Annotated in this window: 112 protein-coding genes and 2 tRNA genes (2 of these 114 only partly in view); 43 read left to right on the top strand and 71 right to left on the bottom strand. The window is 38.7% G+C overall.

Annotated features, from left to right (window positions below; translation table 11 throughout):
* Positions 1-107 carry the end of a preprotein translocase subunit SecG gene (gene secG / locus EV07_RS07610; RefSeq protein WP_036919110.1) on the top strand. It extends 124 nt beyond the left edge of the window, so 107 of the gene's 231 nt are visible here — the last part of the coding sequence; the start codon falls outside the window, past its left edge; it ends in the stop codon at positions 105-107.
* Positions 108-496: 389 nt separating this feature from the next.
* Here secG and groL read toward each other — a convergent pair whose 3' ends face one another.
* Both groL and groES read right to left on the bottom strand, forming a co-directional pair.
* Positions 497-2,134, bottom strand: coding sequence for a chaperonin GroEL (groL, locus tag EV07_RS07620; RefSeq protein ID WP_036919116.1), 1,638 nt, complete (start codon positions 2,132-2,134; stop codon positions 497-499).
* 71 nt (positions 2,135-2,205) lie between these two features.
* Positions 2,206-2,517 carry a co-chaperone GroES gene (gene groES, locus EV07_RS07625; protein WP_036919118.1) on the bottom strand — a complete coding sequence of 104 codons (312 nt, stop codon included), beginning with the start codon at positions 2,515-2,517 and terminating at the stop codon, positions 2,206-2,208.
* A 225-nt stretch (positions 2,518-2,742) separates the two neighbouring features.
* Between groES and atpD the strand changes: the two genes are divergently transcribed.
* Both atpD and atpC read left to right on the top strand, forming a co-directional pair.
* Positions 2,743-4,209 (top strand): F0F1 ATP synthase subunit beta, encoded by a 1,467-nt coding sequence (gene atpD, locus EV07_RS07630; RefSeq protein WP_036919120.1) that lies wholly within the window; start codon positions 2,743-2,745, stop codon positions 4,207-4,209.
* Between the two features lie 62 nt (positions 4,210-4,271).
* Entirely contained in the window at positions 4,272-4,679 is a 408-nt protein-coding gene (gene atpC / locus EV07_RS07635) for an ATP synthase F1 subunit epsilon (protein WP_036919122.1), read from the top strand.
* A 39-nt stretch (positions 4,680-4,718) separates the two neighbouring features.
* Here the strand turns inward: atpC and EV07_RS07640 are convergent, their stop codons facing one another.
* A complete protein-coding gene (locus EV07_RS07640; RefSeq protein WP_036919125.1) occupies positions 4,719-5,198 on the bottom strand; it encodes a 30S ribosomal protein PSRP-3 in 480 nt (159 codons plus the stop codon).
* A 60-nt stretch (positions 5,199-5,258) separates the two neighbouring features.
* On the opposite strand from EV07_RS07640, the gene EV07_RS07645 reads away from it, so the two are divergent.
* Positions 5,259-6,044: a TIGR01548 family HAD-type hydrolase gene (locus tag EV07_RS07645; protein ID WP_036919127.1), complete on the top strand. Its 786-nt coding sequence runs from the start codon at positions 5,259-5,261 to the stop codon at positions 6,042-6,044.
* A 20-nt stretch (positions 6,045-6,064) separates the two neighbouring features.
* Here EV07_RS07645 and EV07_RS07650 read toward each other — a convergent pair whose 3' ends face one another.
* Positions 6,065-7,384 carry an aminopeptidase P N-terminal domain-containing protein gene (locus EV07_RS07650; RefSeq protein WP_036919130.1) on the bottom strand — a complete coding sequence of 440 codons (1,320 nt, stop codon included), beginning with the start codon at positions 7,382-7,384 and terminating at the stop codon, positions 6,065-6,067.
* Positions 7,385-7,493: 109 nt separating this feature from the next.
* Between EV07_RS07650 and EV07_RS07655 the strand changes: the two genes are divergently transcribed.
* The 5 genes from EV07_RS07655 (at position 7,494) to ald (ending at position 13,278) form a co-directional block, all read left to right on the top strand.
* Positions 7,494-8,480, top strand: a complete 987-nt coding sequence (locus EV07_RS07655) for a CNNM domain-containing protein (RefSeq protein WP_036919132.1) — start codon at positions 7,494-7,496, stop codon at positions 8,478-8,480.
* Positions 8,477-9,799: a GTP-binding protein gene (locus EV07_RS07660; RefSeq protein ID WP_036919135.1), complete on the top strand. Its 1,323-nt coding sequence runs from the start codon at positions 8,477-8,479 to the stop codon at positions 9,797-9,799. The genes EV07_RS07655 and EV07_RS07660 overlap by 4 nt, the downstream gene beginning before the upstream one ends.
* Positions 9,796-10,386, top strand: a complete 591-nt coding sequence (locus EV07_RS07665; protein ID WP_036919136.1) for a nicotinate-nucleotide adenylyltransferase — start codon at positions 9,796-9,798, stop codon at positions 10,384-10,386. Before EV07_RS07660 ends, EV07_RS07665 begins: the two co-directional genes overlap by 4 nt.
* Positions 10,383-12,077, top strand: a complete 1,695-nt coding sequence (locus EV07_RS07670) for an NAD+ synthase (RefSeq protein WP_036919139.1) — start codon at positions 10,383-10,385, stop codon at positions 12,075-12,077. The genes EV07_RS07665 and EV07_RS07670 overlap by 4 nt, the downstream gene beginning before the upstream one ends.
* A gap of 61 nt (positions 12,078-12,138) precedes the next feature.
* The gene (gene ald / locus EV07_RS07675; protein ID WP_036919141.1) at positions 12,139-13,278 is read left to right on the top strand and encodes an alanine dehydrogenase; all 1,140 of its coding nucleotides are present in this window, start codon (positions 12,139-12,141) and stop codon (positions 13,276-13,278) included.
* A 10-nt stretch (positions 13,279-13,288) separates the two neighbouring features.
* Here ald and EV07_RS07680 read toward each other — a convergent pair whose 3' ends face one another.
* From EV07_RS07680 to EV07_RS07725, 10 genes are all read right to left on the bottom strand, one after another.
* Entirely contained in the window at positions 13,289-14,383 is a 1,095-nt protein-coding gene (locus EV07_RS07680; protein ID WP_036919143.1) for a DUF3326 domain-containing protein, read from the bottom strand.
* A gap of 4 nt (positions 14,384-14,387) precedes the next feature.
* Positions 14,388-14,582: a hypothetical protein gene (locus EV07_RS07685; protein ID WP_036919146.1), complete on the bottom strand. Its 195-nt coding sequence runs from the start codon at positions 14,580-14,582 to the stop codon at positions 14,388-14,390.
* A gap of 37 nt (positions 14,583-14,619) precedes the next feature.
* Positions 14,620-15,570, bottom strand: coding sequence for a F0F1 ATP synthase subunit gamma (locus EV07_RS07690; RefSeq protein ID WP_036919149.1), 951 nt, complete (start codon positions 15,568-15,570; stop codon positions 14,620-14,622).
* A gap of 28 nt (positions 15,571-15,598) precedes the next feature.
* Positions 15,599-17,116, bottom strand: a complete 1,518-nt coding sequence (gene atpA / locus EV07_RS07695; protein WP_036919152.1) for a F0F1 ATP synthase subunit alpha — start codon at positions 17,114-17,116, stop codon at positions 15,599-15,601.
* 65 nt (positions 17,117-17,181) lie between these two features.
* Entirely contained in the window at positions 17,182-17,730 is a 549-nt protein-coding gene (gene atpH / locus EV07_RS07700) for an ATP synthase F1 subunit delta (RefSeq protein ID WP_036919154.1), read from the bottom strand.
* Complete coding sequence (locus EV07_RS07705; protein WP_036919156.1) at positions 17,730-18,245, bottom strand: F0F1 ATP synthase subunit B; 516 nt, start codon at positions 18,243-18,245, stop codon at positions 17,730-17,732. Before EV07_RS07705 ends, atpH begins: the two co-directional genes overlap by 1 nt.
* Positions 18,242-18,703: a F0F1 ATP synthase subunit B' gene (locus EV07_RS07710; RefSeq protein ID WP_036919159.1), complete on the bottom strand. Its 462-nt coding sequence runs from the start codon at positions 18,701-18,703 to the stop codon at positions 18,242-18,244. The genes EV07_RS07705 and EV07_RS07710 overlap by 4 nt, the downstream gene beginning before the upstream one ends.
* A 145-nt stretch (positions 18,704-18,848) precedes the next feature.
* Positions 18,849-19,097, bottom strand: coding sequence for an ATP synthase F0 subunit C (gene atpE / locus EV07_RS07715; RefSeq protein WP_036919160.1), 249 nt, complete (start codon positions 19,095-19,097; stop codon positions 18,849-18,851).
* 171 nt (positions 19,098-19,268) lie between these two features.
* Positions 19,269-19,994: a F0F1 ATP synthase subunit A gene (gene atpB, locus EV07_RS07720; protein WP_036919751.1), complete on the bottom strand. Its 726-nt coding sequence runs from the start codon at positions 19,992-19,994 to the stop codon at positions 19,269-19,271.
* Positions 19,995-20,078: 84 nt separating this feature from the next.
* A complete protein-coding gene (locus EV07_RS07725; protein WP_152557615.1) occupies positions 20,079-20,558 on the bottom strand; it encodes an ATP synthase subunit I in 480 nt (159 codons plus the stop codon).
* Positions 20,559-20,946: 388 nt separating this feature from the next.
* On the opposite strand from EV07_RS07725, the gene EV07_RS07730 reads away from it, so the two are divergent.
* The 3 genes from EV07_RS07730 to EV07_RS07740 all read left to right on the top strand — a co-directional run bounded on the left by EV07_RS07730 (position 20,947) and on the right by EV07_RS07740 (position 24,243).
* Positions 20,947-22,185, top strand: a complete 1,239-nt coding sequence (locus EV07_RS07730) for an FtsW/RodA/SpoVE family cell cycle protein (RefSeq protein ID WP_152557653.1) — start codon at positions 20,947-20,949, stop codon at positions 22,183-22,185.
* A gap of 110 nt (positions 22,186-22,295) precedes the next feature.
* Positions 22,296-22,949 (top strand): cytochrome c biogenesis CcdA family protein, encoded by a 654-nt coding sequence (locus EV07_RS07735; protein ID WP_081936972.1) that lies wholly within the window; start codon positions 22,296-22,298, stop codon positions 22,947-22,949.
* Positions 22,950-22,953: 4 nt separating this feature from the next.
* The gene (locus EV07_RS07740) at positions 22,954-24,243 is read left to right on the top strand and encodes a cytochrome c biogenesis protein ResB (RefSeq protein WP_036919166.1); all 1,290 of its coding nucleotides are present in this window, start codon (positions 22,954-22,956) and stop codon (positions 24,241-24,243) included.
* Here EV07_RS07740 and queF read toward each other — a convergent pair.
* The gene (queF, locus tag EV07_RS07745; RefSeq protein ID WP_036919168.1) at positions 24,240-24,635 is read right to left on the bottom strand and encodes a preQ(1) synthase; all 396 of its coding nucleotides are present in this window, start codon (positions 24,633-24,635) and stop codon (positions 24,240-24,242) included. The genes EV07_RS07740 and queF overlap by 4 nt on opposite strands.
* Before the next feature lie 151 nt (positions 24,636-24,786).
* Between queF and EV07_RS07750 the strand changes: the two genes are divergently transcribed.
* Positions 24,787-25,092: a hypothetical protein gene (locus EV07_RS07750; RefSeq protein ID WP_241434033.1), complete on the top strand. Its 306-nt coding sequence runs from the start codon at positions 24,787-24,789 to the stop codon at positions 25,090-25,092.
* Between the two features lie 25 nt (positions 25,093-25,117).
* Entirely contained in the window at positions 25,118-25,456 is a 339-nt protein-coding gene (locus EV07_RS07755) for a P-II family nitrogen regulator (RefSeq protein ID WP_036919171.1), read from the top strand.
* On the opposite strand, the gene EV07_RS07760 is transcribed toward EV07_RS07755, so the two are convergent.
* Complete coding sequence (locus EV07_RS07760) at positions 25,457-26,257, bottom strand: TlyA family RNA methyltransferase (RefSeq protein ID WP_036919759.1); 801 nt, start codon at positions 26,255-26,257, stop codon at positions 25,457-25,459.
* A gap of 47 nt (positions 26,258-26,304) precedes the next feature.
* Between EV07_RS07760 and EV07_RS10090 the strand changes: the two genes are divergently transcribed.
* The 3 genes from EV07_RS10090 to EV07_RS07775 all read left to right on the top strand — a co-directional run bounded on the left by EV07_RS10090 (position 26,305) and on the right by EV07_RS07775 (position 29,418).
* On the top strand, positions 26,305-26,616 hold the full coding sequence (locus EV07_RS10090; protein ID WP_241434034.1) for a hypothetical protein: 312 nt from the start codon (positions 26,305-26,307) through the stop codon (positions 26,614-26,616).
* A 45-nt stretch (positions 26,617-26,661) separates the two neighbouring features.
* A complete protein-coding gene (purB, locus tag EV07_RS07770) occupies positions 26,662-27,957 on the top strand; it encodes an adenylosuccinate lyase (RefSeq protein WP_036919173.1) in 1,296 nt (431 codons plus the stop codon).
* Positions 27,958-28,023: 66 nt separating this feature from the next.
* Positions 28,024-29,418: a class II fumarate hydratase gene (locus EV07_RS07775; RefSeq protein ID WP_036919763.1), complete on the top strand. Its 1,395-nt coding sequence runs from the start codon at positions 28,024-28,026 to the stop codon at positions 29,416-29,418.
* A gap of 13 nt (positions 29,419-29,431) precedes the next feature.
* Here the strand turns inward: EV07_RS07775 and EV07_RS07780 are convergent, their stop codons facing one another.
* The gene (locus EV07_RS07780; RefSeq protein WP_241434035.1) at positions 29,432-32,218 is read right to left on the bottom strand and encodes a DEAD/DEAH box helicase; all 2,787 of its coding nucleotides are present in this window, start codon (positions 32,216-32,218) and stop codon (positions 29,432-29,434) included.
* 125 nt (positions 32,219-32,343) lie between these two features.
* On the opposite strand from EV07_RS07780, the gene EV07_RS07785 reads away from it, so the two are divergent.
* The 5 genes from EV07_RS07785 to bioA all read left to right on the top strand — a co-directional run bounded on the left by EV07_RS07785 (position 32,344) and on the right by bioA (position 37,118).
* Entirely contained in the window at positions 32,344-33,486 is a 1,143-nt protein-coding gene (locus tag EV07_RS07785) for an aminotransferase class I/II-fold pyridoxal phosphate-dependent enzyme (protein WP_036919176.1), read from the top strand.
* Complete coding sequence (locus EV07_RS07790; RefSeq protein ID WP_036919178.1) at positions 33,483-34,199, top strand: hypothetical protein; 717 nt, start codon at positions 33,483-33,485, stop codon at positions 34,197-34,199. The genes EV07_RS07785 and EV07_RS07790 overlap by 4 nt, the downstream gene beginning before the upstream one ends.
* Positions 34,196-34,951 (top strand): methyltransferase domain-containing protein, encoded by a 756-nt coding sequence (locus EV07_RS07795; RefSeq protein ID WP_036919182.1) that lies wholly within the window; start codon positions 34,196-34,198, stop codon positions 34,949-34,951. Before EV07_RS07790 ends, EV07_RS07795 begins: the two co-directional genes overlap by 4 nt.
* Positions 34,948-35,604: a dethiobiotin synthase gene (gene bioD / locus EV07_RS07800; RefSeq protein ID WP_036919185.1), complete on the top strand. Its 657-nt coding sequence runs from the start codon at positions 34,948-34,950 to the stop codon at positions 35,602-35,604. The genes EV07_RS07795 and bioD overlap by 4 nt, the downstream gene beginning before the upstream one ends.
* A gap of 209 nt (positions 35,605-35,813) precedes the next feature.
* A complete protein-coding gene (gene bioA / locus EV07_RS07805) occupies positions 35,814-37,118 on the top strand; it encodes an adenosylmethionine--8-amino-7-oxononanoate transaminase (protein WP_036919188.1) in 1,305 nt (434 codons plus the stop codon).
* Between the two features lie 4 nt (positions 37,119-37,122).
* Here the strand turns inward: bioA and EV07_RS07810 are convergent, their stop codons facing one another.
* Both EV07_RS07810 and EV07_RS07815 read right to left on the bottom strand, forming a co-directional pair.
* Positions 37,123-37,389 carry a DUF3143 domain-containing protein gene (locus EV07_RS07810; protein WP_036919190.1) on the bottom strand — a complete coding sequence of 89 codons (267 nt, stop codon included), beginning with the start codon at positions 37,387-37,389 and terminating at the stop codon, positions 37,123-37,125.
* Between the two features lie 46 nt (positions 37,390-37,435).
* Complete coding sequence (locus EV07_RS07815; RefSeq protein ID WP_052051468.1) at positions 37,436-37,870, bottom strand: J domain-containing protein; 435 nt, start codon at positions 37,868-37,870, stop codon at positions 37,436-37,438.
* A gap of 72 nt (positions 37,871-37,942) precedes the next feature.
* Between EV07_RS07815 and rsmG the strand changes: the two genes are divergently transcribed.
* Complete coding sequence (gene rsmG, locus EV07_RS07820) at positions 37,943-38,686, top strand: 16S rRNA (guanine(527)-N(7))-methyltransferase RsmG (RefSeq protein WP_036919196.1); 744 nt, start codon at positions 37,943-37,945, stop codon at positions 38,684-38,686.
* Here rsmG and EV07_RS07825 read toward each other — a convergent pair.
* The 14 genes from EV07_RS07825 to rpsT form a co-directional block, all read right to left on the bottom strand.
* Complete coding sequence (locus tag EV07_RS07825) at positions 38,683-39,897, bottom strand: aldo/keto reductase (protein ID WP_036919199.1); 1,215 nt, start codon at positions 39,895-39,897, stop codon at positions 38,683-38,685. The genes rsmG and EV07_RS07825 overlap by 4 nt on opposite strands.
* Before the next feature lie 30 nt (positions 39,898-39,927).
* Positions 39,928-40,287 (bottom strand): ferredoxin, encoded by a 360-nt coding sequence (locus EV07_RS07830; protein WP_036919201.1) that lies wholly within the window; start codon positions 40,285-40,287, stop codon positions 39,928-39,930.
* A gap of 12 nt (positions 40,288-40,299) precedes the next feature.
* Positions 40,300-40,692: a DUF1257 domain-containing protein gene (locus EV07_RS07835; protein WP_036919203.1), complete on the bottom strand. Its 393-nt coding sequence runs from the start codon at positions 40,690-40,692 to the stop codon at positions 40,300-40,302.
* Positions 40,692-40,904, bottom strand: a complete 213-nt coding sequence (locus tag EV07_RS07840; RefSeq protein WP_036919205.1) for a DUF2997 domain-containing protein — start codon at positions 40,902-40,904, stop codon at positions 40,692-40,694. Before EV07_RS07840 ends, EV07_RS07835 begins: the two co-directional genes overlap by 1 nt.
* Before the next feature lie 87 nt (positions 40,905-40,991).
* Entirely contained in the window at positions 40,992-41,801 is an 810-nt protein-coding gene (locus EV07_RS07845; RefSeq protein WP_036919207.1) for a HEAT repeat domain-containing protein, read from the bottom strand.
* A gap of 34 nt (positions 41,802-41,835) precedes the next feature.
* Positions 41,836-41,961 carry a hypothetical protein gene (locus EV07_RS10155; RefSeq protein WP_275040936.1) on the bottom strand — a complete coding sequence of 42 codons (126 nt, stop codon included), beginning with the start codon at positions 41,959-41,961 and terminating at the stop codon, positions 41,836-41,838.
* A gap of 60 nt (positions 41,962-42,021) precedes the next feature.
* Complete coding sequence (locus tag EV07_RS07850; protein WP_036919209.1) at positions 42,022-43,776, bottom strand: sodium:solute symporter family protein; 1,755 nt, start codon at positions 43,774-43,776, stop codon at positions 42,022-42,024.
* Positions 43,777-43,815: 39 nt separating this feature from the next.
* Positions 43,816-44,871 carry a 23S rRNA (adenine(2503)-C(2))-methyltransferase RlmN gene (gene rlmN / locus EV07_RS07855; protein WP_036919211.1) on the bottom strand — a complete coding sequence of 352 codons (1,056 nt, stop codon included), beginning with the start codon at positions 44,869-44,871 and terminating at the stop codon, positions 43,816-43,818.
* Positions 44,872-44,882: 11 nt separating this feature from the next.
* Positions 44,883-45,035, bottom strand: coding sequence for a high light inducible protein (locus tag EV07_RS07860; RefSeq protein WP_036919212.1), 153 nt, complete (start codon positions 45,033-45,035; stop codon positions 44,883-44,885).
* Positions 45,036-45,072: 37 nt separating this feature from the next.
* Positions 45,073-49,179 carry a DNA-directed RNA polymerase subunit beta' gene (locus EV07_RS07865; RefSeq protein ID WP_036919214.1) on the bottom strand — a complete coding sequence of 1,369 codons (4,107 nt, stop codon included), beginning with the start codon at positions 49,177-49,179 and terminating at the stop codon, positions 45,073-45,075.
* A 44-nt stretch (positions 49,180-49,223) separates the two neighbouring features.
* The gene (locus EV07_RS07870) at positions 49,224-51,128 is read right to left on the bottom strand and encodes a DNA-directed RNA polymerase subunit gamma (RefSeq protein WP_036919216.1); all 1,905 of its coding nucleotides are present in this window, start codon (positions 51,126-51,128) and stop codon (positions 49,224-49,226) included.
* A gap of 50 nt (positions 51,129-51,178) precedes the next feature.
* Entirely contained in the window at positions 51,179-54,469 is a 3,291-nt protein-coding gene (gene rpoB / locus EV07_RS07875; RefSeq protein ID WP_036919767.1) for a DNA-directed RNA polymerase subunit beta, read from the bottom strand.
* A 260-nt stretch (positions 54,470-54,729) separates the two neighbouring features.
* The gene (locus EV07_RS07880) at positions 54,730-55,512 is read right to left on the bottom strand and encodes a TatD family hydrolase (protein WP_152557613.1); all 783 of its coding nucleotides are present in this window, start codon (positions 55,510-55,512) and stop codon (positions 54,730-54,732) included.
* 70 nt (positions 55,513-55,582) lie between these two features.
* On the bottom strand, positions 55,583-55,882 hold the full coding sequence (gene rpsT / locus EV07_RS07885; RefSeq protein ID WP_036919219.1) for a 30S ribosomal protein S20: 300 nt from the start codon (positions 55,880-55,882) through the stop codon (positions 55,583-55,585).
* Positions 55,883-56,009: 127 nt separating this feature from the next.
* Here rpsT and hisD point away from each other — a divergent pair, with 127 nt between their 5' ends.
* Positions 56,010-57,332: a histidinol dehydrogenase gene (gene hisD / locus EV07_RS07890; protein WP_036919221.1), complete on the top strand. Its 1,323-nt coding sequence runs from the start codon at positions 56,010-56,012 to the stop codon at positions 57,330-57,332.
* Here the strand turns inward: hisD and rpiA are convergent.
* Positions 57,310-58,023, bottom strand: coding sequence for a ribose-5-phosphate isomerase RpiA (gene rpiA / locus EV07_RS07895; RefSeq protein WP_036919223.1), 714 nt, complete (start codon positions 58,021-58,023; stop codon positions 57,310-57,312). The two genes, hisD and rpiA, sit on opposite strands and share 23 nt — an antisense overlap.
* 30 nt (positions 58,024-58,053) lie before the next feature.
* Positions 58,054-59,169, bottom strand: a complete 1,116-nt coding sequence (locus tag EV07_RS07900; RefSeq protein ID WP_036919226.1) for a trypsin-like peptidase domain-containing protein — start codon at positions 59,167-59,169, stop codon at positions 58,054-58,056.
* A 222-nt stretch (positions 59,170-59,391) separates the two neighbouring features.
* Here EV07_RS07900 and EV07_RS07905 point away from each other — a divergent pair, with 222 nt between their 5' ends.
* From EV07_RS07905 to infB, 4 genes are all read left to right on the top strand, one after another.
* Positions 59,392-59,859, top strand: a complete 468-nt coding sequence (locus tag EV07_RS07905) for a ribosome assembly cofactor RimP (RefSeq protein WP_036919228.1) — start codon at positions 59,392-59,394, stop codon at positions 59,857-59,859.
* Positions 59,860-59,903: 44 nt separating this feature from the next.
* Entirely contained in the window at positions 59,904-61,337 is a 1,434-nt protein-coding gene (gene nusA / locus EV07_RS07910) for a transcription termination factor NusA (RefSeq protein ID WP_036919231.1), read from the top strand.
* Entirely contained in the window at positions 61,334-61,612 is a 279-nt protein-coding gene (locus EV07_RS07915) for a YlxR family protein (protein WP_036919232.1), read from the top strand. The genes nusA and EV07_RS07915 overlap by 4 nt, the downstream gene beginning before the upstream one ends.
* Positions 61,613-61,677: 65 nt before the next feature.
* Positions 61,678-65,106 (top strand): translation initiation factor IF-2, encoded by a 3,429-nt coding sequence (gene infB / locus EV07_RS07920; RefSeq protein ID WP_036919236.1) that lies wholly within the window; start codon positions 61,678-61,680, stop codon positions 65,104-65,106.
* A gap of 137 nt (positions 65,107-65,243) precedes the next feature.
* Here infB and EV07_RS07925 read toward each other — a convergent pair whose 3' ends face one another.
* Entirely contained in the window at positions 65,244-65,480 is a 237-nt protein-coding gene (locus EV07_RS07925) for a DUF3493 domain-containing protein (RefSeq protein WP_036919769.1), read from the bottom strand.
* Between the two features lie 18 nt (positions 65,481-65,498).
* On the opposite strand from EV07_RS07925, the gene EV07_RS07930 reads away from it, so the two are divergent.
* Positions 65,499-65,570: transfer RNA gene (locus EV07_RS07930), tRNA-Thr, on the top strand.
* 788 nt (positions 65,571-66,358) lie between these two features.
* Here EV07_RS07930 and EV07_RS07935 read toward each other — a convergent pair.
* A complete protein-coding gene (locus EV07_RS07935) occupies positions 66,359-66,718 on the bottom strand; it encodes a hypothetical protein (protein WP_036919238.1) in 360 nt (119 codons plus the stop codon).
* A 190-nt stretch (positions 66,719-66,908) separates the two neighbouring features.
* On the opposite strand from EV07_RS07935, the gene EV07_RS07940 reads away from it, so the two are divergent.
* Positions 66,909-68,534: a photosystem II high light acclimation radical SAM protein gene (locus tag EV07_RS07940; protein ID WP_036919240.1), complete on the top strand. Its 1,626-nt coding sequence runs from the start codon at positions 66,909-66,911 to the stop codon at positions 68,532-68,534.
* Here the strand turns inward: EV07_RS07940 and EV07_RS09475 are convergent.
* From EV07_RS09475 to EV07_RS07955, 3 genes are all read right to left on the bottom strand, one after another.
* The gene (locus EV07_RS09475; protein ID WP_241434036.1) at positions 68,456-69,229 is read right to left on the bottom strand and encodes a CPBP family intramembrane glutamic endopeptidase; all 774 of its coding nucleotides are present in this window, start codon (positions 69,227-69,229) and stop codon (positions 68,456-68,458) included. The genes EV07_RS07940 and EV07_RS09475 overlap by 79 nt on opposite strands.
* 134 nt (positions 69,230-69,363) lie before the next feature.
* The gene (gene clpS, locus EV07_RS07950; protein ID WP_036919246.1) at positions 69,364-69,675 is read right to left on the bottom strand and encodes an ATP-dependent Clp protease adapter ClpS; all 312 of its coding nucleotides are present in this window, start codon (positions 69,673-69,675) and stop codon (positions 69,364-69,366) included.
* Positions 69,676-69,736: 61 nt separating this feature from the next.
* Positions 69,737-70,963 carry an LL-diaminopimelate aminotransferase gene (locus EV07_RS07955; protein WP_036919250.1) on the bottom strand — a complete coding sequence of 409 codons (1,227 nt, stop codon included), beginning with the start codon at positions 70,961-70,963 and terminating at the stop codon, positions 69,737-69,739.
* Positions 70,964-71,061: 98 nt separating this feature from the next.
* Here EV07_RS07955 and EV07_RS07960 point away from each other — a divergent pair, with 98 nt between their 5' ends.
* From EV07_RS07960 to EV07_RS07970, 3 genes are all read left to right on the top strand, one after another.
* Complete coding sequence (locus EV07_RS07960; RefSeq protein ID WP_152557609.1) at positions 71,062-73,740, top strand: TIGR03960 family B12-binding radical SAM protein; 2,679 nt, start codon at positions 71,062-71,064, stop codon at positions 73,738-73,740.
* Positions 73,741-73,987: 247 nt separating this feature from the next.
* On the top strand, positions 73,988-75,925 hold the full coding sequence (locus tag EV07_RS07965) for an Rne/Rng family ribonuclease (RefSeq protein ID WP_036919252.1): 1,938 nt from the start codon (positions 73,988-73,990) through the stop codon (positions 75,923-75,925).
* Between the two features lie 2 nt (positions 75,926-75,927).
* Positions 75,928-76,503: a ribonuclease HII gene (locus EV07_RS07970; RefSeq protein ID WP_036919254.1), complete on the top strand. Its 576-nt coding sequence runs from the start codon at positions 75,928-75,930 to the stop codon at positions 76,501-76,503.
* A gap of 6 nt (positions 76,504-76,509) precedes the next feature.
* Here the strand turns inward: EV07_RS07970 and EV07_RS07975 are convergent, their stop codons facing one another.
* Positions 76,510-77,025 carry a DUF1997 domain-containing protein gene (locus EV07_RS07975; RefSeq protein WP_036919773.1) on the bottom strand — a complete coding sequence of 172 codons (516 nt, stop codon included), beginning with the start codon at positions 77,023-77,025 and terminating at the stop codon, positions 76,510-76,512.
* 54 nt (positions 77,026-77,079) lie between these two features.
* On the opposite strand from EV07_RS07975, the gene pheA reads away from it, so the two are divergent.
* The gene (gene pheA, locus EV07_RS07980) at positions 77,080-77,943 is read left to right on the top strand and encodes a prephenate dehydratase (protein WP_036919257.1); all 864 of its coding nucleotides are present in this window, start codon (positions 77,080-77,082) and stop codon (positions 77,941-77,943) included.
* On the opposite strand, the gene EV07_RS07985 is transcribed toward pheA, so the two are convergent.
* The 7 genes from EV07_RS07985 to rpsL all read right to left on the bottom strand — a co-directional run bounded on the left by EV07_RS07985 (position 77,933) and on the right by rpsL (position 84,343).
* On the bottom strand, positions 77,933-78,862 hold the full coding sequence (locus EV07_RS07985; RefSeq protein ID WP_036919259.1) for a methyltransferase domain-containing protein: 930 nt from the start codon (positions 78,860-78,862) through the stop codon (positions 77,933-77,935). The genes pheA and EV07_RS07985 overlap by 11 nt on opposite strands.
* 3 nt (positions 78,863-78,865) lie before the next feature.
* Positions 78,866-79,528: an LON peptidase substrate-binding domain-containing protein gene (locus EV07_RS07990; RefSeq protein WP_036919775.1), complete on the bottom strand. Its 663-nt coding sequence runs from the start codon at positions 79,526-79,528 to the stop codon at positions 78,866-78,868.
* Positions 79,529-79,592: 64 nt separating this feature from the next.
* Positions 79,593-79,913, bottom strand: a complete 321-nt coding sequence (rpsJ, locus tag EV07_RS07995) for a 30S ribosomal protein S10 (RefSeq protein ID WP_036900594.1) — start codon at positions 79,911-79,913, stop codon at positions 79,593-79,595.
* 135 nt (positions 79,914-80,048) lie between these two features.
* The gene (gene tuf, locus EV07_RS08000; RefSeq protein WP_036919262.1) at positions 80,049-81,242 is read right to left on the bottom strand and encodes an elongation factor Tu; all 1,194 of its coding nucleotides are present in this window, start codon (positions 81,240-81,242) and stop codon (positions 80,049-80,051) included.
* 46 nt (positions 81,243-81,288) lie between these two features.
* Positions 81,289-83,364, bottom strand: a complete 2,076-nt coding sequence (gene fusA, locus EV07_RS08005; RefSeq protein ID WP_036919264.1) for an elongation factor G — start codon at positions 83,362-83,364, stop codon at positions 81,289-81,291.
* A gap of 92 nt (positions 83,365-83,456) precedes the next feature.
* Positions 83,457-83,927 carry a 30S ribosomal protein S7 gene (gene rpsG / locus EV07_RS08010; protein WP_036919266.1) on the bottom strand — a complete coding sequence of 157 codons (471 nt, stop codon included), beginning with the start codon at positions 83,925-83,927 and terminating at the stop codon, positions 83,457-83,459.
* Between the two features lie 41 nt (positions 83,928-83,968).
* Positions 83,969-84,343 carry a 30S ribosomal protein S12 gene (gene rpsL / locus EV07_RS08015; RefSeq protein WP_036919267.1) on the bottom strand — a complete coding sequence of 125 codons (375 nt, stop codon included), beginning with the start codon at positions 84,341-84,343 and terminating at the stop codon, positions 83,969-83,971.
* 256 nt (positions 84,344-84,599) lie between these two features.
* Between rpsL and gltB the strand changes: the two genes are divergently transcribed.
* The gene (gene gltB, locus EV07_RS08020; protein ID WP_036919270.1) at positions 84,600-89,159 is read left to right on the top strand and encodes a glutamate synthase large subunit; all 4,560 of its coding nucleotides are present in this window, start codon (positions 84,600-84,602) and stop codon (positions 89,157-89,159) included.
* A 26-nt stretch (positions 89,160-89,185) separates the two neighbouring features.
* Entirely contained in the window at positions 89,186-89,518 is a 333-nt protein-coding gene (locus EV07_RS08025; RefSeq protein WP_036919273.1) for a YciI family protein, read from the top strand.
* On the opposite strand, the gene lipA is transcribed toward EV07_RS08025, so the two are convergent.
* Together lipA and cobJ are read right to left on the bottom strand one after the other, a co-directional pair.
* Complete coding sequence (gene lipA / locus EV07_RS08030) at positions 89,496-90,371, bottom strand: lipoyl synthase (RefSeq protein WP_036919275.1); 876 nt, start codon at positions 90,369-90,371, stop codon at positions 89,496-89,498. The two genes, EV07_RS08025 and lipA, sit on opposite strands and share 23 nt — an antisense overlap.
* Before the next feature lie 136 nt (positions 90,372-90,507).
* Positions 90,508-92,325, bottom strand: a complete 1,818-nt coding sequence (cobJ, locus tag EV07_RS08035; RefSeq protein ID WP_342626393.1) for a precorrin-3B C(17)-methyltransferase — start codon at positions 92,323-92,325, stop codon at positions 90,508-90,510.
* A gap of 373 nt (positions 92,326-92,698) precedes the next feature.
* Here cobJ and psaA point away from each other — a divergent pair, with 373 nt between their 5' ends.
* Entirely contained in the window at positions 92,699-95,020 is a 2,322-nt protein-coding gene (gene psaA, locus EV07_RS08040; RefSeq protein ID WP_036919278.1) for a photosystem I core protein PsaA, read from the top strand.
* 22 nt (positions 95,021-95,042) lie between these two features.
* A complete protein-coding gene (gene psaB / locus EV07_RS08045) occupies positions 95,043-97,271 on the top strand; it encodes a photosystem I core protein PsaB (RefSeq protein ID WP_036919280.1) in 2,229 nt (742 codons plus the stop codon).
* A 43-nt stretch (positions 97,272-97,314) separates the two neighbouring features.
* Here psaB and EV07_RS08050 read toward each other — a convergent pair whose 3' ends face one another.
* Positions 97,315-98,232, bottom strand: a complete 918-nt coding sequence (locus EV07_RS08050) for a serine hydrolase (protein WP_036919282.1) — start codon at positions 98,230-98,232, stop codon at positions 97,315-97,317.
* An 18-nt stretch (positions 98,233-98,250) separates the two neighbouring features.
* On the opposite strand from EV07_RS08050, the gene EV07_RS08055 reads away from it, so the two are divergent.
* The gene (locus EV07_RS08055) at positions 98,251-99,015 is read left to right on the top strand and encodes a C40 family peptidase (protein WP_036919779.1); all 765 of its coding nucleotides are present in this window, start codon (positions 98,251-98,253) and stop codon (positions 99,013-99,015) included.
* A gap of 12 nt (positions 99,016-99,027) precedes the next feature.
* Positions 99,028-99,978 carry a glycosyltransferase family 2 protein gene (locus EV07_RS08060; RefSeq protein WP_036919285.1) on the top strand — a complete coding sequence of 317 codons (951 nt, stop codon included), beginning with the start codon at positions 99,028-99,030 and terminating at the stop codon, positions 99,976-99,978.
* Between the two features lie 13 nt (positions 99,979-99,991).
* Here EV07_RS08060 and EV07_RS08065 read toward each other — a convergent pair whose 3' ends face one another.
* Positions 99,992-100,402 carry a HEAT repeat domain-containing protein gene (locus EV07_RS08065; RefSeq protein ID WP_036919288.1) on the bottom strand — a complete coding sequence of 137 codons (411 nt, stop codon included), beginning with the start codon at positions 100,400-100,402 and terminating at the stop codon, positions 99,992-99,994.
* Between the two features lie 126 nt (positions 100,403-100,528).
* On the opposite strand from EV07_RS08065, the gene EV07_RS09480 reads away from it, so the two are divergent.
* Both EV07_RS09480 and EV07_RS08070 read left to right on the top strand, forming a co-directional pair.
* Positions 100,529-100,645 carry a photosystem I reaction center subunit VIII gene (locus EV07_RS09480; RefSeq protein ID WP_072013347.1) on the top strand — a complete coding sequence of 39 codons (117 nt, stop codon included), beginning with the start codon at positions 100,529-100,531 and terminating at the stop codon, positions 100,643-100,645.
* A gap of 48 nt (positions 100,646-100,693) precedes the next feature.
* Entirely contained in the window at positions 100,694-101,293 is a 600-nt protein-coding gene (locus EV07_RS08070; protein WP_036919291.1) for a photosystem I reaction center protein subunit XI, read from the top strand.
* A 350-nt stretch (positions 101,294-101,643) separates the two neighbouring features.
* Here EV07_RS08070 and EV07_RS08075 read toward each other — a convergent pair whose 3' ends face one another.
* From EV07_RS08075 to alr, 4 genes are all read right to left on the bottom strand, one after another.
* Positions 101,644-102,744, bottom strand: coding sequence for a GmrSD restriction endonuclease domain-containing protein (locus EV07_RS08075; RefSeq protein ID WP_036919293.1), 1,101 nt, complete (start codon positions 102,742-102,744; stop codon positions 101,644-101,646).
* Positions 102,745-102,814: 70 nt separating this feature from the next.
* A complete protein-coding gene (locus EV07_RS08080; protein ID WP_036919296.1) occupies positions 102,815-103,906 on the bottom strand; it encodes an adenine-specific methyltransferase EcoRI family protein in 1,092 nt (363 codons plus the stop codon).
* 272 nt (positions 103,907-104,178) lie between these two features.
* Positions 104,179-104,267: transfer RNA gene (locus tag EV07_RS08085), tRNA-Ser, on the bottom strand.
* A 70-nt stretch (positions 104,268-104,337) separates the two neighbouring features.
* Positions 104,338-105,483, bottom strand: a complete 1,146-nt coding sequence (gene alr / locus EV07_RS08090) for an alanine racemase (protein ID WP_036919297.1) — start codon at positions 105,481-105,483, stop codon at positions 104,338-104,340.
* 74 nt (positions 105,484-105,557) lie between these two features.
* On the opposite strand from alr, the gene EV07_RS08095 reads away from it, so the two are divergent.
* A complete protein-coding gene (locus EV07_RS08095) occupies positions 105,558-106,055 on the top strand; it encodes an HNH endonuclease (protein ID WP_036919300.1) in 498 nt (165 codons plus the stop codon).
* Between the two features lie 9 nt (positions 106,056-106,064).
* Here EV07_RS08095 and prfA read toward each other — a convergent pair whose 3' ends face one another.
* From prfA to rplR, 15 genes are all read right to left on the bottom strand, one after another.
* On the bottom strand, positions 106,065-107,162 hold the full coding sequence (prfA, locus tag EV07_RS08100; RefSeq protein WP_036919301.1) for a peptide chain release factor 1: 1,098 nt from the start codon (positions 107,160-107,162) through the stop codon (positions 106,065-106,067).
* Positions 107,163-107,205: 43 nt separating this feature from the next.
* Positions 107,206-107,496: a 50S ribosomal protein L31 gene (gene rpmE, locus EV07_RS08105; protein WP_036919305.1), complete on the bottom strand. Its 291-nt coding sequence runs from the start codon at positions 107,494-107,496 to the stop codon at positions 107,206-107,208.
* Between the two features lie 59 nt (positions 107,497-107,555).
* On the bottom strand, positions 107,556-107,966 hold the full coding sequence (rpsI, locus tag EV07_RS08110; protein ID WP_036919307.1) for a 30S ribosomal protein S9: 411 nt from the start codon (positions 107,964-107,966) through the stop codon (positions 107,556-107,558).
* Positions 107,963-108,415 carry a 50S ribosomal protein L13 gene (rplM, locus tag EV07_RS08115; protein ID WP_036919310.1) on the bottom strand — a complete coding sequence of 151 codons (453 nt, stop codon included), beginning with the start codon at positions 108,413-108,415 and terminating at the stop codon, positions 107,963-107,965. Before rplM ends, rpsI begins: the two co-directional genes overlap by 4 nt.
* 156 nt (positions 108,416-108,571) lie before the next feature.
* Positions 108,572-109,441, bottom strand: a complete 870-nt coding sequence (gene truA / locus EV07_RS08120) for a tRNA pseudouridine(38-40) synthase TruA (RefSeq protein ID WP_036919312.1) — start codon at positions 109,439-109,441, stop codon at positions 108,572-108,574.
* Between the two features lie 26 nt (positions 109,442-109,467).
* Complete coding sequence (gene rplQ / locus EV07_RS08125; protein ID WP_036919314.1) at positions 109,468-109,818, bottom strand: 50S ribosomal protein L17; 351 nt, start codon at positions 109,816-109,818, stop codon at positions 109,468-109,470.
* Between the two features lie 35 nt (positions 109,819-109,853).
* Positions 109,854-110,792, bottom strand: coding sequence for a DNA-directed RNA polymerase subunit alpha (locus EV07_RS08130; protein ID WP_036919316.1), 939 nt, complete (start codon positions 110,790-110,792; stop codon positions 109,854-109,856).
* Positions 110,793-110,845: 53 nt separating this feature from the next.
* A complete protein-coding gene (gene rpsK, locus EV07_RS08135; protein ID WP_036919318.1) occupies positions 110,846-111,238 on the bottom strand; it encodes a 30S ribosomal protein S11 in 393 nt (130 codons plus the stop codon).
* A 63-nt stretch (positions 111,239-111,301) separates the two neighbouring features.
* Positions 111,302-111,667: a 30S ribosomal protein S13 gene (gene rpsM, locus EV07_RS08140; protein ID WP_036919321.1), complete on the bottom strand. Its 366-nt coding sequence runs from the start codon at positions 111,665-111,667 to the stop codon at positions 111,302-111,304.
* Positions 111,668-111,791: 124 nt separating this feature from the next.
* The gene (rpmJ, locus tag EV07_RS09485) at positions 111,792-111,908 is read right to left on the bottom strand and encodes a 50S ribosomal protein L36 (RefSeq protein ID WP_011125841.1); all 117 of its coding nucleotides are present in this window, start codon (positions 111,906-111,908) and stop codon (positions 111,792-111,794) included.
* Positions 111,909-111,954: 46 nt separating this feature from the next.
* Entirely contained in the window at positions 111,955-112,503 is a 549-nt protein-coding gene (locus EV07_RS08145) for an adenylate kinase (protein ID WP_036919322.1), read from the bottom strand.
* A gap of 32 nt (positions 112,504-112,535) precedes the next feature.
* A complete protein-coding gene (secY, locus tag EV07_RS08150; protein WP_036919325.1) occupies positions 112,536-113,855 on the bottom strand; it encodes a preprotein translocase subunit SecY in 1,320 nt (439 codons plus the stop codon).
* A 67-nt stretch (positions 113,856-113,922) separates the two neighbouring features.
* The gene (rplO, locus tag EV07_RS08155; protein ID WP_036919326.1) at positions 113,923-114,375 is read right to left on the bottom strand and encodes a 50S ribosomal protein L15; all 453 of its coding nucleotides are present in this window, start codon (positions 114,373-114,375) and stop codon (positions 113,923-113,925) included.
* 6 nt (positions 114,376-114,381) lie between these two features.
* Positions 114,382-115,002, bottom strand: a complete 621-nt coding sequence (gene rpsE, locus EV07_RS08160) for a 30S ribosomal protein S5 (protein ID WP_036919329.1) — start codon at positions 115,000-115,002, stop codon at positions 114,382-114,384.
* Positions 115,003-115,017: 15 nt separating this feature from the next.
* Positions 115,018-115,343 carry the 3' portion of a 50S ribosomal protein L18 gene (rplR, locus tag EV07_RS08165; protein WP_036919332.1) on the bottom strand. Its footprint extends 43 nt past the window's final position, so 326 of the gene's 369 nt are visible here — the last part of the coding sequence; the start codon falls outside the window, past its right edge — the gene reads right to left on this strand; its stop codon occupies positions 115,018-115,020.

A 115,343-nucleotide genomic window follows, 5' to 3' on the forward strand; every position in this document is an offset into this window, starting at 1 on the left:
TTTCTAGTGCTAGCAGTGCAGAAGCAACATTAAACAAGGCCACATGGTTTGCCCTGGCTATGTTTCTTGGAATTGCTGTTGTTCTTAGTGCTGGATGGTTAAAGTAATCTAAGAAATTTATCAGAAGCTGAAGAATCAAATTATTATTCGATAGTTTCAAGCAAGATGATTATAAAAAAAAAATCATTAATTACAATCTCAATATTAATTTTAAGTCTAGATATATCAATTGTAATGAGCAGAATTAAATTTTGCGAGATCAAATTTAACGAGAAGAGGGGAGTAGAAGCATTAAAGAGGAAAATAAATAAGCAAGAAAGATATCAATACTCGCGGGGAGGGTCTCGTTTTTATTGTTATAAAATAGGGGTCGAGCATGATAAAAGCCAGAATCCTATTAATGAAAAGCCAATTTATGCTTGCTGTAAATCCCAATAAAAAAAGAAGGGGGAAACCCTTCTTTTTTTATTGTTTTAAAGTAATTTAAGCAATCTGATTAATAATCAAAATCTCCACCCATACCTCCAGCAGCACCTGGAGAAGAAGCTTCTTTTTTCTCAGGTAAATCAGCAACAATGCATTCAGTAGTTAGGACCATACCTGCAATAGAAGCTGCATTTTGAAGACCAGATCTTGTGACCTTTGCAGGGTCAACAATTCCTGCAGATAACATATCTACATATTCACCAGATGCAGCATTGTAACCTTCATTCAAAGGCTTGCTTTTTACATGCTCAGCTATAACAGCACCATTAGCTCCAGCATTCTCTGCTATCCGCATTAATGGAGCTGTCAAAGCAGACTGAACAATATTAGCCCCTATTAACTCTTCTCCAGAAAGTGAGCTAGAAGCCCATGACTCAATATCTGAAGCAAGATGAGCAAGGGTTGTTCCACCACCAGGAACAATTCCTTCTTCTACGGCTGCTTTTGTTGCATTAATAGCATCTTCTAATCTAAGTTTTTTATCTTTCATTTCTGTTTCAGTAGCAGCTCCAACTTTTACAACTGCAACTCCACCAGCAAGCTTTGCAAGCCTTTCCTGAAGTTTTTCTTTATCGTAAGTAGAGTCCGTTTCATCCATTTGCTTCTTTATTTGCTCGCATCTGGCTTGAACATCTGATTCATTGCCTTCAGCAACAATAGTCGTTGTATCCTTGTTAATTGTTACCCTTCTAGAAGTGCCAAGCATTTCTAAAGTTGCGCTCTCTAATTTAAGGCCTGCATCCTCAGTAATAAGAACACCGCTTGTCAAAACCGCCATATCTTCAAGCATTGCTTTGCGTCTATCACCAAATCCTGGTGCTTTGACTGCTGCAACATTTAATACACCTCTTAATCTATTAACTACTAAAGTAGCTAATGCCTCTTTCTCGATATCTTCAGCAATAATTAAAAGTGGTTTACCTGTTTTAGCAATTTGTTCTAATACTGGTACAAGATCCTGAACTAAACCAATCTTTTTATCTGTCAGAAGAATATAAGGCTCATCTAAAACAGCCTCCATTCTCTCAGTATCAGTTGCGAAATAAGGAGAAATGTAGCCTTTGTCAAACCTCATTCCTTCTGTTACTTCTAGCTCTGTTGTCATGGATTTTCCTTCTTCAAGGGAAATGACACCCTCTTTGCCAACTTTATCCATTGCGTTAGCAATCATCTGGCCAACTTCTTCATCATTGCCTGCAGCAATAGTTCCACATTGAGCAATAGCGTTACTATCACTAATTGGCTTTGCTTGCTCCTGGATTTTGTTAACAAGGAACTCAGTTGCCTTATCAATGCCCTTCTTAAGGGTTATTGCATTTGCACCAGCAGCAACATTTCTTAAGCCAGCTTTAACCATTGCATGAGCCAGGACAGTAGCGGTTGTAGTTCCGTCACCTGCGGCATCATTAGTCTTTGAGGCTGCCTGCCGAATAAGGGCAACTCCAGTATTTTCAATATGATCCTCAAGCTCAATTTCTTTAGCAATGGTTACACCATCATTAATAATTTGAGGAGCACCAAACTTCTTTTCTAAAACAACATTTCGACCTTTGGGTCCAAGTGTGACTGCCACGGACTCAGCCAAAATGTCAATACCTCGCTCGAGTGCACGGCGGGCTTGCTCGTTGTAAATAATTCTCTTAGCCATAGCAGGCGTTTACTTAAAAAAGAAGGGTAAAAATAAATTGTGCTTAGAATCTAAGCAGTTTGGATTGGATTTCAGTTAACGACAGCAAGAATATCCTTTTCAGATAAAAGAACATATTCGTCGCCAGCGAGCTTAATGTCAGTGCCTGCATACTTACTGTAGAGGACCTTGTCACCCACTCCAACTTCAGGAGCCTGACGGGAGCCATCTTCATTACGCTTCCCTGGGCCAACCTGGGCAACCTCACCAACCTGAGGTTTTTCTTTGGCAGTATCTGGGAGCAAAATCCCACCTGCCGTTTTCTCTTCTGATTCAGAGACTTTAATAAAAACGCGATCTCCAAGTGGCTTAACAGTGGAGACGCTGAGAGATACAGCCGACATGAATTAATGCAGGATCAACAGTTTGGCGAGAAATATCGCCTTTTGGAAGTGAGTAACACTCGCAACCATATGAACAACAACATATTCACCAAACCATCCCCGCGACTACAACTGTTCTGTGCGGTTGACCGAACCGCACAACAAAGCTTCCCTGCATAGTGGTAGTCTTGCGCGGTTTAGTGTGATTTGCTTTGCAAGCAAATCTTAAAAAGATTTTTAATTCTTATGGCTGCTGCTGCTACCGCATCTACTGGAACAAAAGGTGTAGTCCGACAGGTAATTGGTCCTGTATTGGATGTTGAATTTCCAGCTGGAAAGCTACCTAAAATCCTTAATGCTCTTCGTATTGAAGGGAAAAACCCTGCAGGCCAGGATGTTGCTTTAACAGCAGAAGTACAACAACTTCTAGGTGATCACAGAGTTCGTGCAGTCGCAATGAGCGGAACTGATGGGCTAGTCCGAGGAATGGAAGCTATAGATACAGGTGCTGCAATATCAGTACCAGTTGGCGAAGCAACTCTTGGAAGAATATTTAATGTGCTTGGCGAACCTGTTGACGAACAAGGTCCAGTTACAACCTCTACTACTTCTCCAATACATAGAGAGGCTCCAAAGCTTACTGATCTTGAAACAAAACCTAAAGTCTTTGAGACAGGTATTAAAGTTATTGATTTACTGGCTCCTTATAGGCAAGGAGGGAAAGTAGGGTTATTTGGAGGTGCAGGTGTGGGTAAAACTGTTTTGATTCAAGAACTAATCAATAATATCGCTAAGGAACATGGTGGCGTTTCAGTTTTTGGTGGGGTTGGTGAAAGAACTAGAGAAGGGAACGATCTTTACGAAGAATTTAAAGAGTCTGGGGTTATAAATGCTGACGATTTAACTAAGTCAAAGGTAGCTCTTTGCTTTGGTCAAATGAATGAGCCACCTGGAGCTCGAATGAGGGTAGGCCTTTCTGCCTTGACTATGGCCGAGCATTTTCGTGATGTTAATAAGCAAGATGTTTTGTTATTCGTTGACAATATTTTCAGATTTGTTCAAGCGGGTTCAGAAGTATCTGCTTTATTAGGGAGAATGCCTTCAGCTGTTGGATACCAGCCAACATTAGGAACTGACGTTGGAGAATTGCAAGAAAGAATTACCTCAACTTTAGAAGGATCTATTACTTCAATTCAAGCGGTATACGTTCCAGCAGATGACTTAACAGACCCTGCACCAGCAACAACCTTTGCTCATTTGGATGCCACAACAGTGCTTGCAAGAGCTTTGGCTGCCAAGGGTATTTACCCTGCTGTAGACCCCCTAGATTCAACCAGCACAATGCTTCAGCCTTCGATTGTAGGGGATGAACATTACAAAACTGCTAGGGCAGTTCAATCTACCCTTCAAAGGTATAAGGAACTTCAAGATATTATTGCAATCTTAGGACTTGACGAGCTTTCTGAGGAAGATAGAAGAACCGTTGACAGAGCAAGAAAAATTGAAAAGTTTTTATCTCAGCCATTTTTTGTTGCTGAAATATTTACTGGAATGTCAGGTAAATATGTGAAACTGGAAGAAACCATTGCTGGTTTCAATATGATCCTTTCAGGTGAATTAGATAATTTACCTGAACAGGCTTTCTACCTTGTAGGAAATATCAATGAGGTAAAAGAAAAAGCCAAGAAAATCAATGAAGAAAACAAAAGCTAGAGTTTTTAATATCAGTCCTTTTTGCCAAAACAATTCATCACCTCAACATTATTAGTAAAAAAATGCCCCTCACCCTCAGAGTACTTGCTCCAGACAAGAGTGTGTTTGACAACACAGTAGAGGAAGTAATACTTCCAAGCACTACTGGACTTCTAGGTATATTGCCCGGTCATATATCTATGGTTACGGCAATTGATATAGGTGTTCTCAAAGTTCGTGTAAATAATGGCAACTGGGAATCTATTGCCCTAATGGGTGGATTCGCAGAAGTTGAATCTGATGATGTAACAGTTTTAGTAAATTCAGCAGAACTAGGTAAAAGTATTAATTCCTCAGATGCAGAGAAAGAGTTAGAGCAAGCTAAAAGCCAATTAAGCAAATTATCCGATCAGGCAAACTCTGCTGAAAAGATAAAAGCTAAAGAAAACTTGGACAAAGCAAGAGCAAGAGCACAAGCAGTATCCAACTAAAATTATTCAAAGACTTTTTGTAGAACTATTCAGTTGAAATTATGCTGTTCCACAGAAGGTAACTTCTGGGAACTTAAGTTTTGCCTCTTCAAGAGTTTTACCTTTGCCTTCTTCTTGCCAGTAATTAATAACTTCTGTTGCTTTATTAAGGACTTCTACTCTCTCATTATCAGTAATCCAGGCTTTATCTTCTAATTCAGTCTTAAGAGTTTCCCAAGCATCTTCCCTAGGCCAAAAGAAATAGGCTGTAAGTGGGCTAGTTCCTCCTCCAACAATTTGATCTACAGCTAGAGCTACATTGTCAGGCAACCAAAGGATTTTCAATAAGAACCTTCCTTCATCTGCTTTAGGGGTATGGCCTGATGGCACACCATCAGCGTCAAAAGTCGCAGATGCTAATACTTCTGCAGCACCTAGCATCCCAGGCCTACCTGTTTTGACTTTTTCATTTTCACTCAATGCTGAGTTGGAATTTACCTGATCCTCTTGAATAGTAGAGGAATCATCAGAAACACTCATTTCTAAGCTTATACAACTAACAATCAACTAACTTAACAGCATTAGCTCCATGAAGAAACTTTGAATTTAAAAGGATTGGTACTATTTGACATCGATGGTGTTATTCGCGATGTAGAAAACAGCTATCGCTTAGCAGTAAAAAAAACAGTCAGCCAATTTTGCGGATGGGAACCTAATAATACAGAAATTGATCACCTTAAATCAGAAGGTCGTTGGAATAACGATTGGGATGCGAGTCTTGAACTCATTAAAAGATATATTCAAAAAGAACAACTCTCAATCAAACCACCTGATCGGGAAAATCTCATAAATGCATTCAGCAAGTTCTATTTTGGTGGAGATCCTTATGGGGATCCTAAGCATTGGGAGGGGTTTATAAAAGACGAACCACTTTTAGTTAGCAAAAGTTTCTTTGAGAAGTTAACCCACCAAAACATTGGTTGGGGGTTTGTCAGTGGTGCAGAAATCCCATCCGCGAAGTTTGTTCTTGAAAAACGAATTGGACTCATAAAACCACCCCTATCAGCAATGGGAGACGCCCCAGAGAAGCCAGACCCTACAGGATTAATTAAGCTTTCATCTCAGCTATATTCTGAGCCTTTAGGCCTAGGGATGCCTCCAATTTCATATCTTGGAGATACAGTTGCTGATGTCCTAACAATTCAGAGAGCGCGAGCAGAATGCCCAAAACAAAAGTTCATAAGCCTAGCAGTAGCACCACCTCACCTTCACAACAAAAAAAGTCTTTCAGATCGCAAAGCTTATGAACAGCGTCTAAAGGATGCTGGGGCAGATACAATTCTCCAGTCAACAAGTGAAATCTTGCAACTTCCCTTCTCTTGCTAAGTATTTATAAGAGACGACATTCATTGTTCCATTGCATCCACTGATTTCAACGCATTGCAAGTAAGAACTTCAGGAGCGCCTGAAGTAACTAAAACATCATCTTCTATTCTAATTCCTATATTTTTCCATCTTTCTTCAATAAATGGCTGGCCTTCTGAAACAGCTAAAAGGTCACTGATATAAATACCTGGTTCTACTGTTAAAACCATTCCAGACTCCAGTGGAACTGGAAATTCTCCTAGCCTATATGCCCCTACGTCATGAACATCTAAACCGAGCCAATGTCCAGTTCTATGCATATAAAGATGTTTATATGCCCCTTGCTCAATCAAAGACTCTATAGATCCTTTCAATAAGCCAATATCTATTAAACCTTCAACCAAAACCCTCACAGCTTGTAAATGTACTTGCTCGGTATTTTTCCCAGGCAAAACATACTCAATAGCTGCATTCTGTGCAGCTAGAACAATCTCATAAACAGCTCTTTGTTCTGAAGTAAATCTACCGTTAACTGGAAAGGTCCTTGTAATATCTGCATTGTAATAATCGTCTAAAGAACATCCTGCATCAATTAGCAATAATTCTCGATCATTAAGAACTGCATTATTTAATGTGTAGTGCAAAATACAAGCATTTTTCCCACCTGCGACTATCGAACCATATGCTGGCCCTCTAGCTCCTTGTTCTAAAAAAGAATTTTCGATAGCGGCCTGAATCTCTCTCTCATTCATTCCAGGACGAGTTAATTTTCGAGCTAATTCATGAGAATTAGATGAGATACGACCAGCCTCTCTTATTCGCTCAATTTCCCAAGAGTCCTTTTTCAATCTTAATTTATGTAAATAAGAGCATGGACTCTTTAAACCTAACGGGATGGAATCGCCTCTAGAGGATCTTTCTAACAGTTCAGACCAAACATTAAGAACTATAGGTTCTACTTTTGAATGTTTACCTATGCGAAAAACAATATCCTCTGCTCCAATCAAATATTGGCTCAACCTTTCTGAAAATTCATCTAGAGGATGAGCAATATCAGCATCAAAATTATCAATAACTCCTTCCGTTCCCCATCGAAAACCATTCCATATTTCAGCAGATGGTTCTTTAGGCAAAACAAATAGAACAAACCTCTCGCCCTTAGAACGATGGGATAAAAACAATGCAATCGCATTTGGCTCATCAAAGCCAGTCAAATACCAGAAGTCACTATTTTGCCTAAAAGGGTATTCACAATCTGCATGATGGGTTACCAAATTTGCTGCCGGAATGATTGCAGCACTACCCCTCAATTCATTTAAGAAGAGATCTCTTCGTTTTTTATAGATTTGCTGATCGTTCACAGTGGATTAATCACCAATTCAATCTTAAGGATGGCAGGAGTTGGAACATCATGGAAAATAAAGTTTAAAGTTCAAATGATTCTTCCAAATCATCAACAACTACTAATGTATGAATTCTGACATTCTATTTCTAGCAAGTCTTGTTGCTGTTGTGCTTTTTGGTTCAGCATTCTGCTCTGGGGTAGAAGCCGCTCTTTTATCAGTCAATCCATTAAGGGTACATGAACTTGCTGAAAAACCTAATCCAATAAGAGGGGCTAGGAAATTAGCGAAGTTACGTCAACGTCTTGGAAGGACACTAACTGTTGTAACCATTGCAAATAATAGTTTTAATATTTTCGGAAGTTTGATGTTAGGTATCTACGCTACTTTCGTTTTCACAGAAGGATTACATCGAGCATTGTTTTCTATAGGGTTAACAATGCTTGTACTTCTTGTAAGTGAAATACTTCCAAAATCAATAGGGGCAAAGTTCCCTTTACGAATATCACTTGCAAGTGCACCCATACTTCATCTTTTAAGTGTATTAATGCGCCCATTAATACTTCCATTAGAACACTTATTGCCCGTAATTACTGCAGAAAGCGAGATTAGTACAGATGAAGAAGAAATCCAACAAATGGCAAAGATAGGTTCCCAACAAGGCCAAATTGAAGCAGATGAAGCTGCAATGATAAGCAAAGTTTTTCAACTTAACGATCTAACTGCTAGAGACCTAATGACCCCAAGAGTTGCCACTCCTACACTTGATGGATCTATGACATTAGATAAATTACGCACAAATCTCTTAACAAATAATTCTCAATGCTGGGTAGTACTAGGGAAAGAAGTAGACAAGGTTTTGGGCATAGCCAAGCGCGAGCGTTTACTCACAGCATTAGTACAGGGCCATACTCAATTGACACCCTTAGATCTTTGTGAAGCTGTGGAATTTGTCCCGGAAATGATTCGAGTAGATCGATTGCTGACTTGTTTTAACAAAGACAAAACAGGGACAAGAGTAGTAGTTGATGAATTTGGTGGTTTTGTAGGTTTAATAGGTGCTGAATCAGTACTGGCTGTTTTAGCTGGATGGTGGAGAACATCAAATAAATGATGTATTCACAATCAACTTCAGAATCATGTAGTGTTTTACTCAAGAGATGGGAGAAGGGGTTAGATCTAACTTGCCTTGAACAAAAACAACTTTCAGGAGAGCTCAAGGCTCTTAACAAGCAAATCAATCGATTGTCAAATAGACATATACGTATAGCTGCCTTCGGCAGAGTAGGCGTTGGGAAATCAAGCCTATTAAATGCCCTTATTGGCAAGAATATCTTTGCGACTAATATTGCCCATGGATTTACCCGAAAGACTGCAGGCGTTGTTTGGGACCAGTCTGTTGAAAGTTTGCAAACTATTGAATTTATAGACACCCCTGGTATTGATGAAATTTCCGCGAATGCTCGTGCTCGTTTAGCCTCAAAAGCGGCCCTTGAATCTGACTTAATTTTATTAGTACTCGACAGTGATATGACTAAAATTGAGCTTAATGCACTTCAATCACTCCTTGAAAATTCAAAGCCTATATTATTAGTCCTAAACCGGTGTGACCAATGGGAAGGGAAAGAAATACAAAAACTTGTTCAAAGTATTAGGACTCGTCTCCCTGCTTCAGCCAAGAAACTAATTATTGAGACGGTAGCAGCAGCACCTCGTAAAGCAAAATTCTTTTCAAATGGACGCATCCGCAGTGAAGAATGTGAGGCGGATGTAGATGTCCTTAAACAAAGATTACTAAATATCTTAGAGGAACAAGGCAATACTCTTTTAACACTAAATGCTCTTCGACAAGCAGAAAATTTTTACCATATTCTGAAAAATGGACGTTTAAAACGACGTAAATCAGAAGCACAGACTCTTATTGGCAAATTCGCAGCATTAAAAGCATCAGGAGTTGCAGTTAATCCTCTCCTAATCTTTGACTTTGCAACAGGGCTAGCTTTAGATACTGCTTTGATAATTCAACTAAGTAAAATATATGGATTAGATGTACAACGACATTCAGCAAGGAAATTACTAAAGGAGCTTTCTATTAACAACAGTTTGCTAGGCGGGACTCAAATTGGGATCCAATTTTTATTAGGAGTGATTCAACACATTTTATTCCTAGCAACTCCTTTAACCGGGGGACTAAGTCTTGCACCTTCAGCACCAGTCGCTTTAGCACAAGCTGCTGTAGCAGTTCACACCACAAAACTAACCGGACGATTGGCTGCAGAGGAGCTACTTCGCAATAGCCAAATTTCAGGAGCTAATCCACAATCAATATTACGGCACCTTATAAAAACAAACCCCAGTATTCAACAATATGTATTCAGGTGGAGTATGAGAAGCAATCAGCAATGTAAAAGCATGCAAAGTCTCTTGCCATGAATCAACATTCATATTCTTCTATAGCTTTGTTAGGAACAAGTGCAGATCCTCCAACAACAGGTCACAAAGCTCTTCTAATGGGTTTAAGCAATCTCTTCCCGAAAGTCATCACTTGGGCAAGTGACAATCCAGCGAAGGAACACAAGGCCTCTCTAAAACAACGTCATGAACTTCTGAATATCTTAGTAAAAGCTATCGCTCTACCAAACATAGAACTAAAGCAAGAATTAAGTAGTCAATGGGCAATAAAGACTATAGACAAAGCTATTGAATGTTGGCCAGGAAAAAAGCTAATTCTAATAATAGGCAGTGATCTGATCAATGATCTTCCTAATTGGTTTGAAGCAAAAAACGTTCTTAGCAAGGCTCAACTAGGCATTGTTCCTCGTCAGGGTTGGCCTATGAGTAATACAGATCTAAAACCAATTTATGATCTTGGAGGTGTAATCAAAATATTACCGTTAAATATTCCTGACACTGCCAGCTCAGATATCCATACACAGCAATTGCTTTCTCAAATACCAAAAGCAATATTGCCAATTCTTAAACAAAAAAACCTTTATGGTATCTCCAAAAGAATCCAATGAGAGTATCTCTAGCTCAGCTAAATCCAATCATCGGAGACTTGGAAGGGAATAGCAAGAAAATTATTACTGCCTGCCGAAAAGCTAAGAAACAAAATGCAAACATTCTTATCACTCCTGAACTCTCCCTATTGGGCTATCCACCACGAGATTTACTTTTAAGCCCTATGTTTTTAGAACGTCAATGGGTGATTCTTGATACAATCATAAATCACATTGCAAAAGAGAGTCCGAATCTATCGCTTCTGATTGGCATTGCAGAGCCAACGAAGGACAATCAAATACCAAAATTATTCAATTCAATAGCACTAGTAAACGCAAAAGGGTGGGATATTGTTGCAAGGAAACAATTGCTTCCGACATATGATGTGTTTGATGAAAAAAGGTACTTTAGGTCTGCAAATAATTCAGGATCGATACATATCAATCTCAATGGTAAAGACTGGCACATTGGGCTAACAATATGCGAAGACTTATGGGTCGAAGAAAAAATCCAAGGGCAACGAATAATCGGGCCAGACCCAATAGCAGGTCTTACTAACAAGGGAATTGATTTACTCCTAAACCTCTCAGCATCTCCTTTTAGTCATCGCAAAGTCCTATTACGTCAAGAGATAGCTGCAGAAGCTGCAAAAAGACTATCCTGTCCCGTAATTTATCTCAATCAAGTTGGTGGAAATGACGAGTTAATATTTGATGGGTCCAGCTTTGCAACAGATAAAAAAGGAGAGGTTATTTTTAATCTACCTACATGTCGAGAGTCTATTGCTATTTGGGATTCAACTCCTACCTCACATGATTCAATTCAACCTCTAAGCGATGCTCAAGAAATACTTTTACAAGTATTAGCACTTGGGCTACGAGACTATGTCCAAAAGTGTGGATTCAAAAGTGTTGTACTTGGATTAAGTGGGGGGATTGATTCTGCGTTAGTAGCAGTTATTGCTTGTGCTGCATTAGGAGCTGAGCAAGTATCTGCTGTCTTAATGCCCTCACCTTGGAATTCAGAAAGCTCTATCACAGATGCTCATCAATTAGCTAAAAGGCTTGGGTTCCAAACAAAAATAATCCCAATTACATCTCTAATGCAAAGTTATGACAAGGCACTTGAAATACCGTTAGGGGAAATCCCTAACGGTTTAACTGCAGAAAACCTTCAAGCTCGAATCAGAGGGACTATTCTTATGGCAATAGCAAATAATGAAAACCATCTTTTATTATCAACTGGTAATAAATCTGAGTTTGCCGTTGGGTATTGCACTCTTTATGGAGACATGAATGGAGGACTATCTGTAATAGGAGACCTTTATAAAACAAGTGTCATACGTTTATGCAACTGGCTTGACAGTAAAGCCTCCTATAGATGCAGAGAGCATTTAGGGCTACCAAAAGACATAGATCTTATAGGCTCTTCAATACGAAATAAGCCTCCTAGCGCAGAACTGAGTCCAAATCAACTTGATAGTGACTCACTCCCAAACTATGAAATTCTCGACCCAATTCTCAAAGGTTTAATTGAAGAAAGACATAGTCCAACAAAACTTGTGCAACAAGGATATGATTCGGTTTTAGTAAATCATATCCAAAAATTATTAAAACAATCTGAATTTAAAAGGCGACAAGCGCCACCTGTTTTAAAAGTAAGTAATCAAGCATTTGGAAGTGGTTGGAGAATACCTATTGCATCAACATAATGAGTAAGAAGCTAAGGTTAGATTTAGCAAAGTAAATACTCAAAGAAAAACCAAAAATTAAATGCCACAATCCGTCCTATCTGCACCGATTTCCAGCATCGGTATCCCTAAAGAAATCAAGCCAGACGAACTTAGAGTTGCTATTACCCCAGATGGTGTAAAGGAATTAGTAACCCAGGGTCTAGAGGTCCGAATAGAGACAGGGGCTGGAGAAGGCGTGGGAATTACTGACGAAGCCTTTGCTGAAGCAGGTGGAATTATAGCGACCCAAGATGAAGCTTGGGATGCCCATCTTATTGTCAAGGTTAAAGAGCCTCAACCTCAAGAATTCAAACTACTGCGAGAAGATATGGTCTTGTTTACATATCTACATTTGGCAGCATATCCAAAAGTTGCGGAAGCATTATTAAAAGCAGGAACAACAAGTATCGGCTATGAGACTGTCCAAATGGAGGATGGCAGCCTGCCTTTGCTTGCTCCCATGAGTGAAATTGCAGGGAGATTAGCCGCTCAAATTGGAGCTCATTTACTTGAAAAGCCTAATGGTGGTAGAGGAGTATTAATCGGAGGATGTACAGGTGTCAGACCTGCAAGAGTTATTGTATTAGGAGCAGGCACCGTAGGTTGGAACGCTGCAAGACTTGCGGCCGCCATGGATGCAGAAGTGATGCTCCTAGATCGATCACCTGAAAGGTTAAGAAAACTAGAATCACATCGCAAAGGAAGACTTGAAAGCATAGTAAGTAGCAGAGGTCTTCTTGAAAGATTAATCCCATCAGCTGATCTAATCATAGGTGCAGTGCTTACACCTGGGGGCAGGGCACCGACACTCGTCGACGAAAATATGGTTATGCAAATGAAAAGCAACTCTGTAATAGTTGATGTATCTATTGATCAGGGAGGTTGTATTGCTACAAGTATTGAAACCACTCATACAAAACCTACTGTAAATATTAAAGGAGTTCAGCATTATGCAGTAAGCAATATGCCTGGCGCAGTACCTTTTACGTCAACTGAAGCATTGGTAAGCGTTACTCTTCCATATATTCTTGGCATTGCAGGTCGTGGTCTTGAAGGGGCAATTACTGAGCGTCCTGAAATAGTATCTGGTTTAAATACAATTAGTGGCTCAATATCCCACCCTGGGGTAGCCAAAGCTCTTGGTCTCCCACCCAGACATCCAATGGCTTGCTTAAATTAAAAAATTCCAATTAAATGACAGAAACATTTCTTATAGGCCGTTTTAAAGAAGAAATAGCTATACCTTCTCTCAAAGAAAGCAATAATGAGGCAGCCTCTAGATAATTAGAAGCCGTTATAATTTTTGAAGAATATTCAGATTGAACGCTTAACCCTAATGACTCTAAGTCAACTTTTAAGACTCCAGGGTTAGAAACAATAATGAGTGGAATATCTCTCTCAATGCACCCTAAGACTGCTTCTCCACCAAGTGCTCCCTCAGGTGCAATTACTGCACCTACTTTCTCTATGCCAATCAAATCTGACATAGAAAGGCCTCTCATTGTTTTCAGGTTATCGGTAGGGATCAAATCGGGAGCTCGACTTAAGCCAACTAAAACACAAGGTAAGAATGTATAGCCAAGTTCTTCTCCAGCAGCACGGGGATCCAATGAGTCTTCCATTGGCAATGGAAACAAAGCAGGTGCATGGGCACATGGTAGAGATAAATGTCGAACCAATACATGACTGATAATTGCTTCAGCACCTCCCATCAAATCAACGCCTCTACCTTTCCTATAAGCATCTAATTGCTTGCTCTCCAAGACATCTGGGAACCTTGTCACTACAGCGATAGCAGTTGCACCTGCATCTTTTAATTTCTCCCCAGCTGTTAATAGGGTCTCTACTGTTAACAGTTCCCCCCAACCTGACCCACTAGAAGATTCTTTTAAAGATATTTCAAGAGGAGACTCGGTGGTAACCACAGGGCCTATATCCAAGCCCAAAGTTGCACGGCAACCATCAACTGATTGCAAATGTCTTTGACGTAATTCAGCTTCTAACCCTGCATCAAATAACACTCCAACTGTTTGTTTTCTAACAGGTCTCAACAACAAATCACCGCATGCAAATTTATCAATGCTAAAGCCTTCGACATATTGTATTCGCTCATCATTCCAAAAAAGGGAGGCCCCATTCATAACATTTGGATGAGTAATTAAACATCCACTAGCCGCAGCTAGTAATCGAGCAAATGGAATAGCATCGCCAGCAAACCCTCCAACTTCACAACCAATTCCAGTAGGAATTAATAAAAGGGCTGGTAATGGAGCAGAAGAATTCAAAATCTCATGAGATACTTACAACAGCTTCTATAATTAATTTTTTAGAACAATCCAATTTCTCAGAAACACTAATACTGGTTATTGCCCATCTTATAGGATCACCAAAATGCCTTAGTCGAGCAATTACAAATTGTCGAAGGTGATTAATAGGCAATGAGTCTGGCCAATCTAATTCTACTTCTAAAGATTTCAGCCTCACATTTACCTCTCTCTACCCGAAAGAACTAAAACATCTTTTATGCACTTGCACCACCAACAACCTCAAGAATTTCCTGAGTAATTGCAGCTTGCCGTGCTTTGTTGTATGTAAGGTTGAGGGTCTTGGCCAATTCTTTTGCATTATCACTAGCATTATTCATTGCAGTCATTCTGCTAGCCAGCTCAGAAGCTGCAGCTTCTTGCAATGCTCGAAGCAATTGATTCTGCAAATAAAGAGGGAGCAACGAATTCAATAAGTCATCAGGAGCCTGCTCAAAAACCACATCAGAAGGTAATGCAGGTTGATCATTCGCAGGTGCAGAATCTTTCTCTATGACAAGACGACTATCTTTTGTCGTGATCCTGAAAATTTCATCTTCATCTTCAGCTATGCCTTGTGGATCTAGAGGGAGAAGAGTTTGAACTACTGGGTTGCAGCTAACTAAACTGATAAACTTTGTATATATGATCTCAACTCTATCAGTACTTGCTGAAAGGAACTTCGACAAGACTTCACTAGTGGCCTCTTCTGCATCCTTTGATGTAGGCACTTGTTCTAGGTCTTGAAAAGAAGCACTAACCTTATACTGATTACTTCTATTTTGAAAATAAGTAATTGCTTTTCTTCCTATTAGAACCAAATCAACCTCAAATCCCTGCTTCTTCAATTCATCAAAACGTTGCTCAGTCCGTTTAATAACATTCGTATTATAACCGCCACACAAGCCACGGTCACCAGTCACAGAGAGCAATGTAACCTTCTTAACCTCACGTTTTTTGAGCAATGGGGAATCAGCAGCCTCAAATTGCATACGTGACTGAATATTCTCAAGAACTCTTGCCAAACGATCTGCAAATGGACGACTCTTAAGAACCTGATCTTGCGCACGTCGAACTTTAGCAGCTGCAACAAGACGCATTGCCTCAGTAATCTTGCGAGTGTTCTTAACGGAAACAATCCTGTCTCGGATTTCCTTTAGGTTTGCCATGAATAAAAATCTCCTGGGTACCCTAAGGTTAAGCAGATGCCAACATAGAGGACTTAACCTCATTAATTGACTCTCTCAAAACATTCTCAAGATCTTCACTGAGTTTCTTTTCAGATAAAACCTTATCTATATAATCTGGTTTACTGGTTTTTAAATATTCACGAAGTTCTGAGGAGAATTGTACTACTTGTTCAACAGGGATTTCATCAATCAAACCTTTTACACCTGCATATACAACTGCCACTTGCTCTGCGAGGTTTAAAGGTGCAAATTGAGCTTGCTTAAGAAGTTCTCTTAAACGCTTTCCTCTTTCAAGTTGTTGCTGAGTAGCTTCATCTAAATCAGAGGCAAACTGTGAGAACGCGGCAAGCTCATCAAACTGAGCTAATTCAAGTTTCAAGGTACCTGCAATCTTCTTAATTGCCTTTGTTTGAGCGGCTCCTCCTACTCGACTAACAGAGATACCAACATTAATAGCTGGCCGCAAACCTGAGTTAAAAAGATCTGCGCTTAAAAAGATTTGTCCATCAGTAATTGAAATTACATTGGTTGGAATATAAGCAGAGACATCTCCTGCTTGTGTTTCAATTATCGGCAAAGCTGTCATAGATCCACTGCCCATTGCATCAGAAAGCTTTGCAGCTCTTTCAAGCAAACGACTGTGACAATAGAAAACATCTCCTGGATAAGCCTCACGACCTGGTGGGCGTCTTAGAAGAAGAGACATCTGGCGATAAGCCTGAGCCTGTTTTGTTAAATCGTCATAAATAACTAAGGTAGCTTTACCTTGATACATAAAATGCTCAGCTATAGCTGCACCTGTATATGGAGCAAGATATTGTAATGCTGCAGCTTCTGAAGCACTAGCATTAACAACTATTGTGTATTCTAATGCCCCTTTTTCTCGTAAGACCTCAACAACTTGGGCAACAGAAGCAGACTTCTGGCCAACCGCTACATATACACAAACAACATCTTGCCCCTTCTGATTGATGATTGTATCAATCGCAATAGCTGTCTTTCCTGTTTGACGATCTCCAATAATCAACTCTCGTTGTCCTCTACCTATAGGAATCATTGCATCGATAGAAGTTATGCCTGTCTGCATAGGCTCATGTACAGACTTCCTTTTAATAATTCCAGGGGCTATAGACTCTATTAATCTTGAATCACTTGTAGGAATTTCGCCATTTCCATCAACTGGCTGACCAAGAGGGTTTACAACCCTACCCAACATTGCCTCTCCAACAGGAACAGAAGCAATTTTGCCTGTCGCTTTAACAGTACTTCCTTCTTGAATTCCAAGACCTTCCCCCATAAGAACAGCACCAACATTGTCATCTTCTAAATTCAATGCGATACCTTCAGTTCCATCTTCGAATTCAACTAATTCTCCAGCCATAGCCTTCTCAAGGCCATAAACTCTCGCAATTCCATCACCGATCTGAAGAACGGTTCCTACATTGCTTACTGAAACAGATTTATCGTAATCAGCAATTTGCTTCTTAAGAATTGAACTGATTTCGTCGGGACGTATAGAGACCATGGGAAAAGTAAGTAATTAAATAAAGAATGAAAAAGGAAGAAGGAAAGTGAAAAGAGTTTGCTTAGCTAGCTTACCTTTGCAAGCTCAAGACCCAATCGGCGAACCTGACCTGAAAGACTTGCATCGATAACCTTAGATCCAACATTGATAACAAAGCCTCCAATCAAATTAGAATCAACTTTTAAATCTAATTCTAAATTGTCAGTGCCTGCAACCGATTGAACAATTTTGAGAATTTCCAGTTGTTGATTTTCATTTAACTCAACAGCTGAAGTTACAGTAGCCAAAGCAATATTACGTTGTTCACGGTAAAGCTCCAGCAACCTTTCAAGGACTGAATCTAAAAATCCTATACGTTGTCTATCTGCTAACAACTTCAAGAGATTAAGAAAAGAAGGAGTCAAATCCTTAGAGAAGATCTTCTCAAGAACTGCTTTTTTAGTTTCAATTTCCAGTACGGGTGAAGCCATTGCACCACTAAATTCAGGAGATTGATTCCAAAGCTCTAGTAAAGATTTAGACTGTTCAACTATCTTTTCAACTTCTTTACGGCTTTCAGCTACTTGAAGGAATGCTTCAGCATATGGAGTTGTGATTGTATTCAGAAGAGGCATTAAATATCTCCAATATTTTTAATTGATTGTTTTAAAAACTTATCTTGAGATTTTTCATCAAAGTTTTTAGAAAGGCTTGATAAAGCTTTTTCGATAGCCAACTTGGCAGCTTCTCTCCTTAGTTGGCTGCTTACTCTAGAAGCTTCTAAGTTGAGATCAGATGCAGCTCCTTGCTTGATACGCGCCATTTCCAAAACAGTACGTTTCTCACTTTCCAATCGAATTGCATCAGCTCTTGCTCTGCAATCTTCTCGGATCTTACCTGCTTTTTTCTCAGCAGATGCAAGCTCTAATTTTGCTTTTTTGAGTGAATTTGACGCATCTGCCAAACGTTCTTCTGCGTCTTTAAGGTCCTGCAAAATTGTAAAACGTCGTCTCTCAAGCATACTTCCTAAGAAATTAGGAAGAAATTTGTAGAGACCAAAGATAACAACTGCAAGATTGAGAATATTCGTCTCAAATAAATTGAGATTCAGACCAAAACCTTGAGCCGCAAAAAGTAAGGAATGATTCATTTTGCTGCTAATAACCTTTGGACAATCAAATCACCTAACTCATTAGCATCAGATTGAAGCTTATTGAGAGCATTCGCACGTTGAGAATCAATTTCTCTCCTTGCATTTTCTCTAGAGGTATTGGCTTCAGAATTTGCTAAATCCAAAGCCTCTTTATAAAGCTTTTCAGAATCTTCTTCTGCCTCAGAAATGACCTTCTGCGCTGCCTTACGAGCTTCCTTAAGTTGACTCTTGAGATCACTCTCAAGCTTTTCAACCTCAGCCAGTTTGTTTTTAGCCTCGGTTCTACTAGTGAGGACATAGTCTTCTCTCTCTTCAACAACCCGACCAACGGGCTTGAAGAAAAGAACATTAAGGATGTATGTGAGGAGAACAACCTGAGCAGCCATAAGTGGCAAGGTTGCATCGAAGTCAAATAGACCTCCTTCACTAGCACCAAACAGAAGCAAGCTTGTCATGTGGCAGGGGTGCGTGAAATTAAAACGTGTCTTAAAAGTTTTAAGAGCCAGGGGAATGAATAATGATCAAATCAAGTTTGAGGAAGATCTAAAAACAAATAAAAATACTTTTGATTAAAGATCAACCCCTTCAATTTGAATTTGATTAACCAGCGAATGGGTTTGCGAAAAGCAGAACCAAAGCAACCACAAGACCATAAATGGTTAGCGATTCCATGAAAGCGAAGGAAAGAAGCAATGTACCTCTGATCTTGCCTTCTGCTTCAGGCTGGCGTGCAATGCCTTCTACTGCACCTTGAGCAGCGCTACCCTGACCGATACCAGGGCCGATAGCGCCAAGGCCTACAGCCAAACCAGCGGCAATAACAGAAGCGGCGGTGGTAATGGAATCCATAATTGAGCTAAGGATGTGAAGCGCCTTCTAAGCGCGTATTAAAGAGAAACCGGAAGTTTATACCTGCGAGGGGGACATCTCATAGTTCATACGATGGAACCAAAAGAAATTGAACCTATTCGCAAGGGTTTTGCTAGAAAATTGAAAGATTTCTAGCAACAAAAGTTTTGATTAATGATGCTCTTCTACTGCTTCACCAATGTAGTAAGCAGCAAGAGTTGCAAAAATCAAGGCTTGAATAGCACTAGTAAACAAGCCAAGAAACATTACAGGAACAGGAAGAACTAGTGGCACTAGAAAAACAAGTACTGCAACAACTAATTCATCTGCAAGAATGTTTCCGAATAAACGGAAGGAAAGAGAAAGAGGCTTCGTGAAATCTTCAACAATCTTGAACGGAAGCATGATTGGCGTTGGATGAACGTAGTACTCGAAGTAACGCAATCCTTTGTTGCTCAAGCCCGCATAAAAATATGAAAGTGAAACCAAAAGAGCCAATGCGACGGTTGTATTTATATCCGCCGTAGGTGCACCTAATTCTCCACTAGGGAGTTCAATTAACTTCCAAGGGATTAAAGCCCCACCCCAATTGCTCACAAAAATGAACAAAAAGAGAGTTCCTATAAATGGCATCCAGTCCCTATAGACTTTTTCTCCAATTTGGGTACGAGCTAAATCACGAATATAATCCCAAAGAAATTCAAGAAGATTTTGAACTCCTTTAGGATCACGTTCCATCTTTTTAGTGCCAACAACAACAAGAGTTAGCAATGCACCAATCAGAATCCAGGAAGTCATGAAGACTTGCCCATGAATTCTGACGTTTCCTATTTGCCAATAAAGATGTTGACCAACTTCAAGTGCAGCAAAAGGTAAAACAAATGGAGAGGTACCCATTTTTAGAAGAATGAAAAGTCGCCAAAGCGACATTGTGTCTTAAGTTAAGCCTTGAAACTATCTTCAAAATTAATAAACAGCTTTTTAAGCAGAAGGCTCAATCAAAAACTGAAAAATTAAAGATGGCTTATAAAGCAAAAAGCCAACCAAAGCAGGCGTTAGATCAAGTCCAGGTAATTTTGCAATCACCAAAACTAGTAATACCGGAACAATCAATTGAACCTTACTGACTGAAGATGAGGTTTTCCCAAGAGATCCAATGCTTTTTGCAAGAAGACGCAAATACAAGATTCCTGAAAAGGCTCCAATTAGAAGACTAAAAGCAGCATGAGTCCCAAAAAAGCTGATCGTAAACAAGACTGATAAAGCTGTTACGAACAAAGTCATTCTGAATATGCGTAGCTGAAGCGAAACATATTCATCAACTAAATCTCTAGAGGTGATCTCTGGAGATTCAAGGTCAATTGAAGGATTAAGGTTCTTACTGGTACCAGAATGTGCACAAATAGATTCCTCTCCAATTGGGGAGTTTTCTACTGATGTAACACGGGGCGATGCCAGCAAAGGCTCGTATACTCCAAAGGCCCGCGGAATCTACCATGCAGTAGGTAAAAAAACTGCTTTAGAACTTGAAAACTGCTTAAAAATTTTTCTTTTACTTTTTTAGACCTTCAAATGAAGCGGAAACAGCAAGCTTAGGTAAGAAAAACAACACACTAATTCCACAAAGGGCTATTTAATAAAGCCACCAAAATAAAAAAAAATCAAACTTTATATAAAATTGAATGTAAAATAGTTCTATAAGTAATGGGAAATAAAAGGCCATAACTTAAGAGAGACTGCAATTCCCTCTTAGCATTGAAGAGAAGCCAAGTCCTAAATAAATATTATTTAGGACTTGGCAAACTGGATTTTAAGAGGCTCAATAGAAAAGAACATTTCAATAAATCCTTTGACTAGCCGCACAATCAAACCGATTGAGAGAGGCTATGATCCCGCAAAGATATCAAAGAGGTACCTTGCAAGAAATGTAGCTAAAATCTCCTTCTGGCAAAGAGTTATGCCACTTCCATGGGAACTTTGGCCAGCAGAGGCAAGATTATTATTAGCTCTAATGCTTTTCTGGAGCATAGCTGGCCTTTTTATTCTTGGTTCGGCCAGCTGGTGGGTTGCAGCCAGAGAGATGGGTCAAGGTAGTTATTTCATAAATCGTCAAATAATTTGGCTGATAATTAGCTGGTCAATTGCTTCGCTCTCAATATCAATTAACCTAAGACAATGGTTGAGGCTATCCAAATCATTCTTAATAGTTTGCCTGTTATTAGTAGGAGCAACTCTTGTTTTTGGAAGCAACATTAATGGAGCTTCCCGTTGGTTAATTCTTGGTCCTATTAGGATCCAACCATCAGAATTAGTCAAACCCTTTTTAATACTTCAATCTGCAAGTCTATTTACTCAGTGGAAGCGCATAAAAAACGGACAAAAGCTTTTAGAGCTTAGTATTTTCGGCACATTAATTATTCTTATTCTAAAGCAACCAAACCTTAGCACTGCTGCACTATTAGGAATTATAATTTGGATGATTGCACTATCTGCAGGAATACGATTTAGAAATCTTTTGATAACTGCTTTATTAGGATTCAGTCTTGGCATATTTAGTATTACTAGGAATGAATACCAATTACTTCGTGTTACATCATTCCTTAATCCATGGGAAGATCCTCAGGGGAATGGCTACCAACTTATACAAAGTCTTCTAGCAATCGGTTCTGGTGGATGGTTTGGCGAAGGCTATGGACTATCCACGCAAAAGCTGCTCTATTTACCTTTCTTAAATACAGATTTTATTTTCTCAGTTTATGCTGAAGAATTTGGCTTTGCAGGATCATTTATGCTCATAGCTTTTTTAATGCTAATCGCATTCCTTGGATTAAGGATATCTCTTCGCAGTCAGAATAATTACTCTAAGCTTATCGCAATTGGTTGTAGCGCAATGCTTATTGGGCAATCAATTATGCATTTAGCTGTAGCATCAGGATCAATGCCTACAACTGGACTGCCATTACCATTTATTAGCTATGGAGGGAATTCTTTACTTTCTAGTTTTCTAATTGGAAGCTTATTACTTCGATGCTCTCTTGAGTCAACTGGTTTGATTGGTGGACTAAAAGTCAAGAAGGCACTCTACTAGATATTGTAAAATTTAAATTTAAAATACTGATTACATAGATTCTTATTTCTTACCTAAATCTTGCGATATCAGATCTAGCTCAAACCAGTGAGCAACTAATTAGCCATGGCTTGGAATCCCCAGGTCCTTTGACATTAGCAATTGTATTCATAGCTGGCGTTTTAACTAGTCTTGGGCCATGTTCTTTATCCCTTTTACCTGTAACTGTTGCTTACCTATCAGGTTTTAACGAAACACAAAACCCTTTTATTAAAAGCCTATTATTCTGCAGCGGGATTGTTTCTTCATTAGTAATCCTTGGGAGTCTAAGTGGATTATTTGGCAAGATATATGGCCAACTACCATCTGAAGTAACAATCATAGTCCCATTAATAATGGTTTTGATGGGTTTAAACTTATTAGGAATCTTAAAATTCAGACTTCCTAATGGACCTGATTTTGTTGGATTGCAAGAAAAATCTCCAAATTCTCTTGCACCAATTGCGGCAGGGCTAACATTCGGATTAGCTTCTTCTCCTTGCACAACTCCAATATTAGCTGTAATTCTTGCTTGGATAGCTCAAAGTGGGAACCCTTTGATTGGAGTTGTTATTCTTGCTTGTTTTGGATTTGGGCAAGTCATAACTTTGTTCATTGCAGGAACAACTGCAGCAGCAATTCCCAAACTTTTAGAAATGAAGCGATTCAGCAAATGGGTACCAGCATTAAGTGGCGCGATTTTTTTAATTACAGGGTTGTTAAGTCTCTTTGCTCAGTGGATATAAACAGATGAAATATTTGAGAAGAGTTATTAATTGGTTAGCCAGTTTAAAAGTTGCGATTGTTCTTTTACTTCTTATTGCAATATCCTCTTCTATTGGCACTGCAGTACCTCAAGGCCAACCTGCTGAAATTTATTTAAGCACATATAGTACGAATAAATTTTTAGGCTGGATAAATGGAGAACTATTACTGCAAATGCAGTTAGATCATGTCTACTCAAGCCTTTGGTTCATCATTCTTCTTGCCTGGCTATCACTATCGCTAATTATTTGTAGCTGGAAAAGACAATTTCCAACCCTACAAAAATCAATGGCTTGGATAGATTATAAAGACCCTAAGCAAATTCAGAAATTAGCTATATCTAAAACCTTTAAAGTCAATCAATCGGATAAAGGAATTGGAAATTTAGAAGATTATCTAATACATCAAGGGTGGAATGTTCAAAAGAAATCTTATAGATTAGCGGCTCGCAAAGGATTAATAGGGAGAGTTGGGCCCCCATTAGTTCATTTTGGCATGATAGTCCTAATGTTTGGGGCAACATTAGGTGTTTTACAAGGAGACCGGTTGGAAAAATTTCTTGCCCCAGAGAGATCTTTAGATCTACTAAGTCCTAATGGAATAAATAAAGTAAATCTCAAGCTAACTGATTTCCAAATTGAAAGAGGGCCAAATGGTGAACCTGAGCAGTTTCGATCAAAACTAGAACTAACTGATAAGAAACTAAAAAAAGAATTCACTAAAGAAATTAGTGTCAATCATCCTTTACGCTTTAACGGTATAACTATATATCAAGCAGATTGGTCTCTTGCGTCAATAACTATTCAAATAGATGGAAGCCCGAAGCTACAATTCCCTTTAAATAAAATCGATGAACTTGGCGAGCAAGTTTGGGGTGTTGTCATACCAAGTATGAACACTCCAAATGATCAAGTTCTTTTAACTGTTTCTAGTGAAGAAGGTCCTGTAAGAGCATTTAATATAAAAGGTAATTCCATCGGTTTAGCAAGGCCCGATGGGGGAATAATAGAAACTGCAAACTCTAAAATAAAAGTCTTCAATATCTTACCAAGTAGTGGAATATTACTAAAATATGACCCCGGAGTACCAATTGTTTATATAGGTTTTTCTATATTTTTAATAGGTAGTATTCTTAGTATTATATCGACTAAGCAAATTTGGATAATTTCTGAAAAAGAAAATAGTTTATTATATATAGGAGGGTTGTCAAACAGAAATACAATAGGTTTTGCCAATCAATTTCCATTAATTGTTAAAGCAGCCTATAAAAATTAAACTTTCTTCCTTGAACCATGACTTGCTTTTATAATTGTATGAATATTTCCTCGGGGATTAAAATCTGCTTCTAATTGCATCCATGAAGGGTTAGCAGCTTCAACAAAATCATTTAAAATTTTATTTGCGACCTCTTCATGAGAAATCTTCTTATTGCGATAACTGTTTATATATAACTTCAGAGATTTCAACTCCAAGACTTTTTCAAAGGGTTGGTATAACAACTTAATTACTGCAAAGTCTGGATAACCAGAGAATGGACACTGACAAGTAAATTCTGGTAATTCTATAGAAATTTCATAGTCCCTCCCAATGCTGGGATTATCAAAACATAGAATTTCTCCATTAGAAATTGATCTTTCACCATACATCTCGGAAGTTTCAGATTTCATCGCAGTAGACCTACCCAAAAATTAAGTAAATATTTTAAAACTAATTCTTTATTCATTAATGACAAGCTTGAGAAGTTAATCCTCCTGATTTTTAAATCAAGTTGCCTCGAAGGAAAAGCGATTTCAAGCAATATTCCAATATGTATCATCTATGACAAACAAAAATCTCATTAAAAGCGGTAATAGAACCAGCTCCGAAATAGCTTCTCTTATGGATATGTGGTTTGTTCATTATAATGACCGGATTAATCTAAGGGTCGCAAGTATTCATGGCATGCTTTGGATGCAAACACATTTTGAAAGCAGTCACTGGGAAACTATTTCTTCTAATGAAGTTAGCCTAAGCACAAGTGATGCAGCAATGCTTCTCAATGATGCACAAGAAGCAGGGCTAATACTAAGTTCAGTTCCAGCAATTACAATTTCACTAAATTCCAAAGAAAACTCATTAAAATAAAGATTAATAGAATCAAAGTATCCTTATGAAAAAGATAGAAGCAATTATCAGGCCTTTTAAGCTTGAAGATGTGAAGATAGCCTTGGTCAACTTAGGCATAGTTGGCATGACTGTTAGCGAGGTAAGGGGTTTTGGCAGACAAAAAGGCCAAGTAGAACGGTACAGAGGGTCTGAATTCACAGTTGAATTCCTGCAAAAACTCAAGGTTGAGGTCGTTGTTGCTGATGAAAGCGTTGAAAGTGTCTTAAAAGCATTAGCAGAAGCCGCCAAGACAGGTGAGATTGGTGATGGAAAGATCTTTATATCTCCTATTGAATCTGTTCTCAGAATTCGTACTGGAGAAGTTGATGATTCTGCCCTTTAATTACAAGGTATTTTTCACTAGCTCATGCAGATTGGGAATCTGTTCATTGCCATGACTGCTAATCCAAAGAAAATATTCATGATTACCAGCAGGACCAGTTATGGGGGAGGCAATTGCTCCCTTTATCTTCCATCCCTGAGATTTTGCAAAGTCCATTATTTTAGTTAAAGCATATAGATGAGATTTAGGATCTTTTACCACTCCCCCTTTTCCTACTAAATCTCTGCCAACCTCAAACTGAGGTTTTACCAAAAGCAATGCTTCATGATCGTTCTGCTTCAGAAGAGATTTAATACTAGGAAGAACAAGTTGTAAAGAAATAAAGGACAAATCTGCTACAGCTAAACTCGGTGGGATATCTCGCGGATCGTATAAGTCCATAGGCTTCAGATTACGAATATTAGTTCTCTCTCTTAATACAACTCTTGAATCATTTCTTAAAGACCATGCAATTTGTCCATAACCAACATCAATTCCATAGACCTGAGAGGCCCCTCTCTGCAACAGACAATCAGTAAACCCTCCCGTTGAAATCCCAGCATCTAGACATACTCTCCTAGCAGTTTTTATTGGGAATTGGTCTAAAGCAGCTTCTATCTTTTCACCACCTCTAGAAACATATTTTGGAGATCTCTTAATAGTTATCTCAAGATCATTGGAAACTTGTTTCCCAGGTTTATCTAAGAGATTTCCAGAAATATCTCTTACTTGTCCTGCTCTGATAAGTTTTTGTGCGTGCTCACGAGTAGGCACAAGACCTTTGGTCAGGAGGTGAACATCAAGTCGGTTTTTTTTGGTCATATCGTCATAAAAGCAAACAAGAAACCGAATAAAAACCGCAGAAGTTAATGGTTTTGGAAAATCTATTAGAAGATTTATCAAATGCATCCCAAAAGGACGTAATGGAAAAAAGCTTTAAACCACACAAAAAAGGTAAGAAGGCTTTTAGGAAGCATATTCATTTAATGCCAGTGGTGAAAAGTTCAAATCTTTTAGAACTCCTTCGTCCAGGAAGTTTTGTTCGATTAGAAAATCAACCACTTGATTTACCTCCTTTTCAGTTAATTTCCTGCAAAGGAGGGAGGTGCTTTGTTAGGCAACAAACTTGGGGGAAATATATTCATTGGGAAGTTGCACACCACCGATTAAAGTCAGCTTAAACAAAAAGAACTACATTTTAGTTCTATAGAAAAATTTAAATTCCTTTGATTGATCGTTACACACTCCCTGAAATGGGGAAAATTTGGACTGAACATGCCAAGTTTCAAAGCTGGCTAGACGTAGAAGTTGCTGCATGTGAAGCCAACGCAGAACTAGGCAAGATTCCTCAACATGCAATGAAAGAGATAAGAGAAAAAGCTAACTTCAGTACAACAAGAATTCTTGAGATCGAATCAGAAGTTAAACATGATGTGATTGCATTCCTTACAAATTTAAATGAAGTTATTGGGGATTCAGGCCGATTTATTCACGTTGGGATGACCAGTAGTGATGTATTAGATACTGGCCTGGCCTTGCAATTAAAAGCTGCTGTAAAGCTATTAATTAAAGAAATAAAAATACTTCAGGAGGTAATCAGGGCAAAAGCAAAGGCTCACAAAAATACATTTATGATTGGGAGATCACATGCAATTCATGGCGAACCCATTACTTTTGGATTCAAGCTTGCTGGATGGTTAGCTGAAACTATTAGAAATCAAGAAAGACTTGAAGAATTAGAAAAAAATATCTCTGTGGGTCAAATCAGTGGTGCAATGGGAACATATGCCAACACTAATCCTGAAATCGAAAGAATTACTTGTGAGCATTTGGGCTTAATTCCAGATACAGCAAGTACACAAGTGATCTCACGAGACCGACATGCTGACTATGTTCAAACACTTGCTTTAGTTGGTTGTTCATTAGATCGATTTGCTACTGAGATCAGAAACCTACAAAGGACTGATGTCCTTGAAGTAGAAGAAGGTTTTTCTAAGGGACAAAAAGGTAGCTCTGCTATGCCTCATAAAAGGAATCCAATTAGGAGTGAACGTATTAGCGGACTTGCAAGGGTTCTTAGAAGCTATGTAGTGGCTGCGTTGGAAAATGTTGCTTTATGGCATGAGCGGGATATTAGCCATAGTTCAACAGAAAGAATGATGTTGCCTGATACATCAATAACTCTGCACTTCATGTTAAGAGAAATGAGCGAAGTCATACAAGGGCTAGGAGTCTATGAAGGGAATATGATCAAAAACATGAATGTTTATGGTGGCGTCGTTTTCAGTCAGCGTGTCCTTTTAGCGCTTGTAGAAAAAGGTATGAAACGCGAAGAAGCATATGAATTGGTACAAAAGCATGCTCATAATGCTTGGAATACAGATTCGGGTAATTTCCGAGCTAACCTTATAGCAGATAAAGCAATTACAACCATACTTTCATTAGAGCAACTCAATAGTTGCTTTAGTCCTGAGATACACCAAGATAATCTAGATGTTATTTGGAATCGACTTGATCTTTAAGTCTATTTCCCCAGCATTTAGGTTCTTAATCACTAATGACTAGAGATGTCTTCAAAAGAAAATTCAATGACTCAATTATTGCGACTAGAAACTGACAGCATGGGGACAATAGAGGTTCCTAAAGACTCCCTATGGGGAGCCCAAACACAAAGAGCACTAATTCATTTTGCGATTGGAGACAACAAGATCCCCATTAAACTTATTTATGCCTTAACAAAAATTAAAAAGTGTGCAGCCATAACTAATTATGGCTTAGGGGTGATTACAGCAACTGATAAAGACTACATTATTCAAGCATGCGAAGAAATCATTTCAGGTCGTCATGACAATCAATTTCCACTTACGGTATGGCAAACAGGAAGTGGTACTCAAACAAACATGAATGTAAACGAAGTTATTAGCAATATTGCAGCACTAGTCAGCGGTAACGACTTAGGTAGTCATAAACCATTGCATCCAAATGATCATGTAAACCGCTCACAATCAACTAATGATGTATTTCCATCGGCAATTCATATAGCAACAGTACAAGAAATTCTTGGGAATCTTATACCGGAACTTGAATTACTGACTAATGTATTTGAGGAAAAAATAAGTGAGTGGGATCAAATTGTTAAAACTGGCAGAACCCATCTTCAAGATGCTGTACCTTTAACTCTTGGACAAGAAGCATCTGCTTGGAAAGAGCAACTCCTAATAGCTAGTAACAGAATTAAAGGAAGTATCAAAGAACTTTTTTCACTACCTCTTGGAGGGACGGCAATCGGAACAGGGGTCAATACACCAAAAAATTTCGACAAAGAGATTGTAAATGAAATTGCAAAATTAACCGGATTACCTTTTCAACCTGCTGTTAATAAGTTTGCCATTATGGCTAGTCATGATGGATTAGTTAATACGATGTCTCAATTAAAATTACTAGCTGTATCACTATTTAAAATAGTCAATGATCTGCGTCTCCTGGGGTCTGGACCACGAGCAGGGCTAGGAGAGCTATTGCTCCCAGCCAATGAACCAGGTAGCTCTATCATGCCAGGGAAGGTTAACCCAACACAATGCGAAGCCATGGCAATGGTTTGCACTCAAATAATGGCCCTCGACACTGCAGTAAGTATGGCTGGGAGTGGTGGACATCTACAAATGAACGCTTACAAACCTTTAATAGGATTCAACATTTTACAAAGCATTGAGCTGCTCACTAGTGCTTGCAAAAGATCTAGAATATCTATGATAGAAAATATTCAGCCTAACTTAAATACAATCCAAAGGAATCTCGACCAATCACTAATGCTCGTCACAAGTTTATCCCCAAAAATTGGTTATGAAAAAGCTAGTGAGATCGCCCAGTATGCTCATCTACAGAACGTAAGTCTCAGAGAAGCATCAAAGCATTTAGGATATGTAAGCGAAGAAGAATTTAATAAGCTTGTCGATCCAAGATTAATGGCTGGTCTAAATTAACTCTCTGTCATAGTTATAGATTCTCATTAGACAGTTGTTCAGTGGCAGGGTTTGAACTTACCTGATTCGCAGTTTCTTTGTATAGAAGATCCTCCTCTTCACGAACTGGAAATCTATTCAACGATTTTAATGATATAGCAGCATTACATTTCAACTGTTTACTAATTGCCCAGCAATAAGGAAGTTGTGCAAGTAGATCAATAGTACGACGGATTATTCTTACCACATCACCCTCGTCTAATGAAGTATTGGCAATTAAATCATTCCAAGTTGAGCCATTAGCCCATTTTTCTACTAAGCCCATCATCTCAGGATTGAGATGAATTGGTACATCTACACTAAATCTTTGCTGAACTCTCAAAAGCTCACGGTGAACGCCTGAAAGATCGTTCAGAGCTTCTAAAGATTCAGAAGAAGGCCGGAACCCAGTCCATATATCAGGTCGATTTACTTCAGTGCTAATAGCTTGCAAAACACCCGCCAATTGAGAAGGGTGTAACTCATCTAAATGGCCACTCATTAGAACAAGACCTAACCACAGTTCATTATCTCCTCTTATTACACCAACAGTTCTTCCTATTTCTGTGGACTCTAAATTGTCCACACATCCAAAGTATTCCAAAATCTCAAGAAGTGCCAAAAAAAGTTCCCAATGACGATTGGCTCGATGGTGAATCAATTGCTTGCGATCCTGTATCTCAAGATGAAGTTCCTCCATTCGTCGTCGATGTTTCTTGAGTTTTTTTCTATCGCCCCATTGATGCGCTGGCAAATTGAATAACTCTTCTTCTAAAGATTTGACGAGAGCAGCCTGAGAAAGAACTTCACTTGCAAGATCATACTGCGGGGTATGCATGTCATGAGCTTGGGCTGCCTCTGAAATAAGAAAAGCAATTTCATTACTATTTTGATCTCCATAAGATATCTCCCCTAGACGTTTCAATACAGGGCTTTTTATAGATTGAACATTCAAGCAACTCAAGTCTGCATGAAGACCTACTACAGACTGGCAAGCAATCAGGATCCAAATATTTTCATCGGTTAAACATAAAAGAAGTGGTGAATGGTTTAATTTCTTATATTTCTCGACAATTACTGCAGGAATAACTCTTCCCCCAAATGAAGAAACCTTTAAGCTAATTAGAGAACCAATACTTGCAAAGTCTAAAGCCAATATAAGTTCACTTGAAAGAGTGTCTGCTGCTTGTTTCTGGAGGATACGAAATAATCGTCTCTCTTCTTTAAGCCGGTTTCTACGTTTTTCGTAATCTTCAAAATCATCCCATGGAATATCACCAACCACAGCCCTTACTTTAGCCAATTCATTGCTTAACTCGTCCAAAACTTGCTCTTCATCAAACAAATCCAGACCAGCCAAATAACACCCAAAGCTTCTTTGAACCAACTCTCTGGATTTTTCAAGATCATAACGCTGCAGAAGGTTTAATACCATTCCATAACTGGGAGTAAACTGACTTATCAAAGGATTGGCAGAGCACATCGCTAATTGCCCCGCTTCCCGAACACCTTCAAATCGAGTTTGCACAGTAATGACATGTCCTTGAGGATCTAAGCCACGTCTACCGGCTCTTCCGGCCATCTGCAAAAATTCACTGCCTGTTAGTTGTCGATGTCCATTCTCAGTTCGCTTGGACAGTGAAGAGATAACAGTACTACGAGCAGGCATATTAATTCCTACAGCTAATGTCTCTGTCGCAAAAACAACTTTTACCAACCCTTGTTGAAATAATTCCTCAATCAACTCTTTCCATGCAGGCAAAACACCTGCATGATGAGAAGCAATCCCTCTTCGAAGAGCATCAAGATGAACCCCGTCACGAATCCCTTCGGGATTCTTTTTAATATATGTATTTAAGCGAGCTTCAATCCTTTCTTTTTCAGCATTAGAAACTAAAGCCAATGAGCCTGAAATATCTTTCACTGCCCTATCACATCCTCGGCGACTAAATATGAAATAAATAGCTGGGAGCATTTCTCTCTCAGCCATTTTATTAACAACAAATCTTATTGAAGGAGCTTCAGGTTGTAATTGCCTAGGAGAAGAGCGCCCCTTACGCCTTTGCCCTTTTGGAGGTCGCCAAACTTTACAATTTGGATGTAACCCTGTTCGAGAATCATTTAATAAGGGATGCAAACCTTTTGCACTGCAAAAATTAAAGTTCAGTGGTACTGGCCGAAAATCACTCAATATCAATTCCGTAGGTCCATGTACCTTCTGAATCCAATCAGTCAATTGCCCAGCATTAGCAACTGTTGCTGATAGTGCTACTAATTGAACCGATGAAGGGCAATGAATAATCGACTCTTCCCAAACAGTTCCTCGTTGAGAATCATTCATATAGTGGCATTCATCTAATACAACAGCTTCAACATCTGCAAGCGGGTCATCATATTCATCCGCTTCTGCATAAAGCATATTTCTAAAGATTTCTGTTGTCATAACAGTTATAGGGGCTCCTCTATTAACACTCACATCACCCGTAAGCAGAGCAACATTTTCATAGCCAAATTGATTACGGAAATCTCTCAGTTTCTGGTTAGATAAAGCTTTTAATGGTGTTGTATATAAAACCTTTTGATCATGAGCAATAGCTCGATAAATGGCATATTCTCCAATGACAGTTTTACCAGAACCAGTAGGCGCACTCACTACCACAGAGTGTCCTTGATTTAAAGCATCAATAGCCTCAAGCTGGAAATCATCTAAGAGAAATGGGAAAATGTCTCCTGGATCTAAATCCTCATGACCAAAATTAGAAATCGTTTTTCTCGCCTCCAAGACCAACCTAATTTATCCTAATAAATCAACCCAGTTCCCTCATCTAATAATTTCACCTCATAAAAGGCATCCAAATGCCCAATATGAAATCAGTTCAACCAGCAAACTCCTCTTAAAATAGCGTTATGAAAGAAATCCCTCAGTCAAGATTACGTAAAATAAGAACATTGACACTGAGTGAAGATTCAGGTCATTTAAGATTGCTGAACAACGATGAAGAGATCTCTCTCATAGATCTAGCCAGTAATGATTATCTCGGGCTTAGTCAAGATTCCAGATTAATCGAGGCCGCGAAACAATCAATGATTTCTGAAGGTATTGGTGCTGGCGGGTCACGTCTTGTAACTGGTAATCGTCCGATACACAACAAACTGGAAAAAGCTCTGAGCAAGTGGCTTGGCTTTGAAAAAGTATTACTTTTCCCTAGTGGATTTCAAGCTAATATCGCAGCAATGAATGCATTGGCTAATCGAAAAACTGTAGTCATAGCAGACAAGTTCATCCATCACTCTCTATTAGTTGGTATAAAATCAAGCGGGGCAAAGCTTAAGCGATTTAATCACAACAGCCTTACTGATCTAGAAAGGTTGCTAAAAATACATGTTAAGAAAGAATCTTATTATCCACCTTTAGTGGTCACTGAAAGTCTATTTAGCATGGAGGGGACTAGCCCAAAACTTAAGGAAATCGCCGCTTTATGTAACCAATATCACGCCATGCTTTTTGTAGACGAAGCACATGCTTTAGGAGTAATGGGCTCCCAAGGGCGAGGTCTGTGTTATGAATTATCACAGACAATAACAATGATTAGTGGGACTTTTGGTAAGGCATTTGGTAGCGGAGGTGCTTTCCTGGCAACAAACAATGTCCTTGGTGAACAGATAATTCAAACTAGCGGTGCTTTCCGTTATACAACTGCTCTTGCCCCTCCATTAGCTGCTGCTGCTTTAGAAGCACTTAATATTATTAAGTCAGACCCACATAAAGGGGAAAAGCTTCAAGCAAAATCTTTACTTTGGAGATCAGAACTTTCCAAGAATGGATGGGCTTACCCGAAAGGGAATGGTCCCATTATTTCACTTGTAATAGGCAGTGATCAAGAATCTCTCAACAAACAACATCAACTCGAAAAGAATGGTCTCCTAACTATGGCTATAAGACCACCGACTGTTCCAGAAGGGACAGCTCGTCTAAGATTGGTGGTTAGAGATAATTTACCTAACGGCACATTGAAAAAATTATTACTTCATCTTGGCAAACAACTATGAAACAGGTGATCACTATGCATGGTTGGTGTGGTGATAGCACCTATTGGATTAATTGGGAAAACCACTTTAAAAACAATGGATGGCTCTGGCAAAATTCCGAGAGAGGCTATGGATATATCAATAGTTATCAACCTCTATGGGAAGAAAATCTAAAGAGTTCAAATAAACATAGAAAAGTTCTACTTTGTCATTCTCTTGGGATGCATCTAATTCCCAAGCAAATACTGTCCGAGGCATCTGATATTATCCTGCTTAATAGTTTTAGTCGTTTCATCCCTAATAGCAAAAAAAGTAGAGCTATAAAAGTTGGCTTGCAAGGCATGCAAAAGCATTTTTTTACAAGCACAGAAGAAGCTATGCTTTTAAAGTTTCTTATAAAAGCAAGTGATCCCTATCCAATCAATCAATCACTTAAAGGTCCTCTTAACAAAGGAATTTCTTTAGAAGGACGAAAAAAACTAATTACCGATTTGAATATGCTGATAAACACGAATGGATTACCTCCAGGACTCACTAAACAAACAAATGTTCTAGTAGTAAATGGCGCAGACGACAAAATCATTGGGACATCAACAACTAATGAACTATTAAGAGATCTCCGAAAATATCTTCATTCACCACCAATTCACTGGATAGTGAAAGGACAAGGCCACTTTATTGATTTTTCTAAAGTAATTACAAAAATTAATAGCTGGTTACTCAAAGCACAATGACTATACGCAAGCAAAATCCTATAATTAAAAACTTTGGCCAAGTTTCTGAAACATATAACAAAGCTGCATTCTTACAAACTGTATTTGCAAACAAAATTGCTGAGCAATGTTCCAAACAAAATGTACCCCAAGGTCTTTGGCTTGATTTAGGTTCAGGTACTGGCCTGCTTGCTGATGCACTTGAAAAGATCTATACCAATCAAGCAGTGTACAGAGTAGATGGTTCCTCAAATATGTTGAAACAACACCCTCAAAATAGTCTCACAAAAGTCTTTGATTTAAATGCTGGTCTACCTAAATTAATAGAGCCACCAACCCTAATTGCATCAAGTTTTGCACTCCATTGGTTAAAAGATCCTGAAACAAGATTAAAAGAGTGGTTCTCAAGTTTGGCTCCAAAAGGTTGGCTAGCAATAGCTTTACCTGTCCAAGAAAGCTTCCCTGAGTGGCATAAGGCTGCAATTCAAGCAAATGTGAAATGCACTGCAATCCAATTCCCTTGTCACACTTCATTGCTTAAAGTAATCACTAAAGAAAATATCAAATTTCAAACAATCGAAAGGATTACACAAGAAGCATCAAGTGTAACTAAATTGTTGAAATCTTTTGTACATGTTGGAGCACATACCAGCACAAGCAAATCACTTAAAGTGAGTGAATGGCGAAGACTACAAAAATCATGGCCAACATCTACAAAGAATCATCTTCATCAACTGACCTGGTCCATCCAAATACTTATAGCTCAAAAATGAATTTGCAAACTTTACGAGTAATAGTATGTGGAACAGATACGGATGTTGGTAAAACTATTGTAAGTAGCCTTCTTGTTCAAGGCTTAAATGCTATTTATTGGAAACCTATCCAAAGTGGACTTGAAGATGGTAGTGACACAAATACAGTATGCGATCTTTTAAGCCTCCCCAAAGGAAGGTATCTGCCAGAACTTTACAAATTCAAAGCACCTGTTTCGCCACACTGGGCAGCAGAGCAAGAAAATACAATGATTAAATCTCATACTTTAAAATTACCTATTAGAAAACACCCTCTTGTAATAGAGACTGCTGGAGGTGTCATGGTGCCATTAAATCGACAATATTTGCAAATAGATCTATTAGAAGAGTGGATGTTGCCAATCATCCTTGTCGCAAGAAGCGGGTTAGGTACCCTTAATCACACACTCCTTACTATTGAGGCTTTAAAAAAAAGAAAGATCCCTATTTTGGGAATAATTCTCAATGGAGCCTTCCATAAAGACAATCCAAAAACATTGCAAGAATTTGGAGGGATACCTATACTTGCTCAATTGCCAATCTTATCAAAGATATCAACCGAAAGTCTTTCTGAACAATGGACAAAGCAAAAGCTAGCTCATCAAATTGAAATCGCATTAAGGCTAACTAATTAGGTGTTGCTCTACCCGAAATGAAAACTTCCTGAATAGTACTTTTTAAATTGACTTAAGATGCCAAGGAACTATTCCAAATTAAAAATATAAAAAGAAAAATGCCTTGAGATTGATTACAGTAATTACTAATATTAAAGAAAAAATAGAGTTATTATTATTTTTCGACACGTGAACTATTAATTACTTCTTCTTTTTCTAATTTCAACAAAATGAATAGCTCCAAAAACAATATCAAATCATTTAATCAAGAATGGCATCCCAATATCTGGCCACCTTTTACACAAATAACCCTTTCACAACCACCTCAGAAAATAATACGTGGCAAAGGCTCTCTTCTTTATCGAAAAGATGGAAGCTCCCTTATCGATGCAATTAGCAGCTGGTGGGTAACACTTCATGGGCATTCAGATCCTTTTATAGCAGAAGCTATTTATCAACAGGCAAATCAACTTGAGCAAGTAATCTTCGCTGACTTTACACATGAACAAGCAGAGAAGCTTTCAGAAAGGTTAAGTAGAGCAACAGGTCTTCAACGCTTGTTTTTTTCTGACAACGGTTCAACTGCTGTAGAAGTAGCTCTTAAGCTTGCATTGCAATGGTGGCATAACAAAGGAGAAGCAAGACAACAGATAATTGCATTTGAAGGTGCCTACCATGGTGATACTTTTGGAGCTATGGCGGTCGGAGAACGTAATTTATTTAACGAGCCATTTGAAAAAATGCTTTTCCCTGTGAGCAGAGTACCCTGGCCTGCTACTTGGTGGAATGATGCAGAAGTTGAAGAGCGTGAGGAGAAAGCCATAAAAAAACTTGAAGAATTGCTCGAAACACCTACTGCAGCTGTGATCCTTGAGCCACTTATTCAAGGTGCAGGTGGGATGACAATGGTTAGAAGTGAGTTTTTAGAAAAGGTTCAAAGGGTTGTCCGTCAATCCACGGCATTGCTAATCGCTGATGAAGTTATGGTTGGGTTTGGGAGGAGTGGATCCTTATTCGCATCACAGCGTGCCAAGATTTTTCCAGACTTAATGGCTTTATCAAAAGGTTTAACCGGTGGATCCCTCCCAATGGGTGTAACTATGGCGAGTGAGAAAATCTTCGAATGTTTTATCAACGACAATCCGCGAAACACTTTTTGGCATGGGCATAGTTTTACAGCAAATCCTTTAGGTTGTGCAGCGGCAAATGCAAGCTTAGATCTCCTTGAAAGAAATCCAAACTCATACCGTAATTTCGAATCCAGGCATTTACCACACCTCAAAGAGATTGCTAATCATCCAAAAGTGAAGCGAGTTAGACTCACTGGGACAATTGCTGCTTTTGAGTTGAAAACAAATAATAAAGATGGTTATCTAAATGTAGCTGGTAAAAGCATTAAGGCCTACGCATTAGAGCGCAATGTATTTATAAGGCCTCTTGGAAATGTGATATACCTTTTGCCTCCACTATGCATTACTAATGAGCAATTAAGTTATTGTTATTCAGTAATCCAATCTGGTCTAGACAATTTCTAATTAATCAAGGGCCATGTTTTAAAGCTGCTTCAATATCTTGTCGAGGCAAGCCATATGGAAAGCTAAATTGACTTTTCATACCACTATCACTCCATACTATTGTCAACTCATCTTGTTGAATCATTATCTCAGCTGACCATTGAGACTTCTTCCATATCCAAAGACATGGATTTTGAGTGTTTTGTTCGGCTCCAAGGGTGCGTAACCAAAGTTCTAAAGCAACTAAAGAATGTTGGTTCAATGGTGTGCTTGCAGGGGGGAGAGTCGTCATTACAAATCAAGCATGAAGTAATACTTAAGGGAACAATGTCTAATATTTATAGCCAACTTGGGTTTATATATAATGCTTTCCCATTAACAATTGCAAAGGTAATTCCCAATATTAGACTAATGCCCAATGCAAGACATAGCAGCATCAAAGAAAACAATTCCCCACCAGAAAGTGGTCTTCTATTACCAGTATTAATAACTGTTTTAATAGAAACACTTTTATTCATCTGATAGCTCTTATCAAAAACTTCATTAGTTAACGTTGAATCTTTTAAAGTATGGTCATATAACTTTCTCCTAATAGGATCAGAAAGTATTTCATAAGCTTCACATACTTCACGAAATTGTTCTGACGCTTCATCAACTGGGAGCAATGTAATGTCTGGATGCAAAACCTTACTTAAACCATGAAATGCCTTCTTAATACTATGCAAATCAGCACTGTGAGGAACTCCCAAGATTTTGTAATAACTTCTAGTCACAATCAAGAAGTCGATCTCAAAAAGATCTGAGGATTTTTACATCCCAATTCTATATAAACATTACTTAAAACTATGCTGAAACAAACTGAATTTAAAAAATTAGAAAATGAAATCTGGGCTCATCTAGGATGGCAACCTTCTAAGCAACAACTAGAGCAACTTAGCAAACTGCAGTTATTGCTGAAAAAATGGAATAAACAAGTTAATTTAACTCGTCTGATAGAAGGTAACGATTTTTGGGTATGTCAAATCCTTGACAGCCTTTGGCCAATCAAGGAAATGCTTCTAAGACAAGAAGAAGCTGTGAAAATAATTGATGTAGGAACAGGCTGCGGACTTCCAGGCTTAGCCCTTGCAATAGCTCTAAAAAACTCGTCTGTAACATTAGTAGATTCCATATTGAAAAAAACAAATGCCATAGAAACAATCGTTAAGGAACTAGGTTTAATAGACAGAGTAAATATTCGCACCGAACGCATAGAAGTTACAGGCCAAAACCTAACTTTTAGAAGTAGCTTTGATTTAGCTTTAGCCAGAGCAGTGGCTAAAGGTCCTGTATTAGCTGAGTATTTAATCCCACTTTTAAATCAAAGTGGACAAGGGATCATCTACAAAGGTAAATGGGGTAACAATGAGCAATTTGAATTAAAAGCAGCACTTTCCAAACTTCATGGGGAAATGCAGGAAGTTAAAAGTTTCGAGTTACCTCAAGATAAAGGTATCAGACATGTCATATTTCTAAGATGCAAAAATAAATGTCCACCCGAATATCCAAGGGCAATAGGTATACCTACTAAAAAACCTTTAAACAACTAATTTGAAGACAAAGGAGTTAAGGAACTCCCTTTATATCTTTCTCTAAGTTCACGAAGTCTTTCAATGATTTTATTAGGCCAAGGACTTAATCGAAGTACTAGTCTTATGGAATCTTCACTGACTTCGCCATCTAAGCAATTAGAGTTGGCACCTGGGAACCAATGACTACCATTTCCTAGCAAGCCATAACGTGCCTGCACATAAGCGTCCATATCCCAAGATTTGTAAAGGGTATACAACCACATCAAAACAGGGATATTAATGTGCCCAGGCGTTTGCTTCCAACTAGGCAATCCATCCTTCCATGTGTTCATCCATTCTTCACCAAGTGACGCATTAGCGGCATTACTAAGACGTTTTGTAATCTCTGGCAAGAAGCAATGTCTCTGGTCAAATAAATTTACGGCCTGAAGGTGAAGATTAAAATCTTGAATACTTGATATCCCAACACTTAAAGTATGTACTCTGTGGTCACTCAAACAAAATAAATCATTAAAAACAATGGGATGAAGAGGTAAGCATAGTTCCAATAATTTATCTGAAGGACTATGTAAATGGCCTCCCTTATCAGTAGGGCTAATAACAAAAACACCTAAATCATATTTCGCAGCAGCCGACAAAGCTGGCTCATTATCCTGAAAAATAAAATACCAATGAAGATTTACATAATCAAACTCATTTGTCTCAATAGCCTTAACAATAAGATCAGTCTCTCCATGAGTAGAAAATCCAACATGATCGATAAGCCCTTTATTCTGCCATCTCCTAACAACATCCATGCATCCACCAGGACGCAAAGTTTGCTCAAGATGCTCAGGAAGATTTAATCCATGTATCGCAAGAAGATGTAGCTTTTTGCATTGCAAGTTGGAGAAACTTACTTGAAGTTCTTCTTCAAATTCAGTGGGGTCTTCTCTTGGTGGAATTTTAGTTTGAATAATTCGTTTACAATCAATAATCCTCCTCTTCCCCCAACCAAGCTGCAATTCTGAAGTACCGTAATGTCTTGCAGTCTCTAAATGGTGGAATCCGTTCTTAGCTGCAAATTGCAATATTTCCTCTAGGTTAGTTTGACTATTATCCAGAATATCCTCTGGAGCCAAATCCTTCCAACTCTGCTGAAAGCGCATCCCTCCTATCGACAAAATAGGCATATTTATTTCTGTTCGTCCAAAACGGCGAGTCGGTACTGAGTTAACATCACTAAACATTTTTTACTACTTCAAAAAAAAAAACAAATCTCACCTTAATGGTGGTAAGCCAAGAGATCGAATGGGAGTTTCTTTCAATTTACGCTTTAGATTATCTAAGTCTTCAAATCCAACCCAATCAATACAGTTTACTGGACAAGTATCTATTGCTTCTTGAATTAACTGAGTACTATCTCCATCTTGGCGAAATGCTCTAGCCCTGCCATTTACTGGCTCCATTGCAAAAGTATTAGTGGCAACACAACTGCAATATGTACAACCTATGCATAAAGATTCATCAACCCAGACTGCTTTTGAACGTAGCTGCCCTCCCAGAACGGGTTCTTTCCCATTCTTTTGGGTTTCGTTTAATGCTTTTACTTGAAAAGCTAATACAGGGTCATTAGTCAATAGACTAATAAATTAAGAGTCCCAGCGTGTAACAACTAACTCAATCGACCCATCAAGATTATTTTTTCTTTCAGTCACTTCAAACCCTTCTTCCGCGGTAGCTGAAAGTACGGTGCTCAATGCATATTGCTGAGTTAGCTTCGATAAAAAGCGATCAACAGGAATTGTTTCCTTCCAAAGATCTAAATCAGTTACAAGCTCATAAGCCTTTGTATTTTGATTCCATCTAAAACCAATATCGCCTCCTTTAGTCATTTTAACTTTCAATTCCGCCTGAACAGTTTGGCCACGATAACCACGAACATGTTGTTGACCTTGTTCAGGAACATAGCCTAATTGAATCAAAGCCTGAAGAAGAGGCTCTTTTTTACGTAGCTGAGTTTTGACGGTACTAAAATGAGACATCAGATGATTTGAATTTGCTCTGGAGTTAGCTGTGACTGAACTGCTGAGGAACTGTTATAAGCCTCAGAAGTCAACTCAGTCTGCTCAACACTGCCTAAAGCAGCCTCAAGCTTTTTGGTCAACTGATAACAGTCCTGACCAATCACTCCCTCAACGGTCTCTTCAACCAAGCCATCTTGTCGAATCTTAAATTTAAGGGTTCGATTAGGCATTAAGGGAAATTAAATGATTTAAATGATATATAAAACTGAGCCAAAAAGTGTACACAATTGATACAAGTAAACATTAACAATCAAAAATTACAATAAAACGCCATTTTCCATAAGACTTTTCAGCCTGGAAACTACCTCTGGGTTTTTTATTTGTTCCAAAGCAATTCTCGCCTCATATCTGACTGAAGGTTCTAGATCATGAACTAAAACAAGGAAAAGGCCTTCACTTAGTTCAGTTTTTAAATGCTCTGATAATTTTTCATATAAACGCCCTAGTGACCAAATACAATTACTGCGAACCAGTGGTTCTTGATCAATTCGTAATCCAAGAAGAAGCTCTGACACTACAATTTGTGCTTGTTCAATAGAGGAGGCCCCAACTTCAGCTAGAGAGCTGGCAGCCCATAATCTCACGGCCGCAACATCATTATGCAAAGCCGTAATTAATGGCTCCATTACTGGGAAACCTGAATAATTACCTAAACTCCATGCAGCAGCCTTTCTTACGTAAGCATTTGCATCTGACTGTAATAAAGCAAGGAGACTCTCGACTGCTTGAGGAGATGGATTTCTACCTAATGCATATACAGCGCTCATTCTCAATACTGGGCAAGATTCTTTCAATAAGGGTATTAAGTATGGAAGGGCTCTTTCATCTCTATGCTCACAAAAAACCCTCAATCCCTGCAAACATTCTTCTTTCCCCTGCTGTAACCATTTCAAGCCCAATTGGCATTCATTGGAAACCTGGCTTCCATCTGAATTAAATGCTTCAAGTTCAATATCATCTAGGGGGTCACCCTGTAGTTCAGCTGCCAACTCTTTTGCAAGAATATCAGGATCAATCGCAAGACTTTTTAGTCCCTCATCAGCTGATTTGAATCTCTCTTGTTTCATATTCAGATATTAACCAGAGTAAGCAACCTCTGATTTACCCATGAGGCGCAGGTGCAAGCATATCTCCTGGCAACCAAATACGTGCAGTTACAGCGAATAACGCTAAACCAAAGAGAGAGACTATGATTAGAGGTAGAATTGTTGTTCGTAAAAAGCTCAATGGAAAAATCTTTTTGAATCATCTTGCTTCAAAGTCTAAAAAGAATAAACATTAATACAATCAAAAAGATCTTTTGAAGAAATTTCTTTTCATTACTAAGAAAGACAAAACAGCACATGATAAGCCTAGCCAGGCTGTTATTTGCTGATGCAATAAGAAACCACCAGTTGCAAAAAGTAATCCAAACAATACTCCAACACTCAACATGAAACGCATTATCAAATTCTGCAAAGAGTGCACTGGAGTAACTCCAAAGCGTTTTCGCAAATGCTCCCAACCAGGCCCCGGAGGTCTTACAAGACGAACAAACCCCTCTAATACTTCTTCGCTTTCAGGAGGTGTTATCCACAAAGCAATTAACCAGACTATTGCTGTGATTACAGTTGTAAACATAAGCTTGATACCATAATCATCAATACGAAGAAGAGGTACAACAGATGTTGTAAATCCAATAAAAAAGCCACATATCATTGCAGCTAACTCAGCTGCTGCATTAATGCGCCACCAAAACCATCTTAAAACGAGAACAACTCCTGGTCCTGTACCCATAGCTATAACCAACCGAAATATTGCGCCAATACTTTCACTAAATAATGCAGTAATTATTCCAATGCTTAAAAGCAATAAACACGTTCCTTGACCAACTAACAATAGTTCCTGATGACTTGCCTGAGGTCTTAAAAATCTCTGATAAAGATCATGTGTTAAATAACTAGAACCCCAATTCAAAGATGTACTTACAGTACTCATAAAAGCAGCGACCAAAGACACTACAACAATCCCTAGAATTATTGGCGGAAGATAATCAATTGCCAGCTTCGGATAGCTTAACTCCCAATCCTGTTGAGATGGCAAAAGAATAAGTGCAGCAAGACCTACAACAATCCATAACCAACTTCGTAAGAGATAATTCACAACAAGAAATATCCATCCTGCTAATTCCGCTTGATGCTCGTCTTTAGTAGCAAGCAAACGTTGAATAAACTCTCCACCTCCATCACTCCTACGAAAGCTCCACCATTGAAGAGAAAGAAATGCAGTAAAAGTAGCAGTGCTTATTCCTGCGCGTCCAATCCATTGAAAACCATCTTCAGTCCAGACCCATGGAAAAAATGACAAAAGTTCAGGTCTGTCAAGTTCTTGCAAACTAGATAACATTTGAGACATTCCCCCAGAGGCTCGAATAACAGCAAATGCAAGAGCAAAAGCACCAAGTAATGCAAGTACTAACTGGACAAAGTCATTAACAACAACCGCCCACAATCCGCCTAAGACTGTGTATATAAGCATGAAGAGAGCAACAACAAAAAGCAGTAGCAATGTGTCACTAACAAATCCATAGATTTGATGTCCATCGACTATTTCAAGAGCTTCTGCTACTTTTTTTAGTGCTAAGAATGCATATCCAATCCCTATACAGTTGATGGGGATCGCAAGCAAAAATGCTTTAGTCCCTCTTAATAAAGCTGCTACAGAACCTCCATAACGTAATTCTGTAAATGCTGCATCAGTCAAGACTCCACTTCGTCTCCACATTGGTGCAAAAATAACTGTCATGGCAACATGGGCTAACCCAAAGCTCCACCACTCCCAATTACCAGCAAGGCCTCTTGTACCAACAAGACCTGCAACATAAAGAGGGGTGTCTATAGAGAATGTCGTTGCTGCCATAGAAGCCCCTGCAAGCCAACCAGTCAGACTTCGCCCAGCAACAAAATAATCATCCTCATTCCTATTTCTACGTGCTAAAAACAGACCCAAAGAAACTGAGGCTAATAAATAAATAAATAGAATCAACCAATCTATTAATGACATTAAGATTTATCATTTTGAATAATTCTATTTAAACCGTTTCTATGACATTTCCGCATTAAAACGTCTCAGTTGTCCACATGCTGCGTTTTTATCAAGACCTCGACTTCTACGCAAGCTAACAGCAATTCCTCTTTTCTCTAGGATTTGCATAAAACTTCGAACACGATCATTACCAGGACGTTTAAATGTTTCTCCGTCGATCGGATTATAGGCAATAAGATTTACATGGCTCTGAAAACCACCAACAAGATCAGCCAGCTCTTCCGCATGTTCAATATGATCATTCAAAAATCCCAGTAATATATATTCAAAACTCACTCGCCTACCTGTTATGTCTATATAATGTTGACAATCTTCCATTAGAGATTTGATGGGGTAAGCATTTGCAGATGGTATTAATGTCTGGCGCAACTGTTGGTTTGGTGCATGTAAGCTTAACGCAAGAGTGAATTGCGCACTACCAAGTAAATCAATAGCCTTTTCCCCTAGCTGTGGCAAGACATTCCTAACACCCACAGTGCTTACAGTTATTCTGCGTTGGCCAATGCCTAGATCTTCATTTATACACCTAATAGAAGATAAAACTGCTTCAACATTTAAAAGAGGTTCACCCATGCCCATAAAAACAACGTGAGAAGGACGTCTTTCAAAAGCTGTACTAACTGCAAAAAACTGGTCTACTATTTCGTTCACTTTCAATGAGCGTTGAAGTCCTCCTTTGCCAGTAGCACAAAACTTACAACTCATTGAGCAACCAATTTGACTGGATACACAGACAGTCAAACGTTTCTCTGTAGGGATGCCAACTGTCTCAATAGTTTGATTATCAGAAGTAGAAAGTAATAGCTTTATAGTGCGATCATTAGATCTAAGGCGATTCACTTCTTTCAGGGCTCCAACATTAAAGCCTTTATTAATCAAGGACTCCCTCCAAGACTTAGGCAAGACAGTTATATCCTCAATATTTCGTATGCCTCTTTGATATAGCCATTGATAGAGTTGCCGTCCTCTGAAAGAAGATTCACCATTATCTACAGCCAAATTTTCAAGTTGGGTCAGATTTAACCCGAGTAAATCAACTGTGTTACTTTCCAATTATGAAATACTTACCTCACAAGAATTCCATGACCTAATTTGTATTCAAGTAAAAGCAATGCAACGAATCCAATCATCGCCCATCTTCCATTTAAATTTTCTATATGGGTATGAAATCCATACTTAGGTAATTTGCGCTTTGGAACAATCTTTGGTTCTAGCATTTAAGCCTCCTCATAGATGTGGTAAAAATAACCGCCATTATTCATCCGAGAGTAATCCTTCTTCTTGCAAGCCTTCCAAAGCGGCAGGGTCTGGCATTTGATCTTCAGGTGACTGATCATCACCACTAGGACGAACAAATGCAGCAAAGTTACTAGTTGAAGGGTCAATCCCATGACGACTGCGAGTTGCCTCTAAATCCTCATCGCTAGGGTCATCCATTAATACAGATGTTAAGTTTGCAGCAGCTGGGGATGCAGGCATTTCAACTGTATAGTCAGGTCGAAGATTTTGTATTCGCCTATAACCTGCTGGATCTTCCGCCAAAATATCTGGATGAGGTCCGGCTTCTGCTCTTAGCTCCTCAACAAAACCACTAAAGCCTGTTCCTGCAGGAATTAATCTACCGATAATTACATTCTCTTTTAATCCCCTCAACCAATCCGATTTACCTTCAATGGCTGCTTCAGTAAGAACACGAGTAGTTTCTTGGAATGAAGCGGCCGAAATAAAGCTATCTGTATTTAAAGATGCTTTGGTAATACCCAAGAGAACCGGTGTGAATTCAGCTGGTGCTCCACCAGTAATAGAAATTGCTTGATTAGTATCTTCTACTTGTCGAATCTCAATCAACTCCCCGGGTAAAAGCGTTGTGTCTCCAGCATCTTCAATGCGAACTTTACTAGTCATCTGTCGCACAATAACCTCAATATGTTTATCGTCAATCGAGACGCCCTGAGATTTATAAACATTCTGAACTTCGGTTACCAACTGATGTTGAAGTTTTGCTATTGACTCTTGAGCTGCCTCCATTAGAGGCTTTCTATCTCGAAGATCTCCAAAGAAACATTCTAATAATTCATGAGGATTAATTGGACCATCTGTAAGAAGTTCACCTGCACTAACTTCTTGAGAATGGCTAACCATGACATTCTTTCCAAAAAGAATTGGATATTCCTCAATGGCATCATCGCTTTCAATGACCTTGACTACTACAGTCTCATCATCAGTCTCTTGACTTATTTCTACAACTCCCCTCCTTTTGCATAGAATTGCCGACTCTCTGGGCCTACGTGCCTCAAGTAACTCTTCAATTCTTGGCAATCCCTGCACAATATCTCCAGTTTTCTGTCTTTCAAAAACTAATAAAGCCAAGCCATCTCCTCTCTGAACTAAATCACCATTTTTAACGTGAAGGACAGAATCAGGTGAAACCATATATGGTCTTCCTAATCTGAGGGTAACTTTGTCATCCTTCACTGCCTCAATTTCACCGCAAGAATTAATTGGCTGATCCTTAGAAAGCAAATCACCATCTATAACTCGTTGTCCAACTTTTACAAGTGGTTTGGAATGAGATTTAATAGCAATTGTATCTTCTTGACGTTCAACTATAAGTCGTCTAATAGGCTCTCCCTCATGCATCTCTGGCAATTGAACAATACCCTTCTCCTTGCACAGAATTTGTGTTGTAGCAACAACATCTCCAGCTTCAACAAGTTGCTGATCTTTAATTTGTAATTCTGTATGCGTAGAGCCATGACTAGAATCTGAGATTGTATCTCGTCTGACCAAAATACTTTCAAGAATTACCAATCTTAATCTTTTGATTGTTTTGTCTTTTTCATCAACTGTTTCCTCAACATCAACAGTCATCTGAGGTGTCGTGTCAAATGTTTCTAAAATTAATTGAGTTTTCAATAATTCAACACCCTCTACAGATTTTATTAGTTCACCATCTTTAAATCCAAGCCTTTGAGTAGCCCTCAATCCTAAAGAAGGTCCTTTAGATTGTTTAACGTGTATAAGCTCTGGTAATTGAGCTTCATCAGGTATTGTGAATTCTTCAACTGGCCTTAACAAAAATCCTTTGCCTTCACTTGTCTCAACCGTCTGAACAAATACCATTGAATCAGCTTTTAAGCCTTTTGCAATTGTCTCGCCAGGATTAACCATTTGGCCTTCATCACTGAAACGATCTAACGCCTTCGTATCCGTAGAAGCATGAAACTGACCACTTCTAACAATAATTTCTCTAAGAATGTCATTTTTTTGTGTAACAGTGACTATTCCTGCCGTTTGGCTAAAAATATCCTTAACAACTTCTGTACCAGCTTCAATCCACTGACGATCTTGAATCATTAACAAGGAGATATCCTTATTAATTTCATGAGTTTCTTGAGGCACCCACAACAAAGAACCTCCATTGCTAACTTCGAAGCCATTCTTTGCCGATCTAGCTTTCTTAATAGTTAGACCTGGGGCATATTTGACTAAACCACCTGTCTTAGTCTTAAAGCGATCATCAGATAATTCGGCAATAATTTCAGAATGACTAATCTTACTTCCAGGAATAGAGTTCAATCGATAACGCGTTTCATCTTGTGCTTCAAGATTCCATATCTCCCCTGAATGATTTGACTCTTCAAGTAATTTAAAATCCTTCAAAGTCATAGACGTTGTAACGATCTGTACTTCTCTGGAGTCTCCAATAGAATCGCGAAGGCGTACTTCACCTCCAAATTCACTGGACTGGCTAGCCTCAGCTAAAACCTGTCCTTCGTGAACCTTAATGTTCGTTTTAACAACAGGTTTTGCATTGGGTGGGAGGTTGTATACATCACCTGCTAAAACCCAAAGCCTACCAAGCCTTTGGGCCTTGAGAGTTACATTCCCTTGTCTATCAGTAACTTCTTTAGGCTGAATAACTTCTTCATAACGAACTTGACCAGCTAAATCACAAATCACATCCTTAGTAGCTTTTTCCACGCTCTTCTTGACTGCACCGGTAGCTATTTGAGCAACGGTCACATCAGAATCAATCTCTTGACCATTCTCTACAAAGAGCAATGATCCACTAGATATCTCTATTTTTTGAGCCTTGCCTTTTTCAGTTGGATGAATGGTTAACAAGAAATCAAGTTCTGCCTGCTGAGCTTCAACTCCATGAGGTGTCCTATAGCCACGAATACGTGCTTTAGGCCCAAATTCAACTTTGCCTGAGATATGAGAACGAACTACTCCAGTTTCCGCTGTAGAAACTCCCCCAGTATGGAAAGTTCTCATTGTCAATTGAGTACCTGGTTCGCCAATTGACTGTGCAGCAATAATTCCAACAGCTTCTCCTAGATCAACTAATTGATTATGAGCAAGAGCCCATCCATAACATTTACGACAAACAGATCGTGACGCCTCACAAGTAAGCGGTGAACGCACCATTACGCCATCAATTTTTGCTTTTTCAATATTACGAGAAAGCTCTGGATCAATAGCTTGATCTCGTTTAACAAGCAAAGCATCTTCACTATCACGAATATCCTCAGCACTCAATCGTCCAACGAGACGGCTCCCAAATCGACCGTCTTCTGCCTTAACAAGAATCGCTCGAACAGTGCCACAATCTTCCTCTCTTACAATTACATCTTGAGCAACATCCACTAAACGTCTTGTCAAATAACCTGAATCTGCTGTTCTCAAGGCAGTATCAACAAGTCCTTTACGAGCACCATAAGAAGAAATTACATATTCGGTAACAGTAAGTCCCTCCCTGAAATTAGTTCGAATTGGTAAATCTATAATTTCACCTTGTGGATTAGCCATAAGACCTCTCATGCCTACCAGCTGACGAACTTGAGACATATTCCCTCTGGCTCCAGAGTTAGCCATCATCCACACTGAATTCAACGGGTCGTTTTGATTAAAATTCTTTTTAACAGCATCGACTAATCTCTCGTTAGTTTCAGTCCATGTATCTATTACCTTCGTATGACGCTCTACCTCAGTGATTTCACCGAGTCGATAACATTCTTCAGTGGCAGTAATTTGCTCCTCTGCTTGACCCAATAAATCTTGTTTAGCTTCTGGTACTTTCAAATCGTCTACCGATATAGAGACTGCAGCCTGTGTCGCATATTTAAACCCCAAGTCCTTTAGATTATCTGCCATTGCAGAAGTAACAGCAGTACCATGATTTTTATATGTCCATGCAACTAATTGCTTAAGGGTCTTTTTATCAACTACACAATTACGAAATGATGGAGGAGTGAGGGAAAGTGGTGTAATGTCATTGAGCTTCGCTGACTTTTTCTTAGAAGCTTTTCTGCGTTTGGCTGAGGACTTGCGAGGTTTGGGAGAAGTAGAAGTCATTGTTAATAGCTAATCGGTGTTTTTTAAAAGTAATGAATAAAAGTTCAAGCTGAGGCCACAGCATCAATAATAGTGTGGTTCATAACAACCCTTCCTACGGTTGTAAGAATAAAGCGACTAATCAAAGAACCTCCCTCATCGAATCGATCTCGTCGAAAATTCCATTGTTCTATTTTTGAACCATCTTCAAGCGTTGTTGTCTCTATAGGGGAACTAAGTTCATCATCATCCTCTACTTCTCCGTTAAACCTAACCCATACCCAATCATGCAGATTAATTCGTTTATCTTCAAAAGCATGGATTACATCTTCAAGTCCAGCATAAGTTTTAGATTGATCCCCAAAGGTCGGCTTTGAAGCACCAGGTTGAAGCGCAGTTAGATAATATGAGCCAAGAACCATATCTTGTGAAGGCGTAACAATTGGTTCCCCTGTAGCAGGAGAAAGGATGTTATTACTGGCAAGCATTAGCATTCTTGCTTCAGTTTGTGCCTCTATAGCTAAAGGCACATGAACTGCCATTTGGTCTCCATCAAAGTCTGCGTTAAATGCTGGACAAACCAAGGGGTGCAGCTGAATTGCCCTTCCTGCGACAAGCTTCGGTTCAAAAGCTTGAATACCTAAACGGTGCAAAGTTGGTGCCCGGTTCAATAAAATCGGATGACCTTCTATACATTCTTGCAAAACCTGCATGACTTCATCATCTGCTCGTTGAATCAATTTTTTTGCAGCCTTGATGTTATTAACAATGTTCTGACGTATTAATCGATGAATTACAAAAGGTTGAAAAAGTTCTATTGCCATCTCCTTAGGTAAACCGCATTGATGCATCTTCAATTTAGGCCCAACGACTATGACTGAGCGTCCTGAATAATCCACTCTCTTACCAAGAAGGTTTTGTCTAAAGCGCCCTTGTTTCCCCTCAATAATGTCACTCAAGGATTTCAATGCACGATTATTTGCACCTACTACAGTTCTTCCTCTCCTTCCATTATCAACTAGAGCATCTACAGCTTCCTGTAGCATTCTCTTTTCATTTCTAACAATAATCTCAGGAGCAAGAATCTCTTGCAACCTAGCTAAACGGTTATTTCTATTTATCACTCTTCTATACAAATCATTTAAATCAGATGTAGCAAATCTTCCACCATCTAATTGGACCATAGGCCTCAAGTCTGGTGGAATAACTGGTATTGCGTCCAATACCATCCATTCAGGTCGGGCATTAGTTGCAATAAAATTATCTATGACCCTAAGCCTTTTTATAAGCTTTGCTCTTTTTTGTCCCTTACTAGAACTAATTTCCTCTCTAAGCTGATCAGCAACCTCTTTCAAATCAAGATCTTCTAATAATTGCTTTAAAGCTTCTGCACCTATCCCAACGACTGGTTCATTTTCAATAGTAGAGTCTTCTGCATAAATCTCATCTTCCACCTCTAGCCATTCATCTTCAGTTAGCAACTGTTTATATTTAAGATCTTTATAATCGCCTTCATCTAAAACTACATAGCAATTAAAGTAAACTATCTGCTCAACATCGCGTAGAGGCATGTCAAGCAATATAGCAACATAACTAGGTATCCCTTTTAAGTACCAAACATGAGATACAGGGGCAGCCAAGTTTATGAAACCCATCCTATGCCGGCGCACCCGGCTCTCTGTCACTTCAACTCCACACCTCTCACAGACAATCCCACGATGCCTAACCCTTTTATATTTTCCACAATGGCACTCCCAATCCTTTGAGGGGCCAAAGATCTTCTCACAGAACAAGCCATCCATTTCTGGCTTTAGAGTTCTGTAGTTAATAGTTTCTGGCTTTGTAACTTCACCAACAACTTGTCCATTAGGGAGAGTGCGTTGCCCCCAAGACATGACTCTCTCAGGAGAAGCTAGAGTGATTTTGACATAATCAAAATGATTCTCGGTCCTTAAATTGCTGTTAGTCATGGCAAATAAATAGTTTTGATTGAAAGCATGCAGAGGGAAAGAGAAGGATATTAATCCTCTTGATAATCTGAACCTAATGATTCGTAAGTTGGCCTACTTGGAGTACTCCTACGAGGATTGACATCTTGCATTAAATCAACTTCTTTACCTTCTTCTGTATAGACACCAATATCCAAACCTAATGATTGAAGTTCTCTCATTAACACCTTAAATGACTCAGGAGTCCCTGGCCTAGGGATAGGTTTGCCTTTCACTATTGCATTTAGAGCCTCATTTCTACCTTGCATGTCATCGGATTTAACTGTAAGAAGTTCTTGCAGCGTATATGCAGCACCATAAGCCTCTAACGCCCAAACCTCCATCTCTCCTAACCTCTGACCTCCTTGCTGAGCCTTGCCACCAAGTGGCTGTTGAGTAACTAAAGAATATGGACCTGTTGAACGGGCATGAATCTTGTCATCTACTAAATGAACCAACTTGAGGAAATGAGAGTATCCAACTGCTACTGGTTGATCAAAAGGCTCACCCGTTCGCCCATCCCTTAGCAAGAGTTTCCCTGGATCATCTGGATTAAAGACCCATTCTTTACCAGGCTGCTTAGCTGCTTCTTTTAAATAAAGTTGAACAGTTTCATAGGATTTCTCTGCTCCGTACATTTCATCGAAAGGTACAACCTTCACTCTGCAGTTCAAATGAGATGCCGCCCATCCCATTAAGAGTTCAAAAACTTGTCCCACATTCATCCTACTTGGCACCCCAAGAGGATTAAGAACGATATCTACAGGCGTACCATCAGGCAAATAAGGCATATCTTCCCTTGGCAATATGCGACTAATAATTCCCTTGTTTCCATGGCGACCAGCCATCTTGTCACCTACTTGAATCTTTCGACGTTGTGCCACATAAACTCGGACAACCATATTTGCTCCAGGCGGCAGCTCATCCCCTTGCTCACGTGTATATATTCTTACATCAACAACACGACCTTTTTCGGTGCTAGGAACTCTTAAAGAATTATCTCTGACATCTCTTGCTTTTTCTCCAAAAATTGCCCGCAAAAGTTTTTCCTCAGGCGGCTGATCAGATTCTCCTTTAGGTGTAACTTTACCTACAAGAATATCTCCACTTTCTACAAAAGCTCCTACTCGAATAATACCCATCTCATCAAGATTACCTAAGCTATCCTCAGCAATATTAGGTATTTCCCTTGTTATCTCTTCAGGTCCTAATTTTGTTTGCCGGGCCTCAATTTCATATTTTTCAATATGAACTGATGTATAAAGATCATCTTTGACTAATCTCTCACTAACCAAAATTGCATCTTCATAGTTATATCCTTCCCAAGGCATATAGGCAATCAAAACATTTTGACCTAATGCAATTTCACCCCCTTCACATGCAGACCCATCTGCTAAAACTTGACCAATAATTACATTGTCGCCATTGCTAACTATAGGTCTTTGATTAAGACAAGTATCCTGATTTGACCTTTGGTATTTCTGTAAATCATGGATATGTTCTCCACCTTCTTCATCAGTAACAATAATGGAATTAGCATCTACATAAGTAACATTTCCATTTACTTGTGATATAGGAACCATACCTGAGTCTCTTGCAACCTGTGTTTCTAAACCGGTTCCTACTAATGGCCTCTCAGGTCTCAAAAGTGGGACAGCCTGTCGTTGCATATTCGATCCCATCAAAGCTCTGTTTGCATCATCATGTTCAACAAATGGGATAAGGGATGTTGCAACTGAAATGACTTGTACTGGAGAAAGTTGCACATAATCAACTTGCTCAGGAGGGACCTTTTCAAAGTCCTGGCGATATCTGACAGGTATCAAATCAGCAAGAATCTTTCCTTCTTTATCTGTGGCAACATCACCAGGGGCAACTCTGCATTCATCTTCTAAATCTGCAGAAAGATAAATTGGATCACCTTCTTTAATTACTCGGCCTTCATCAACTTTCCAAAATGGTGTTTCAATAAAACCATATGAATTAACTCGAGCATGAGTTGCTAAAGAGTTGATTAATCCTGCATTAGGGCCTTCTGGAGTTTCAATAGGACATAATCGACCATAGTGAGAAGGATGAATATCTCTCACAGCAAAACCAGCTCTTTCTCGAGTCAAGCCACCAGGTCCTAAAGCAGATATTCTTCGTTTGTGAGTCAATTCAGCTAAAGGATTCGTTTGATCCATAAACTGACTAAGTTGACTAGATCCAAAGAATTCTTTTATTGCAGCAACTAAAGGCTTCGGATTAACTAGTTGAGCAGGTGTTAATGAGTCAGTCTCTCCTACCGTCATTCTTTCTTTAATAATTCTTTCCAAACGATTAAGTCCCACTCGGACCTGATTCTGAAGCAATTCACCAACTGACCTTACTCTGCGATTTCCTAAATGATCTATATCGTCTAAAGTTGCACCTCCAACATCCAGTTCAAGATTTATTAAATAATCAAGTGTAGAAAGAACATCTTCATGTGTAAGTGTTCTTACTGAAGTAGGTATAGTTAATCTTAGTTTTTTATTTATTTTATACCTTCCAACTCTGCCCAGGTCATAACGTTTAGGATCAAAAAATCTACTTTGGAGCAATTGCTGTCCACCACTAACTGAAGGAGGCTCGCCTGGTCTCAATTTCTTATAGAGTTCCAAAAGGGCTTGGTCTTCGGAACTAATTCCTTCATCATCTGCAGCAGCTATAGACTTTTGATAATATTCTGGATGTCTCAATTTATCAATTACATCATTATCTGATAGACCCATTGCCCTCATAAGTACATGGGCATTTATTTTTCTAGTTTTATCTACACGTACATGAAGAAGATCATTCTTATCAGTTTCAAATTTTAGCCAGGCTCCGCGATTAGGAATAACACTTGCATTATATGTTCTACGGCCATTTTTATCTTGCTCATCTTTAAAATATACCCCAGGACTTCTTACAATTTGATTAACAATAACTCTTTCTGCTCCATTAATAATAAAAGTTCCTCTTTCAGTCATTAAGGGCAGTTCGCCAATGAAAACCTCTTGCTCTTTTATTTCTCCTGTTTCTTTATTAACCAATCGACATGTGACATACATTTGTGAAGCAAAAGTTGCATCTCTTCTTTTTGCTTCTTCTACATCATGCTTTGGACGTTTGAGCCTATATTCACTCCCAACAAAATGAAGCTCCAGCTTTCCTGTGTAATCTGTAATCGGGGAGAAGCTCTCCAACTCCTCGATTAAACCTTTCTCTAGAAACCATTTAAAGCTGGACCGCTGCACCTCAACCAAATCGGGCAGGTATGTAGCGGTCTTAGCGACCTGAATCGCACTTCTACTCATTCGAGAACCTACTGCGGATAAAAGAAGGAACTGATCATCTTGGGACTGCAACCATTTCAAATGAATTAATATTGAATCATTGAGAAGAAACACTTAACTCAATAGTTCAATCGAAATCACCTAATAAGGACAACAGTCGAAAGCTAAACCCTTTAAAAAGAAAGGCTTCTCAAGACACACATCAAGAGAAACCATGCCAAGCCAAGACAATATTTAATACTACACTTTAATTGGTTTTTTTTATCTAGGAAATCCTCAATTTATGGTAAACCAAACAATACTCTCGCATTCAAAGTACTGCTCTCAGCAATATCAGAGAAATCTTGACCCCTAATATCGGCAATCTTCAGAGCAACTGACTGCACATATGCAGGTTCATTTCGCTTCCCTCGATTTGGTATTGGTGCCAAGAAAGGACAGTCGGTTTCTATAAGAAAACGATCTTGTGGAACATTTAAAGCACATTCGTGTATCTGCTTTGCTTTAGGGAAAGTAACTGTACCGCTAAAACTTATATAAAAACCTAAATCCAAAAATCTTTGCATCTCTTCCACTGTCCCCCCCCAACAATGCATAACACCTGAAACCGCTCGACCCTTATCCTGCAAATCAGTAAGCAAATCAAACATTGGGGAAGCAGCATCTCTGCAATGAACAATTACTGGTAAATTCAACTCAAATGCCAAGTCTAGTTGAGGCATTAGTACAGCCATTTGTTCTTCTAAATTCGAATCTCGGTACAAATCCAATCCAAGCTCTCCAATTGCTACTACTCGAGAATCTTCACGCGCAGACTTTCTCAAAACTTCTATCGTCTCATCTCCCTTCCAATGTTTTGTATCTAAAGGATGAACTCCAACTGAATACCTAAGCTCTGGGAATCTGTCAGCCAAAGCCTTAATAGCAGGTATCTCAGATGGTTCCACACATGCATGAAGCAAACTTTTTACTCCTGCTGCTCTCCACCGAGAAGCAACCTCCTCTAAATCATCTTGAAAAGTAGAGAAAACAATATGGCAATGACTATCTATAAGGGAATTCAATTTTCTAAAAGTAGATAGTATTCATAATCTTAATTTTCTATATGAAAAAATTCACTCTGATTTATTTTTCTTATTTAGAAGCAGGTTCTAAAGTCTTTTTAAAAGCTTTAGTTAATCTAGATTTCTGATTAGCACCGGCATTTCTATGTAATACCCCTCTTTTTACAGCTTTATCGATCTTACTAAAAACTTGATTAATAGATTTCTGAACATCTGTTTTAAGCTCTTCATTAGGTTTTGCTTGATAAGCACCACATGCAGCAAAGAACCTCTTGATCAGAGTTTTCATTGCCGATTTGTAGGACCTGTTTTGAATTCGATTGCGTTCAGCAATCTCAATTCGTTTCTTGGCTGACTTAATATTTGCCACTGAGGCTAATTACTGCTGGACTAGAAAAGATCCTAGCTTAAAGACCTAAAGAAAAAAAAACTTTTTTAAATTCTAGGCAATTTATTCTTTAAGCCCTAACTTTAGGGAAGAGTTTGTAAGTAAAAGATTGACTCAAAGAAAGCAAATATTGAATTGCACCAAAAACTTGCAAGAAGCTCAACAATATTTGGAGAAAATAGCTTCCCGCACTTGTTTAGATAAACAAGAAAAGGTTCTTGAATCAGTCCAAGAGATTCTTCAAGAAGTCAAAGATTATGGTAACAAGGCTTTATTGAGACTTACAGAAAAGTTTGATGGTTTTAGACCAGACCCTTTAGAAGTATTGGCCAAGCATACTGAAAAAGCATGGAATGAAACTCCTAAAGAACTTCAAGAGGCTTTAAAGCTAGCTAAAAAGCGAATCAAAGAATTTCACAAAGAACAAATCCCAAAAGATATTCTCCTAACTGGTTCTTACGGAGAAAAAATAGGAAAACGTTGGACCCCCGTTCAGAAAGCAGGTATTTATGTCCCTGGAGGGAGGGCTTGCTACCCCAGTACAGTTCTTATGAATGCCATACCAGCGCTAGTCGCTGGGGTAAAAGACATTGTAATGGTTTCACCAGCTAATCCAAATGGTCAATTAAATAAAACCGTTCTTGCAGCAGCATATATTGCTGGAATAAAGAAGATATTTAGAATCGGTGGTGCACAAGCAATAGGAGCGCTTGCTTACGGAACAGAAACGATCCCACGAGTTGATGTCATTAGTGGTCCAGGAAATATCTATGTAACTCTTGCAAAGAAATCTGTTTATGGACAAGTAGGTATTGACTCACTTGCAGGGCCCAGTGAAGTGCTAATTATTGCCGATCATAGTGCTGACATTAGTCAAGTGGCAGCTGATCTACTAGCCCAAGCAGAGCATGATCCTTTAGCAGCTTCTATCTTATTGACAACAGATTCAAACCTTGCAGAAAAAATTGACTTGGAACTTGAAAATCAATTAAAGGGTCACCCTCGTTCAGATATTTGCATTAAAGCTCTTAAAGAGTGGGGACTAATAGTGATTTGCGAAAAACTTGAAACATGCGCAATATTAAGCAATCAATTCGCACCAGAACATCTTGAATTGTTAATTGAAAACCCAGTTGAATTTTCTTCTCAGATTACAAATGCTGGCGCTATATTTTTAGGCCCATGGAGTCCAGAAGCTACAGGAGATTACCTTGCTGGTCCAAATCACACATTACCGACTTCTGGAACTGCAAGATTCAGTAGTGCACTGGGAGTAGAAACTTTTATGAAAAGTTCATCCATAATTAATTTTTCAAAACATGCTTTAGAAAAAACTAGCAATGCAATTATTGAAATAGCCAATAGCGAAGGTTTATATAGTCATGCAGAGTCTATAAAGCTAAGAACATCTAAGATTTCTTCAAACGATTAACAGTAGTAGTTCCATCAATTATTTCTCCAATTAAAACTTCATTAGTAAGATTTACAAATAAGCCATTTTCTAAAACCCCAGCGATATTATTAATCTGCTTCTCTAACTTTTCAGGATCCTCAATCCCATTATCAAAACTCACATCGAGAACTAAATTCCCTTGATCAGTTACAACTGGTCCAGCTTTTTTGTGCGCCATTCTCAGTTCAGAAGTAGATCCTAAATTATCTAATTGCTTTTGAACCACTTGCCAAGCAGAAGGCATTACCTCAACTGGAAGCATAAAATCTAAATTTAACTTCTGAACAATCTTGCTTGAATCAACAACAACTACAAATCGGTCTGCTAGAGATGCAACCAATTTTTCTTGAACATGGCAAGCTCCACCACCCTTAATAAGCTGAAAAGAAGGGTCTACTTCATCAGCGCCATCAATAGCCAAATCTATATTGCTAATTGCAGAAAAAGCTTGTAAAGGAATATCTAACTGTGTAGCAAGAACCTCACCTTGAAAAGATGTTGTCACTCCAGTGATGTCTTTTAAAGTACCCTCTTTCAATTTTTGGCCTAAGGATTCGATCATTAAAGCAGCTGTAGAGCCTGATCCAAGACCCACTATCATGCCATCTTTTATTTGCTCAACAGCCGCATTTGCTACTGCAATTTTCATTTTTGTCTGTAGATCTGTCATCTGTAATGCTCTAAACATATAGAAAGATTTCTATCTTATAACCGGCAAAGCTTCAGGCTGAATGGAAAGTTTAATCTCTCGATTATTCCTTAAAAGTTTTATAGACAAAGGCTTTCCTATTTGTGAACTCTCAACTTTTTGAAGTAATACACTTGGATCAAAGATATCTTGTTCATCGGCTGAAACAATAAGATCTCCACGTCTTAAACCAGCCTTTTCTGCTGGGCTATCTATTACAACAGATTGAACTAATGCACCAGATCTTTCTGGCAATACAACTAAAGAGTTGGGATCACTATTATGTTCTTGAGCAATACTTGCATCTAATGCAACAAGCTGCACCCCTAAATACGGATGAACAACCTCTCCACTAACCAACAATTCATTCGAAATTCTCTTGGCTAAATTAATAGGAATCGCAAAGCCCAATCCAGCCCCAGGGCCTGAACGGACTAAAGTATTAATACCTATTACTTCGCCAATATAATTAACTAAAGGTCCCCCTGAATTTCCAGGATTGATTGCTGCATCAGTCTGAATTAGATCCAACCTTTTATCCGAAAAGCCAAGGCTATTAATATTTCTATGTAAGCTACTTACTATTCCCAAAGTCACAGTTCTCTCCAATCCATATGGGGTTCCTAGAGCAATAGCCCAATCACCTACAGCAAGATCTTCTGAATCTCCTAAAGGAGCTACATCAAATCTAGAAGAATCTTTTATACGAACAAGTGCTAAATCAGTCACTAAGTCTTTCCCAATCACAAGACCATCAAATTTATCTCCATTAGAAAGTGTCACTTTTACATCATCAACCTTTTCAACAACATGGGCATTAGTCAACACCAATCCATCCTTATCAATCACCACACCTGAACCCTGTCCTCTTTCTCTCTCAGGGCCCAGATCAGGCTCACCTAGCAAGTCCCTTAATAATGGATCAATCAAAGTAGGGTCAAAAGGTTCATGCTCAACAGTCCTTTCAGTATCTATTCGAACAACCGCAGGAGCAACGTTCTGAACAGCTTCAGCAACAAAGCTATGGCTATATTTTGGGCCAACTTTTTCCATTCCATAACCAGGTCTGACACCGCTCAGAAAAAACACCACAGCCAAAAAACAAGCAAAATATCCTGAAAATCTCATAGAACTCTCTACTAAAGCAATTGACTAGATTTTAAAGCTTGCACCAAATCAACTGCAAGGAAGGCAAATGGGAGAAATTTTTTCAAAATCAAAATATTTTGAAAGTATAGAAAAGTAAAAGATCATCCAGTAGAATTATTTTGCCTGACGGTTACCTCCTTTAGGGAGGCAGGTGAAAATTAAAAACTGTTGGGCTTCAGATCCAACTATCAATCCTGTCTCTTGCAAAAGAAACTCGTCAAAGATCTAGAGCATTTAGCTGCCAATTCAGCTGCAAAAGAAGGATTTGAAGTTGTTGGGTTGAAGTTAATTACCCAAATAAAGCCTATGACAATTCAAGTTCAAATTCGTCATCAAGATGGTGGAGATGTAACTTTGGATGATTGTTCAAAGATGACTGGTCCAATTAGCGATTCTATTGAAAGGGCGCAATTAGTAAATTCAGCTTATATATTAGAAATCAGTAGCCCTGGTCTTAATGATATTCTAGAAACTGACAAGGAGTTTGAGACATTCAAGGGGTTCCCTATTGAAGTATCTACAAAAAATCAGTCACAATCTTTTGTTCTTAAAAGCGGTTTACTTCATACAAGATCAGAAGAACATCTACTAATAAATGTAAAAGGGAAAATGAACAAGATTCCAAGAAAAGATGTCATTCAAGTTCGACTAGCAAGTCCAACTGGATAGCATCAAAATTCAATCCTTTATCCCAATTCCCCCCTCCATCATCGATGGCATTAGTTCTTCTCCCCGGACTCAACAATTTAATCGAAGACATTAGTGAGGAGAAAAAACTCCCTGCTCAAGTCGTAGAGACTGCCCTTAGGGAAGCTTTGCTCAAAGGTTATGAAAGGTATAGAAGGACTCTTTACTTAGGAATAAATGAGAATCCTTTTGAAGAAGAATATTTCAGCAACTTTGATATTGGGTTAGACCTTGATCAAGAAGGTTATCGAGTACTGGCTAGCAAAATTATTGTAGAAGAAGTTGAAAGCGAAGATCATCAAATTGCTCTATCAGAAGTAATGCAAGTTGCTGAAGATGCTCAAACAGGAGACACAGTAGTACTAGACGTAACTCCTGAGAAAGAAGAGTTTGGGAGAATGGCAGCATCTACTACCAAACAAGTTCTTTCTCAAAAGCTGAGGGATCAGCAAAGAAGAATGATTCAGGAAGAATTCGCAGATCTTGAAGATCCAGTCCTAACTGCAAGGGTAATTCGTTTTGAAAGGCAATCTGTAATCATGGCTGTAAGTTCTGGATTAGGAAGGCCAGAAGTAGAAGCAGAGCTTCCCAAAAGGGACCAACTTCCTAATGACAACTATCGAGCGAATGCAACATTCAAAGTCTTTTTAAAAGAAGTTAGTGAGGTTCCAAGAAGAGGGCCTCAGCTTTTTGTGAGCAGAGCAAATGCAGGACTAGTAGTTTATTTATTTGAAAATGAAGTTCCAGAAATTCAAGAAGGATCTGTGAGGATCGTTGCCGTTGCTCGAGAAGCAAATCCTCCTACCAGATCTGTTGGACCAAGAACAAAAGTAGCTGTTGATAGCATTGAAAGAGAAGTAGATCCAGTAGGGGCATGCATTGGAGCAAGAGGATCAAGAATTCAACAAGTGGTCAATGAACTTAGAGGTGAAAAGATTGATGTTATTCGTTGGTCCACTGACCCAATTCAATACATATGTAATTCATTGAGTCCTGCAAGAGTTGAAGTTGTAAGGCTAGTTGATCCAGAAGGTCAACATGCTCATGTTCTTGTGCCGCCAGATCAATTAAGTCTTGCAATTGGTCGTGAAGGGCAAAATGTGAGACTTGCAGCAAGATTAACCGGTTGGAAGATTGATATAAAAAACTCCCAGGAATATGACCAAACTGCTGAAGATGCAATCGTAGCTGAACTAATTTCTCAAAGGGAAGAAGAAGAAGCCCTTCAAAAAGAAGCTGAAGATCGCTTGGCCGCCGAGCAAGCTGCAAGAGCTGAAGAAGATGCCAGATTGAGAGAACTCTATCCACTTCCTGAAGACGAAGAAGAATTTGAAGCGGAAGGAGATAACGAAATTTTAGAAACAGATGAAAAGGATCTTGTTAACAATTCCAAAGACACTCAAAATCAACAATCCTATATTGAAGAAGACCCTAATTCAGATGAGGCTAGAACCCGGTGACACAAAATCGCGTCCTGCGTCGCTGTGTTGCTTGTAGACAAATACTCGATCGCAAGCAGTTATGGAGAGTAATCAGGGATTGTCAGGATGGAGTAGTTCTCGACAAAGGAATGGGAAGATCAGCTTATCTATGTCCCAATGAGAACTGTCTCAAAGAAGCATGGCAGCGAAAACGTTTACAGAAAGCCCTGAGGTGTCAGGTCAATGTAAGTGTTATAGAGGTGCTGCAAAATAGGTTGAATCACTGCAATGATTCAATTACTAAGGCAATATAAAAGGGTGTATACCCAATTAAAGGGAACTACATCCAAAAGACTGTCAGCATCAACACGAAACTTTAATGACAAGCAGCGGAAAAATCAGGATCTACGAACTATCCAGAGATTTAAATCTGGATAATAAAGATGTGCTTGATGCTGCTAAAAAGCTTTCGATCTCAGCTAAAAGTCACAGCAGCTCGATAAGTGATATAGACGCGAACAAAATAAAAGAATTGGTTTCACAAAAAACAACTAGAAAGGCTGAGTCACAAGCCAAGCAAAATGCAGGCAAGGAAATTCTCTCTCTGAAAAAAGCTAGTGAATTATCTAAAACACAATCTAAATCAATTAAAAAACAAAATGAAAAGAAAGAACCCAGCTTAAAAAGCAAGCCATCAGATCCACCAAAAATACATTCAAAATCGCCTAAACCTCCTTCTCCACCAAAAGCTATAGACAGTCAAAAGCAGCAATCATCTCAGCCACTTACTCTACAAAGCCCTTCAACTCCTCGTCCAAAGCAAGTTCCTATAAGCAAACCTTCGGTATCTCCTCCTATACAACCTAAAACAACATCTGTTTCTAAGTCTCCTAATAAAGAGTTTCAACCTCCTGTTTCCAGAAAATTACCAGTACAAAATAGTACATCTAGCAAAAAGATAGATATTGTAAGCAAGCCAAAATCACTACGAACACCAAATTCCGCCAAGTCAATTAAGCCGGCCATAGAAACTAAACCTAACAACCCAAACCCACCCCAAGCTGAAGCCAATAGGCCTCAAGCCAAAGCTCCTCAAAGACCTATAGCACCACCACCAAGACCCAAACTTCAGCCTAATTTCAAACCTAAGCCTGGCAGAACGAATCAAAGTGGGGTAGCAAATAGAAATACTGCTTTACCTCAACGCAATCCTGGAATTCAACCTCGTCGTTCAAATAATCGAAACAATCTTCCAACTAGAGATCAAGGCAAGCCTCCCACCAAGAGTAATAAAGTTGAACTAGTAGGAGCTCCAATAAGAAGGAATAGCAATTCTCCTACTGGGATTGGAGGCAAGGTATCTAAAAATGAAAACTTTAGGCAAGGCTCCTCAGGTTCGGTAGTCAAACAGTCTCCCCAAAGACGCTCTGATGGAAATAGTGGAGGTCGTTCACAAGCACGTCCTAGGCCAGGAATGCCTTCTGGAATGCGAAAACCAGTTGCACCTGGTGAGCTTATGCAACTGCAGAAACCCACAAATAAAGTTAGTCCTCCAATAAAACGTTCTGATATTCCAAAAGGACCTAAACGCGAAAGCTCTCAGACAGCCAAGCCACCTACAAGCAGACCAACCCCAAGCCCTTCTTCAGCCCCCAAGAGGCCACCTCAAAGAATTGGTTCTCCAGGTTCATCAGCTAGAAAAAGGAAGCCGGATTGGGATGATGCAGCAAAACTAGAAGCTCTTAGAAATAAATCACCACAAAAACAACGACAAAAAGTTCACATTATTGGGGAAAACGATGATGCATTAACTGCTGAGACAAGTGGTTTTGCAGGTGGACAACAAGCAGTCGTTCTTTCTGCAAGCCTTGCACGTCCTTCAACTCCAAAAAACAAAGTAACCAAAAAGCAAACTGCCAAACCATCAGGCGCACTGAAAAAGAGGAAAAAAGAATCTACACGTCAAAGACAACGTAGAAGAGCAATGGAATTACGTGCAGCACGTGAAGCTAAACAAATCCGGCCAGAAATGATTGTTGTTCCTGAAGACAACATTACAGTTCAAGAGCTCGCAGATAAACTCAGTGTGGAGAGTTCAGAAATTATCAAATCTCTCTTCTTTAAAGGAATAACAGCAACAGTTACACAATCATTAGACCTTCAAACAATAGAAACCGTAGCAGAAGAGTTTGGTGTTCCAGTATTACAAGATGACGTCGAAGAAGCTGCAAAGAAAACAGTCGAAATGATCGAAGAGACAGATATTAAGCACCTAATGAGAAGGCCACCTGTCGTAACAGTGATGGGACACGTTGATCACGGAAAAACAAGTTTGCTAGATGCAATACGCAAAGCCAGAGTAGCAGCAGGAGAGGCAGGAGGCATTACTCAACATATTGGTGCTTATCAAGTAGATGTCCTTCATGATGAGAAGCAACGTAAATTAACCTTCCTTGATACTCCAGGTCATGCAGCTTTTACTGCCATGCGAGCTAGAGGAACAAAAGTCACTGATGTAGCCATACTTGTAGTTGCTGCTGATGATGGAGTACGTCCTCAAACACTAGAAGCAATTAGTCATGCTAGAGCTGCGAAGGTGCCCATAGTAGTAGCAATCAACAAAACAGATAAAGAAGGAGCTTCACCAGATCGTGTTAAGCAAGAGTTATCTGAACATGAACTTGTTGCTGAAGAGTGGGGAGGAGATGTTGTAATGATTCCAGTTAGTGCAATTAAAGGTGAAAATATAGATAAATTATTAGAAATGATTCTCCTTGTCACTGAAGTCGAAGACTTGCAAGCTAATCCAGATCGGCTGGCAAAAGGAACAGTAATCGAAGCACATTTAGATAAAGCAAAAGGACCCGTGGCGACCCTGCTCGTACAAAATGGGACGCTTAAATCAGGTGACGTTTTAACAGCTGGTCCTGTATTAGGAAAAGTCAGAGCGATGGTTGATGAAAATGGTCAGAGGCTCAAAGAAGCTGGTCCATCTTGTCCAGTAGAAGCCTTGGGATTTAATGAAGTCCCTACTGCAGGAGATGAATTCGAAGTTTACCCAGATGAAAAGTCTGCCAGAAATGTTGTTGGTGAAAGAGCCTCTGATGCAAGAGCTACTCGACTTGCACAACAAATGGCTTCAAGGAGGGTATCTCTTTCTTCAATGTCAGGGCAAGCCAATGAAGGAGATCTAAAAGAGTTAAATCTAATCCTTAAAGCTGACGTGCAAGGAAGCGTTGAAGCGATACTTAGTTCTCTTGAGCAATTACCAAAAGACGAAGTACAAGTAAGGGTCCTGCTCTCTGCTCCTGGGGAAATAACTGAAACTGATGTTGATCTTGCTGCTGCTTCAGGAGCCGCAATTATAGGTTTCAATACTTCAATGGCATCCGGCGCTAAAAGAGCTGCTGATGCAAATGGTGTTGATGTTCGTGATTATGAGGTTATTTATAAACTTCTAGAAGATATTCAATTAGCCATGGAAGGACTTCTAGAACCAGACATGGTAGAAGAAAAAATTGGAGAAGCAGAAGTGAGAGCTATATTTAATATTGGCAAAAGTGCCGTTGCAGGTTGCTATATCTCTAATGGCAAGCTTCAACGTAATTGCAAAGTACGCGTGAAAAGAGCTGAGCAGATTGTCTTTGAAGGAGACCTTGATTCTCTCAGACGCAATAGAGATGTTGTCAAAGATGTCTCCAGTGGCTTTGAATGTGGAGTAGGATGTGACAGATTCGCAAATTGGAAAGAGGGAGACATCATTGAAGGTTATAAACTAGTAACACAACGTAGAAAATTAAGTACTTAAACCTCCTCTTTCCATCACAAATACCTTAAATAGTTAACGTCACTTGAGAATTATTATCAATCACAACTCTTTAGTAGACATAATAAATCTATACACAAGTATTCAATAGCAGGGGGCTTTGGAAGTCCTCATTTCCTTCAATCTTCTCGAGATCGGTCTAAAAACACAAAAGTAGAAAATAGAAAGAAAGCTATTAATTGTATCCCAAGGTCATTTAATAATACTGTTTCACCCGAGAAAGATCTTACTCCCATAATCAATAAACCAACCCCTGCCGAAGCCGATAATGCAATCCAGACAACACGCCTGACTCCTCGAAAGGGACTTCTAGACTCTTTCAAAAGCTTTTCTCGCATTTTGGGATCTAAAGTCAATGTAAAATCCTTTGTATAGCCGGTGTAGCTCAGGGGTAGAGCAACTGATTCGTAACCAGTAGGTCAGCGGTTCAATTCCGCTCACCGGCATGATTATTTATTTATATAAGATTTTAGAATCACAGCAAACAAAACAGGGCTTTTCAATCAAAAGAGTTTCAAATAATATTGTCTCCTGCATGGAAATATGAAGGTCCATCAAAGATGGATGGAGAGTTTTCTCGTAAACACCAAAAAGGAAGGGAGCTCTAAGAGCTCCCTTCCTTTGCCGATTCAGTTATTAACAAATAATTAAACAACCAGTAATCAGTTTGAAAAATGTATTTAGAAGCTTCTGGCTAGTGGCGCCTGGGGCCAATTTTCCTAGTTGTAAGGCTTAAACTCCTATAAGGGCACCTAAACGATGCAGAAAGAGTATCGACTGAATTGACGCACCTAAATCATTGATCCTTGTCGCTTCAGACGATAGCCTACTTTTTCAGTGAGACTGTTGGAGCAGGGGCCAGAAGTCAATCTGCTTCTGCTAAATACTCAGGTGGAGTGTCTACCATAAAAGGTGCCTCTGAGTTCGATATGTATATCATTACGGTGTTTTGGTCTTCTTGCAATCAGCCTTAATGCCCATTGCATTTTAATTAAAAAAGAGCGAGAATAATAAATTGGTGCTTTTTCAAGCTAATTACTTGCTTCACTTGTGAAATATCACTATGAATGAGTGGTGCTATTACTTGTTTAAACTAAGAACAGTCGCAGAAAATGCTGCAAATGATATGTAAAAAGATAGGAAATACAGTGAAATAATGGATTCTTAATAATTAATAGAACTAATTACTCAAACAAATACCTCAAATAATATATATAAATATACCTAAAGGCTTTTATTTTACTGCTAAGGATATAATCAATTGAACCAATTCTTTCCCATAGCAATTTGGGTTTAGCCTTCTTGCCTTTTCATCAAATGCATTACAAGAATAATTAAGATCTCTGCTGTCACAGCAATCGCAAACTATATGCACTTTTCTCCCTTGCTTAACCTCCTTAACTCTTGCGAATATCCAATCTCTAGCTCTATCATTTGTCCATTCATCAAATGTTCCGAAACAATCCGATGATTTCTTATTGGTACCTTTATCAACAAAAATGCCCGAATGAAGCAATCTTTTATACCTAAAGCCTTGTCTCCTTGATTGTTTTATTCCAATGTGTACAAGTTCAAATTTAAGCAAAGTAGTCATTCCTCAATCATTCAAAAATCCTTGATTTTTATATAGTTTTATACTCTAAATTGTTGTAAAAAAAATTCTTTCTGAATAGGTAGCCAATACTCCTAACCTGTTTTAAGAAATTCCTCCCTAGTTTATAACATTAACTTTTTAAATTGCGTTATCATTTTCAATGAATTTACCAGGCTAGTAAAATTGGCCAATGGGGAAAACAAAATCCCATAAATTTAATAAGGCAAACCATGCTCTCTCTGACTTAAAAGATGAGAAGGTTTTAATCATAAGGCTGCCCTGCAATCCAATATTTCCCATTGGACCAATTTATCTTGCTGATCACTTACACAAGCGCTTCCCAGAATTACCTCAAAGAATCCTTGATCTTGCAGCTTTGCCTGTGATTGATGTCAAAAGAGTCCTAATAGCTAACATAAAAAGTTTCCAGCCCTCCCTACTAGTTTTTTCTTGGAGAGACATTCAAATCTATGCTCCTGTTGACGGACGAGGAGGGAACCCCCTCCAACATTCATTTGAAGCTTTTTATGCACGAAACCCTTTTAAAAGACTTCGAGGAGCACTTGGTGGACTACGTTTGATGAAAAGTCATTATGGGGAGCTTTGGAGAAATCAGGCATTAATAAAAGTTGGGCTCAAACAAGCAAGAAAATTTAAACAAAATGCAAGAGCTTTAATTGGAGGTGGAGCTGTAAGTGTTTTTTATGAACAACTTGGTAAATCCCTTCCAAAGGGGACAATTGTTTCCATAGGGGAAGGCGAACCTCTATTAGAAAAATTACTTTTAGGACAAGATATAGAAAAAGAGAGATGCTTTGTTGTTGGTAAAAGTCCTAGGGAAGGTTTGATTCATGAGCAGCCAACTGAATCCATTAAAACAGCTTGCAACTATTCATACATTGCTTCTATTTGGCCTCAATTCGACTGGTACCTTGAAGGAGGGGATTTTTATATAGGTGTACAAACGAAGCGTGGTTGCCCACATAACTGTTGTTATTGCGTTTATACAGTTGTCGAGGGTAAGCAAGTTCGAGTCAACTCTACACAAGAGATTATCAATGAAATAAGACAATTATATGATTTAGGTGTTAGGAATATATGGTTCACTGATGCACAATTCATTCCTGCTAGACGTTATATAGAGGATGCAAAAGAGCTATTAAGAGCTATTCATCAAGAGAGAATGATTGGGATTCGTTGGGCGGCATATATTCGCGCAGACAATCTTGATGCAGAACTAGCAAAATTAATGGTACAAACAGGAATGAATTACTTCGAAATTGGAATCACATCTGGTTCTCAAGAATTAGTTCGAAGAATGCGAATGGGATACAACTTGCGAACAGTACTTGAGAATTGCCAGCTGCTTGCTGATGCAGGCTTTAATGATCATGTCTCGGTGAATTATTCATTCAATGTAATTGATGAAAGGCCTGAAACTATTCGTCAAACCATTGCTTATCACAGAGAATTAGAAAAAATCTTCGGGGCAGAGAAAATAGATCCAGCTATCTTTTTCATAGGGCTTCAACCACATACTCATCTTGAGCAATATGGTTTTGAACAAGGTCTCATCAAGCCTGGATATAACCCAATGAGCATGATGCCATGGACTGCACGTAAACTTTTATGGAACCCTGAACCAATGGGAAAAACTTTTGGCAAGATTTGCTTAGAAGCATTTGACTCCTGCCCTAACGATTTTGGGCGCACAGTAATTAACTTATTAGAAAGAGACTATGGGATTGCACCATTAGAGGAAGCATTACGTGCACCGCTAAAAGGACGCCCAGCAATCGCAAAAGCCATTCGATAACGAAACAGCAATAAAGCAAGACATGAAATGCCTAAAACACCCCCAACAGGATTAGGCGAAGAACCTCCTGGACCTATCAACCAAGTAGGCGTATTTAATGAAACATCTATAAAATTAGTATTTAATACAAACCATAACCCAACCAACCCCCCATGCAAACCTATACAACCATATATAGACCCATTATCTATTAGTCTTCTTATAGAAAGAACCAATCCCAAGAAAAATAAGCCAATCAAAAGGAATAACACCTCGATAACGCCTAAATTAGATTCTAGAAGTGAAAAGATGTGTACCAAACTAAAGACTATTGACTGAATAAATACTCCCCTAGTAGATCCAAATAAAAGGTTTGCTTCGCCCCAAAACCAACCACGAAAGATCAATTCCTCTGCAAATGCGACGCCAAGCCCAAGAACAATTCCATTAATAAAGTTTCCAACATTTAAAGACCCTTCCCACTGGATCCAACTGGTAAAACATAAAGGTGCTAAAACGAAACCAAGCAAGCCAAAAGCCCACAAAATGCCTTTAAAAAAAGCCCTAAAAGAAGCGCGAATTCGAACTTTATGTAATCCCAAAAGAATCCGAGGGTTCTTTTTTTTCCATCGCCACTTTACCCAGCTAGGCAAGCAAATTAAAAAGAAAGTAAACGTTAGCGCAGTCACTAAAAGAGAACTGTTATTATCCTCCATCTTGTAAAGAGAAAGCTGCATAGCTTGCACTATGAACCAACTCAGTAAATACAGTATTGGAAAAAAAATTACCGTAGGTATAAAACGACAAAGTTGAGTCGCCGAAGTCTTCCAAAAAGTAGTAATTAGATTATTCAGTTTTCTGGTTCAATAGTGCTTATAAGACCTCTACTTTTGAGAGACTCACAATAAAATTCCGCAGGCTCTAGATCACATGTAATAACTAATCCTATCCCATTATTATGGGTTTCCAACATAACTGACATAGCGTCCTGCTCACTAAGTTGTGGAACAACCTCACGTAAAGTTTTCACAACATAATCCATTGAATTTATTGGATCATTATGAAGAAGAACCTTATATCTTGGCGATATCTTCCTCACCTTCTCAGTTTGTCTCTCAACAACTGCAGCACCGCCTGAGGTACAACTTGGATTTTCCACCATATTAGAAATGGCTAATTGAAATTACTTTAAAAGTGATTAGGACTTTAAAGCATAATGTATATCAAATGCTAGTGATCCTTCTCATAGCTTCTTCTACATTTTCGAGACTATTAAAAGCTGAAAGTCGGAAATAGCCTTCTCCAGCAGTACCAAATCCACTCCCAGGAGTTCCAACGACATTTGCATTATTAAGCAAAAAGTCAAAAAACTCCCAGGAATTCATACCTTTCGGGGCCTCTATCCACACATAAGGGGCATGTTGACCTCCAAAAACCTTATAGCCAGCCATCGATAATTTATTGCGGATTATTTCTGCATTCTTCATATAAAAACTTACTAGGTTTTTAGTTTCTATCGCTCCTTCTGATGAGTAAACCGCTTCTGCTCCTCTTTGGACAATATAACTAACACCATTAAACTTCGTACTTTGACGACGATTCCAAAGCGACCACAAATCAACTTGTTCATCATTAGAAGTTTTACCTTTTAATGATTTAGGAATAACTGTGTAAGCACAACGGGTTCCAGTAAAACCAGCTTTCTTAGAAAATGAACGAAATTCAATCGCACAATCTTTTGATCCATCAATTTCAAAAATAGAATGCGGGATCAACGGGTCTTGAATAAAAGCCTCATAAGCAGCATCAAACAAAATCAATGCATTGTTTTTGTTTGCATAATCAACCCATCTTGCTAGATGATCTTTACTAGCCACAGCACCAGTTGGATTATTCGGAAAACATAAATAAATTAAATCAACAGGCTCTTCGGGGACCTCTGCTTGAAAAGCATTATCTGAATTCAAAGGGATGTATAACAATCCTTCGTATTGTCCAGATTTTGATGCTCCCCCAGTCCTCCCATCCATAACATTGCTATCTACATATACTGGATAAACAGGGTCAGTTACTGCAATTCGATTACCTGAACCAAGAATATCAAGAATGTTGCTGCTATCACATTTAGAACCATCAGAAACAAAAATCTCGTCTGGAGAAATTTCACATCCTCTGGAGTGAAAATCATTTATGGCTATTGCTTCTCTAAGCCACAAATAACCTTGTTCGGGACCATATCCATGAAAACCTAAGCTGGTTCCCATTTCCTCAATTGCTTTTAGCATGGCCTTACAACAGGCTTGAGGCAAAGGCTCTGTAACATCACCAATCCCTAAACGAATAAGGTTTGATTGGGGGTTCGCCTGAGAAAAAGCATTTACTCTTCTAGAGATCTCTGGAAAGAGATAACCAGCTTTAAGCTTTAGATAATTACTGTTGACCTGAACCACGAGAAGAATTTGGTAAATCCATTTGTATATTGCCTGGGGAAAGGTATCTATGTGAAGCAAAACTGCATAGGATATATAAAGGAAAATGTTTTTCGATTGTGTCTAGTGAAATTCATTCCTTTGCGGAAGAGAAAAATCTTTGCAAGCCAATCAATTTTGAGAAATTGATTGATGTCAATATTCATAAACCAGCCCAATACATGGGCCATGAACTAGGTACAGAACAAAGAAATTGGGACTCCTCAAATGTACGGTGGGTACTTAGTTACCCAGAACTATATGAAGTAGGAGCAAGTAATTTAGGTCACATCATTCTGTACTCAATTCTCAACAGTATTCCTAATCAAGTTTGCGATAGAGCATATCTTCCTGAACCTGATTTAGCAAACCATTTAAAAAAAAATTCAATCGGGTTATTTGGAGTTGAGTCCAGATGCCAACTTAAAAACTTCGATGTACTCGGATTCAGTCTTAGTTATGAACTAGGCGCAACAAATATTTTAGAAATGCTTGATCTGTCTCATATCGACATCTATGCAAAAGATCGAGCTGACCTACCGCTAACGGATCCAAACTCAATACCATTAGTTTTTGCAGGAGGGCCTACTGCAACTAGCAATCCAGAGCCTTATGCTGACTTTTTTGATTTCTTTGCTCTTGGAGATGGTGAAGAGCTTCTTCCTGAAATTGGATTAGTTATTTCTAAATCAAAGGAATTACAAGCCAAAAGATCTGAAACTCTTCGCAGCCTTGCTGAAATACCCGGCGTATATGTTCCATCACTATATCAACCATCAAGAGACTTCCTATCTCTGAAACCCCTAACCTCAAATGTACCAGAAAGAATTATTAGACGAGTGGCAACACCAATACCATATTATTCACTTGGTTTAGTTCCAAACGTTGAGACAGTACATGATCGGCTAACCGTTGAAATAAGAAGAGGTTGCACACGGGGGTGTCGTTTTTGTCAACCGGGTATGCTTACACGTCCAGCAAGAGATGTTGAGCCAGAAGAAGTTATCGCAGCAGTTGAAAAAGGTGTTCAAGAAACTGGGTACAGCGACTTTTCTCTATTATCATTAAGCTGTAGTGACTACTTATCACTACCTACAGTTGGTATAGAACTTAGGAATAGATTAGCAGACAAAAACATCACTTTACAGTTGCCAAGCCAAAGGGTCGATAGGTTTGACGACAATATTGCCCACATACTTGGTGGTAATAGACAGGCAGGGCTAACCTTTGCACCCGAGGCAGGAAGTCAACGCCTTCGCGATATTGTCAATAAAGGATTAACTGATGCAGAGCTTCTCCATGGAATACGTAAGGCCATGGAACATGGATACAAAAAGATTAAACTCTACTTCATGATTGGACTGCCAGGAGAAGAGGATATGGACATTAAAGGCATTGCCAGAACATGTAAATGGATCCAAGAAGAATGCAAAGAAGATTTTGGGAGATTAAAGTTAAATATCACTATTAGCAATTTCACTCCCAAGCCTCATACTCCATTTCAATGGCACAGTGTTTCAACTAAAGAATTAACTCGGCGGCAAAAAATTCTTAAAGATGAATTCATCCAACTTAGATTGAAAAATATAAAAGCTAATTATACAGATGTAAGAATTTCTGCCATAGAAGATTTCCTTGGTCGGGGAGATAGGAGATTGGCACCGGTGATTGAGTCTGCATGGAAACGTGGTGCAGGTATGGATGCCTGGTTTGAATCTCAAGATCGTGCATATAAAGCATGGTCAGAAGCTATCTCAGAGGCAGGGCTTTTTGGTCACTTTAGAAAGTTGGAAATGGGAAATTGGGGTACTACTCAAACTCTCCAGAAAAATGATTTAATGCATTTGTGTTCACAACCTCTCCCTTGGGATCATATCGACACTGGAATAGACAAAGCATGGTTAAGGAAAGATCTCCAAAAAGCACTATCAGAAAAAACTGTTCCAGACTGTTCATTTAATAGTTGCAGTAGTTGTGGTGTATGTGGACCAGAGTTAGGTCATAACCAAATCATCACTTCCTCTCCAATACCTATTCAAAACAAAACAAAGCCTCCTCACACGACAAAGCAATGTCGTATAAGAGTTCAGTTTTCAAAGACATCGCCAATGCATTTAATTAGTCATCTAGACCTAATTCGATTACTAGAAAGATCCTTAAGGAGAAGTGATTTGCCAATTAGCTATACCGGAGGATTTCATGCTCTTCCACGATTGCAACTCGCTCTTGCTTTACCTCTTGGGATAGAAGGTCTAGGAGAATGGATGGATATGGATTTCTTTCAAGAAATCCAGCCTTCATCTTTGAAAGAACAGCTGCAAAAATGCTTACCTAAAGGCATACATTTGATTAAAGCCAGTAAAATAGCTATCAATAAAAAGAGCCTCTCACAACAACTTATACAGGCAAACTGGAGTTTCAATTTAGAAAGTCAAACAAACGAAAAATATACTTTTCATCAATGGAATGATTCTTTAGAAAGCATTCTCAATGCAGAATCATTAATTTGGGTAGATACTGATAAAAAAGGACGTCATCGAGAAAGGGATTTAAAGTCTCAATTAAAGAGTTTAAGGCTAATAAATGGCAATAATGCAGAGCCACTAGAGGCTATGTCTATCGAGTTGCAAGCCCTCATATCTCCTATAGGACAAAGCATCAAACCTATGCATATTCAATATTGGATAGCTAAATCTTTAGGTCAAGATTTAGCAATTAAAAATATAAAAAGAGAAGAGCTTATCTTAGAAAGATGCTAAAATTATATTGGGTTAAAAGGAGGCTCAGTAAGAGCTCACTTAGCCTAAGTTATTTTGGAAGAAAACCCGTCGTAAACTCAAATATCCGGGGGGTAATATCCGGATCTTCAGCAATCAACCTTCAGAAAGAGCTAGTGCTCTGCATTATTCCTTCCAAAGAACTTAGAGTTTAACTTTTATCTGACTAAATGCAGTTTCACTGCAAATTGATTTTCAAATCAGAGCAAACAGTTCTAATTTTCTTTATATGCCCCAGAAAATTATCGTCGCAGAGCAAGAGCGAATAGCAGCATTGCTTTCTGATGGCCGAGTAGACAAATTAATCGTTGCACAGGGTCGTTACCAAATTGGAGATGTCTATTTAGGGACAATCGAAAATGTCCTTCCTGGTATAGATGCTGCCTTTGTAAACATTGGTGCAAGTGAAAAAAATGGATTTATTCATGTTACCGATCTAGGACCTCTGAAAATTAAGCAGAGCGCCGCAAGTATTACTGAATTACTCAGACCTAATCAAAAGGTTTTAGTACAAGTAATGAAGGAGCCAACTGGGAATAAAGGCCCACGCCTAACAGGTAATTTAGCGCTGCCTGGAAGATATCTAGTTCTTCAACCTAATGGTCAAGGTGTCAATATTTCTCGTAGAATTAACCTTGAAAATGAACGGAATCGTCTTAAAGCATTAGGAGTATTAATCAAGCCTCCTGGGACAGGAATTTTAATTCGATCTGAAGCTGAATCTGTATCAGAAGAATTAATAATTGATGATCTAGAAAGTCTTCTCAAAAAATGGGAATTAATACAACAAGCTTCAGATCGAGCTACTCCTCCTACTCTTTTAAGCCGTGACGAAGATTTTATACAAAGAGTTTTGCGTGATCATATTAATCCAGAATTATCTGAAGTTATCCTTGAAACAACTGAGGGTAGTGATAGGGCTAAAAAGTACCTTTCTCAAGATGATGCAAAAGTAACTGTTCAATGCCACAAGCAATCGGACAATATACTTGAACATTACAAGATTGACTTAGCAATCCTAAATGCCCTGAAACCTAGAGTAGACCTCCCTTCAGGAGGCTATATCATAATTGAACCAACAGAAGCCCTCACCGTCATTGATGTCAATTCAGGCTCATTTACACGTTCCTCTAACTCTCGTGAAACAGTTCTTTGGACCAACTGTGAGGCAGCCATAGAAATAGCAAGACAATTAAAGCTTAGAAATATAGGCGGAGTAATAATTATTGATTTCATTGATATGGAATCACGAAGAGACCAACTTCAACTTTTAGAATATTTCACATCTGCAATAAAAGACGACGCATCGCGTCCACAAATATCTCAATTAACTGAATTAGGATTGGTAGAGCTTACAAGAAAGAGACAAGGCCAAAATATTTATGAGTTATTTAGCAAAGAATGCTCTAATTGTTCCGGATTAGGACATATTGCCAACATAACTGACAAAGACAAAAGAAATCCATCCACATTAAACAGCAATTTAATTCAAAATGGTTCTTTGAATAATGATGAGGTTAATATAGTTGTCAACAACAAGAACAAAATTAATGAATCTACTAATGAGAATCATGAAGCGGTAATTTCAAATATTTCACAAAGATCTTTTGACAAAGAAAATAACTTAGAAAAAACAAATCCTAAAAATGAAGCAGAGAATATAATTATTGAAATGACAGAAGAAGAAGAGTTTGTATACAGTACTTTAGGGCTAAACCCAACATTAATCTTAGAAAAGCAACCAATTAATATTAATGAAAAAAATTCTATTCAAGTAGTCCGCAAGAATAATAAGATCGAAAAGTCAATTAACCTTAGATCAGAAGAATTAGAAGCAGAAGTTCAAAACCTATCTAATAAAATGAAATCAGAAGTTCCAGATGAGATAAATAGCATAGAGGGAAATACTACTAATTCGAATCCAGAAATCAATCAGCAGAACAAAGTCGAAGTCGAAAACATCTCAAATATAGAGATGGCAGACTCAACAGATTCATTAAAACCAGAAGCAGAAGATACACGCAGACGAAGAAGACGCTCTTCCAATGAAAAAGACAATCACAAGGTAGATGGCATAGACGAAACAACGACACAAGATTCAAACCTAACTGAACAAGAAGCAGAAGATTCTCGCAGACGGAGAAGGCGCTCTTCAGCTGCAACATAATCTTGCAAGAGTTAAGAACTGCTGGTTTAGATGAAGTAGGCAAAGGCTCATTATTTGGTCCTGTATTTGCTGGCGCAGTAATTTTAGAAAAACAAAATGAGATTTACTTGATTAACTCTGGAGTAAAAGATAGTAAGAAATTATCTCCAGAAAAAAGAATGTCTCTATTACCAATAATTAAAGAATATGCTCTGAATTGGTCAATTGGACAAGCATCTGCAAGAGAAATTGATTTACTAGGGATAAGGTTGGCTACAGAAAAGGCAATGATTAGGGCCGTGCATAAATTGATTCCTCAACCTGAAATTCTCTTAATAGATGGCTGTCTCCCTTTAAGATCGTGGGAAGGGCCTCAAAAGACACTCGTCAAGGGAGAAGATAAATCAGTAGCAATAGCAGCAGCGAGTATTTTGGCCAAAGTCACTAGAGATGAACTCATCAAACAATTGGCACAAGCATATCCTTCATATGGATTAGAAAAGAATGTTGGATATGGAACGCTTTTACATCGCAAAGCACTAATAAAACTAGGGGCAACTAAACTCCATAGAAAATCATTTCTCTCGAAGATCAAGTAATTGGCTTTATTGTTCTAAGCACCAGGAAGAGAAATCACGAACCAACTGCTGACCTACTCGAGACTTAATTCCAAGTAAAATACCATTTAAAATTGATTGCCCAGTTGATTCCAATATTTTTGGTGGTATTAATTTTAACAAAGGTGGTTGACTAACACTTACTCCTAAAAAGGCTTCTCCCACCAAGCCTTCGTCCGTAGCAATTAATGTTGCATCAAGCATCAATTCAAAATCATCTACCAACCCAAGGCCTTTGAGCTCGCTATCAGTTGCATGCATTTGCAACTTGTTACCTTCACTATTTACAACAGCTATTGATACAACAGGGTTTACCTCTAGCTGAAACACCTTAAAACTGGTAACAGTATACCGAAAACTACCTTGACCTAACGCTACAAGCTTTTTTGGATCAAGCATTGCTCCAACCACCCTTTCCTGTTGTAAGAGATAATCAGGAAGTCGCTGAACATTCTTTTTGACAGGTAAGTCAATTTTTTGTCGAGCATTAAAAGCCAGAGACATAATTGGCAATTGACGCGACATGATCCTATCGACACTTGCACTCTTTTTAAAATAATGCCAACACAAGTGGCCTATCTCGGACCTAAAGGAACATATGCTGAAGAGGCAGCTTGTGCTTTGGCAAAGCTAGAAAGCCTTTCACAGCCAGAGTTTGTTCCATATTCAGGAATCAGGAATGTCATCGAACATCTAGCTAATAAAGATTGTAAAGCTGCTGTAGTACCTATCGAAAACTCTGTGGAAGGTGGAGTAACAGCAACATTAGATTCTTTATGGAGTTATCAAGATTTATTTATTCAAAGAGCGATTGTCTTGCCGATACGTCATGCATTAATCAGTAGTGGATCCTTAAGGGACATTTCAGAAGTATTATCTCACCCACAAGCCCTTGCACAATGCACTAATTGGCTTCATGAAAATCTACCCAATGCTGTTCAATTACCAACCAGTTCAACCTCAGAAGCTGTAAGAATGGTTGAGGGAAGTAAATTTAGAGCTGCTATAGCATCTAAAACATCTTCTGAAATCAAAGGAGTAAAAATCCTGGCCTATCCTATTAATGATGTTGCAGGTAATTGTACTCGGTTTGTATTACTTAGCGATCAAGAAAATAGCTTTAATAATCAAACTGACATAGCAAGTTTTGCATTTTCTCTTCATTCAAATACTCCTGGAGCATTATTAAAAGCATTAAAATGCATCTCAGATCTTGGGCTTAATATGAGTCGAATAGAGTCACGGCCCTCAAAAAGAGAGTTAGGAGAATATATATTCTTTGTAGACATTGAATTAAGTATAGAATCTATAGATAAAAGCAAAGATCTAAACACTCTATTAAAACCTTTTTGTGAAAATATTATTTACTTTGGCAGATATAAAAATAGTCAGTTCAACTTAGCAAACAATCTCAACCCCTAGAACGGAAAATACCAAATTGCATTAATCCATTAGCAAATGCCCATTTCATAACAAGTATTGTCGGTACTTCCCTAAGGGCTTGAATAAATGATTTTGGACCTAATTCAATGAGAACATCAAATCTCCTTATGCCTTCAATTATTGAATCTTCCCAGGATGGATATGTATATTCAGTCCAATCATTAATTTCGACTATACCTGCTGAATACTTACTCTCTCTTAAATTTTGTTGGAAGGATCTAATACTTGAAAATTCAGGATGGGACCATTGATTTAAAAGCTGTTTCATAATAAAGCCTTCTATCAAATTTAGTCCGCCTTTCTTAAAATCTCGCCTATTCCAATCTGCTACAGCTAATACACCACCTGGTCTTAACACCCTAAGCATTTCATCAGCATAAAGTTGTTTATCAGCAATATGTGCACCAGCTTCAACACTCCATATGCCATCAAAAGTTCCATCCTCAAAATCCAAATCCAATGCATCCATCAATTGGAAATCACATAAAAGATTATCTGGAGTCAGCTCATTAGCCCTTTTGACCTGTTCAAGGCTAACAGTTATGGCAACAACTTCAAATCCATAATCTTTAGCCAAGATCCTTGCGCTTCCTCCAATGCCGCAACCTATATCAAGGATTCTTGAGCCCTTAGGGAGTTTATCTAAACCGCTCCATTGAACTAATTTATGTACAAAATCTATCTTTGCTTGTTTAAAATCAGTTTTATTAGAAGATTGTGGATAATAACCAAGATGAATATGTTCGCCCCATAATTTCTCTAAAAGTCGATCATTCGTCCATGCATCATAAGAAGAAGAAACAGTCTTAGAAGACTTGTATTTTCTATCATTCAATATCCAAATAAATAATGCTAAACCAATAAGAACGACTCCAAGAAAGATGAGAAAAGGAAGCATTAATTAATTATTCTTTTTGTCAACATTAGAAAGTGTATCTTTCAATGCAGTTCTTGCAGCAAGCTGCTTTCTTGTGTGATCTAACATCTGATATTCGCGCTGTAATCTATTCATAGTATCTAACATTTCTAATAAGTTCTGTTGCTCTTCTGCAACTGGCCCCCCCAAATGAGACGCTATCCAAAATGATAGATCTACAGGATCTTTAGGCAATTCTTCGGGCAAGCTTCTTTCGGAATCTGTTAATTTACCTGTTAAAGAAACAACATCTTTCAATGCAAGTAAAACCGAATCAGAAAGCCTTTCTAATTCATCTGAATTAGCAGAAGAATCATCATCTATCCAACTAACCATTGCCACATAAAAAGGTGCTTCTCTAATAATCTCAAGTATCCTGAAACGTTGTTGCCCAACTGTGATGATATTACTGCGTCCGTCTTCAGATTTTTGATGTTTGATTATTCGAGTACAACAACCAACATCTGCAATCTTCTTAGTTGAAGGATCTGCACGGACAATTCCAAAAACGCTATCTGTTTCCAGAACTGTTTGAAGCATAATTCTGTATCTTGACTCAAAGATATGGAGCGGCAAAATCTCCTGAGGAAATAAAACAACATCAGGCAGAGGAAACAGAGGCAATTCCCTGACAGATATTTCGGTCACGGGAACCTTCCCAAACATATATAGATACTACTTAAATCTTTTCAATATTGATGCATTTCAATCATCAAAGCTTAACTTCAATATCAACACCACTGGGCAAATCAAGCTTCATAAGAGCATCTATCGTTTTGGCTGAAGGATTATAAATATCAATAATCCTCCTATGAGTCCGAGTTTCAAAATGCTCTCTAGAATCCTTATCAACATGAGGAGAACGCAAAACACAATAGATCTTTCGTTTTGTAGGAAGAGGTATAGGCCCTATTGCAGTGGCCGCAGTGTTATCTGCAGTTTCAATGATTTTTTCACAAGAAAGGTCTAGCATCCGCCTGTCAAAAGCCTTTAAGCGGATTCTTATCTTTTGCTGAGCGATTGCCGTTGACATAAGTTTAATTCCGTTGAATTACCTCTAATGAGGATTTGACAATGAATTTTCAAGATTCAAAAGGACTTCAGATGATCTAAAGCCCTTTAACAAGTTAACTGATGATAAGACAAAAAATATGTTATCAGTTATCTTTTATTTAATTATCTTGGAAACAACCCCTGCTCCAATTGTTCGGCCACCTTCACGAATAGCAAATCTCATTCCTTGTTCGATAGCAACAGGACAAATTAGTTCTCCTGTCATTTTAATATTGTCACCAGGCATAACCATTTCAACGTTACTTCCATCATCTGCTGTAAAAGCTGTGATTTGTCCAGTCACGTCAGTGGTACGAATATAGAACTGAGGTCTATAACCTGCAAAGAAAGGAGTATGTCTTCCACCCTCTTCTTTCTTAAGAACATAGACCTGGCCTTCAAATTGAGTATGAGGTGTAATAGAACCTTTTTTAACCAAAACCATTCCACGCTCAATATCTTCTTTTTGAATACCTCTAAGCAAAAGGCCTACATTGTCACCTGCCATACCTTCATCTAAAAGCTTACGGAACATCTCAACACCGGTAACGGTTGTTAGACGGGTATCTCTTATACCAACTATCTCAACCTCTTCTCCAACAGTTACTTTACCCCTTTCGATTCTTCCAGTTGCAACTGTACCTCTACCTGTAATTGAGAAAACATCCTCTACAGCCATCAAGAAAGGCTTATCAACCTCTCGCTCAGGCTCAGGTATAGATTCATCAACAGCATTCATTAACTCCTCTACTTTTCCCTCCCATTCAGCTTCACCTTCCAATGCCTTAAGTCCAGATACCTTAACAATTGGAACATCGTTAAAGCCATAACCTTCTAAAAGCTCGCCTATTTCCATCTCAACAAGTTCAATAATCTCAGGATCATCAACCATGTCACACTTATTCAGTGCAACAACTAAAGCAGGCACTCCAACCTGTTTTGCCAAAAGGATATGCTCCTTAGTTTGAGCCATAGGGCCATCAGTGGCAGCACAAACAAGGATTGCTCCATCCATCTGCGCAGCACCTGTGATCATATTTTTTACATAATCAGCATGGCCTGGACAGTCGACATGGGCATAGTGCCTGCCATCAGTCTCATATTCAACATGAGCTGTATTAATAGTGATACCGCGCTCTCTTTCTTCTGGAGCACCATCAATATCACCATAGTTTTGAGCTTGGGCTTGCCCTTTCTTAGCTAACACATTTGTGATAGCTGCGGTAAGGGTAGTTTTACCATGGTCAACATGTCCAATTGTCCCAATGTTGACATGTGGTTTGTTTCTTTCGAACTTCTCTCTGGCCATTTGTTTAAAGAATCAGTTTAATAATAGACGATTGGTGATGAAGATATCAGGAATTACCCTGATTCTTAGAGATGATTGCTTCAGCAACATTGCGAGGGACTTCCTCGTATTGACTAAACTCCATAGAAAATATACCTCGGCCTTGAGTCATAGATCTAAGTTGGGTGGCGTAACCGAACATTTCTGCCAAAGGAACCTTGGACTGAACTTTTGAAATTCCATCATCAATAGATTGACCTTCAACTTGACCCCTACGAGAAGAAAGATCTCCAATAATAGAACCTAAGAAATCTTCAGGCACCTCAACTTCTACTTTCATCATGGGTTCGAGTAGGACTGGATTGCATTTTTTAACTCCGTCTTTAAATGCCATTGAGCCAGCAATCTTAAAAGCCATTTCAGATGAATCAACATCATGGAAAGAACCGTCAACCATCGTTACTTTGACATCAATTAATGGATAACCCGCCAAGACGCCAGATTCACAAGTTTCTTTCATACCATTTGAAGCTGGTCCAATATATTCCTTAGGAACAACACCTCCAACAATTTTATTAACAAATTCAAACCCTGAGCCGGGTTCACCTGGTTCCATTTCAATAACAACATGACCATATTGTCCCTTTCCACCTGTCTGGCGAGCGTATTTCCCTTCTCCTTTTGAACTAGATCTGATTGTTTCTCTATAAGAAACCTGAGGTGCTCCAATATTTGCTTCAACTTTAAACTCACGAAGCATCCTATCGACAAGAATCTCCAAGTGCAATTCGCCCATTCCAGCTATAACTGTCTGATTTGTTTCTTGATCTGTACTAACCCTGAATGTTGGATCTTCCTCAGCTAAAGAAATCAAAGCCTTTGAAAGTTTTTCCATATCACCCTTAGTTTTAGGTTCAACAGCAACTGAAATAACTGGTTCAGGAACAAAAAGCGTCTCAAGGACAATGGGGTCATCTGTTGAACACAATGTGTCACCAGTGGTTGTATTTTTCAAACCAAGTACAGCACCTAAATCACCAGCACGTAATTGATCAACCTCCTCACGATCATCTGCCTTTAAAACTACTAATCTTGATATCCTTTCTTTCGTATCCTTAGTTGAATTGAGTACATAACTACCCTTTTCAAGAACACCTGAATACATTCTTACAAAAGTTAATTTCCCATATGGATCAGCCATTACTTTAAAAGCCAATGCACTAAAGGGGGCATTGTCTTCAGATGGTCTTACATCTTCCTTGCCATTTGGCAAAATGCCTTGAATAGGCGGAACATCTATCGGAGCAGGCAAATAATCAATAACAGCATCTAAAACCAACTGAACACCTTTATTTTTAAAAGCTGATCCACATAACATTGGGACAAGTCCATGTTTTAAGACACCTTCTCTAATACCTTTCTTCAACTGCTCAACTGATAATTCCCCATTATCAAGGAAACTTTCAATTAATTCTTCATCAGTCTCTGCAACAGTTTCCATTAATTTGCTTCGCCACTCAGCTGCCTCAGCTGCCATTTCAGAAGGGATATCAGTCTCTTCGATATCAGTTCCTAGATCATTTTTATATATATATGCTTTATTTCCAACTAGATCAATAATCCCACTTAAATTACCTTCTGAACCTATAGGAAGTTGAATTGGCACAGCATTTGCTTTAAGTCGATCTTTTATTTGTCCATAAACCTTTAAGAAATCAGCCCCTGTTCGATCCATCTTATTGACAAAGACCATTCGAGGCACTGTATAACGATCAGCTTGTCTCCAAACTGTCTCTGACTGTGGCTGAACTCCACCTACAGCGCAAAAAACCGCTATGACTCCATCCAGGACTCTCATAGATCTTTCAACTTCAATAGTGAAGTCGACGTGACCTGGAGTGTCAATAATGTTAACCCGATGTTCCTGCCAACTGGTTGAAATGGCAGCAGCTGTGATGGTTATGCCTCTTTCTCTTTCCTGGGCCATCCAATCTGTGACAGCAGCACCATCATGGACTTCACCAATTTTGTGAACAACACCTGAATAGAAAAGAATCCTTTCAGTTGTAGTGGTTTTTCCAGCATCAATATGTGCTGCAATACCAATATTCCTAACTCGTTCTAGGGGGAAGGCTCGAGCCACAGCTATTACTCCAGTTGCAAGATTTAAAAGCGGATGTGACTCTACAGGTCAACAGGTAAAAAGTGAATCTTTTAGAGGTTTTTATCTAAAAATCAATAACGATAATGAGCAAAAGCCTTATTTGCTTCAGCCATTTTATGGGTTTCCTCACGTTTACGTACTGCACTCCCAGCCTCATTTGCAGCATCCATTAACTCACCTGCAAGCTTGTGAGCCATACTTCTCCCATTTCTGGATCTGGAGAAATTGACAAGCCATCTTAAAGCCATTGCTGTGCCACGTTCCTGACGAACTTCCATAGGAACTTGATAAGTTGCACCCCCAACTCGCCTAGCCCTTACTTCAACGAGAGGAGTGGCATTCTTTATAGCTGTTTCAAAAAGCTCTATAGGATCTCCGCCAGTCCTTTCATTAATCAAACCAAAAGCTTGAGATAAAATCCTCTGAGCCGTGGACTTCTTTCCATGTTTCATTAATCTAGCAACCATCATCGTTGCCAAGCGATTATTAAATTGTGGGTCAGGTAAAACTGGCCTTTTCTCTGCGGCGTTTCGTCTTGACATAAGTTTAATTAATAATTTTTAGATAATTGAATTAGTTTTTGTTATGACTTTGGAGCCTTGGCGCCATATTTGGAGCGCGACTGTCGACGGTCTTTAACCCCAGCAGTGTCAAGGGTACCTCGAATTATGTGATAACGAACTCCTGGGAGATCTTTAACTCGCCCTCCACGGAGCAATACAACTGAGTGTTCTTGAAGATTGTGACCTATGCCAGGTATATAAGCAGTAACTTCAAAGCCAGAAGTAAGCCTAACCCTTGCTACTTTGCGTAAGGCAGAATTAGGTTTCTTAGGAGTAGATGTATAAACTCTTGTACAAACACCCCTTCTTTCAGGGCATGACTGCAATGCTGGCGACTTGGTTTTGCGAGTAAGACGCGAGCGCTCAGTTCTAATTAGCTGTTGAATGGTTGGCATCGAAGATTGACTCGGTCAGTAAGTTTTGGACCCGAATCCATAATCTTCTATTCTACAATCTAAAGTGCACGAAAAAGTTTTTTCCAAAAAGCATTTATCTGAAAACGAAGGTATTAAACAACAAAGACCTCAAAAAATTGATTTTTCACCTCTTCCGGTTGTAAATCTATTAATAAACCTCCATAGGATCATTTGATACCTATTGTGCTGTTTTCACTTAACTAAGGCGAATCTATCTAAAAGCTTGCTTGCATTCATGCTTAACGAACCACATATTGCTAATTTCCCATACTGTGATAGCAGTTCTCCAAAGGCCTTGGCGGGGGAAAGAGATGCTTGTGGAGTTGGTTTTTTAGCCCAAGTTGAAGGAAAAGCAAGTCATTGGATTTTAGAGCAAGCACTTCGAGGTTTGGAGTGTATGGAACACAGAGGAGGATGTGGAGGGGATAGTGATTCAGGGGATGGAGCGGGTATTCTATGCGCTATACCTTGGGGCTTTTTAGAGAAAGTTTGGCCTGAAGCGAATTGCTCTCACAAATCCACTGGATTAGGTATGGTTTTCATGCCAAATGACGAAGAGCTACGAGAAAAAGCTGAAATAATATTTGAAGAAGAAGCCGAAAAACTTTCATTAACTACAAAAGGATGGCGCAAAGTACCTGTCAATACTTCAGTTCTTGGCCCATTAGCTCAGACAACCGCACCTTTTATTGAGCAATGGCTTGTAGAAGGAATCCAAGAAGAGGAAAATCTTGAGAATTTATTATTCAGATTGAGAAAACGAATTCAAAAACGTCTTACTAAATCACTAAAAAATCTTGAAGAGAAACCTTATATTGCATCTTTAAGTACGAGGACAGTTGTATATAAAGGAATGGTCAGATCAACTGTCTTATCTGAATTCTATCAAGATCTCAAAGACACAAACTTTGAAGTTGCATTTGCTATTTATCATCGAAGGTTCAGCACTAATACTTTACCTCGTTGGCCACTATCACAACCAATGCGGTTGCTTGGACACAATGGAGAAATAAATACTCTCCTAGGTAATTTAAACTGGGCAAAAGCAACAGAAGTTCATCTAAAAGAAATTTGGGGAGAATCTGCACAAGATATAGAGCCAATCGTAAATCCTTCATTTAGTGATTCAGCTAATCTTGATGCAACACTTGAACTGCTAGTTCGAAGTGGAAGACCTATCACTGACAGCCTGCTTACCTTAGTCCCAGAAGCTTTTAGAGATCAACCAGAACTTGAACAACAACCAGAAATAAACTCATTTTACGAATATTCAGCATGTACTCAAGAAGCATGGGATGGTCCAGCCCTTCTTGTCTTCTCAGACGGATGTTTTATAGGAGCAACCCTAGACAGGAATGGTTTAAGGCCTGCCCGCTATTGCGTAACCAAGGACAATCTTGTGATCATGGGGTCTGAGACAGGTGTAGTTGAAATAGATGAGAGGGACATTATTGAAAAAGGAAGGTTAGGCCCTGGACAAATGTTGGCCGTTGATCTCAAAGAAGGAAGACTTTTGAAAAATTGGGAGGTTAAGCAAGAAGCTGCACATAGATACCCATATCAAGATTGGCTTTCGAAAAATAGCTCAACTCTAAGCAATCAGCCTTGGCTAAATAACACAAATTTGAATGATTTAGAGCTACTAACAAAACAAACTGCATTTGGATTCTCTGCAGAAGATCTAGAAATTATTATTGATGCCATGGCCAGTGGGGGGAAAGAGCCTACATACTGCATGGGAGATGATATTCCCCTTGCAATTCTTTCAAACAAACCCCATCTCTTATACGACTACTTCAAGCAAAGATTTGCTCAAGTAACCAACCCTCCTATTGATCCATTAAGAGAAAAGCTTGTTATGAGCTTAGAAATGCATCTGGGCAAAAGAGGTTCTTCATTAGTCCCAAAAGACAATTCATTTTCAGTAATTAATATTAATTCTCCTATTCTCAATGAAAATGATCTCATTGAACTAGGCAATAAAGACTTAAAAGTTAAAACAATATCCACCCTAATAAATATACAAGAAAATTTCCAAAGTCTTGAGCAAGCATTGCAGAACATATGTCTTGAGGCCGCTTCAGCAGTAAGAAATGGGATAAGATTACTAATACTTTCTGACCGAGGAATAAATGCAAATCAAACATATGTACCTCCTTTACTAGCTGTAGGAGCAGTACATCACTATTTGCTAGATCGAAAGCTCAGACTTGATGCATCAATAATTGTAGATACTGCTCAATGCTGGAGTACTCACCACGTAGCATGTCTTATTGGGTATGGAGCAAGTGCAATATGTCCCTGGTTAACATGGGAAACAACACGCCACTGGTGGGAAAGTCCCAAAACGCAAAAGCTAGTTGAAAGTAATAAGCTTCCAGGTTTAACGATCAATAAAGCTCAAGCAAACTTAAAACAAGCCTTAGAAGATGGACTACGCAAAATACTCTCAAAAATTGGAATTTCTCTTTTAGCCAGCTATCACGGTGCTCAAATTTTTGAAGCAGTAGGCATAGGAGCGGATATTATCAATATTGCTTTCAAAGGGACAACTAGCAGAATCGCTGGTTTAAGCCTTAAAGAATTAGCAAACGAAACGTTCTCATTTCATTCAAAGGCATATCCTGAACTTGATCGGAAAAAACTTGAGTTTTTTGGTTTTGTTCAATATCGCAGTGGGGGTGAATTTCACTTAAACAACCCCGCAATGTCTAAGGCATTGCATGCTGCAGTTAAAGCAGGTCCAGGTTACAACCACTTTGCAACCTATCAATCACTTCTTGAATCTAGACCACCTACTGCATTACGCGATTTGTTGACATTTCGCGAGAAGAAAAAGCCCGTTCCTATAGATCAAGTTGAAAGTGTGGAAAGCATCTGTACAAGATTTTGTACTGGTGGAATGAGCTTAGGAGCCCTTTCTAGAGAAGCCCATGAAGTTCTAGCAATAGCGATGAATAGAATTGGCGGGAAAAGCAATAGTGGTGAAGGAGGAGAGGATCCACAAAGGTTCAAGATTCTTGATGACGTAGACGAAGACAACCTCTCAGCCACATTGCCTAATCTCAAAGGCCTGCAAAATGGAGACACAGCTTGTTCTGCAATTAAACAAATAGCTTCAGGGAGATTTGGTGTTACACCTGAATATTTACGAAGTGGCAAACAGTTGGAAATCAAGGTTGCTCAAGGCGCAAAGCCAGGAGAAGGAGGGCAATTACCTGGTGCAAAAGTAGATGCATATATTGCAAAGCTAAGAAATAGCAAGCCTGGTGTCGCGCTCATTTCGCCTCCACCACATCACGATATCTATTCCATTGAAGATTTAGCTCAATTAATCCACGATCTGCATCAAATAAATCCAGAAGCAAAGGTCAGTGTAAAACTAGTAGCAGAAATAGGTATAGGAACCATTGCTGCAGGTGTAGCAAAAGCTAACGCTGATGTAATCCAAATTTCTGGTCACGATGGTGGAACTGGGGCCTCTCCTCTTAGTTCTATCAAACATGCTGGATTGCCTTGGGAATTAGGCCTAACAGAAGTACATAGATCTTTGTTAGAGAATGGCCTAAGAAATAGAGTCTTGCTTAGGGCGGATGGGGGCCTGAAAACCGGTTGGGACGTTGTTATTGCAGCTCTCCTTGGAGCTGAAGAATATGGCTTCGGTTCTATCGCCATGATCGCAGAAGGCTGCATCATGGCACGCATATGCCATACCAATAAATGTCCAGTAGGTGTCGCTACACAACAAGAAGCCTTAAGGAAACGTTTTCCAGGCCTTCCTGAACATGTAGTGAATTTCTTCTTATTTGTTGCAGAAGAAGTTAGGCAGATAATGAGCACCTTAGGTTTTTCTCGTTTAGAAGATCTAATTGGCAGAACAGAAATACTTCAATCTCGAAACCTTGATCTTACAAAAACAAAAAGGCTTGACCTATCTTCACTTCTAGCACCAATTCAAGAATCTGCTGACCGTTCATGGCTACTTCACAAACAAAGTCCTCATAGCAATGGTCAGATTTTAGAAAATCAACTTTTAGAAGACGAAGAGATTCTCAATGCAATAATTAATCATGGGAATGTATCCCGCAAAATACCAATAGTTAATACTGATCGCAGTGTATGTGCTCGAATATCTGGCAATATTGCTCAATCATATGGTAACAATGGTTTCCAAGGGAGTCTTGCAATAACTTTTACGGGAGCATCTGGGCAAAGTTTCGGGGCATTTTTGTTACAGGGCATGCATATTCACTTAATCGGAGAAGCTAATGATTATGTAGGGAAAGGAATGAATGGAGGAAGAATTACCATAGTTCCACCAAGAAATAATGAGGATGCATCAAATCAAGTAATCCTAGGCAACACATGTTTATATGGGGGAACGGGCGGCAAGTTATTTGCACTTGGGAAAGCTGGGGAGCGCTTTGCAGTAAGGAATAGCGGAGTAAAAGCAGTTGTAGAGGGCACTGGAGATCATTGCTGTGAATACATGACTGGTGGAATAGTTGTTGTACTTGGATCTACAGGTAGAAATGTTGGCGCTGGAATGACTGGTGGAATCACCTTCTTATTAGATGAAGATGAGCAAGTTGGGCGTCTAGTAAATAAAGAGATTGTAGACATTTCTCCTTTAGCAAATAAGAAGCAAGAAGATATTTTAAGGCCCTTAATTCACGAGCATTGGTTACAAACAAAAAGTTATAAAGCAGAAAAGATAATAAAAGATTGGGAGACTGCAAAAAAGCTATTTAAGCTTTTAGTCCCCCCAAGCGAAAAAGAGAAGGTTGGCTTATGAAATATCAAAGGTTTTTAGAATGATCAATGCCTCTTTTTATTAAGACTGAAAAGTTTAAAAAAGAAACTCTTGATTTGATTCCAGAAAAACGAAGTCAATTCATTCAAGCTCACATGCGATGGGCTGCAAAATTAAAAGATACTGGAAAAAAAGTAGCTTCAGGCTATTTAATAAATGATCTTGGCCATCCTGGAGGCGGAGGATTTCTTATTTTAGAAGCTAATGATTTCAACGAAGCAAAACTAATTGTGATGAATGATCCAATGATTAAGAATCACTTGGTGGAATGGGAAATTCATCAATGGGTTCCCGTTATTGGTGAACTATTAAATAAAATCAACGAGGATAATCCTTCATAAGCCTCCGAACTTCCCCTGCGTGATAACTACTGCGCGTTAAAGGAGAGCTAACTACCTGCAAGAAGTCAAAACGCATCTCTCCCTCTTGTCTGTATTGATTAAACTGTGAGGGAGTCACAAATCTATCTACAGGCAAATGTTTGGGGCCTGGAGAAAGGTACTGACCTATTGTCACAATATCTACATTGTTATCATGCAAGTCTGAAAGTACGCTCATTACCTCATCATCCGTTTCTCCAAGGCCAACCATTAACCCTGACTTTGCATATATCTTTGAAGCTTCTTCTCTAACACGAAGTAATAATTCCAATGAACGTTGATAAACCCCCTGAGGTCTAGCTCTCTTATAAAGTCTTGGGACTGTTTCTATATTGTGATTTAACACATCTGGAGAGGCTGCTATCACTTTACTTAAAGCATCCCAATTCCCGCAGAAATCAGGTATTAATAATTCAATAGTTGTTCCTGGCGAGCTAACTCTCACTTCATTAATGCACTTGACAAATTGACTTGCACCGCCATCTTTTAAATCATCACGGTTCACAGAAGTAATCACGACATGGTTCAAGCCAAGCCTTTTGACAGCTTCTCCAAGACGTTCTGGCTCAGAAGGGTCAAGGCCACGAACACTTTTATCAAAATCAATATCGCAATATGGACATGCTCTGGTACAGCCAGGACCCATTATCAAAAAAGTTGCAGTTCCTCCTGCAAAACATTCACCAATATTAGGGCAACTAGCTTCTTGACAAACAGTATTTAAATTTAAATCCGACAACAAATCTGCAACTCGTCCAATACGTTCGGTTTGCGGAGCCTTAACCCTTAACCATTCTGGTTTATGAGTGTTCATTATCGTAATAAAACAAATTTCTCAAGAATTGATAGCTCGTTTAAACATTGATCAAATTTTTATAGAAGTAATTCCATATTCAAGGAAATACATATAAGTTTTTTGAAGAAAAGCTTTTTGTGAATTGTTAATCAAGCTAATACCCTCTAGGAGTTACTACATATTCATCTTGAAAAAAACTAGTCGTATTTCCAACCAATATTAATGAAAGCATATCAACTCTATCAACAGGGAAATTGCCAAGTGTATGAACTTCAATTTTTTCATCTGATCTACCCAGTTGCCGAGCAAAGACAACTGGGGTAGAAGGTGCTCTGCTTTCAAGAATGACATCCAACGCTTTTTTCAATTGCCAATCTCGATCTTTAGACCTGGGGTTATAGAAGGCAATGACAAAATCAGATATGGAAGCAGATTGAATCCGAGTTAGAATTTTTGCCCATGAAGTTAAGCAATCACTAAGACTAATTGCACAAAAATCATTCATCAAAGGAGCACCGATTCTTGCTGCAGCCATCTGAAGGGAGCTAATACCAGGATGAACCTTGAATTCTGGTCTATCCGATTTTGGCTTTTCCAACCAAAGCTCCAAAGCCAACCCAGCCATCCCATAAATTCCACTATCTCCTGAAGAAACTAGAGCTACTCTTATGCCTTGAGTAGCTAGTTCTAATGCCTCCAAACATCTTGCACGCTCATTGGTCAGATCACTATCAATACGAACCTGATCACACCTCCTAAATGATTCAAGCAAGTCCAAATATCTTTTATATCCAATCCATATTGCACATCTCGAGAGTGCAAAACGAGAATCATGAGTTAAAAAGCTTAGTTCACCAGGTCCGCTTCCTACCAAATGAAGCTCTCCTCTAGAAGGAGAGAAAGGTTTCATTGATTGAGCAATTGCAATAGTTACAGCTCCTTTTTCACCCTTTTCTGATCTGTAAATATGTTTCTCATATTTCAGAGTTCCATTTTCTCCTGCAGCCAAAATTGATGCAGATTCTGCAACAGAAGATGTACCTATTTCTGCTTGAACTATCTCTGAAGGATTAGGAACATCGATTAATAAAAGTTCCTTAGCACTAAAGAAACGTAGAGGTAAAGACTCCTTTTTCTGAAAGTATCTTATAGAAGCCTCATCTGATTTAATATCAATAGTTGCAAGTCCAGCAATAGACTCTTTGGCTAGTCCAGCCTCATTCAAAGATTCTTTTATAGATCGTTCTATAAGATTTTGACTTGTATTTCTTTCACAACCAATTCCAATCCACAAAGTAGCGGGATGCCAACAACATTTATCTAATTCTTCTGAACAAATATTAATCAGTGGTGATTGCGTAAAATGTTTTCCATTTTTCAAAAACTGACATGCTTTAGCTGCCCCTTCAGAAAGGCTCCATAAATTCGAACCTGCAGTTTGCTCAAAAGTTATTTTGCTTCCATTGCTTAAGCTAATCATTGCATCATTCCAATCTGCATTATCACCTGTTCGCTTCCAACCCCAAGCATATCCAAAACTATCAATAGCAAGAACTTTCTCTGTTCTAGAAAACCCTGTAAAAACAGCCTTTCCTCCAAGGTCTTGAGCCAACTGACAAGATAGTTCTTCGGCCCCACCCTTATGTCCTCCCAATATAGGGACTATATTTTGTGCTTTTGCATCAAGGACAACAACTGCAGGATCACTTTCTTTATCAGTTAATAAAGGAGCAATAATTCGAATTACTGCTCCAAGTGCACCAATAACAACAAAAGTCGTTTTAGAACTCCAAAATCTTCGAAAAACTTTTTCTGGTTTATCAACTATGACTTCTTCAGAAGCTAAATCGAGCTTGGAAGAAGCACCTGGAGTTAATGCAAGGGTTTTTACATGACCACGGGATTTAAGCCTCTTCATTAGGTCATAAGAAGAAGAGGAAAAGCCAATAGCAATTCGGTCGCTAGGTTTCAATGAGGAAAAAATCTGCCTGGTTTGTAAAGAATTTGAGAATGTCTCGTTGATATAAAAATTACTTTTTATTCACAACTAGATTTTAGTAATTCCATCAATCGTGACAATCTTGCATAGCAAAACCCAGTTCAGCACTAAATTTAGCTTATTAAGAAGAAGGCATTGAGAAATTTTAATCTCAAGAAAAACAAATTACGTGGGTAGAACATTTGTTACTTGAATACGTAGTAACTGGCTCTCGGATCTATGCTTCCTAAATCAGATCCTTTTAATAGGGATCCTTTCCTCAATAATGAAATAGAGGCAACTCTGTTTCTTTGTTGAAAATAAGGTGGCCTGCCACCTAGAACCCATTCCTCGAGGAAGAATCTCGATGACCATAAGCCCACCAAAACGTGGGGATAAAGCAAAAGGGGAAGCACCCACCCCTTATGACCAGCCTGTCGATAGGGATCATCAACCTATTGATTACGAAAAACTCAACAAACCTGGGTTCTGGTCTTCCAAGCTTTCTAAAGGTCCCAAAACCACAACATGGATTTGGAACCTCCACGCTGACGCTCACGATTTTGACACTCATCTAGGTGATCTAGAAGAGACAAGTAGAAAGATCTTTTCTGCTCACTTTGGACATTTAGCAGTTGTCTTTATTTGGATGAGTGCTGCTTTCTTTCATGGTGCACGATTCTCTAACTACAGCGGCTGGCTAGCTGACCCTACACACGTAAAGCCTGGGGCTCAGGTTGTTTGGCCAGTTGTAGGTCAAGAAATGCTTAATGCTGATCTAGGCGGCAACTATCACGGTCTGCAAATCACATCTGGGATTTTCCAAATGTGGCGAGCTTGGGGCATTACCAGTGAAGTGCAACTAATGGCTTTAGCCATTGGTGGTGTGATTATGGCTGCTTTAATGCTTCATGGAGGCATTTATCATTACCATAAGGCTGCTCCGAAACTTGAATGGTTTCAAAAAATTGAACCAATGCTTCAACACCATCAGATTGCTCTGATCGGTTTAGGTTCAATTGCATGGGCTGGACACCTAATTCATATTGGTGCACCTGTTGCAGCAATGCTTGATGCAATTGATGCAGGAACGCCTCTCGTAGTTGATGGAGTAACAATTGCTTCAGCTGCAGACGTAACTAATCTTGCACCAAGACTTTGTGACCCTTCTGTTGCAAGTCAGATTTTCCCTAGTCTTGCAGGAAGAACAGTAGAAAACTTCTTCACTCTTAACTGGTGGGCATTTAGCGATATTCTTACCAACAAAGGTGGTCTAAATCCTGTTACAGGAAGCCTTTGGATGACAGATATCTCTCATCACCATCTTGCCTTTGGAGTATTTGCCATCTTTGGCGGACATATGTGGAGAAACAATGTTCATGGTGTTGGGCATAGCATGAAAGAGATTATGGACGTCCATAAAGGTGATCCAATTCTTTTCCCTGCACCAAAAGGTCATCAAGGCATCTTTGAGTTCCTTAGCAATAGCTGGCATGGTCAATTAAGCATCAACCTTGCAATGGTTGGATCCGCAAGCATTGTTCTTGCGCATCACATGTATGCTTTACCCCCATATCCATATATCGCAATTGACTATCCTACGGTTCTAGGATTATTCACTCATCACATGTGGATTGGTGGCCTGTTTATTTGTGGAGCAGCTGCTCATGCAGGCATTGCAATGATTAGAGATTATGATCCAGCAGTACATATAGATAATGTTCTTGATCGAATACTTAAAGCCAGAGATGCAATTATCAGTCACTTGAATTGGGTTTGCATGTGGCTTGGTTTCCATAGTTTTGGCCTTTACATTCATAACGATGTAATGCGAGCACTTGGAAGACCTCAAGATATGTTTAGTGATACAGGTATTCAATTACAGCCTTTCTTAGCTCAATGGGTTCAAAATCTCCAACAAAGTGCTGTAGGTACAGCCGATGTTGTAGGAGCAGGTAACTTACCTGGAAGTGTCCTGAGCGAAGTTTTCAATGGAAATGTAGTTGAAGTTGGTGGAAAAGTTGCTATTGGACCAATCCCACTAGGAACTGCCGACTTGATGATCCATCACGTTCATGCTTTTACTATTCATGTAACTCTTTTGATTCTTCTTAAGGGTGTTCTATATGCAAGAAGCTCAAGACTAATTCCTGATAAAGCTCAACTTGGTTTCCGTTTCCCTTGCGATGGTCCAGGCAGAGGAGGCACCTGTCAGGTTTCTTCTTGGGACCATGTATTCCTAGGCCTATTCTGGATGTACAACAGTCTTTCTGTTGTTATCTTCCATTTCTCATGGAAAATGCAGAGTGATGTATGGGGCCTTACTGGTGGAAACTTTGCTCAAAGTTCAATTACCATTAATGGATGGCTTCGTGACTTCCTTTGGGCACAGTCATCACAGGTCTTAACAAGCTATGGGCAACCAATCAGCATGTATGGCCTGATGTTCCTAGGCGCTCATTTCGTATGGGCCTTCAGTTTAATGTTCCTATTCAGTGGCAGAGGCTACTGGCAGGAACTTTTTGAGTCCATAATTTGGGCACATAATAAGTTAAAAGTTGCACCAACTATTCAGCCACGCGCTCTCTCAATCACTCAGGGTCGTGCAGTTGGTGTTGCTCACTTCCTTCTAGGTGGAATTGCTACCACCTGGGCTTTCTTCCACGCCCGCCTTATTGGGCTCGGCTAACCTTTCCTGAACCTCTCCCTCAATGGCAACGAAATTTCCATCGTTCAGCCAGGGTCTGGCACAGGACCCTACAACCCGTCGTATTTGGTACGGCATTGCTACCGCTCATGATTTTGAAAGTCATGACGGAATGACTGAAGAGCAGCTTTATCAGAAGCTTTTTGCTACACACTTTGGTCATTTAGCCGTTATTGGCTTATGGGTTGCTGGGAACCTGTTCCATATCGCTTGGCAAGGCAACTTCGAACAGTGGGTTACTGACCCACTTCATATTCGCCCAATTGCTCACGCAATTTGGGACCCTCACTTTGGTCAAGGTATTACCGATGCCTTAACTCAGGCTGGGGCAACATCTCCTGTAAATATTGCTTATTCAGGTCTTTATCATTGGTGGTACACCATTGGTATGCGGACAAATGAGCAGCTTTTCCAGGGTGCAATTTTCTTAAATATTCTTGTTTGCTGGTTATTGTTCGCAGGCTGGCTACATCTTCAGCCTAAGTTCAGACCTTCCTTAGCATGGTTCAAGAATGCTGAGGCTCAATTAAACCATCATCTTGCTGTTTTATTTGGCTTTAGTAGTATTGCTTGGACTGGTCACTTAGTTCATGTAGCTATACCTGAATCCAGAGGCCAACATGTTGGCTGGGATAACTGGCTAAGTGTCCTGCCTCACCCAGAAGGATTAGCTCCATTCTTCTCATTAAACTGGGGAGCATATGCTCAAAATCCTGATTCGTTAGATGCTGTATTTGGCACATCACAAGGAGCAGGAACAGCAATATTCACATTCCTAGGAGGCCTTCACCCACAAAGTGAATCACTCTGGCTAACTGATATAGCTCATCATCATTTAGCTATCGGTGTGATGTTTATCATTGCTGGCCATATGTATAGAAATACATTTGGTATTGGCCATAGCCTTAAAGAAATTACTGAATTCCATAACACAAGTAATCCAAACGATCCTCATACAGGACATTTTGGAATTAGTCACAATGGAATCTTTGAGACTGTAAACAACTCACTTCATTTCCAACTTGGCCTAGCTCTTGCTTCTTTAGGTGCTGCTTGCAGCTTAGTAGCTCAACACATGGGCGCACTTCCTTCCTATGCATTCATAGCTAGGGATTACACAACGCAATCTGCCCTGTACACACATCATCAATACATAGCAATGTTCTTGATGGTGGGAGCCTTTTCTCATGGAGCAATATTCTTTGTGAGAGACTATGACCCAGAACTGAACAAAGGTAATGTTCTAGCAAGGGTTTTGGAAACAAAAGAAGCACTTATAAGCCATTTAAGCTGGGTAACCATGCTTCTGGGCTTCCATACACTTGGTCTTTATGTTCATAACGATGTTGTAGTTGCCTTTGGCAATCCGGAAAAGCAAATTCTTATTGAGCCATATTTTGCTCAGGCCATTCAAGCCTTTAGTGGGAAAGTGATGTATGGCATTGATGCACTTCTGGCAAATGCAAATAGTTCGGCAACATTGGCAGCTAATAGCATGCCTGGTAATCACTATTGGATGGACATGATAAATAGACAAGATGCTTTAACTAACTTCTTGCCTATAGGTCCAGCAGATTTCTTGGTCCACCATGCCATCGCTTTAGGTCTTCACACAACTGCATTAATCCTTATCAAAGGAGCATTAGATGCTAGGGGTAGCAAACTAATTCCAGATAAGAAAGATTTTGGTTATGCATTCCCATGTGATGGTCCAGGTAGAGGTGGTACTTGTGATAGTTCAGCTTGGGACGCAACTTACCTTGCAATGTTCTGGGCACTTAATACAATTGCTTGGATCACTTTCTATTGGCACTGGAAACATCTAACAATCTGGCAAGGAAATGTTGCTCAGTTCAATGAATCTGGAACATACCTTATGGGATGGTTCAGAGATTATCTGTGGCTGAACAGCTCTCAATTGATTAATGGGTACAACCCATTTGGTGTTAATGCTCTATCCCCTTGGGCATGGATGTTCCTCTTTGGCCATTTAATCTGGGCAACAGGCTTCATGTTCTTAATTTCATGGAGAGGATACTGGCAAGAACTCATTGAAACTCTAGTTTGGGCTCATCAACGCACTCCAATAGCCAACCTTGTTGGCTGGAGAGACAAGCCTGTAGCCTTATCAATTGTTCAAGCCAGACTTGTTGGGTTAACGCATTTCACTGTGGGGAACTTTGTAACCTTTGGTGCATTTGTTATCGCCTCTACTTCAGGTAAATTTGGATAATTCTGTAAATTAGAGTTAACAAGGAAAGGTAAAACCCTGTCATCTAAGGTGACAGGGTTTTTTCTTTAGATTTCCACTTGCTTAATTCAGCAGCAATTGCAGGCAATAAAGAAACATCATTTGCCAACTTTTGACCTTGAGTAAAAACTATTAATAGCATTTTTATATTATTTGGCGTAATGAAGCAAGCAGCATCATTACGCGCTTCACTCATTAAACCTGCTTTACTCCATAACTTTGTGCCTATAGGTAATCCTTCCCCAAGGAAACCATCTACTTGATTATCTGAATCTGCCTTCCTTTCTACTAAATCTAAAGACCGAAAGAGAAGTTTTTTTAAATCCTTCGTACTTTTTGCTGTCAACAAAGAATCATTCATTATGGATTCTAATAGCCTTGCCGTGGCAATGGTACTCAAAGCATTTCGATTCTGAAGACTTTTTCCATAAAAGTCTTTTTCACGACCAAATGGGCCATCATTCCAGGTCTTTTGGCAACAGTTAATAGAGCAAAACTCCTCCCAATCAAAGCTATTTAACCAATCATTAATCCAATTTCTTTGCTTTTTCCAAACCTCCCAATTTTTTCCATTTAAAGCAGGACCACTCGTTGTGGCTGTAAGAAGATCTACAAGATATCCAGTAGCATCATTACTTGAATGAACAATCATTTCCGCCATAGCTCTACGAATCTCTGAACAGTCAACCAGTAAATCTTTATGTAACCAAGTCTCAATTGCACAACCATAGAACAACTTCACTACACTGGCTGGATAAAAGAGCGTTTCTTCTAACCATCCTGCTCCAATGCCACTGTTCCATGAATTTGAATTAGAGCCTTCATAGCAAATCCAAGTTATAGCTATATTCCTTTGAAGGCCCGCTCGAGAATCTTTCGAAAATTTCTCAATTAATGTTCTTAAGAACACTCCCATTGCAGGGTCATGCAGGTAAAAGCTCATCTTATGGTTACTAAATCAATGCCTGAACCAAAAATAACTCATAAACAAGAAACTCTAGGCGCAGGAAGTATCTGGTTACTCAACACCAATATTAATGGGTATAAAAATATAAAGAGCAATGAACTTGCTACGGAAGTTATTTCTGGTCGATTTTTCCTAATTATAGAAAATCCAAGCATCGAATTGAATTCATTAAAACATCGAAGAATCAAAGTTCGTCTTTTAGAAGATGGATATATTTGTTGGTTTAACTTAAAGGAAATTACCAATCATGTTCAAAGAATTCAGTACTGGAAACCTATTCTCCACAAAAAAATTCAAATAAAAAAGAAATTACCGAAAGTCCTAGGATGGATAGAAGAGGCCTCCAAATGTCCTAATGATTACCTATGGGGAGGAACTCTAGGTCCTAATTTTGACTGTTCTGGGTTGATTCAATATGCTTTCTCGAAGGAAGGTATTTGGATACCTCGAGATGCATATCAACAAGAGGAGTTTTGTACAAAAATACAGTTTGATATAAATACTTTAAATGGCATATCAGCTGGTGATTTAGTATTTTTTGGTAATTCAAAAAAATGCACCCATGTTGGCATGTATAAAGGCAATGGAGATTATTGGCATAGCTCAGGAACTAAGAATGGCAGGAATGGAATTGGTATTGACAACTTAAAACCTAATCGAAATAACTCAATTTCTTCCTATTATTCTTCAATGCTAAGAGGAGCAGGAAGAATTGAATCTTGTTATAATGAGAAGTCGATATCCTCAATTGTGCAATAAATCTATTGTTAAATGAATAATCAAGTTGACATATCTATCGTCATTCCGATTTACAACGAAGAGGAAAGTCTTCCTCAGCTTGTGAAGGAAGTTTTAATTGCAATGCGTACAACTAATGAGAAATTTGAAATAATTTTAGTAAATGATGGCTCTAATGATAATAGTTCCGAAGTGTTATCAAAACTTGTAAAAGAGACTTCTGAACTAATATGTATTTTCTTAAGAAAAAACTATGGTCAAACTGCTGCAATGGCAGCAGGCTTTGATGTATCAAGCGGTGAGATTATTGTTAGCATTGATGGTGATCTTCAGAATGATCCTGCAGACATACCTATACTTATAAGTAAACTAAGAGAAGGGTTTGACTTAGTAAGTGGATGGAGATATGATCGCAAAGATTCACAAATCAGAAGGAAGATTCCTTCTAAAATTGCCAATAAGCTTATAGGGAAAGTGACAGGAGTTAGTCTTAATGATTATGGGTGTTCACTAAAAGCGTATCGTCGAGAAGTCCTTTCAGATATGAAATTATATGGAGAGCTTCATCGGTTTTTACCTGTTTTAGCAAATATAGAAGGTGGAAGGATTACTGAGATTAAGGTTAACCACAGATCACGCATATATGGCAAGAGCAAGTATGGGATTGATCGAACTTTTAGAGTAATGATGGACCTATTAACAATTTGGTTTTTGAATAGATTCCTCACAAGGCCAATGTATGTTTTTGGTTTTGGTGGAATTATTGCAATATTAAGTAGTTTATTGACGAGTTTCTATCTTTTAATCCTAAAGGCTTTAGGAGAAGATATTGGCACTCGTCCTCTTCTGACATTTGCTTTAATACTTGGAGTTGCAGGTGTACAACTTTTCTGTTTTGGTCTGCTAGGGGAATTGCAAATTCGCACTTATCACGAAAGTCAAGGCAGGCCTATTTATAGAATCAGAAAAACATTAAAGAGTTAGTTAAATTATCTTTTTATATTTCTGCGCGACCTTTAAATCGCGAAATAGCTTCAGCTGCTTTAACAACTACACGACTATCAAAATCCCTTAAGCCTCTCCGTAAGATAGGAAGTGTTGACAAATCTCCCCATTGCTCTGCAATTGAAACTGCCATTAATCTTTCATCAGGTCCAGAGGAAATCAAGTTTTTTAATTTTTCTCGAAGACTTAATTTTTCTTTCAAACTAATTGGGGAATGAAAATGAATTGGATTCAGATCAAATTCTTGATCTTCTGCTCCATCTTTAGACAGAACTAAAGATGGATAATTAACTGGAAGATATTGCGAAAACTCATTGTTTACAAGCTTCTTCGGCTTTTTACCGAACGCCCAAAGTGTTCCTATAAGCAGTAAAGCAGCGCCAGCCGAAAAAATTTGATTCATTTGAAAAGAAGTGATAGATGTGTCATTGATTCGTATTGGATTGAACTTTTATGTCACCAATGGGGGCTTTACGTATCTAATACACATTAACTCTATACAGTAATGGTGGATCTTTTGGTAAATGCAATGTCAAGCGAATTTGCCGCGACCTGGCTTCCTGCTGTTTTCGTGCCTCTCATTGGGCTTATAACACCAGCAGTTTTTATTGTTCTCATTGGTCGATACATTACAGCGACCGATTAAAACACTTTTTGTTTACCCTCTAAGTCAACATAGTTCTCTAATACGCCCATGACTGAATTCCAAGACCCTTTCCTTAAGTCAGCTGAACCTGTCAAATTCAATGAAAAGTATGTTGACAGCTCAATTAGACCTGATGACATAGGTATTGTCGATCAATGGGCTGTGAACCCAGTTTCCGATCCATGTGTTGGAGACTTGCAAACACCAGTCAATTCTGGTTATTTCACAAAAGCATTTATTAGTAATCTTCCTTTTTATCGAGCTGGCCTCTCACCAAATTTCCGTGGGCTTGAAGTAGGTGCCGCTTTTGGATACTTGCTATATGGCCCTTATGCAATGACTGGGCCTCTAAGAACAAGTGATTTTGCACTTACTGCAGGATTGCTAGCAACCATTGGAGCAGTTCATATATTAACTGCTTTACTTGTTTTATATAACGCGCCAGGGAAAGCTCCTAATGTTCAGCCAGCTGACGCAACAATTGAAAGTCCACCTAATGATTTATTTACAAGAAGTGGTTGGGCGGATTTCACAAGTGGTTTCTGGTTAGGTGGATGTGGTGGAGCAGTTTTTGCATGGTTGCTGTGTGGCACCCTTCATCTAGATACAATTATGCCCATTGTGAGAGGAGTTTGGGCAGCAGGTTGATTTAAAGAATACTCTCAGAAGAACCTCTTATGAAAATGCTTTTGTCATTTTCATAAGAGGTTTTTCTATTGATAAATGCACTTTGCAACTTAAAAAGTTAATGAAAGCTATTGAAAAACACAAACAATTTATTGATTGGTACCAAAAGAAACTTGGTCTTAGCGATTATGGTTTGCTTTGGCTGGTTTTTTTTAAAGGCGTATTCCTAACGCTAATAATTCAAAAAATCCTAATTACTTAAAAACCAAAATAAAACTACAGACAAATAAAGCTATCAAATGAATCAGTAAATTTATCAGGACTTAATAATCTTCGTGCAAAAATCACATAACACAGAAAGTTTCTAAAATTTATTTGCCAGACTTCCTTCTATTATCTTCTCTACAAAGCAACTGGCAATTATCTGATGTTGTTTGCCCTCCTAAATGCCAAGGGGTGATGTGATCACATTCCATTCCATCTATATCAAAAACTTTTCCACAGTATTTGCAGTGACCACTTTGTCTTTCATAAGCCTCTCTCTTTTGTTTTTGGGTAAAAGATCTTATATTAAGGAATTTTTCTTTTCGCTTTAAAACATAATAATAAATACCTTTCTTATTAGTAACATCTTCATCTTGCATTAAGTCAAGAATTTCTTCTTCTAATTTATCTGCAGATAATTGCTGTTCACTAAAAGAGTTAAATAATTCACCCCATTCAATCCCTTTCATTTCCTTTCGATAAACGGGAAATGTTTTCCTTAGCCAATCAATTATCTTTTGGAAATAAATCCACAATTCTTCAGCACTTTTATTCTTTTGATTACAAGCCATAAAATATTCAATATTATTTTTGCTCTTCCATTTAATGATCGCTTCTAAATAATCTTGTCGAATAGGTGATCCATTCATATAATCTTTTCCATAACCATAGGCAGGACAATTATTCCTACTGAAATATTTTTTAGCATCAGTAACCCAAGGGCCAGAATATACAGCATTTCTTAATTCCTGGTCAGCAAGCTTTTCTCCTGCAATATTAATTGTCTTAAACCATTCCAATTTTTCACTATCAGTACCGCTACAGATATAAATCATAAGTTGATAATTTAAAATTCGATCTTGCTCATCATCCTGCAAATTATGGAAAGCTCTTAGAGCATTGATATTTCCTAGCTTTACAGAGAAATCGCCTTCAACATATCTACAAATTGATATTGTCCTTTGCTGGCCATCAATAATCTCAAAATCACCATCTGATCTTTTAGCCCAATACATAACATTCAAGGGATAATTTTTACTTACTGTGTCAATAACTGCATCCCTTTGAGCATCCTTATATATAAATTCTCTTTGATATGGAGGACGTATATTTAAATGACCACTATAAGCAAATACTCCCTCCTCCAGATTATCAACATAGCCTTCAGAAAGTTGCCTTATAGTTATTTCATGAAGTTGAATTTCCATATCATGATTATATCAAGAGCATAGTAAGCAATATCATCTTATTTAATTTTAACTCCTTAACATATTTTATTCACTTCATTTTTTTAACTAGGATTCTTGCATAACATTTAATATAATATTGATTATCAACTATATAAAATGTTTTATTAGAAGGTGGTAATTCAACCTTGATAGCCGCTCCATCGTTTAATTTTTTAACCCTTGATCTTTGACCACTTGAATTAACTTGTATTTGAGTTGGATAAACTTTAGATGCTAAGCCATCCCAACTTTGAGTAGTCCCAATAATCTGGAATTGTTCGGGATTATATTTATCAAGAAAAGTCAAAGGAACACCCATCATTCCATCATAATCTATGGGTATATCTTTAGTCTTATTAACCTCAATAGCATTATGGTTATCATAACTTGGATATTCAAATGGATTATATTTTTTATAGAGTATAATATCATTATAACGTTCTTTATAATCCATATTAGTAAACCATCTAACCCCTTTAATTCTTATATATTTTTTACCTTTAGAATCAGTCCTTGAGCTTGCTGCCTTTAAAGGATAATCATCAGGGACACCAAATTCTCTATCGCCACTTCTAATACTAGGTCCAAGCCATATTTTATTATCTCTTATAAGTCTAAAAATTTCTTTATATGATGTAGCATTTATATTTCCAATTACGAGATATTTTTTCTTATATTCTTCTAATTGTGAAATATATTCCCTAAATAATGAAAAAGGAGGATTTGTCACAACAATATCGCATGACTTTAGAATTTCAATATTTTCCTGATTTCTAAAATCACCATTACCTTTAAACTCTTTTATTTGAATTTCTTCTAGATCTGGAACTTTATTTTTATTCTTATCACCTTCATATTCTAAATATATAGATTTTATAGAGTTATGTTGACTAAATAAGTCTATGTCTTGATTCTTATAGCAACTAGTAATTAATTTTTTTAATCCCAATTTTTCAAAATTATATGAAAAATAATGAAAAAACTGACTAGATCTTGGATCGTCACAATTACAATAAACTACCTTATTAAGAAAATGATGTTGATAGTATTTTAATTCTTTTTCAATGTCACTAAGTTGAGTATAGAATTCATCTTTTTTATTCTCTCTTGCCTCAGATAAACTTAAGTTTCCTTGTGGCATTCTAAAGAAATTAATATTAATAATTATATTGGTAAATATTTCTTTAGTCTACAAATTCACAATAAAATGGAGAGGGAGAACTTTCACTTGAATCACACTGACCCCATGTGAACTGGAAAGAACCTCTCAATTGTTGAAAATGGGTTTTTCCCAACAACACACAAGTGAACTAGCATGAATTCACAGGAATCAAACAGATAACCTCTATTAAGTCATAGCAGTGAATCTCAGTTTTTTGGACTTGAATGAACTCTTCTGAACCAAAGTAAAAACGGAGAGGGAGGGATTCGAACCCTCGACAGGAGTTGCCTCCTGTAACTCCTTAGCAGGGAGCCGCTTTCAACCACTCAGCCACCTCTCCAGAAGTAGCATTATTACCTTATCAAGGCATACTCAATATCCAAAGGAAATATCTGGATTCTTCAGAAATATCAAATTACGACTCTAGGCAAACGATATTTAAAACCACACAAAATTTCCCAAGGAATAGATCCCGACACTTCACTCCATTGATATGGAGTTATAGAACAATTTCCATCAACACCAAGTAAAGTGACAACATCTCCTACTTCAATATCAAAATTACCTGTAATATCTATTACTAATTGATCCATAGTAATAGAACCAACTTGTGGATAAAAATCTCCATTAATTAGAACAGATATCTTTCCAGACAAAGCTCGATTAATACCATCTGCATAACCTATTCCTACAACAGCAAGGCGACTATTCCTCTCAGTGACAAAATCATGACCATAACTAACCCCAACTCGAGATGGTACATCCCGAACAAAAGTAACTCTCGCTCTTACAGCTAAAGCAGGCTCTAAAGGACAAATCTTTTTTAATTTTTGGAAAGGACTATAACCATACAAAGCCAAACCAACCCTAACCATATCAAAATGCAATTTCTGATCTCTAAATGTTCCTGCTGAATTTGCGAGGTGTGTACAAAGGGTTGTTTTTCGAGCTTTTAATTTTGACAATAAAGTTTGAAATTTTTCTTTCTGTTTAGAAGTAAAGGTTTCAGCTTTATCATTAAGCTCCATATCCGCCAAAGCAAGATGGCTATAAATTCCTTTTAATAAAAGATTTGGAAGTTTATCAATTAAATCAATGAGATCAAAAGCATCTTCCACATCACAACCCAAACGCGTCATGCCTGTATCAACTTTTAAATGAACACTAAAAATTTTTCCTTCTATCTGAGCTAATTGCTGACATAACTTTGCCTCCCTAGCACTACAGATAGTAGGGGTTAAATCCCAATAAAGGCAACTAGCTAATTCTTCAGAGCTAATAAGATTTCCAAGTATAAGAATTTGGCAATTAATGCCAGCTTTCCTAAGGTCAAGTGCTTCCTGCAAAGTGGCCACTCCTAAATTATCCGCACCACCGGCCAAGGCTGCATCGGCTACTGTTTCTGAACCGTGACCATATCCATCCGCTTTAACAACAGCCATAAGAAGACAATTGTCTTTAAGAAGAGCCTTAATTGCAAGACTATTAGCCTTAATTGCTTTAGGAAAAACTTCTACCCAAGCACGTTGACGAGGATCAATCTTTTCTAAAGGCATAGAACTAAAAGCATAAAACAAATTTAAAGAAGCATTTTTGGTATAACTAAGATGATGTTAATTAAATAGCTGGCATGAGCCAGGTTCTAGTTCTAAATGCATCCTATGAACCTCTAAACATTACAAGTTGGCGCAGAGCCACTGTCCTGATGCTAAAGGGTAAAGCTGAAAGTTTAGAAGAAGACTCAAATCATAAAATTAGAAATGATATAAGGCTGCCAACTGTTATTCGTCTTAGATACTTTGTTAAAGTTCCTTATAGGGAATTAGCACTTAATAAAAAAAACCTTATTCAAAGGGACCATAATTCCTGCCAATACTGCGGTTATACTGGCCCAAAATTATCAATTGATCATGTAATTCCTCGCAGCAGAGGTGGTCAAGATGTTTGGGAAAATGTTGCTATAGCTTGTATTTCATGCAATATAAAAAAAGGCAATAGGACTATTCAAGAAGCTAATATGCCATTAAGGAAAAAACCACATAAACCATTAAATTCAATCGGTCTTGAAGCTACAAAACAAATAAACTCAGGCCAGCATAAAGAATGGAGTAAATACGTAATTGGATGAACTATATGGCTAATCTTCTTGTTGCTTTCCTAATTCTTCCAATTTCAGTCTTTGTTCTTCTGCAATACAAGCCCCAATCACATCATCCAATTGTCCTTCAAGAACATTCTCTAAAGGGAAATTGATACCTAAACGATGATCAGTGGTCCTATTGTCCTTGTAATTATATGTCCGTATTTTTTCACTTCTATCACCTGTGCCAACTTGAGCTAATCTTGCTGATCGTTCTTTAGCATTAGCTTCTTCAATTTCTCTTTCAAGTAATTTAGCCCTTAAAATTTCCAAGGCACGTTCTCTATTTTGCAATTGAGAACGTTCTTGAGTACAGAAAACCCTTATACCAGTTGGTTTGTGTAATAAATCAACTGCAGTTTCAACTTTATTGACATTTTGACCACCTGCACCCCCAGACCTTGCAGTACTGATTTCTAAATCAGTGGGGTCCAATTTTACTTCTACTGGATCAGCTTCTGGCATTACAGCAACTGTCGCTGTAGAAGTGTGAACTCTTCCTTGAGATTCTGTTGCGGGGACTCGCTGTACCCGATGGACCCCAGCTTCAAATTTCAATTGGCTAAATACTGCTTTACCTTTTACAGAAATAATTAACTCTCGGAATCCTCCCAGATCAGCCTCTGTTGAACTCATTGGTTTAACAGACCAACCAACTTTCAAACCATAACGCTCATACATTCTTGCCAAATCACCTGCCCAAATACATGCTTCATCTCCTCCAGCCCCAGCTCGAATTTCCAACATCACACTTCTTTCATCTCTTGGATCTTTAGGCAAAAGAGCTAAAGTTAAACGATGAACCAAATCTTTCTCAAGACATTCAAGATGCTTCAACTCTTCTTGAGCTAAAGCCTCCATTTCCTTGTCAGACTTACTTTCACGTAATAGCTGTTTTGCTTCTAAGTACTCAATACCTATAGATTGAAGTTTTTGATAATCTAAAACCAAAGGTTCTAAACGAGATCTCTCTCTTGCAATAATTTCCAAACGTTTTGGGTCTGAAGCCACATCAGGATCAGCCAACTGCAATTCCAAATTCCTAAAACTCTCACTAGCTGTTTCTAGCCTTGCTTTCAGTGTTGAAGTGTCCATAACCACATCAACTCAGATCTTTTTAAATAGAGTTTGAGAAAAACTACTTAGATGATGAATCATCGGAAGTATCTTTACCTTTGCTTTTACTAGGTTTATTTTTTTCATTTGATGTATCTTCATCAGGACTAGCCATACCATACTTGCGCATAAAACGATCTACTCTTCCTTCAGTGTCAAGAATTTTTTGAGTTCCTGTGAAAAATGGATGATTGCCACTCCAAACATCAACATGAATCTCAGGTTGAGTTGAACCAGTTGTCATAACAACCTCACCATTGCAAATTACTTTTGCATCTGGATACCATTTTGGATGAATATCTTGTTTGGGCATTTTTTAGAAGTGGAGAAAAGTGTTTTTTAATGAAGAAAGTAAAAATATTTAATTGGAAATTATCTTTTAGAGAATTGCGGTGCTTTTCGTGCTTTCTTTAATCCATATTTCCGCCTTTCTTTAGCTCTAGGATCTCTACTTAAATGACCTTCTGTCTTTAAAGGCTTCCTATTATCTGCTGAAAGTTGGCATAAAGCTCTTGCAGCACCTTGTTTAATTGCATCAGACTGACCCGTAAGACCACCCCCATAAACATTTACTAAAACATCATATGCTTCACCTAAACCAAGTGTGAGCAATGGCGCTTTGACAGCAGAAATATAAGCTGGATTAAAATTTAAATAATGATCACCTGGACGTCCGTTAATGGTGATTTGACCAGTACCTGGAACTAATCTGACTCGAGCAACAGATGTTTTTCTTCGTCCAGTACCAAGATAAACAACTGAATTTTTAGGAGAACTATTCATTTAACTAATACGTTGGAATTAATAGTAAGAACTTTTGGGTTTTGTGCTTCATGAGGGTGTTCAGAACCCTTATAAACTTTCAATTTACGAAATAATTGTCTCCCAAGAGCATTATGCGGAAGCATTCCTTTAATAGCTTTCTCAACTATCCTTTCAGGGAGCCTCTCCTGAAGTGCATTAAAAGTTTCCACTTTCATTCCACCTGGTCGTCCTGAATGCCTGCGATAAAGCTTTTGATTTCCTTTTCTACCACTAACCTGAATTTTTTCAGCGTTAACAATAACAACGAAATCTCCAGTATCTAAATGAGGAGTGAAATTAGGTTTGTTCTTACCTCGAAGAACTGATGCCACAGTAGTGGCAAGTCTTCCAAGTGTCTGATTCTCAGCATCTACCAGATACCACTGGCGATCAATCGAGTCGATGGAGGGAGTAATAGTCTTGTTCATCTGGCCGGCATGCCGGATTTTATTATAGCCCTGTTATTAGACAAGGCATATGTCTAAGAGAGTCAGATCAAAGCATTGATCTAGATCTCAAAGAATTATTTTACATGTTAATAGTTGATTTTTAAAAGAATTTGAGGAATTTCTATTGCAAATCAATTAACTCAAAGAAATAGGAGGATCTCTTGTCATCAGAAAGAAATGAGGAAAACTATCAAAAACGATATTTTCACGAAAAATAGATTCTTTGTAGCCTGCACGAAGGAAGCAAAGTCCACGTGCTGGAGCAGCTTCCTTGACCTCAGATCTCAATTTATGTTTCCATCGCTTTTCAAAGGCATTAACAGTCAGCTTATGTTCTCCGACAAGAACTAATTGTCCTATTAGCAACCTAACCATGCCATACAAAAAGCCACTTGCTTGAATTTCAAAAACTAATAAGTCTCCTTTTCTTACTAGATCAACTTCTTGAATGGTAGTAAAAGAATGAGCCCTATTACTACCGCTCCTTTGAAAAGCAGAGAAATCATGGCACCCAAGAAGGCTTTTGGTTGCTTTTGCCATTAATGTTTCATCCAGACGGTATTGATATCTATGCCAACTCCATGGTTCTAAAAACAAGTTTGGAGTACAACCGTTATAGATTATGTATCTATATCTCCTGTATTGAGCTGAAAAACACGCATGCCAATCAAATGATGTTTCCGCAGAATCACTTACTCTAATTGACGAAGGCAGCCTTCCATTTAAAGCCGAAGGCCATCTATGGACTGGTATTTGGCCAACAGAGTCAAAATGAACCACCTGCCCAGAAGCATGCACTCCCGAATCTGTTCTCCCAGCTGCAATAAGTTTTACAGGATGATAAGGTTCTAACGAAAAAACACTTTCTTCAAGCACACTCTGCACACTTTCCCCTGATTTCTGTCTCTGCCAACCACAAAAATCAGTGCCCTGATATTGAATGGATAATGCAATCCTCTTGGATATTGATTTATTAAATACCTGAGATTTCGATTTAGTTGCCATTGTAACTAAGCAACTTTGCTAAGTAATTAGACCAGTTCGATAATTGCCATTTCTGCGTTATCTCCTCTTCTAGGAACTGTTCTGACAATTCTAGTATATCCACCTTTTCGATCACCATAACGATCTTGAGCCTTGTCAAAAAGGGAATGTACTAACTTTTTGTCGTATATATATCCAATAGCCCTCCTTCTTGCAGCAAGAGAACCATCTTTAGCCAAACCAATCATTCTCTCAACTTCATCTCTAAGTGCTTTAGCCCTTGCTTTTGTTGTTGTTACTCGGCCTTCACGAATCAGCTGTGTAGTTAAACCACGCAACAAAGCCTTTCTTTGATCAGCTGGTCTACCAAGCTGAGGAAGTCGTAGTTGATGTCTCATTGTTATTTTACTCCTTAAACTAGTGAAATTTAAATTCAGGCAGAAGTTCTGCTCTGAGGAATTGAAATACCTATACGCTCTAAAGCTTCTATAACTTCATCGGCTGATTTGGAACCAAAGTTTTTAATCTCTAGTAGATCCTCATAACTAAATCCCATTAAATCAGAAACTGAATTAACTTGTGCTCTCTTGAGGCAGTTATATGCTCTAACTGAAAGATTTAACTCTTCTAAAGGAATCTGAGCTTCAGCAGCAGGTTCGGGTTCAGGAGGTATCTCTTCAACCATAGTAACAGTTGCAAGAGGTTGAAAAAGCTCTATCAACTGATTAGCTGCTTCTGCAACAGCATCATCAGGAGTAATCGAACCATCAGTAACAACCTCTAAACGTAATCTTTCACGTGTGGAGCCACCTTCTGATACTGCAGTCTCATCAATAGTGAAATTGACTTTTTTAACTGGCATAAAAACCGCATCAATCTGCAGTAAATCAATAGCAGAGGTCTCATCATTACTTCGATCTACTGGCCTATAACCCACTCCTCTTTCAACATGAAGCTCTAATTCAAGGCTATGACCAGAATGGACTGTAGCTATTGGACGCTCAGTATCAACTACTTGAACTTGAGAAGAAAAGTTCAAATCTCTAGCTTTAACTTCAGCTGGACCTGTGGCAACTAGGCGCCCAATTTCAAGCTCTTGACTTCTACTATTAACTGTTAGCTCTTTGCAATTCAATAAAATATCTAAGACATCTTCTCTAACCCCAGGTACTGTTGCATATTCATGGTTTACACCAGAAATACGTACTGCTGTAACTGCACTGCCCTCGAGGCCTCCCATAAGGACTCTTCGAAGAGAATTGCCTAAAGTTGTTGCTTGACCTCTCTCCAGAGGTCCAATTAGGAATATTCCTGTTTGGGAACGATCATCAGCAACTTGATGGTCGATCCGATCAATCTGGTATTGCAACACGGGCTAAATCAATAAGTAGAAAGTTTAAAGGAGATCACACAAAGTGCAAAAGGCTAAACGCGTCTGCGCTTAGCCCTTCTACATCCATTGTGTGGAAGAGGGGTCACATCTCTAATCAATGTGATTTCAAGACCAGCTACTTGCAATGCGCGAATGGCTGTTTCTCGACCAGAACCTGGCCCTCTTACGAGGACCTCGATCTGACGCATGCCTTGATCAAGAGCTCGCCTAGCTGCTGCCTCGGCAGCAGTTTGGGCTGCAAATGGTGTCCCTTTTCTAGCTCCTTTAAAACCACTTGCACCGGCTGATGACCAAGAGACAACTTCTCCGTTCGTATCAGTGATAGAAACAATTGTGTTATTAAAGGTGCTCTGAATGTGCACAACACCATTAGGGACGTTGCGCTTGGACTTTTTTGAACCTGTTTTCTTTGTTGGTGTGGCCATTAGATTGGGCCTTTTGTTTGTAAATGGTGAAAGCCTTCATAGAAGGCAAGGATGAATTAGATGTTATTTCTTCCTTCCTGCAACTGTCTTCCTAGAACCTCTTCTAGTACGAGCATTGGTTCTAGTTCGTTGTCCTCTAACTGGAAGACTCATCCTATGGCGACGACCACGAACACATCCTATGTCCTGCAGTCGTTTAAGAGCCATGCCCTCCTGACGACGTAAATCACCTTCAATTGTAAAAGATTCAGTAGCTGCTCTAAGCTTTTGAACATCTCCATCATTTAAGTCCTTAACACGTATGTCAGGATTAACCCCCGTTTGAGTCAGGATCTTTTGGGCTCGGGTTAAACCAATCCCATAGATATAGGTGAGGGCAATTTCAACCCGTTTTTCACGGGGTATGTCAATGCCAGCGATTCTTGCCACTTAAACTTTCTATTGAAGGTAAGTAATTCCCTGCATTAAAGGGAATAGTGAGTAACTAAAAGAATAAGGCCTTGACGTGCGTCTAAGCTTATGCCTTTTAATTTAATTAAATACAGACCAAGGTTCAACCTTGACGCTGCTTGTGCTTTTGAGTAGCGGTACAAATGACCATTACCCTGCCATGGCGACGAATCACCCGACACTTTTCACACATTTTTTTGACTGAAGCGCGCACTTTCATAGAGTGTGGCTCTCCATATTTACAAAAGACAACTTTACTACACTGCTCAACGTAATTGTTCTTTGATCTGACTATTCACATCTTCAATAGTGCCACAACCATTTACAGACTTAAGTATTCCTATATTTTCATAGTGATTTACCAATGGAGAAGTTATATCTCTATATATCTTGAGTCTGTTTCTGATTACAGCTTCTGTATCATCCTTTCTGCCTCGTGAAAGCATCCTTCTAGCAAGTGTCTCATCATCTATATCTATTAAAAGTACTGCCTGAACAGGTTGTTTAAGTTTTAAAAGTAATTCATTCAACAATCTAGCCTGAGGAAGATTGCGAGGAAAACCATCTAGAAGCCAGCCTTGTTCTTGATTCAACAATCTTTTCTCAACAATAGATAAAACAATTCCATCACTAACAAGTTCACCTTTATTCATTATGGATTCAGCAGCTTTGCCTAGCTTCGTCTCGGAAGAAACCTCTTCTCGCAATAAATCACCAGTAGATAAATGCAAAAAACCGTAGTTTTCGCAAATCAAATTTGCCTGAGTACCTTTCCCAGCTCCAGGTGGTCCTAAAAAAATCAAACGATTCTTCATTTTATTTAAATAAAAAAGAATTCATATGAGGTTTATTGACGAACAAGTCCTTCATACCTTTGTGAAATTACATAAGTTTGTACTTGCTTAGCAGTGTCTATTGCAACACCAACAAGAATCAACAAAGATGTTGCACCTAAGCCCTGAAATGTTTGGACATTTGTAGCTCTCTCAACAGCAGCAGGAACAATAGCAACTGATCCTAAAAACAGTCCCCCTAATAAAGTTAATCTGTTTTGAACACCTGAAAGATACTTAGAAGTAGCACTTCCAGGCCTCACTCCAGGAATAGCAACACCTCCTCGCTTTAAATTTGCTGATATATCAATTGGATTAATGGTTAATGAAGCATAGAAATATGCAAAGCCAACAATTAAAGCAAAAAAAGTAATTGCATATGGCCAAGGATTTGATGCACTTGGATTTAATGCTCCAGCAGCTCTAATTAAAAAAGGATTCTTAGTAAAATTGGCAATTGTTATAGGAAGAAAAATTAATGCAGAAGCAAAAATAATAGGCATAACACCACCTGCATTTAATTTCAAAGGAAGATAGCTTTGTCGATTAGGTAATAATGCAGTGCCACCTATTTGCCTTTTTGCACTGACAATAGGTAATCTCCTTGCACCTTCTTGAACAAAAATTATCCCAACAATTGTGATTAAAAATACTATTAAAAGGACAATAATTCCAAAGACATCATTTCTATCACCAGTTTGAGCCTTTTCAATAGTAGAACTAAGTGCCTTAGGAAGAGTAGCAACAATATTCAAAAAAATAACCAAAGAAGCACCTTGACCAATGCCTTTCTCGGTAATAATTTCACTAAGCCACATGACAATCATTGATCCAGTGACCAATGCAATAGCTGTTTGAAAAACGAATTCAACCTCACTCAAGCCTTCTATTGCATATTGCCTAAGAATTAATGCAAAAACCAGGCTTTGCATAAGACCCCATCCAAGAGCAACGTAGCGAGTAATCTGAGATATTTTTCGTCGGCCAGCTTCACCTTCATTTTTTTGCAAATCTTCCAATTGAGGTAAAGCAGCAGTTAAAAGCTGGATAATTATCGATGCATTAATAAATGGCAAGATGCCAAGAGCAAAAACACCGAGAGTCGAAATACCGCCACCAGTAAAAATATCAAGAAACCCTATCAGCTGACCTCCCTGCTGAATAAATTCCTTAAAAGCTTCTCTATCTATTCCTGGGACTGGGATATAGATTCCCAATCTTACAAAAAGAAGCATACCCAAGGTTGTTAAAACCCTGCCTCTAAGTTCCTTATTTAGAACGAGTTGGGTTACTACTTCGGATGCACTTGGATTTCTACTTCTAGTAACAAGCATGAACTTAAATGAAAAATTTCAAGCTATCAAAATAAATTTAATGGATAAAACCTGAACTTAGTTGAATTTAATTAAAAACCTCACAGGTACCACCTGCTGCTTCAATTTTCTTTTTAGCAGAAGCAGTAAAACTTGCAGCTTGGACTAGCAATTTAACCTTTATATTTCCATTACCAAGAATCTTTAATGGATATTTAGGGCTGGTGACAATACCACTTTTAACAAGAGAGTCAAGATTGACAGTAGTTCCTGCCTTGATTTCATTCAAAGAGGCAACGTTGATCACGGTAAAAAACTTTGGATTTATCAAAGGAAAGTGTTTTAATTTCGGCACTCTTCTATATAAAGGCATTTGTCCACCTTCAAATCCTGGTCTGGTAGGCCTACCAGATCTTGATTTCTGACCTCTCATGCCAAAACCACAGCTTGCCCCCTGACCTGCTGCAATCCCACGTCCTTTACGCAATTTCTTTTTGCGAGCACCTTTATTTGATTTTAAAGAATCAAGTCTAATAGTCATGAGAATTCAGGAATAAATCTGTTCGAGGGAGATACCTCGTTCTTTAGCAGTTGCTTTGTGAGTTCTTAATAAAGACAAAGCTACCATTGCAGCCCTTGCATTATTTAAAGGTGTTTTACTTCCAAGCCTTTTTGCAAGAACATTTTTAATTCCAGCAAGCTCTAAAACTGTTCGAATCGAGCCTCCAGCAATTACACCAGTTCCAGGTGCTGCAGGGCGAATTAAAACACTCGCTGCTCCATCTCTTCCATTAGATAGAGTTGGTATAGAGCTACTTGGTGTCAAAGGAACTTTTACAAGATTCTTCTTGCCATCTGCAACGCCTTTGCGAACAGCCCCTATAACATCTCCTGCTTTACCAACACCAACTCCCACCTGACCTTTCTCATTGCCAACAACGACTATTGCTCGGAAACTCATTTTCTTTCCACCTTTAACTGTTTTAGAAACCCTTCTTATTTGAATAACCCTTTCTTGCCATTCAGAATCCCTTTCTTGATTTCTTCTATCTGAGCGTCTTCCGCGTCGATCACCCCCACGGCTATTACCTTTACGCTGCTCCTGTCTACCTTCTGCAGCTACAGGAGCAGAAGATGATGAATTCTCTTTTGTTTTAGAATCAGTCATTGTTAAAAAGAATAATCAAAATGTAAGGCCAGCTTTACGGGCAGCTTCAGCTAAAGCCTTAACCCTACCGTGATAAAGGCTTCCACCTCTATCAAAAACTACTTGCTTAATGCCTCTGTCAAGAGCACGTTTTGCGAGAAGCTCACCTACTACAGCCGAAGCAGCACAAGTGCTAGCGTTGACTTTACTATCTGAAAGCAACTCTTTTTCAAGAGTTGAAGCTGAGCAAAGAGTGTTTTGAGCAATATCATCAATTACCTGAGCATAAATATGGTTATTTGAGCGGAACACAGCTAGACGAGGTCGCTGATCAGTTCCACTCAAACCACGTCTTAAACGCT

Origin of the sequence: Prochlorococcus sp. MIT 0603 (genome assembly GCF_000760215.1) — a bacterium.
In the GTDB taxonomy this organism is placed as follows: Bacteria; Cyanobacteriota; Cyanobacteriia; order PCC-6307; family Cyanobiaceae; genus Prochlorococcus_E.

Excerpts from the sequence above, each read along its gene's own strand:
- groL (WP_036919116.1), bottom strand. The coding sequence starts at position 2,134 with ATGGCTAAGAGAATTATTTACAACGAGCAAGCCCGCCGTGCACTCGAG.
- groES (WP_036919118.1), bottom strand. The coding sequence starts at position 2,517 with ATGTCGGCTGTATCTCTCAGCGTCTCCACTGTTAAGCCACTTGGAGAT.
- atpD (WP_036919120.1), top strand. The coding sequence starts at position 2,743 with ATGGCTGCTGCTGCTACCGCATCTACTGGAACAAAAGGTGTAGTCCGA.
- atpC (WP_036919122.1), top strand. The coding sequence starts at position 4,272 with ATGCCCCTCACCCTCAGAGTACTTGCTCCAGACAAGAGTGTGTTTGAC.
- EV07_RS07640 (WP_036919125.1), bottom strand. The coding sequence starts at position 5,198 with ATGAGTGTTTCTGATGATTCCTCTACTATTCAAGAGGATCAGGTAAAT.
- EV07_RS07655 (WP_036919132.1), top strand. The coding sequence starts at position 7,494 with ATGAATTCTGACATTCTATTTCTAGCAAGTCTTGTTGCTGTTGTGCTT.
- EV07_RS07660 (WP_036919135.1), top strand. The coding sequence starts at position 8,477 with ATGATGTATTCACAATCAACTTCAGAATCATGTAGTGTTTTACTCAAG.
- EV07_RS07665 (WP_036919136.1), top strand. The coding sequence starts at position 9,796 with ATGAATCAACATTCATATTCTTCTATAGCTTTGTTAGGAACAAGTGCA.
- EV07_RS07670 (WP_036919139.1), top strand. The coding sequence starts at position 10,383 with ATGAGAGTATCTCTAGCTCAGCTAAATCCAATCATCGGAGACTTGGAA.
- ald (WP_036919141.1), top strand. The coding sequence starts at position 12,139 with ATGCCACAATCCGTCCTATCTGCACCGATTTCCAGCATCGGTATCCCT.
- EV07_RS07690 (WP_036919149.1), bottom strand. The coding sequence starts at position 15,570 with ATGGCAAACCTAAAGGAAATCCGAGACAGGATTGTTTCCGTTAAGAAC.
- atpA (WP_036919152.1), bottom strand. The coding sequence starts at position 17,116 with ATGGTCTCTATACGTCCCGACGAAATCAGTTCAATTCTTAAGAAGCAA.
- atpH (WP_036919154.1), bottom strand. The coding sequence starts at position 17,730 with ATGCCTCTTCTGAATACAATCACAACTCCATATGCTGAAGCATTCCTT.
- EV07_RS07705 (WP_036919156.1), bottom strand. The coding sequence starts at position 18,245 with ATGAATCATTCCTTACTTTTTGCGGCTCAAGGTTTTGGTCTGAATCTC.
- EV07_RS07710 (WP_036919159.1), bottom strand. The coding sequence starts at position 18,703 with ATGACAAGCTTGCTTCTGTTTGGTGCTAGTGAAGGAGGTCTATTTGAC.
- atpE (WP_036919160.1), bottom strand. The coding sequence starts at position 19,097 with ATGGATTCCATTACCACCGCCGCTTCTGTTATTGCCGCTGGTTTGGCT.
- atpB (WP_036919751.1), bottom strand. The coding sequence starts at position 19,994 with ATGGGTACCTCTCCATTTGTTTTACCTTTTGCTGCACTTGAAGTTGGT.
- EV07_RS07740 (WP_036919166.1), top strand. The coding sequence starts at position 22,954 with ATGAAATATTTGAGAAGAGTTATTAATTGGTTAGCCAGTTTAAAAGTT.
- queF (WP_036919168.1), bottom strand. The coding sequence starts at position 24,635 with ATGAAATCTGAAACTTCCGAGATGTATGGTGAAAGATCAATTTCTAAT.
- EV07_RS07750 (WP_241434033.1), top strand. The coding sequence starts at position 24,787 with ATGACAAACAAAAATCTCATTAAAAGCGGTAATAGAACCAGCTCCGAA.
- EV07_RS07755 (WP_036919171.1), top strand. The coding sequence starts at position 25,118 with ATGAAAAAGATAGAAGCAATTATCAGGCCTTTTAAGCTTGAAGATGTG.
- EV07_RS07760 (WP_036919759.1), bottom strand. The coding sequence starts at position 26,257 with ATGACCAAAAAAAACCGACTTGATGTTCACCTCCTGACCAAAGGTCTT.
- EV07_RS10090 (WP_241434034.1), top strand. The coding sequence starts at position 26,305 with ATGGTTTTGGAAAATCTATTAGAAGATTTATCAAATGCATCCCAAAAG.
- EV07_RS07775 (WP_036919763.1), top strand. The coding sequence starts at position 28,024 with ATGACTCAATTATTGCGACTAGAAACTGACAGCATGGGGACAATAGAG.
- EV07_RS07785 (WP_036919176.1), top strand. The coding sequence starts at position 32,344 with ATGAAAGAAATCCCTCAGTCAAGATTACGTAAAATAAGAACATTGACA.
- EV07_RS07790 (WP_036919178.1), top strand. The coding sequence starts at position 33,483 with ATGAAACAGGTGATCACTATGCATGGTTGGTGTGGTGATAGCACCTAT.
- EV07_RS07795 (WP_036919182.1), top strand. The coding sequence starts at position 34,196 with ATGACTATACGCAAGCAAAATCCTATAATTAAAAACTTTGGCCAAGTT.
- bioD (WP_036919185.1), top strand. The coding sequence starts at position 34,948 with ATGAATTTGCAAACTTTACGAGTAATAGTATGTGGAACAGATACGGAT.
- bioA (WP_036919188.1), top strand. The coding sequence starts at position 35,814 with ATGAATAGCTCCAAAAACAATATCAAATCATTTAATCAAGAATGGCAT.
- EV07_RS07810 (WP_036919190.1), bottom strand. The coding sequence starts at position 37,389 with ATGACGACTCTCCCCCCTGCAAGCACACCATTGAACCAACATTCTTTA.
- rsmG (WP_036919196.1), top strand. The coding sequence starts at position 37,943 with ATGCTGAAACAAACTGAATTTAAAAAATTAGAAAATGAAATCTGGGCT.
- EV07_RS07825 (WP_036919199.1), bottom strand. The coding sequence starts at position 39,897 with ATGTTTAGTGATGTTAACTCAGTACCGACTCGCCGTTTTGGACGAACA.
- EV07_RS07835 (WP_036919203.1), bottom strand. The coding sequence starts at position 40,692 with ATGTCTCATTTTAGTACCGTCAAAACTCAGCTACGTAAAAAAGAGCCT.
- EV07_RS07840 (WP_036919205.1), bottom strand. The coding sequence starts at position 40,904 with ATGCCTAATCGAACCCTTAAATTTAAGATTCGACAAGATGGCTTGGTT.
- EV07_RS07845 (WP_036919207.1), bottom strand. The coding sequence starts at position 41,801 with ATGAAACAAGAGAGATTCAAATCAGCTGATGAGGGACTAAAAAGTCTT.
- EV07_RS07850 (WP_036919209.1), bottom strand. The coding sequence starts at position 43,776 with ATGTCATTAATAGATTGGTTGATTCTATTTATTTATTTATTAGCCTCA.
- EV07_RS07860 (WP_036919212.1), bottom strand. The coding sequence starts at position 45,035 with ATGCTAGAACCAAAGATTGTTCCAAAGCGCAAATTACCTAAGTATGGA.
- EV07_RS07865 (WP_036919214.1), bottom strand. The coding sequence starts at position 49,179 with ATGACTTCTACTTCTCCCAAACCTCGCAAGTCCTCAGCCAAACGCAGA.
- EV07_RS07870 (WP_036919216.1), bottom strand. The coding sequence starts at position 51,128 with ATGACTAACAGCAATTTAAGGACCGAGAATCATTTTGATTATGTCAAA.
- rpoB (WP_036919767.1), bottom strand. The coding sequence starts at position 54,469 with ATGAGTAGAAGTGCGATTCAGGTCGCTAAGACCGCTACATACCTGCCC.
- rpiA (WP_036919223.1), bottom strand. The coding sequence starts at position 58,023 with ATGACAGATCTACAGACAAAAATGAAAATTGCAGTAGCAAATGCGGCT.
- EV07_RS07900 (WP_036919226.1), bottom strand. The coding sequence starts at position 59,169 with ATGAGATTTTCAGGATATTTTGCTTGTTTTTTGGCTGTGGTGTTTTTT.
- nusA (WP_036919231.1), top strand. The coding sequence starts at position 59,904 with ATGGCATTAGTTCTTCTCCCCGGACTCAACAATTTAATCGAAGACATT.
- infB (WP_036919236.1), top strand. The coding sequence starts at position 61,678 with ATGACAAGCAGCGGAAAAATCAGGATCTACGAACTATCCAGAGATTTA.
- EV07_RS07935 (WP_036919238.1), bottom strand. The coding sequence starts at position 66,718 with ATGACTACTTTGCTTAAATTTGAACTTGTACACATTGGAATAAAACAA.
- EV07_RS07940 (WP_036919240.1), top strand. The coding sequence starts at position 66,909 with ATGGGGAAAACAAAATCCCATAAATTTAATAAGGCAAACCATGCTCTC.
- EV07_RS09475 (WP_241434036.1), bottom strand. The coding sequence starts at position 69,229 with ATGGAGGATAATAACAGTTCTCTTTTAGTGACTGCGCTAACGTTTACT.
- clpS (WP_036919246.1), bottom strand. The coding sequence starts at position 69,675 with ATGGTGGAAAATCCAAGTTGTACCTCAGGCGGTGCTGCAGTTGTTGAG.
- EV07_RS07965 (WP_036919252.1), top strand. The coding sequence starts at position 73,988 with ATGCCCCAGAAAATTATCGTCGCAGAGCAAGAGCGAATAGCAGCATTG.
- EV07_RS07975 (WP_036919773.1), bottom strand. The coding sequence starts at position 77,025 with ATGTCTCTGGCTTTTAATGCTCGACAAAAAATTGACTTACCTGTCAAA.
- pheA (WP_036919257.1), top strand. The coding sequence starts at position 77,080 with ATGCCAACACAAGTGGCCTATCTCGGACCTAAAGGAACATATGCTGAA.
- EV07_RS07985 (WP_036919259.1), bottom strand. The coding sequence starts at position 78,862 with ATGCTTCCTTTTCTCATCTTTCTTGGAGTCGTTCTTATTGGTTTAGCA.
- rpsJ (WP_036900594.1), bottom strand. The coding sequence starts at position 79,913 with ATGTCAACGGCAATCGCTCAGCAAAAGATAAGAATCCGCTTAAAGGCT.
- tuf (WP_036919262.1), bottom strand. The coding sequence starts at position 81,242 with ATGGCCAGAGAGAAGTTCGAAAGAAACAAACCACATGTCAACATTGGG.
- rpsG (WP_036919266.1), bottom strand. The coding sequence starts at position 83,927 with ATGTCAAGACGAAACGCCGCAGAGAAAAGGCCAGTTTTACCTGACCCA.
- rpsL (WP_036919267.1), bottom strand. The coding sequence starts at position 84,343 with ATGCCAACCATTCAACAGCTAATTAGAACTGAGCGCTCGCGTCTTACT.
- gltB (WP_036919270.1), top strand. The coding sequence starts at position 84,600 with ATGCTTAACGAACCACATATTGCTAATTTCCCATACTGTGATAGCAGT.
- EV07_RS08025 (WP_036919273.1), top strand. The coding sequence starts at position 89,186 with ATGCCTCTTTTTATTAAGACTGAAAAGTTTAAAAAAGAAACTCTTGAT.
- lipA (WP_036919275.1), bottom strand. The coding sequence starts at position 90,371 with ATGAACACTCATAAACCAGAATGGTTAAGGGTTAAGGCTCCGCAAACC.
- psaA (WP_036919278.1), top strand. The coding sequence starts at position 92,699 with ATGACCATAAGCCCACCAAAACGTGGGGATAAAGCAAAAGGGGAAGCA.
- psaB (WP_036919280.1), top strand. The coding sequence starts at position 95,043 with ATGGCAACGAAATTTCCATCGTTCAGCCAGGGTCTGGCACAGGACCCT.
- EV07_RS08050 (WP_036919282.1), bottom strand. The coding sequence starts at position 98,232 with ATGAGCTTTTACCTGCATGACCCTGCAATGGGAGTGTTCTTAAGAACA.
- EV07_RS08055 (WP_036919779.1), top strand. The coding sequence starts at position 98,251 with ATGCCTGAACCAAAAATAACTCATAAACAAGAAACTCTAGGCGCAGGA.
- EV07_RS08060 (WP_036919285.1), top strand. The coding sequence starts at position 99,028 with ATGAATAATCAAGTTGACATATCTATCGTCATTCCGATTTACAACGAA.
- EV07_RS08065 (WP_036919288.1), bottom strand. The coding sequence starts at position 100,402 with ATGAATCAAATTTTTTCGGCTGGCGCTGCTTTACTGCTTATAGGAACA.
- EV07_RS09480 (WP_072013347.1), top strand. The coding sequence starts at position 100,529 with ATGTCAAGCGAATTTGCCGCGACCTGGCTTCCTGCTGTTTTCGTGCCT.
- EV07_RS08070 (WP_036919291.1), top strand. The coding sequence starts at position 100,694 with ATGACTGAATTCCAAGACCCTTTCCTTAAGTCAGCTGAACCTGTCAAA.
- EV07_RS08075 (WP_036919293.1), bottom strand. The coding sequence starts at position 102,744 with ATGGAAATTCAACTTCATGAAATAACTATAAGGCAACTTTCTGAAGGC.
- EV07_RS08080 (WP_036919296.1), bottom strand. The coding sequence starts at position 103,906 with ATGCCACAAGGAAACTTAAGTTTATCTGAGGCAAGAGAGAATAAAAAA.
- alr (WP_036919297.1), bottom strand. The coding sequence starts at position 105,483 with ATGCCTTTAGAAAAGATTGATCCTCGTCAACGTGCTTGGGTAGAAGTT.
- EV07_RS08095 (WP_036919300.1), top strand. The coding sequence starts at position 105,558 with ATGAGCCAGGTTCTAGTTCTAAATGCATCCTATGAACCTCTAAACATT.
- prfA (WP_036919301.1), bottom strand. The coding sequence starts at position 107,162 with ATGGACACTTCAACACTGAAAGCAAGGCTAGAAACAGCTAGTGAGAGT.
- rpmE (WP_036919305.1), bottom strand. The coding sequence starts at position 107,496 with ATGCCCAAACAAGATATTCATCCAAAATGGTATCCAGATGCAAAAGTA.
- rpsI (WP_036919307.1), bottom strand. The coding sequence starts at position 107,966 with ATGAATAGTTCTCCTAAAAATTCAGTTGTTTATCTTGGTACTGGACGA.
- rplM (WP_036919310.1), bottom strand. The coding sequence starts at position 108,415 with ATGAACAAGACTATTACTCCCTCCATCGACTCGATTGATCGCCAGTGG.
- truA (WP_036919312.1), bottom strand. The coding sequence starts at position 109,441 with ATGGCAACTAAATCGAAATCTCAGGTATTTAATAAATCAATATCCAAG.
- rplQ (WP_036919314.1), bottom strand. The coding sequence starts at position 109,818 with ATGAGACATCAACTACGACTTCCTCAGCTTGGTAGACCAGCTGATCAA.
- rpsK (WP_036919318.1), bottom strand. The coding sequence starts at position 111,238 with ATGGCCACACCAACAAAGAAAACAGGTTCAAAAAAGTCCAAGCGCAAC.
- rpmJ (WP_011125841.1), bottom strand. The coding sequence starts at position 111,908 with ATGAAAGTGCGCGCTTCAGTCAAAAAAATGTGTGAAAAGTGTCGGGTG.
- EV07_RS08145 (WP_036919322.1), bottom strand. The coding sequence starts at position 112,503 with ATGAAGAATCGTTTGATTTTTTTAGGACCACCTGGAGCTGGGAAAGGT.
- secY (WP_036919325.1), bottom strand. The coding sequence starts at position 113,855 with ATGCTTGTTACTAGAAGTAGAAATCCAAGTGCATCCGAAGTAGTAACC.
- rplO (WP_036919326.1), bottom strand. The coding sequence starts at position 114,375 with ATGACTATTAGACTTGATTCTTTAAAATCAAATAAAGGTGCTCGCAAA.
- rpsE (WP_036919329.1), bottom strand. The coding sequence starts at position 115,002 with ATGACTGATTCTAAAACAAAAGAGAATTCATCATCTTCTGCTCCTGTA.